An 86,693-nucleotide genomic window follows, 5' to 3' on the forward strand; every position below is an offset into this window, starting at 1 on the left:
CATCACCCTCTCAAAAGAAAAAACAGGATAAGGGCAAGGAAAAAGAGCGATTGTCCCGACTTGAGTCGGTCCAATCGCCCTTTTTTCTGTTCACGCTCGGATAGAGCGGAGGTTTTTCAGTGCCCTCAATCTATCCTGAGGGCGCTTTTTGCGTTCTAATGCGATGAAGTCGAACGTACTCCCGTTCGTGTCTTGTTGAAACGAAGCCACTTGTCGAAACCCGCAAGCTTCATACACGCGAATCGCCCGCGCGTTGAACGTGGCAACCGACAAGGTGATACGATTTGGGTCGAACGTAGATTCGATGAAATCAAGAATCGAGGTGACGAACGCTCGTCCGGTCCCATTTCCGGTCAGACCTGGCTTCATGCCTAAACCGAGGTCAATCGTATCGGCGTCTGTTTGATGCACGCTAACAAAACCGACCAGTTCGCCATCGTTCGTGATGGCGAATACCGATTGCCCTCGTTGTTCGGTGTCTAAAAACTCAGCCAAGTCGTCTTCGTCAGCCTCCATATCGTAAAAAGCATACTTTCCTTCGTAATGCCAACTGAAGGCGATCATTTCGGCCTGCGCTTGTGTCATCAAAGCGAACTTATATGTCATAGTGATTTCCTCGTTTCAAAAGGATGGATAGGTGCTACACTTTCGATAGTACCATCAATTCAAGAAGTGAGGTGACCACATGGGAATCAAACTAGATATGGTCGGCATCGTCGTCGAGGATATGAAGCGAGCGCTCGACTTCTATCGGCTGCTCGGACTGTCGATTCCAGCATCAATGAACGGGGAAGCGCACGTTGAAGTTGACGAAGGCGGCGTCCGGCTCGTCTTTGACACAGTCGAGGTGGCGGAGTCGGTGTATGGGGAATGGAAACCGGCATCGGGGCATCGGGTCGAGCTCGCTTTCCTGTGCGACAGCCGTGAAGCGCTCGATACACTGTTTGAAGCTATCTTCAAACAAGGATACGTGATTCATCGTGAGCCGTGGGACGCGTTTTGGGGACAACGTTACGCCATCGTCGTCGATCCGGACGGGAACCTCATCAGCCTATTCGCGTCATGACAAAACCCTCGCCTGGACTTGGCGAGGGTTTATTCGTCTCGGGTTTCGCCCCAAGAGCAGAGCGCCTTCATCGCTGGTTGCAGGCTAAACGCCTCCTCGGTGAGGGAGTATTCGACGTGGAGCTGTTTGTCGGTCGAATAGTCGTCGCGTCGGACCATGCCGAGCTGTTCGAGTTCGCGCAGTTGGTCGGTCAACACTTTGCGGCTGACGTCGGGGATGGCGCGCTGAATCTCCGAGAAGCGGCGCGGGCCGGTCTCGAGCGTGCAGTACACTTGTGGACGCCATTTACCGCCGATGATGTCGAGCGCCTTGTTGACGGGGAACGGGGTCGTCATGTTCAGTTCGCCTCGCTTTCGGGTAGTTACTTCAATGTGCGTACTTTTTTTCTTGCTACGATGAAGGTATCTTATCGTTATCGACCCAAATGAGCAACCAAAAAGGAGCGGATCAATTTGACTTATCCACGTACATTCTCACATATCGGGCTATCAGTCCCCAGTGTGACGGAAGCAGTGAAATTTTATGAAAACGTGATGGGCTGGTACACGATCATGCAACCGTCGGACGTCGTTGAGGATGACTCACCGATCGGCGTCATGTGCACCGACGTGTTCGGCCCGGGCTGGGGCAAGTTCCGCATCGCCCACATGTCGACCGGTGACAAGATCGGCATCGAGCTGTTCGAGTTCCCTAACAACGAGAAACCGGAGAATAATTTTGAGTTTTGGAAAACAGGCATCTTCCACTATTGCGTCCAAGACCCAGACATCGAAGGGCTCGTCGAGAAGATTGTCGCCCACGGTGGCAAACAACGGATGCCGATCCGCGAGTATTACCCGGGCGATAAGCCGTACCGGATGGTGTACTGTGAAGATCCGTTCGGCAACCTCGTCGAGATCTACTCGCATTCGTATGAACTGACATATTCGGAAGGAGCGTACTAATCATGAAAGCATGGCTACTTGAACAACCTGGCCTAGATAATATGAACCTCGGGGACATCGAACGACCGACCCCGGGAGCGGGCGAACTGCTCATCAAAGTCGAAGCGGTCGCCTTGAACCCGGTCGACTATAAAGTCGGCACGAACGGCAACCCGAACTGGGCATACCCGCACATCCTCGGCGTCGACCTCGTCGGCGAAGTCGTCGAAGTCGGCTCGAGCATCGCCAACATCATCACCGGCTCACGCGTCGCCGTCCATACGAGTCTCGCGAACAACGGAGGCTTCGCCGAGTACGCTGTCGTCGACGCCCGTGCTTGTGCCGTCGTACCGCAAGACGTTAGCGACGAAGCGGCAGCAGCCATCCTCTGTGCTGGCATGACGGCGTATGAAGCGGTCATGCAGAAGCTGAACACGCGCGACAAAGAGACGATTCTCGTCCACGCCGGAGCGGGCGGGGTCGGCGGCTACGCGATTCAGCTCGCGAAAAAGCTCGGTCTCAAAGTATTCACGACGGCATCGCCGGAAAACTTTGATTGGGTCACATCACTCGGTGCCGACGTCGCAATCGACTACAACGTCGAGGACGTGACGGAACGAATCATGGAACTGACGGACGGCCGTGGTGTCGATCTGATTTTGAACACGGTCGGCCGCGACGTGGCGACAGCCGATCTCGATCGCCTCGCCTTCAGCGGACAGCTCGCTCATATCGCCGGTCCGCCTGACATGTCGAACATGAAAGGGTTCACGCTGTCACCATCGATCCATGAAGTCGCCCTCGGTGCGGCCCATGCGAGCGAAGACGAGCGCGCGATTCGCAACTTGGCGTATATGGCCGAGGAATTGATGAAACTGCTCGAAACGGGTGAACTGAACGACCTCGTCACCGACGTGTTGCCGTTCGACCGCTTGAAAGACGGACTCGAACAGCTCCAGACGCGGAAAGTACGCGGCAAGTTGATTGTCCGCGTACGCGACTAAATCTTGGCCTCTTGTCTCGTGGCAAGGGGCTTCTTTTGGAGGGGATGGCATGGATTTACGGACGTCGTATCAACAGACGACGCATCAACTGAGCGGGCACGGGAAACGGAACGTCGGCGTCTTACAGCGCGCGTTTGAGCAAGCCGACCCGGAGCAAACGAGCGACCATTATGGGACGGGCGAGGTCATCGAACAATTCGAACAAAAGCTCGCCACGCGGCTCGGGACGGAAGCCGCCGTTTTCTTTCCGAGCGGCACGATGGCACAACAGATCGCCTTACGCATCTGGTCGGACGAGACAGGGAATCGAAGCGTCGCCTATCACCCGCTCTGTCACTTGGAGATTCATGAACAAGACGGACTGAGACAGCTGCATCACCTCGAGCCGCTTTTGATCGGGGGCACGGACCGCTTGATGACGCTTGAAGAAGTGGAGGCGTTACCGGACGTCGCTTGCCTGTTGGTCGAGTTGCCGCAACGTGAGCTCGGCGGCTATTTGCCGCCGTTTGATGAGCTTGAAGCGATCAGAAGGCACTGCCGGGAGCGGGGGGTTCATCTGCATCTCGATGGGGCGCGCCTGTTCGAGACGTTGCCATATTATGAGAAGACGGCCGAAGAAGTGTGCGCCTTGTTCGATAGCGTCTACGTCTCGTTCTACAAAGGGATCGGCGGTGTCGCCGGGGCGATTTTGGCCGGACCGAAAGCGTTCTGTGACGAGGCAAGAATCTGGAAACGGCGCTATGGCGGCGACTTGATCGGCTTATACCCGTACATCATCCCGGCCGACTACTACTATGAGCTCAGGAAAGACCGAATGGGAACGTACTACGAACATGCCAAAGCGCTCGCAACCCGGTTCAATGCGCTCGACGGTGTCTGGACGACGCCGGATGTGCCGGTGACGAACATGTTCCATCTTCACATGAACGGGGACGCAGAAACCGTCTCGAATTGGATTAAACGTGTTCAAACGGAGACAGGCATCGGCATCACTGGGTACGTCGTGCCACATGACGGCTATTGTTCGACCGAGATCAGTGTCGGGGATGCATTTTTAGATATCGATACGTCTCGGCTCGACAAGTTGTTCGAGGTACTCTCCCATCAACAATAACAAAAGCCCTGAAGAAACAATCGTTTCGACAGGGCTTTTGTTGAGGAACGATGCTTATGCAGCCTCAAGTTTGGATGCGTTTTTTCGTAGTGAAAGGTGTTTGACCGACAGTGTGATGAGCCATTGGATCGTCTTCGCTTGGACGAATACGAGCGGTGACAAGATGACGTAGTGCATCAGGCTGTGCGCTGTGATGAAGTCGTTTTGAACGAGTCCCCAGTGGACGAAGAACATGCCGAGGACGACGTAGGCGACACCTGGGCAGATGAGGCCGAAGCTCGCCGCGCCATCAGGCTGTTCGTTGAAATAGTCTAGACGACGCAATACACGGAATCCGATCAAGCCGACGGCAGTGCTCGCCATGAACAGGAAGCCGAGTACGACGAACAGTAGCGCCGTGTTGACATGTGTCTCGAGTAGCCGGTGCGACACCATCGAATAGATTCGAACGAACGTGATTCCAGTGAGCGTGAAGATCGGAATCAGTAACCAGACGGTCGGTGCGCCAGGTTTGGCCAGACCTTTCGCCAATACGGCACGTAAACTCATACCGCCGAAGAAGAGGAGGATACCGCTGACGAGCGCTAAGAACAAGAGGGAGGCGACCGTCGATGTGACATAGACCCATGGTGTCGTCGACATCGCGGCAGGGCTCGCTAAACCGACAGCGACCATGACAAACGCGAACGCTCCTAAAAATTGTCCGAATTGATTCAAGTTGTCGACCGGAAATTTACCGTTCGCCATAACGTTGGAGATGTACTGAACATAAAGCACGAGCGCGTAGACACCGATTGCCAAGAATGCGAGCAAGGCGAACGGGAAGAGTGATTGGACGTTGGCCCATAGTCCAGGGACGAACAAGGCGCCGAGAATGAACACGACATTGACGCTCATCGCGTATGTAAGCGGTTCGGCCATGACCGCCACTTCACCCGGAGTGCCTTTGAGAGCCTGATAAGCCGACGTTCGCTTGTACGTGTGGAACGAGCGGACGTTCCAAATGAGCAGGCGGAAATGGTTCACCGCGAGCGCCAAGATGATGAAGGAGACAGCGACAACGAGAATTTGCGCAGTTCCTCCTTTCTCAAACGTGGCCCGCAAATGATCGAAATGGGGGAGTGGTGAATCCGGATGCGGAATCAAAAACATGAAATACATAAAGAACGAGACGGCGAGCCCGCCGTTACCGAGTGCTGATAAGAAGTAGAGCGGATGATAAGGTCGTTGTGTCATTGTGAAAAAGTCCTCCTAAAAAAATCAGATAACCAATTTATACCCCCTATGGTATAATGGAGTCAATACTTTCCTCGTCAAATGAGGGGAATCCCCTATGCCGTTTTGATGAGGAAATCATGTCGGGCGAAGTGATTTAACTCACAGGTTGGCCTGGGAAAACAACTGGGGGACTTCATGACTAGATGACGACGATCATAGTTGCGTCCTATAGTCCGGGAGAAATTGAGGGACTTCCCCTATATAAGTTGTATGCGCTTTCAACTATGCTGAAGGCGTGGGTAAGTTCACTTAATTGACATAATTTTGTCGGTCATCTACGGAAACGAAAGGGGAATTGCTTTATGCGTACTCATTATCGAGTTGTCATCGTCGGAGCCGGCACCGGAGGGATTAGCGTCGCTGCTCGCCTGCTTCGTGAAAAACATCATTTAGCCGATGAGGTTTTGCTGATCGACCCTGAAGAGAAACACTACTATCAACCACTTTGGACGCTTGTCGGAGCCGGTGCCGCGAAAAAAGAAGAGTCGGAGCGAGACATGGCGACACTCATCCCAAAAGGTGCGAAATGGCTTCAGGACAAGGTAGTCAGCTTCGATCCGGAAGCCAATCAAGTCGAGACGGCTGTCAACGGGACGATTTATTACGACTACTTGGTCGTCGCGTCGGGGATTGAGATCGATTGGGGTCGGATCAAAGGGTTGGAAGCAGCGCTTGGGACGAAACAAGTATGTAGCAACTACTCGTATCAACACGTCGACTACACGTGGGATACCCTTAGGGGTTTTGAGGGCGGTACCGCGTTGTTCACGCACCCAGCATCACCTGTGAAGTGTGGCGGGGCCCCGCAAAAAATTATGTATATGGCGGAAGACTACTTTGTGAAAACAGGTGTCCGCGATAACAGTAAAATCGTCTTCGGATCGGCCAATCCGGCTATCTTTGACGTTGCCAAATATCGGACGGCGCTCGAAAAAGTACTCGAACGAAAACGGATTGACACACATTTCCGTGTCAATTTAATTGAGATTAAAGCAGACGACAAAGTCGCTGTCTTTGAACAGTTAGATAGCGGGGAAACGTTCGAGGTGCGCTATGACATGATTCACGTCACGCCACCGATGCAAGCACCGGCATTCATTCGAGAAAGCAAACTTGCCGATGCGGGCGGATGGGTCGATGTCGATATGTACACGCTTCAACATAAACAGTATAAAAACGTCTTCGGACTCGGCGACTGCACGAATTTACCGACGTCGAAGACCGGGGCCGCGATTCGGAAACAAGCACCCGTCGTCGCTAAAAATGTGGGTGACCTCATGTATGGCCAAGTCCCGGTCGCGTCGTATGACGGCTACTCGTCTTGCCCGATCGTCACAGGCTACAACAAACTCATCTTGGCCGAGTTCGATTACGAGAAAGTACCACAAGAGTCGATGCCGTTCAATCAAGCGAAAGAACGCCACAGCATGTACATCTTGAAAAAAGACTTTCTTCCAGTCATGTATTGGAACGGGATGTTGAAAGGGACGATGTGAGAAAGGGGGAGAAGACGATGGAACGTACAACAACGAAAGAACAGACATTAGAATCTGTGTTGACGCGGCCGGACGTCGAGCAAGCGCTCGTCTCCCTCGTCGAACGATTGCCCGAGATTGAGAAGTCGCTTCGCCGCCTCGAAGACGCCGTCGATTTCGGGATGGCGACGATGAACGACCAGCAAGTGAGACAAAAAGTCGATACGCTCCTCGACTCATCGAATTTACAGGTCGAGACGCTCGAGGCGGCGGTCAAGCTCGCCGAGAAGTTGCCGATGTTGCTCCAGGTGACGAACCAGCTTGAACAGGTGCTCGCTTTCGCACAAGACGTCTACGGGGACGAGCAGACACGAGAACTGATCGGTCAACGGGTCGATGAATATGTCGCACCGGTAAAAGAGAAAGCCGACGCCACGCGCACGATGCTCACCGAAATCCGGGCACGGGCTGAACGCGACGACCGCAACATCACGTTGTTCTCGCTCGTTCGTTGGCTGAAAGAGCCATCGGTCCAGCACGGCCTCAAGTATATGCAGGCGACGGTCGAAGTATTGTCCGAACAAACAAAAAAATAATGAACCGGTCCGGACGTGAATGCATCACGTCCGGTTTTTGTATGCTCAAATAGTTGGCAATGATTACCCACGGGGGTATGATGGAGAAAATGAGAAAGCAGACAGAAAGGAGGGGGCGGATTGGCACTTCAAGATTTTGAACGCCAGATTTTAAATGTCTTAAAAGACGCGGTCATCGTGATGGACCATGATCGAAACATCATCACGATGAACGAGGCGGCCGAACAATTGACCGGGTGGCGGCTAGGAGAACCTGTCCCGTACTGTTCATTTTGTCAACGACGTGAAATCGGTCCGGACGAAGATCGATGCTACTTGATCCAACATGAGCGCTCCCCGTACTTCACGTCAGAGATGCCGACATATTCGGGAAAGATGGTCGACGTGGAGATGAATACGGCGCGAATCTTGAACGATCCGCTATCGGGTGCGACGTACTATTTGCTCGTGCTTCGCGATTTTACGGAACGCAAGCGCCGGGAAGCGCATGCGCTCCGCGAACAGATGGTGCGGGAATTGATTCGAGCCCGGGAGGAAGAGCACGAACGGCTCGCCCAAGAACTCCACGACGGGGTCGGTCAATCGTTGTTCAGCATCGCCCTCGCCCTCGGTGCGCTCCAGTCCGATGTATCCGACCCAGACAAGAAAGACTACATCGAATCCGTACTCGCCGAAGTGGGCCGACTGATCGACAACGTGCGCGGCTATTCGAAACAACTGCGCCCGATCGAGCTGGATCAATTCGGGATCGGTTCGGCGTTGAACGTGTTAGTTGACAGTTTTGCCACCAGATACCCGCTCGTCACGTTTCGGACCGACATTCGTTTAGCTGACCGCTATGAGCGCGTCATCGAAATCAACGTGTATCGCATCGTCCAAGAGGCGCTCGTCAATAGCATGAAGTATGCACAGGCGAGTACGATCGACTGCCGCATCGTCGAGCATGACGGACAAATCGATGTGCTGTTTAAAGATGACGGGAACGGGTTCGATCAACAAAGAGTGGCGAAAGGATTAGGGCTTCGTCATATGGAAGAACGGGCGAAAACGATTCACGGTACGTTTACACTCGAATCAGTCATCGGACAAGGCACTGAAATTTCAGTGTCCGTTCCGATTGAGCGAGGTCGCTATGACACCGATTGATGTGCTGATTGTCGATGACCACGAACTCGTCCGGCGTGGATTGAAGTTGATGTTTCGTCCCTATAAAGACATCAACGTTGTCGGGGAAGCGGCCGAAGGGACGACGGCCATCCAGGAAGCGATGCGGACGATACCGGACGTGATCTTGCTCGACATCACGATGCCGAACGGACTCGACGGATTTATGACGGCAAAAGCGTTAGCGCAAGAAGTACCGGCCGCCAAAGTCATCCTGCTCACGATGCACGATGAGGAACTTTACATCAAACGCGCGCTCGAGCTCGGTGTGCCCGGCTATTTATCCAAAAATAGTGATCCGGCCCAGCTCGTCGACGGCATCAAGCAAGTGATGGAAGGGAAGCGTTACTATGCGACGTCTCTGTCGGAAGCGTTTATCGAGAAAGCGGCATCGCAAAAGACAGAGTCGGTGCTGACGCGGCGTGAGTCGGAAATTGTACGTTTGACGACGCTCGGTTACGGCAATATCGAGATTGGAGAGAAACTCGGCATCAGTCCGAAGACGGTCGAGAACCATAAAGGCCGCGTCATGCAGAAACTTCAAATCAAGCATCGACACGAGCTCGTCCAGTTCGCGTTGAAAAATCGGTTGATCGACTACGACGGCTAGAAAGAGGGGAAGTTATGAAACTAGATTTAGAGAAGACGGTCGATTCACAGTACATTCAACAACACCTCGCCAACGAGCGGACGTTCCTCGCCTGGATCCGGACGGCCATCACCGTCATCGGGATCGGCTTCCTCGTGACGAACTTTCATTACTATCGAAGTGAGAACTTGAGCGGGGCCGAGCATCAACTGATCACGGCGATCGGCATCTTGTCGATCATCTTCGGTATCGCGACGATCCTCGTCGGGACACGGTCGTACTTGAAGAAAGTGCACACGATCAACTCGCAGCAGTTCAAGTCGGCGAAGATGAGCCTCGTCGCGCTCGCCATCGGGATGGTGTTCATCTTCACGCTCATCTTGATCGTCAGTTATTTTCTGTTTTAACAAAAAAACCGCCCGCATCTCAACCGAGATGCGGGCGGTTTTGGTTATCTCGAGACGAGGGCGTTGAGACGATCGAGTTGTGACGTGAAGCCTTCGATGTGCGATTTGACCGTTCCCATTTGACAGACCCCTCTCTAGAGAAAGTACGGTACACCGACTTGAAACGATGTAGTCCTTATTCCCGAATTGAGCATCCTTCCAACCTGGTCAGTCAAACAACAAATCGAGCACCGTCTCGCCGATCGGACGTTCTTTCCCTTCGTACGGGAAGGAATGGATATGGATGGCCGGGTTGAAGTTCAATTCGATGATGCCGTAGTCATTTTCTGCGTCAAGTGACGGGATCATCATATCGACGCCGCAAATCGTGGCACCGATCGCTTTCGCCGAATCGACCGCGACCTGTTTATAAAAGTCAGAGATTTGGTCCGTATAGTCGATGCTGTCGCCACCTGTGCTAATGTTCGAGTTCTCGCGCAAGAAGACACGTTCGCCGTCAGCGAGGACGCTGTCAGGAGTTTTGCCTTGCGGACGCAGGAACGATACGACGATGTCGTCGATCTCGATTTTCTCGAGCGGTGTCTTATAGCCTTTGCCGCGGAGCGGATCCTCATTTTTCTTCGCAACGAGCTCACGGATCGTCGAGACACCGTCCCCGGTCACATTCGCCGGGACGCGGTGCAAGATGCCGGCGACTTTATCACCGATGACGAGGAAACGATATTCTTTCCCCGGTAAAAACGTCTCGAGCAAGACGACGTCGTCGAACGTGTTGGCATGACGGAACGCCTCGAGCGCCTCGTCGAGCGTCGTCCCGTCTTTGAAGATGTGGATGCCGATCCCGAAGTTCGTCGATTTCGGCTTCAGGACGATCGGCTGAGCGGAAAACGCGGACCAGACGTTACGCAAGTCGTCTTCACTGCGCAACTCGACACCCCCAGGGACGTGGATGCCGTGTTCGGCGAGCACATGTTTTGTCACCGTCTTGTTTTCCATCATCAGCACCGACACGTAGTTATCTTTCGACGTTTTCGTCGCTTGTCTGACGTACTCGACCCGATTGCCGTGACGAAGACGGATGAATTGGTCGTCCCGGTCGACGACATCGACCGCGTAACCTCGTTTTAAGGCCGACTTCATCAAAATTTGCGTCGACAGTTCCATGTCCGTATAGCCGTGCATCCGGAACCGGTTGGCGAACGCATCTTCATAATACGTCTCGGCTTGGCGGAGTGACCAGGTCGTATAGCCTTCGTCGGTCATGACTTTTGTCAGCCGGGCCGAGTAGGTCGCTTCGACGTTGTTAATCCGTTCCCGGACGGACGCGAAGACGTCAGCAAAACCGAGGTCGTGTTGCGCGTTGAACGACTCGATGTCAGCGACGAGATCACGGGCGAACGTTTGCAGAGCGACCGGCTCGCCATCACGTTCGAGGACGAGTGACGGCGATAGGCCCTCTTTGGCGACGAGCTGTTGGTTACGGAACGCCTCGGCTTGCCAGTCCGCAAAGTCAGTCTCGTCTTTCAACGCTAAATAGAGCAAGAAGACGTGCAGGAATCGCAAATCATCGAGTGCGATACCGGTCTTCTCGAACGGATTGAGGTCGATGTTGCGAATCTCGATATAATCGATGCCGTTCTTCTCGAGCCGGTCGAGGTCATTTCCGCCGCGTGACGTCTTCAGTCGAATCGGCGAGTACAGCTCGTTCGGGTTGGCGATGTCGCCTTTGGCGATCAAACGGCGGACGCTACTCGCATAGTCTGGGAGCGTCGCATAGTTCGGATAGAGCGGTTCGACGTTCGTATAACCGCAGTCACTATTTCGGTACGACAGCGCCGTCGTATTCGAGTAGACGTCCTCGTTCAACGCCTGCATTTGGCTGACGCAACGTTCCTCGTAGCTCGTATGGACGGCAGGCGTTCCGCCGAGCAAGTAGACAGCGAGCCAGCGCAGGCGCAAATAGTTGCGGACGAGCTTCAAATAGAGCTCGTTTTTGAAGCGGTCATATTGCTCGGGAGACCCTTCATATAACGCGGCGATCAACTCGTCCGAGAACGAGAAGTTGAAATGAATCCCGGAGATGAGCTGTTTTTTCGCCCCGTACTTTTGAAGCAGATGTTCACGGTAACGGCCGGCCTCAATACCGGAACTGCCGAAGTCGGCGAGCGGGATGACGCCGCCGTCCGGCAACGGGCACGGCATCGACTGTGGCCAAAGCCGCTCGTCGCCGATATTTAGCGCCGTGATGTCATAAAGCGTCTCTAAAAAGTTATGTGCCGCTTCGACGGTCGGGAACGTCGGCGTGATCAGTTCGATCTGGCTCTCGGAAAAATCGGTCGTAATATACGGGTGCGTCGCTTTGTCACCGAGACGTGACGGATGTTTCGTCACGGCGAGCGTCCCGTCTGTTGTCACACGTAGCATTTCGCGTTCGATGGCGAACCGTCCGCTCGTGAGAAGTTGCTTGGATAATTGCTTAAATCGCTTCTGCAAGTGAAGTCACTTCCTTTTTCTTTAGTCGAACAAATAGTGCCGAGACGAGCCCTTTAACGATGCTCGAGATGGCGATGCTCCACCAGATGGCGTCGATGCCGAGATACGGCTCGAGGAGGATGGCGAGCGGGATCCTAGCGACGGTGAAGACGATAGAGATCATCGCCGGGATCTTCGGTAGCCCGAGTCCTGAGAAATAACCGTTCCCGATCATCTCGAGCGAGGCGAAGATGAGGGAGACGCTGATGATACGTAAATAGCTGGCCCCGATTTCGATCGTAGTCGGATCATCGACGAAGGCGCGGATGAGCACGTCCGGGAAGAAGAGAAATACGAGCGTGATCAGCCCGGTATAGAGCATACCGAGGTGCGTCGTCACGCGATACCCTTCGTGCACCCGTTCAATCTGTCGGGCGCCGATATTTTGGCCGGTATAGCTCGCGATCGCCCCGTTCAGTCCACCGATCATCATGTAGGCGATCGACTCGATCTGTAGGCCGATGCGCTGGGCGGCGATCGCTTCCGTCCCGTAGGATCCGATCATGCGGGCGAGAAGAATGCTGATGACGGTAAAGAGGACGCGTTGGGTCGCCATCGGGAAGCCGAGGCGAACGATCTCTGTATAGTCGGCGCGAACGGGTTCGACCGTCTCGTCCCAGTCAAAGAGCGCGCGAGCCCGATGCCAGAAGAAGCCGAACATGACGGCGTTGGCGACGAGTGTCGCCAGACCGGCCCCGAGCACGCCGAGACCGAGCGGATAGATGAAGAGCGGCGACAAGATCATGTTGAGCGTGACCCCGGTCGCGTTGATCCGCATCGCCGTCGTCGTATTGCCGAAACCGCTGAATATGCGGGCGTACAGCAAGTTGAAGAACGAGAACAATAGCATCGGTGCGCTGACGAGCAAGTAGCTGTAAGCGAGCCGCTCGACGTCAGGGGCGTTCATATTCAAAAAGCCGATCAGCGTCTGACCAAAGGCGACGAGGAGCGTCAAGAAGAACAGGCCGAGGACGAGGTTACCTCGTTTTCCGGCCTTGACGTAGCGTTGGATCAACTGTTGGTCCCGCCTGCCGACGGCTTGCGACACTTTGATGCCGGCGCCGACGACAAGTAACGACTGAATCGCCTGGCCAAGCATAATATAAAAACTGGCCGCACCGATACTGGCGACGGCGTCGCTACCGAGCGCACCGACCCAAAACATATCGACGAGACTATACGTGAACTGTAAGAGCGAACTGCCGACGAGCGGAAGAGCGAGCGCCAAGATGACGCTCTGCACACGTCCGGTCGTCAAATCGACGGTTTTCACAAGACAAGACTCCTTCAACGAATTAGTATATAACCATTTAGTTATATATAAGCACGACGAGACAAAATTGGCAATCAAGACGCCCGACTCGACGAAAAATCGACACAAAAAAAGGGATTCGAGGTGAATTCCTTACGTCGTGTAGACACGGATTCAAGTCGCCATGTAAACGAGCGTCGAGGCGAGCGCGTAAATCGGGTAGGTAGGGAACGCGTCTTCGAACAGCGGATAGATTATCAAGATGACGTCACATGAGCTATATGCCCAAAAAATCTTGAAGCGATGGTGGTAACCACTATACAAAGCGCAGTCACGTTTGAGAGTCACCTGTACAACAAAAGCCGGCGGACTAAATGTCCGTCGGCTTTTGTACGCCAAGTAGCAGTGCGAGTTCATTCGTCCGGTTCGCCATAAGGTCGGCGATCGTGTAGCGGTCGAGCACGTGCAGGAAAGCGAGCATCGCCTCGTTCAAGACGCTCCGGAGGTCACACGCCGGTGCGATGACACAGCGACCTTCGCCGAAGCATTCGACGAGCTCGAGCGGCTCCATCGTCCGGACGACGTCACCGACGTTGATGTCTTCCATTGGGCGGGCGAGCCGGAAACCGCCGCCGCGGCCGCGGACCGATTCAAGATAGCCGTGTTTGCCGAGCTCATAGACGACTTTCATGACGTGGTTCTTTGAGATTTGATATTGGTCAGCCACTTCTTGGATCGTCACGAGACGATGGGAGAAGGTGGCGCTGTACATTAATGTTCGGAGTGCGTAGTCGCACGTTTGCGTGAGCCGCATGATCGTTCACCTCTTATCCGTCCATTGTACAGGACATTCCTCGAAAGCGCGATGTCCGGAGATGTGAAAAAAACGTGGCGAAATCGAGGCGAAAAGTTGAACTTCGTTTTAAACAAGTATTTTATATATTGCTTTTGGCGTGATGAAACTCACATAATAAATGTGTACTTTCAAAAAGGGGGAACTATTTATGTTAGATCAACAAACGATTGAAATTGTCAAAGCGACGGCACCGGTCTTGAAAGACCACGGTGTCGCCATCACAAGTCATTTCTATAAGCGCATGTTCGCAAACAATCCAGAAGTTCGTCAGTTCTTTAACCATACGAACCAACAACGCGGCCGCCAGCCAGAAGCGCTCGCCAACGCCGTCTACGCGGCCGCCGTCCATATCGACCGTCTCGAAGCGATCTTACCGGCGATCCAACCGGCGCTTCATAAACATAAAAGCTTGAACATCCGCCCGGAACACTATCCGATCGTCGGCGCTAACTTGCTCGGCGCAATTCAAGACGTTCTCGGTGAAGCGGCGACGCCTGAGATCATCGAAGCTTGGGCAAAAGCGTACGGTGTCATCGCCGACGTCTTCATCTCGCTCGAGAAACAAATGTACGCCGATGCACCATGGGTCGGCTTCAAGCCGTTCACGGTCGCTGAAGTCATCGAAGACACGCCGGAAGTGAAACGGTTCCGTCTTGTCGCGAACGACGGTGTCGTTGGTGTGGCCATCCCGGGCCAGTACATCTCAGTCCAAGCCCGCATCGAGGGTGAAGATATTTTACATCACCGTCAATACAGCGTCGTCGAGACGACAGAAGACGGCTACTGGATTGCGCCGAAAGCGGAAGGGCTCGTCTCGAACTGGCTTCACGAGCAAATAGTCGGTACAGAGATTCCGATGAGTGCGCCAGCAGGCGAGTTCACGATGGAAGACACGGACCGTCCGCTCACGCTCGTCGCTGGCGGGATCGGTATCACACCGCTGTTCAATATGGCGAAGACGGCGCTCCGTCAAGGTCGCTCGGTCACACTATTACACGCCGTCCGCAGCACGAACCTCCGTCCGCTCGGTGAAGAGCTCGACGAACTCGTGAATGAGGGACTTCAGCTCATCACACACATCGATGAGGTGTCTGGCTGCATGAGCGCGACACAGCTTACAGCACTCGATGTCGACGGTCATGACGTCTATACGTGCGGCCCGACCGCGATGATGGAGACGGTCGTCCAAACGATTCCACAAGCGCGTTACGAGTTCTTCGGTCCATCGGCCGTGCTCGCCAAAGCATAAGAAAAGACGATTGCCGCAGCAACCGTCTTACAACCGCCGATAAGATGTCGGCGGTTTTTTTAGTACGTCAAACTCGCGGCGACGATGATGCCGACGACGAGCGAGGCCGAGAACAGGCTGACACCGACGGCGAGGTTGCCGTTTTCGACTTCTTTCTCCAAGTTCACGCCAGGCGTGAGCACGTACTCGAACGTCCAAAAGGCGAGCACTTGGGCGAGGATCCCGACGAGTCCCCAGATGAAGGCGTCGAGCAGGTTGACGCTGTTCGCCCACACTGTGTAGATGACGATGGCGAGGCCGAGCGCTTTGCCCCAAAGTTTGAGGGCGACGGCGACGTTGCCAGCTTTGATGAGTTTGCGTTCTGAATATTTTGTCGTCAGGGCGAACACGACGAGTCCTGCTAAAATAAGTCCGAACCCGGTACCGAGGTGAGCCAGGAAGCTCAAGATTGAATCGAGCGTGATAAATGTCATGTGTTAATCTCCTTCGTGAGTTGGTGTGCCGATGGCTAGGTAGTAGGACTGGTTGTTCGTGATCATGCTTCCGGCCCGGGCGCCGAGCGCCGACGGGTGGCCGTTCAGACAAAAGCAGCCGATCATGTAGTGCGTCGCAAGCGGACCGTTGACCGTGTTCGTCGTTCGTGTCGGCAGCTCGATGAATTGTTGATACACCGCGGTTTCTGCGGCATATGTCTGCAGCACTTCTTTATGGAACGGGACGCCGTCTTCGGCATACAAAATGACCGAGTCGCCTTCACGTCCGAAGGCCGGTTTTTGCACGTAAGCGCTCTGGCCTAAAAATGGGTCCGCCTCGAGATAAGTCGGTAACAAGTGAGTCTGGATGATGTCGCGCTCCGCTTCGTCAAAATATGTATCCGTCTCATACAGTTCCCAAATGAGCGCTTGGACGCCTTTGGACTGCATGAGAAACGCGGACAGCGGGTTGAGGAGCGACACGTGCTTCGCTTGATTCAACTCGAGCAGCCGGATGCCGATCAAGTCGCCGTTCGGCGCCCGGTCGTCGACCAAGTGCTCGATCGGATACGTCTGGCGGTACAAGACGTCGATCCGTTCGCCCGACGGGGTATAGACGCCGTCCACGTCGACGAGCAACTGATTGAGCGGGACGAACTCTGACGGCAAGTCGAGCGTCTCTTGGAGGAAGCGGGTCGTCCATTTGTCCTCGATGTTGTCGTCGTGTGACGTGAAGACGATTTTTGGTGTCCCGTCGCGATTTAATCGTTGCCACGCCGCGATGACGGCTTTACGGAGTTCGGTCTTCAGCTCGGCTGTCGCGTCCGCGTTCGGGTCGTTCAGCCCGAACTCGGTCGTCACATACCGGTTCACATCGAACAGTTCTTTGATGAACGTCGGCGTGTCGGCGTTGAACTCCATCAGTTTGATCACACCGTCTTTGACAATCCAGTCATACCGGCCGATGATCGTCTCTTGCGGGAGCGCTTTGTCACGCAAGAACGGCAAGCTCGCCTCCGGATAACCGAGCAGACGGAGCGTCTCGTCTGGGAGCGTCCGCAACAATCGATTCGTTTTCCGGAAGATGGTGTCGACGGCGCGCGTCGCTTCCTGGATGCGATCGACCTCGTCTTGCGTGTAGACGAGGCAATCGTAGAGTGCATATTCTTCATCGTTCAAGTCGGGCCAAAAGTAAGGGATTTGGCCGAACAAGTCATGCCGATTCATCCCCCGAAGCCGCCTTTTGAGCCGCTGCCGAGTCCCGAGTTTGACCCTGAATTCGACCGGTTCGGCGTGATGCTGCTCGCGCCACCGTTCGAGCGGTAGTTTTTATAAGCGGACGAGTTTTTTAGCGAACTCTTTGAATTGAACAGACTGCCGAGTAAGAAGAAGCTCCCGAAGTGCGGGGACCGTCTGTCGTCGCAGTAATATGATTCCGTTTCATCGTCCCATTCCCAGTCGTCACACTCATAGCCGGTCGGCTCTTCCGGTAACGTCGCTTGTTGCGTTTCGTCCGTACCACACGCCGCGAGTGACGCTGTCAAGACGGCGGCCGAGAGACCGCTTAAAATCTTCTTGCTTGTTTTCATGTTGTTTCCTCCAGTGTATAGCCAGTCGGGGTGACATAGATGACGTAGACGCCACGGTCCTCGTCCGTCTCGGCCGAGTCGCGCGCATATTCGTTTCCGGCGACGTATAAATACTCGCTACCGAGCATGGCGAGCGCGTCAAGGTGACGGTCGACGAAGTACGCTTCGAGCAGCGGGTTGTCGAACCGGTCGTCGAGCGTACGAATCTCGACTTTGATGTCGTCAGTTGCTTTCTTATCAACAGGTCCTTCCGTGTACCGGTCGACGTAAATCAAGAAATATTGGTCGCCTTCGAGTGCGGACGAGCGTTGTTTGTACGTCATGCCGTCTTTGACGAAAAATTCGCATTCGCGTCTAGCAAGTACTTCATCAAGCCCGAGCGATGTATAATGGTAAAGTGGCTCGAACGAGATCTCATTTTTATAGAGTCGGTATTCTAAAACGATGGAGTCCATAGGTCAGTCCTTTCTTTTTTTCTTTCTATACGGAACCGAACGCAAACTAGTTTCGTAAATCAATTGAGTTGTCTCTAGTATATAGGAGAAAGGGAGTGATTTCAGTGCATATCTTTTTTCGAGTGTGGCGCGGGTTATCGAAATTATCGTTTCTGAACGTCGTGTTGGCATCGCTCGTCATTATTTTGACCGGTACCGTCCTCGGCTACTGGCTCGAGCCGGAGACGTTCCCGTCGATGTTCGATTCGTTCTGGTGGACGATGACGACGCTGACGACGGTCGGTTATGGTGATTTCTTCCCGTCAACGGTTGCCGGGCGTTGGCTCGGCATTTTCCTGTTCCTGTTCGGGATCGGGATTATCGGGGCTTTGATCGGAAAACTCGTTGAGGTCGGTGCGACGTTTCAACGTTTAAAACGGGAGGGAAAGCTAGTGTATCGAGGAGAAGGGCATTACGTCTATATCGGTTGGTCGCCGAAGACGAAGAAAGCGATCGACGAGGTGCTCAGCTATGAGCCGAAGGCGGAGATCGTCTTGATCGACCAATTGAAAGAAGAACCGTACGATCATGACAACGTCCATTTCGTCCACGGTGACCCGTCCGATGAGGCGGTGCTCCTGCAGGCGAACATTTTGAAAGCACGCCGGGTCGCCATCTTCGCGGATGCGCGGATCAGCGAGACGTTGCTCGCCGACGGGAAGTCGCTATTGATCGCGTCAGCCGTCGAGGCGCTGTCGTCGGAACGAAATGTTGACCTACATACGGTCGTCGAAGTATGCGAAGAGCGGAACATTTCAAAGTTCAAACACGTGCGCATCGACGACTTTATATTGGCGAACGATTCGGTGTCGCTCCTCATGGCGAAAGCGACGTTACAGCCGGGCACGACATCGATTTTCCGGCAACTGCTCAGCAAGCAGTCCGGTGGCAACATTCAAGCGCTCGCGCCGAGACCCGAGTGGGCGACGGTCCGGGACGCTGTCGAAAACTTGTTGCGCCAGGGCGTCACGTTGATTGCCGTCAACGACCGTCTCGATTTCGCGACGGCGCTCGACACAACGCTTGAGCCGAACGACACGCTCTACATCGTCTGTCATGACGATGCGTGGGAACGTCTAAAGCAAGGAGGAATTTGATGCATAACGGAACGTTTATCCGCAAGATGACACGTATGCAAAACGTGCAACGATGGGACGAATACGCGCCGCACTATCACGATAACGCGGCGAGCCATAGCTTCCGTGTCGCCGTCTTCAGTTTGATCGCGGCCTATTATGAAGAGAACAACGGACAGGACGTCAACTTGCTCGATGTGCTCGGCAAGGCGCTGTTCCACGATATGAACGAGGTGCAGACCGGCCCGATCATGCACCGGACGAAAAAAGAGCCGACGCTCAAAGAACATATCGAACGGATGGAGCGGACGGCGAGCCTTGGGTTAGTCGACTTGTTGTCACAGTCGCTCCGGCCGCACTTTTATCGTTTTCTCGTCGAGGCGGAGGATGATTCGTTCGAAGGTCGGATTGTCGACGGGATCGATTCGTTCGATGCGATGCTGTTCGTGCGGCGTGAAGTCGCACACGGATCGCCACACTTCGTCGAGAAGCTCAAAGAGATGAAGGCGGTGCTCCGCGACCATCCGCTCGAGTCAGTCCGCTGGCTCTATGAGCAAGTCGAAACGGAGACGGACGTCGCGACGTTCATCGAGAACGTCATGCGGATGGATAGCGTGCGGCGCTGGAAAGGCCGTTTTAACACGATTGACGACAACGACGCCATCCACGGCTTCCGGGCGGCGGCGCTCGGTCTGTTCAGCGGCTTGCTCGAGCGTGAGAAGTACGGGGTCGAGGTCGACGTCGCCGAATTGACGGCGCGCTTGCTCTGTCACGACCTCGTCGAAGGCGTGACCGGGGACGTGCTCGGTCCGGTGAAGCACTCGACGGCCGAGACCGGTGCTGCGTTCGAGGCGTATGAACGGGCCGAGAGCGAGGCGTTATTGTCACTCCTCCCAGAATACATGCAACCAGCGTTCCGGCGCTATATGGCCGATTCGAAAGATGCAACGTACGAAGGGTCGCTCGTCGATATGATGGACAAGCTCGACGCGTTGATCAAGATGAACATGGAGCGGAAGATGAACGGGGCCGAGTATGAAGTCACGTACCGGGAACAGCTCCGGAAAGTCCAGTCGCGCTATGAGAACCCGAGTATGATTTTCTTCCTCGCCTACATTTTGCACGATCTCGATTATGTCACGAGCTAAACGAGTCGCAGACGACCTGTCTGCGGCTTTTTTTATATCATTCATTGACATATATCATTCAACGATATATATTGGGAGTAAGAAGTATATCGATGAATGATATAGGAGGCGAGACGATGCCACGGAACGATACGATCGGGCTCGGGGAGTTGACCGACAGCACATTTTACATCTTGCTCGCGCTGACCGAGCCAAGACACGGGTATTTGATCATGCAGTTCGTCGAAGAGTTGACGAACGGGCGGGTGCAGATCGGTCCGGCGTCGATGTACACGATCATCAAAAAACTCGTGAACGCGTCGCTGATCGAACCGCTCGACGGGGACGGCAAGAAGAAGAGTTACATCATCACGGACATCGGGCGCGAGTTGTTACACGAAGACGTGAAACGACGCCAAGCGATGGTCGACGACGCACGTTTCATTTTTGAAGGGGAGGGCCACAGATGAACCGAAAATATATGGCGAGTTGGGGCCTCGCGTTCGCTGAAGAGCGTGAGATGGAGAAGTTGGGACGAATGGCCGCGAAGGGCTGGCATTTAGAGAAGTTCGCACCGCTCGGCTATACGCTCGTCGAAGGGGAACCGGCGGACGTCCAGTATAGTCTTGATTATCGTAAACGACCGGACGAGGATTATTTCGAGCTGTTCCGCGCGAGCGGCTGGGAACACGTCACGTCAAGCGGGGACGAGATTCACGTGTTCAAAGGTAGTCCGGACGCGCGACCGATTTACTCGGATCGTGAGACGACACACGAGAAATATGCACAAGTCGAAGGGCAGATGGGGAAAGTCGCGCTGGCACTGCTCATCTTATGGGTCGGGCTGTTTATATTGCTTGAACTGGATTGGTCGGGACTCGTCGAGACGGGACTGGTGATGATCCAGTTGCTCGTCACGATCGGACTCGTCTTCACAGGTCTCCCGTATTTAGGCTATCTCGTGAAGCGAAAACGGCTCGATCGCAAAGGATGACTAGGCGGATGGCACAAGCCATCCGTTTTTGTTTTGGTCGACTGAACTATTCGATAAAAAAATAGTTAGGTGCAGAGAACTGTTTTTCGGAAATCCTCTGTTCAACTAAAGTGGAATCGTTCATGATGATTAATGAAAGCGCTTGCATATAATTCGATAGGAGGAAAAACGCATGGTTAAGAGACGAAACGCAGTAGCGGTGACAGCTGGCGTCACGGCGATTGCGCTGCTTGCCGGGCAACCGGTCGCGCAAGCAGCGACACCACAAAACGGAACGATGATGCAGTATTTTGAATGGTACGTCCTGAACGACGGCTTGCATTGGAATCGGTTATCGAACGACTCGCAGAACCTGAAAGATATCGGAGTGACGACGGTGTGGATCCCGCCAGCGTATAAAGGGACGTCGCAAAACGATGTCGGCTACGGGGCGTACGACTTGTATGACCTCGGTGAGTTCAACCAAAAAGGGACCGTCCGGACGAAGTACGGCACGAAAGCGCAGCTCCAATCGGCGATCTCGAACTTGCGTGGTAAAGGTATCGGCGTCTACGGCGATGTCGTCATGAACCATAAGGGCGGCGCCGACTACACCGAGTCCGTCCAAGCGATCGAAGTGAATCCGTCGAACCGTAACCAAGAGACGTCAGGGGAATACGGCATCTCGGCCTGGACCGGCTTCAACTTCGCGGGCCGCAACAATACATACTCGCCGTTCAAATGGCGCTGGTATCACTTTGACGGGACCGACTGGGATCAGTCACGCAGCTTGAGCCGGATCTACAAGTTCAAGAGTACGGGCAAGGCGTGGGACACGGACGTCTCGAATGAGAATGGCAACTACGACTATCTCATGTATGCCGACGTCGACTTCGAGCATCCGGAAGTCCGCCAAGAGATGAAAAACTGGGGCAAATGGTACGCTGACTCGCTCGGACTCGACGGGTTCCGCTTGGACGCGGTCAAGCATATTAGTCACGCGTATTTGCGCGAGTGGGTGACGAGCGTCCGGCAGACGACCGGCAAACAGATGTTCACGGTCGCCGAGTATTGGAAGAACGACCTCGGCGCCATCAACGATTATCTCGCGAAGACCGGGTACACGCACTCTGTCTTCGATGTGCCGCTGCACTATAACTTCCAGGCGGCTGGCAACGGCGGCGGGTTTTACGATATGCGCAACATCTTGAAAGGCACCGTCACCGAGCAGCATCCGACGCTCGCCGTGACGATCGTCGACAACCATGACTCACAACCTGGGCAGTCGCTCGAGTCGACGGTCGCCAACTGGTTCAAACCGCTCGCCTATGCGACGATCATGACGCGCAGCCAAGGTTATCCGACACTCTTCTACGGGGACTACTACGGCACGCAAGGGACGACGAACCGGGAGATCCCGAACATGTCGGCGTCGCTCCGACCGATCATGAAAGCGCGTAAAGACTTCGCCTACGGGACACAGCACGACTATCTCGATCATCAAGACGTCGTCGGTTGGACACGCGAAGGCGTGAGTGACCGGGCCAAGTCGGGTCTCGCGACGATTCTGTCTGACGGTCCGGGCGGCTCGAAATGGATGTACGTCGGCAAGCAGAACGCCGGTGAAGTGTGGAAAGATATGACGAACAACAACACTCGTCTCGTCACAATCAATAGCGACGGCTGGGGGCAGTTCTTCGTCAACGGAGGTTCAGTGTCGATTTACACTCAACAATAACGATTTCGAACAGAGGGACGCCATCCGTAATGGATGATGCCCCTCTGTTTTCATGTTTGCAGTAGACGTTGCACGAGCTTCGTATTCCACATCCCGTATCCGATCAAGGCACCGACGAGATTCAACATGAAATCATCGATATCAAAACTGCCGCGTCGCGTGACGAGCTGGATGAGTTCGAGGCTGAATAATAGCACCGTCATGAATCCGACGAACTTGCCGATTCGATTCACCGATTTTATAAACAGCGGCACATAGATTCCCATCGGCAAGAATAGCAATACGTTACCGCCTAAATTTTTGATTGGGATGTCCGCATTCAAGCTTCCGCTGTTGATTGCTTGAATGTACAAGCAGATTGTTTCGAACGGGGCAAGGGTAACAAACGAAAGTTCGCCATTTCTTCAGGTTCGTCGGCCCCTTGTGCGGGTATCGGATGATAAAGGATGATGATCACGACACCGACTGCCATGGAGGGGAATAACCAACACCACGACGTCTTCCACAAGCTGACGAGACGCATCGTTGACGAGAACCAAGTCATTGTCGTGGAGACGCTGAAGTTGACTCAGGACGCCGGATGGGGCGAGCTTGGTCCATAACCGTGGCTAACAAGAGCGCGGTGTTCCCCAAGCAGCGCCGACTTCAGGTTGCGCTTCAAATAAGTGGTGAGTAGTTCACAAGCGTATACTTTTCTGGTGTAATACATGGTATAATTACCTGGTATTAGTTTAGGTGGGGAAAATAATCATATGGATACTATGAATTCACCTTCACGCACGTCGGTTGTCGGTTTCATTTCATATCATCAATTTAGAAGCGTCGTGAACGCTGTCGAATTCAAGGAGGCTCACATATGAGTAAAGAAAAGATCGCCCAGCTACGTAAACACGTCTCACCTTTTGAAAAGGCAGACGTCAAAGTCAGTGTCCGGCAGATGATCAACACGATCCTGCCGTTCCTCGTCGCCTGGTTCCTCGCGTACCAAGCGCTCGAAGTGTCGGTGTGGCTCACGATCCCGCTCGCGATCATCGCAGCCGGGTTCGTCGTCCGCATGTTTATCATCTTCCATGATTGTACGCACGGTTCGTTCTTCAAAAACAAGAAAGCGAACGCCGTCGTCGGAACGATCATGGGTGTGTTGACGCTGTTCCCGTACGAGAAGTGGAAGCGGGAGCATTCGATCCACCACGCGTCGAGCGGTAACCTCGATAAGCGCGGTGTCGGTGACATTTGGGTCATGACGATCGAGGAATATGTCGAGGCCTCGAAATGGACGCGTCTTCAGTACCGCCTCTATCGCAACCCGCTCGTCATGTTCGGTATCGGACCGTTGTTCTTGATTCTCGTCACGAGCCGGTTTAACCGCAAGGACGCCCGTAAAAAAGAGCGGATGAACACGCATGTCATCAATCTCTCGCTCGTCGTGCTGTACAGTCTGATGATTTATTTGGTCGGCTGGCAGGCGTTCTTGATCATTCAAGGGACGACGATGTTCACGGCCGGTGTCCTCGGGATTTGGCTGTTTTACGTCCAACATACGTTCGAAGACTCGTATTTTGAAGATGAGAGCGAATGGGATTACGTCAAAGCGGCGATCGAAGGCAGTTCGTATTACGAGTTGCCGAAAGTGTTGCAGTGGGTGACAGGCAATATCGGCTTCCACCACGTCCACCACTTGAGCCCGCGCGTTCCGAACTATAACCTCGAAAAAGCGCATACGGCGACGCCGCCGCTACAAAAAGCGACGACGATCGGATTGTTCTCTAGTTTAAAATCGCTTCGTTACAAATTGTACGATGCGAACAATATGACGTTCGTCACGTTCCGCGACATTAAGCATCTGTTGCGTGACCCGAAGACGACTTTATAAAAAATGTCCCGCTGAAGCGCTTCAGCGGGACATTTTTGGTTCACATATTTTAGCGTTTCCAGACCCAGTCGTCACTCTCATACTTTTCAACTAAACGCGCAATCTCATCTCGTTGCGTCGCCGTGAACACGAGCGGCTCGAACGTCAGTTGAAACGCGTCGCGGAACCCGTCCTCGAACGCCACGGCGACTTCGTCAAACGTCACGAAGCGGCCGAGCGTCTCGTTCAAAGCGACCGCTTTGCTGCTGAACCGTGCTTTCGCGTATACTTTCTCGTCTGCTTCCATATTGAAGCAGTCGAACAAGACGTCATCATCGATCGACAGTGGGATCGATCCGTGCTGCAAGACCGCCCCTTGGTGCCGGACTTGAGCGCTGCCCGCCACTTTACGGCCGTCGACGGCGAGTTCGTAGTAAGAAGCGGCGTCGAAACAGACGGCCGACTTCGGTTTCCGCAATACTTCGCGGTCTTCTTCGGTCAACGGTACCGAGAATTCGGCCGGGACACCGAGCGCTCGGTAGCCGCGGCGGACGCCTTCGGTCAACAGGCGATAGCTCTCGATGACGTTCGTCGGGAGTGTCGGCGTCGTTTCGGGCAAGATGACGCTATACGTCAATTCGTCGGCGTGTAAGACGGCCCGGCCCCCAGTCAAGCGACGGACGACGGGGATGCCGTTCGCTGCTAGCGCTTCACGGTCAAGGTCACGCGTCGCCCGTTGGAACCGCCCGACGCTGATCGCGTGCGGGGCCCATGAATAGAAGCGGAGCGTCGGCTTCAGTTCGCCGCGGGCGACCCAACCCGCGACCGCTTCATCGATTGCCATGTTTTCAGCCGGAGCGAGTGATTGTGTCGTTAAAATGTGCCATGTTGTATCAGTCATCGTGTCTCTTCTTTCTCTCAATCGATTGGCAACATCGTATGGCGACGTGCCTTATGGACTTGTTCGTCGGCGTGATATGACGAGCGGACGAGCGGACCGGCCTCGCAATGTGAGAAGCCTTTTGACAAGGCGATTTCTTTCAACTCGGCAAACTCGTCCGGGTGGTAGTAGCGCTCGACGTCGAGGTGCTTCTTTGTCGGCTGCAAGTATTGACCGAGCGTCAAGATATCGACGTCATGGGCCCGAAGGTCGTCCATCGCTTGAATCAATTCTTCTCGTGTCTCGCCAAGACCGAGCATGATCGACGACTTCGTCGGGATGTCCGGATTCAATTCTTTGGAACGTTTTAGGAATTCAAGGGTGCGGTCGTACGTCGCTTTGGCCCGGACTCGCGGCGTCAAGCGGCGCACCGTCTCCAAGTTATGGTTCATGATGTCCGGCCCCGCGTCAATCAACGTCTGGAGTGCCGAGAAGTCGCCCATCATGTCGGACGGCAATACTTCAATCGACGTTTCCGGGTTCATCGCGCGTATAGCGCGGACCGTCTCGGCGAACACGGTCGCCCCGTAATCGTTCAAGTCGTCGCGGGCGACGGCGGTGATGACGACGTGTTTCAAGTTCATGAGCCGAACCGACTCGGCGACGCGTTTTGGCTCTTCCCAGTCGAGTTCGTTCGGTTTACCGGTCGTGACCGCGCAGAAGCGGCAGGCCCGTGTACAGATGCTCCCGAGAATCATGAACGTCGCCGTGCGGCGGATGGCCCAACATTCATGGATGTTCGGGCATTTCGCCTCCTCGCACACCGTGTTCAAATTCTTCTCCCGCATCATCTTTTTAAGGCCGGTATACGTCTCGTTCGTATTCAATTTGATTTTCAGCCATTCTGGCTTTCGTTTCAGTTCTCCTCTTGCCACTTCGGATTCCCCCTTTATCATGTCAACCCCTAACGAAATGAGTTTACCAAAAAACAAATGAAAATCGAACCACTCAAATTATTGGCTTTGCCAATACAGGTGGAACGTGTTCCAAGACAGGTCAAATGTTTCAAAATGGTTACGCTTTCATCAAAGTCATTGTTTCCCATTTTTTGAATTGCTATACTGACGTTGACCACCTGAATAATGACCATATGTAACTGATTCGATCAGGCGTGGGGTGAACGAGCGTTGGTGAGGCAACGCTTATTCCTCCATGCCTTTTCGTTTGTGGTCGGGGGAACTTTCAAAAAGGAGTGAAAACATGAACAAAGTACTGAACTGGACAGTAACACTCGGATTGACGACAGCGTTACTCGGCTCGTCCGTCCCGATGGCAAGCGCGATCGTGGCAGAAGAGACACCGGCGCCATCGATTGAGACACGAGTGAACGCGCAACTCGAGGCGATGACGCTTGAACAGAAACTCGGACAAATGATCATGCCAGACTTCCGACTTTGGAACGGGGCGAATCATACGGCACTCGCGCCAGATGTGGCGCGGGTCATCGACCGGTTTGACCTTGGAGGCGTCATCTTGTTCGCGGAAAACGTGACCGAGACCGAACAGACGACGAAACTCGTCCACGACCTGCAAGAAGTCGTCAAGCAAGACGACAGCAACGACATCCCGCTCTTCATCACGATCGACCAAGAAGGCGGGATCGTGACCCGACTCGGGACCGGCACGAACTTACCGGGGAACATGGCGCTTGGGGCGACGCGGAGCAGCCAATACGCGTATGATGCGGGGAACATCATCGGGTCAGAGTTGAACGCGCTCGGGGTGAACGTCAACTTCGGTCCGGTCTTAGACGTCAACAACAACCCGGCCAACCCGGTCATCGGGGTCCGCTCGTTCTCGAGTGATCCGGAACTCGTCGGTGAACTCGGCTCGGCGCTGACGCAAGGGATTCAAGACCAAGGCGTTGCCGCGACGGCGAAACATTTCCCGGGACACGGCGACACGGCCGTCGACTCGCACTACGGCTTGCCGATCGTCGATAAGTCACTCGAAGACTTGCGCGGGCTCGAGCTGTTGCCGTTCAAGCGGGCCATCACGGAAGGCATCGATATGATCATGACGGCCCATATCGGGATGCCACAAATCGAGGATGAGGTCGTCAACTCACCGCGCGGCACGTTCCCGCTCCCGGCGACGCTCTCTGACGACGTCATCACCGGCGTCTTGCGTGACGAGATGGGCTATGACGGCATCGTCATCACGGACGCCCTCAACATGAAGGCGATCACGGACAACTTCACCGAAGCCGAGGCGGTCATCAAGACGTTTGAGGCGGGCGTCGATATCGCCCTCATGCCGACGATTTTACGGTCGAACGCGGACGTCGTGAAACTTGAGACGATCTTTGAGGACGTCTTAGCGGCTATCGAGAGCGGCCGTTTGCCAGAAGCGAAGATCGATGAAGCGGTCGAACGGATCTTGAAGCTGAAAGCGGAACGCGGCATCTGGAGCGAGTCAGTGGATACGACGACGCTCGAGGCGAAACTCGCGGAAGCAAATGCGGTCGTCGGTAGTGCCGAGCATAAAGCGACAGAACGTGAGATTGCCGAAGCGGCCGTCACGCTCGTGAAGAACGACGACAAGACACTTCCGTTCAAACCGAAAAAAGGGGAGACGGTGCTCGTCATCTCGCCAGCAAAAGATCAGACCGACAGCATGGTCAAGACGATCAAATCGCTTAAAAAGAACGCGGGCAACATGAAGCAAGTGAACGTCATCACGGCGAACTATACGGCGTCGACACCGCACCTTGACCAAAACCCAGATTTAAAACAAAAAGTCGAGGCGGCCGACTACATCATCGTCGGCTCGAACGTCAACAACAGCGCCAAGCTGAAATCGATCTCGGCCGATAATTACGTACCGGCAGAAGTGTTCCGCTATGCCAACGAGACGGGCAAGAAATCGGTGTTGCTCAGCCTTCGTAACCCGTACGATGTGGCCGTCCAACCGGATGCGCCGGCCCAGCTGCTCATCTATGGCTTTAAAGGTGACCCGAACGGACCGGACTCTGAAGCAGGTAACGCCAAGTCGGCTGGACCAAACCTCCCGGCTGGTATTCGCGCCATTTTCGGTGAAGTCAAACCAGGAGGCAAGCTCCCGGTCGACGTCCCGACGTTTGAGAACGGTATGTTCGGTGCCGAACTCCACCTCGAATTCGGTGACGGCTTCCGTAACTGGAATAACTAAAAACAGCGAGCGCCCTTGAGGGTGCTCGCTGCTTTTAGTTTAATTTCACGCCTCGAAGTAACTGACGACAAGGAGTCCAGGCCCCGTGTGCGCGCCGATCGCCGAACCGACGATCGTCTTCGTCACGCTGGCCGGATTCATCTGTTCAAGTAGCAATGCTTCCAACTGATCGGCTTTGGCCGGGTCGTCCCCGTGGCCGATAAAGATATGATGTCCTTCGATGAGCGGTTTTGACTCGGTCATCCACTCGACGATGCGCCGCATCATTTTTTTATGACCGCGAATCTTCTCGATTGGGACGAGCTTACCATCTCGGACAGTGAGCAGCGGTAAAATCGTCAACAAGTCCCCGATGAACGCGCTCGCTCTCGAGACGCGGCCACCGCGCATCAAGTACTCGAGCGATTCGACGGTGAACAAGTGGCGGATCTTCCCGACGAGCGACTCGGCGTAGGCGATCGTCTCCTCGTACGTATGGTCTTGGCCGTATTCGGCGACCGTTCGGACGAACAACCCTTGACCGACCGACGCGGTCCGCGTGTCGAGAATATGGAACGTGCTGTTCGGGTATTCTTCTTTAAGCAAGTTCCCGACCATGACTGCCGTCTGATATGTACCGGACAGTTCGCCCGAGAAGGCGAGGTAAAGGAACGGGATCTCAGACTCGAGATGTTGACGGAAACAGCGCTCAATCCGGGCCGCCTCGATTTGGAACGTCTTCGGCGTCTTGCCGACACGCATCGCGTCATATACTTCTTTCGGCTGAATCGTCTCTCCGTCTAAAAACTCTTCGTTGTCGATGATGACCCCGAGCGGTAACATCTCGAGGCCGTATTCGACGATCTGGTCTTGCGTCAAATCAGCACCGGTATCGGTTATGATTTTGAACATGGTTGGATCACTCCTCTAGTAGTTGGTGTTCAATGTCGCGGATCGGTTCGTTTCGTTGCCACATGCGGTCGAGCTGAACGACGAGCGTCGCTTGTTCGTCCGCGTCGAGCGTTGCCGGGACGAGTCGGCTCGTCTCCCCGAGCACGTCATAGGCGCGGCGGAGCACATCCTCGACGGTGAGCGGGATGTGAAGCAAGTCTTCGAGCGACGCCATCGTCTCCGGGACGATGGCCGGGTACGTGAATCGTGTCGCTTCGCCTTGGATGGCACGGTCGTAAAAGTCACGGATGAGTTCAGCACGAGCGCTTCCGCTCTTGCGGACGCTCAAATAAATTTGGACGGCGACACCGCCACGGACGCGTCGCTGCGAGATGCCGGCGAACTTTTTACCGTCAATCGATAGATCAAAGCTACCCGGGCAGTACGAACCGACGATTTCTCCAGGCACGATTTTGTCCGTCACGTCTTTGAACATATGTTGAATGAGCGACGTCATCGCCTCATAGCCGCTATCGATTTGAATGCCGTCATTCTCGGGTAGAATAAGAGATAGGTTCAATACATCTTCGTCGAGGACGACCGCAAGTCCTCCTGAGTTACGGATGACGGGACGATAGCCATGTTCGTGCAACAGTCGAATCCCGTCGCGCAGATGAGGCAGCCGCGCGTCTTGAATCCCGAGCACGACTGTGTTCAGATGGACCCAGGCCCGAAAGACGGCGCCTTGGTGTTTCGTCGACGCGCACAGCGTATCGTCCGTCGCGAATGATTGCTCGGCTTGAAACGCCGCACCGAGCGATGATTGGTCGATCAGGCGGTAGGTCGGTTGCCGTAAAAGTGGATGGATCATATGCATAATTCCTTTTCAAAAAATAATGTCTTCCTCATTATAGCATGGAGGGAACGACTCGGAAGAAGTCGAATCAGTACAATACATAAAACGCAGGGGGCACCAACATGTACACATCACGAGGTCAGCTATCTGGGTCAAAAGTGTTTAAAGACCCGGTCCATCGCTATATATACGTCTACGATCATCTCATTTGGGAGTTGATCAACACGAAAGAGTTTCAACGGTTACGTCGGATCAAGCAGCTCGGGACGTCGTTTTTGACGTTCCACGGGGCTGAACACACCCGATTCCACCATTCGCTCGGCGTCTATGAGATTGCCCGGCAGTTGATCGACCAGTTCCGCGACTATCCGGAATGGGACGACCGCGACCGGGAGCTGTTGCTCGCGGCGGCACTGTTGCACGACGTCGGGCACGGCCCGTTCTCGCACGCGTTCGAGCACGTCTTCTCGGTCCGCCATGAAATCTGGACGGAACGGATCATCTTAGGGGACACGGAAGTGAATAAAGTCCTCTCCGAGATGGGCGTCGGGTTCCCGGAAGAAGTCGCGGCCATCATCAACAAGACGCACCCGAACCGGCTGATCGTCAACATGCTCAGCTCACAGCTCGACGTCGACCGGATGGACTATTTACTTCGCGACGCCCATTTCGCCGGCGTCAGTTACGGGAAGTTCGACCTCGAGCGGATGCTGCGCGTGTTGCGGCCGGACGAAGATCAAATCGTCGTCAAACAGTCGGGGATGCATACGATCGAAGACTATATCATGCGGCGCTATCAAATGTATTGGCAAGTCTATCTGCATCCGGCGACGCGTTCGAGTGACTTGCTATTAAAAGCCGTGCTCGAGCGGGCCCAAGAGCTGTATGAGTCGGGCTATGTGTTTGAGATGACACCGAAGCACTTCTTGCCGATCTTCAACCATGACGAGATGACGCTCGAGCACTATCTGAAGCTCGACGAGACGATCGTCTACTTCTATTTTCAAGAATGGATGGACGAGGCCGACCCGATTTTGGCCGATCTGGCGAGCCGTTTCGTCAATCGTCGCCTGTTAAAGTACAAAAATTTCCCGGAAGCGAACCGCGTCCGCTATATGGACCGGTTACGGTCGACGATGGAAGCGATCGGGTTGCCGACGCGCTATTATTTGCTCGAGGACCAGCTCAGCCAGCTGCCATATGATCTATATAAAGGGCACGGTACGTACGAAGGGATTTACTTACAGATGAACGACGGCGACCGTCGCGAAATTTCAGAGGTGTCGATGCTCGTCCAATCGATTTTGAATTCGCGACAGTCGGACGAGAAAATCTATTACCCTGAGGACGTGCTGTTGAACTTGAAAGACCACGCCTCAGAAAAATCATGGATGTTGTCAACGTTACGCGGCGATTGAATCGCTTGAAAAGGATGTGACACCATGGGGATTGGGACGCTCATCGGCGGAATCGGCATCTTTTTGTTAGGGATGATGCTGTTGATCGATACGTTGAAAAGCTTGGCCGGGGAAAGACTGCGAGAGCGGTTGAACCGCATGGCGGAAGGACCGGTGGCAGGGGCGTTTCTCGGTGCGACGATGACGGCGTTGTTCCAGTCCTCGACTGTGACGACGCTCATGACGATCAGTTTCGTCAGCGCAGGGCTGTTGACGTTCACGCAGGCGCTCACGCTCGTCATCGGAGCGAACGCTGGTAGTGCGACGACGGGATGGATCGTAGCGCTCCTCGGCTACAACGTCGACATTCGGGAGCTCTTACTGCCGCTCATCGGCGTCGGGATGGCGCTCCGCTTGATCGGACGACGGGTCAAGCGGATTGGGATGTTGCTCGTCAGTCTCGGACTTGTTTTTGTCGGCATCGGCACACTTCAAGAAGCGATGCGGGAAGTCGTCACGTTCTCGTTTTCGGGCTGGGACACCGACACACCGCTTCATCAATTAGCCTTGCTCGGCACGGGCCTGTTCATGACCGTCGTCTTGCAATCGTCGAGCATCGGTCTCGTCTTGACGATGACGGCGCTCGCGACCGACACGGTGACGCTCGCGCAGGCTGCATTCCTCGTACTCGGGCAGAGTGCCGGAACGAGTCTCGTCGTCGCGCTCGGCTCGCTCGGAGGATGGAAATCAGCGCGGCGCATCGTGCTCGGACACGTACTCGTTCATAGTTCGATTTTGTTGATTGGCTGGCTGACGTTCCCGCTCTTGTTTGGTGTCGTCAATCGCGTGGCCGACTGGTTGAATTGGAATGAGCTATTGCGGCTCGCATTGTTCCATACGTCGTTTCACTTGCTTGGCGTGCTGACGTTTCTGCCGTTTCACGAAGCGTTCAGCCGGCGGTTGCTCAAATGGGTGCCGAGTCGGTCTGAAAAGCTGATCCGTTTCCTCGACCCGAACATGTCGCGGATTCCGACGGTCGCACTCGAGGCGGCAAGACGTTCGTTGATTGAAATCGAGCGCTATCTCGGAAACGAGACGAAACTGTTATTGACGGAAGCGCGCAAGCGGGAGGACGAGTTGCAGCTCGTCGAGAAGACGCTCGGTGACGTCCGGGTGTTTTTGAGCACGATTCAATTGGAAGAAGGACAGGGCCGCAACGACTACGGACAACACTTGTCACTGCTCCATACGATCGATCATTTGGAGCGCTGGCTGTTCGTCCTGCGCGAAGTCGATCCCGTCGACGCCCTCCGCGACACCGACTTTTTAGTCGCACGTCAGCTCGTCTTGCACGAGCTCGAGCTTGTCGATGCCCTCAACCATCACACGCCGCCGGAAGATTCGAAACAATGGAAGACGGCGTCGAAGCAGCTCGCCGAGTACCGGAAAGCGCATCGGGCCGAGATGTTAGAGGAGACGGCGGCGAACCAGCTTGAAATGGAGCAGACGATTCGCAAAGTTCAAGCGCTCCTTTGGCTCGACCGGCTTGGTTATCACGTCTGGCGGGCGACCCGGCACTTGATCAAGCCGACCGTCCCGAGCGAGCGGTTCGAAGTGAACTTAGAAGACTGAAAAAACACCCGCGCGTCCAACTGGATGCGCGGGTGCCTGGCGTTATTTTTTGTCGGCGTGCATGACACCGGCTTGACCGTAGTTCGTCGCGTCCATCTCTTCGATGAAGACGGTGATGTTTTCTTTCGGTGCGTTCGTCGTCTCTGAGACGGCGTCCGTCACTTTCTCAATCAAGGCACGTTTCTGTTCAACAGTACGGCCCGGGAGCATTTTTACGGTAACGTATGGCATATTATTTCCTCCTTTTCTAGTTCTCTTCTATTTTAGAGAATCACTAGTCGAGAGGAAAGCGAAAAATCAATGGAATGCAGCCTCGATGATGTGAGGCGCACTCGATTTCGACAAGTTTTTGTGCACGACGCGCTCTGGTTTCGTCCGTAACTCGTCACGGAACGAGTTGGACAGCTCGGCTTCTCCGATGACGACAAGCGCTTCCCAGTCGTGTGCACCTTTCATCTGTTCGACGGTTTGGGCGAGGTCACGGTAGAACCGACCGAGATTTTCGGCAAGTCGACGATCGAATTTATCGACTTGCGAGCTGCTCGACGCCATACGGTCACCCGAAGCCGTCCCTTCAAACCGAACCCACTCCTCGGTCTCAGGGTCGAACGCGAATTCGAACGTCGCATCGATGTGCCCGAGTGAGGTGTCGAGTACCGTCACGTGGTCGAGGTTCGTCAAAATAATACCGGTGGACGGAAATTTTTGTTGTAACGCCTCGAGTGGTTCAAGTACTGGCTTCGTTTCCCAGTGGAACGACGTCTCGACATCGTGTTGAAGGTAGTATGTTTCAAATAAATCGTTTTCTTCCGAAGCAAAAATGATTAGGCTTCGCGCCAAGTCGTTCCGGTGTTTGCCGAGTTCCTGATCGACTTGCTTACGTACTTTTTTGAAGTTCTTCAGTTGCGTCTCGTCACCGGACGCCTCTAAATATTCACCGATTCGCTTCAAGCCGTTCTTCAAGTGGATTGACCAGTCGCCTTGTTGGTTAGGTCCTGTATTAAGGTAGACCGATAGCACACACTTGTCCTTGCATTCAATCTGACGCAATTGTTTCAAGTCGCTTGCTAATCCCATCTTAATTCCTCCCTAAAGTAAACGTTCTCTTAACCTGTTTCCTACTTGGTTAGGACTCAAACACCGAATACGATGGGAAAATGTGAAAAAGCAGGTGCGAAACGAGATGAATCCGGGTAAGTAACAAGACAGACTAGTAGCGGGAGGAACAATCGCATGAAATGGAAAGGCAGACAGGCGAGTCGGAATGTCGAAGACCGACGGGGGCGAAGTGTTGGGGGGAAAGGGATTGCGGGAATCGGCGGCGGTTTGGGCCTCATTTTAGTCATCGTCTTCACGCTTTTGAACGGGGGTAACCCGGGAGACATCGTCAACAATATCGGAATTGGTGAGCCGCAGTCTTCCGAGACGTATCAAGGCTCGGCACGGGAAGAAGAGATGGCGGACTTTGTCTCGGTCGTCCTACGGGACACCGAAGAAGTGTGGACCGACATCTTTGCCGAGAACGGGTTGACGTATCGGGAACCGACGCTCGTCCTCTACTCAGGACAAGTCGAGTCGGCATGTGGGATCGCTGGCTCTGCGGTCGGACCGTTTTATTGCCCGGGTGATCAGAAACTGTACATCGATTTGAGTTTCTATGACGAACTCAGTCAGCGCTTCAACGCGCCGGGCGACTTCGCGATGGCGTACGTCGTCGCCCATGAGGTCGGACACCACGTGCAGACGTTGCTCGGCACGACCGACGAGATCATGCCGCTGCGAAACGAGATGAGCGAGACCGAGTTCAACACGTATTTGGTACGGTTCGAACTTCAAGCCGACTACTATGCCGGTGTTTGGGCACATCACGCCCAAGGCATGGGTTATTTAGAGGCGGGTGATGTCGAAGAGGCGATGAACGCGGCGCACCAAATCGGTGACGATACGCTACAAAAACAAGCACGTGGCTACGTCACGCCGGACTCGTTCACGCACGGGACGTCGGAACAACGGAAACGGTGGTTTGATAAAGGTTTTCAAAATGGAACAATCCAAGGTGGCGACACGTTCAATACGAAAAACTTATAAGTCTCACCTGCAGGTTGAGCGCGAGCTCAGCCTTTTTCGTGTCCAAGTTGGAATGTAGGGAAAGAATCCGCTATCATTAAATACAGCAACTAGTAGCAGGAAGGGGATGACCTGATGGAATCCTTACTGAAAAAAATCGAGCTCGCCCAAGGCGAGATGACGTCCGTCGAAAAGAAAATCGCGGACTACATCTTGACCCATTCGACGCTCGTCCCGAATATGACGACGAAAGAACTCGCCCAAAAGACCGACGTGTCAGAGGCGAGCATCGTCCGCTTCGCGCGCGTCGTCGGGATCGACAGCTTCAAATCGTTCAAGCTCGCCCTCGTCAAAGACTTGGCGATCACAGAGACGATGCTGACTGACTTTAACGTCCTCCAACAGAAGGACACGCCGTACGACTCGTTCCAAAAAGTCATCCACGTGAACAAGATGGCCATCGAGGCATGTGCCGAGGCGATGGACAAACGCGAACTCGAACACGCGATCGATACGTTCGCTCGCGCGAACCGGGTCATCTTCTACGGAGTCGGCGGGTCATCGACGGCCGCCTATGACGCGCAGTACAAGTTCACGAAACTCGGCTACGCCGCTCTGACGTCGCAAGACTTTCACTACATGCTGTCGCTCATCCCACATCTCGGGCCGACCGACGTCTTCGTCGCGATCAGCACGTCGGGCCGGACGAAAGACGTGCTCGAGCTCGTCCGGTTCGCCAAGAAAAAAGGCGTCACCGTCGTCGCCATCACCGACCTCGACAAGTCGCCGCTTTACCGCGAGGCGGACGTCCGTCTGTGCACACCGACCGTCGAACGAGATTACCGGATCGCGAGCATCGCCTCACGGATGACACAATTGACGATTATCGACACGCTCTACATGGGTCTGTTGCACCGAAAAGGCGAAGGGCTGATCGATCGTTACGCCGAGGCGCGCGACGAGATGGTGAAGCTGCGCCGATGATTCGCCGATATGAAGCGTCAGACCGCGAACGAGTGGCAGCTTTCCTCATGACACAACAAGCGTTCGCCGCATTGAACGCTCAGACGCTCGAAGTGTTCCGCGATGAGAATTTGGCTGACTTCGAGGAGACAGGTACGGTCAGCCTCGTCGTGGAGGACGACGGGGCGATCGTGGCGATGGCGGATTTGTTGAGGCGTCACCCGATCGACGGCTCACTTTGGCTCGGCCTGCTCCTCGTCGACGAACAACTTCACGGCACCGGTCTCGCCCAGAAGGTATACGATCAACTCGAGCGGGACCACATGCGTCCGTTCCAGACGACGTTCCGGCTCGGTGTGCTCCCGACGAACGTGCGGGCCCGTCGTTTTTGGGAGCGGCAAGGCTACGTGTATGAGCAAGACTCGGTCACGGGGGATGGTGTCCACGTCCATGTGTTGAAAAAAGACATCGAATGAAGCGAACTCGGTCCTCAAACGGCCGAGTTTTTTTGTTGGCACTCGAGTTGAGTGTTTATGAAATTATAATTCTTTATTTTTTTAAATAAATTTGACTTTTAATTTCAAATTAGTACAATAAAACTAGAGAGAAGAAAGGATGGTGGCGATGTTAGACAAATTGGCTACGGAACGACGGAACGAACGGACGATGCGCCTAGACGACATGACGGTTGAGGAACTGCTCGGCGTGATGAATGAAGAGGACCAGTCGGTGCCTCACGTGATCAAGCAACAGCTTCCGGTCATCGCACAAGTCGTAGAACGAGCGATCACATCGTTTAAACGAGGCGGACGCTTGATCTATATCGGTGCGGGGACGAGTGGACGACTCGGTATTTTAGATGCGGCAGAATGTGTCCCGACGTTCGGCGTGGCAGCGGACATGGTCGTCGGCTTGATTGCCGGGGGTGAACGCGCGCTCGTGAAGGCGGTCGAGGGAGCAGAAGATAGCATGGATTTGGCAATCAACGATTTGAAAGCGCTTCACTTGAGTCCGGACGATACGGTCGTCGGCATCGCCGCGAGCGGCAGGACTCCGTATGTCATCGGCGGACTCGATTACGCGCGTGAAGTCGGTGCGACGACGGCGGCGCTATCCTGCAACGAAGGTTCGAAAATCAGCGACCACGCCGAGTTCAAAATCGAAGTCGAGACGGGACCGGAAGTATTGACCGGATCGACGCGCTTGAAGGCGGGGACGGCCCAGAAACTCGTCCTCAACATGATTTCGACGGCGTCGATGATTGGAGTGGGCAAAGTGTATCAAAACTTGATGGTCGACGTGCAGCCGACGAACGAGAAATTGGAAGTTCGGGCCAAACGGATGATTGCGGAAGCGACAGGGGTCGACGAACAGACGGCCGCGCGTTATTTCGCTTCATCGAACGGCCACGTCAAGACGGCGATCGTCATGATTTTAGCCGACGTCTCTTATGCGGAGGCAGTCGAACGATTACAGCGCGCGAACGGATTCGTCCGCGACGCGATTTAAGGGGGATTACGAGATGAAGAAAGAAGAGGTGTTGGCGCAAGCCATACTCGAGCACGTCGGTGGAAAAGAGAACATCCGCCAACTCGCGCACTGTATGACACGCCTCCGGTTGGCGTTGAAAGACCCAACGAAAGTGAACATCGAGGCGTTGAAAAAAATCGACGGCGTCATGGGCGTCATCGATGACGAGACGCTGCAAATCGTCGTCGGACCGGGGACGGTCAACCGTGTCGCGGATCACTTGAGCCGTGAGACGGGGCTCGCCATCGGGGAAGAGGCAGTCGATGCGAACTTGACGCCTGACGAGCGGGCGGCCATCGAGCGTCAAAAAGTGAAAGATAAACAGAAGTCACCGTTCAAACGTTTCTTGCGTCGCTTAGGGAATATCTTCATCCCGCTCATCCCGGGACTTGTCGCTTCAGGGATCATCAACGGGGCAGCAAACTTTGCCGTCAACGCTGGTGTCGACCGGACCGAGACGTGGATGCAAATTCTGCTTGTGCTCGGGAGCACGGTCTTCGCCTATCTCGCCATCCTCGTCGGGTGGAATACGGCGAAAGAGTTCGGGGGGACGCCAGTGCTCGGAGCGATTGCCGGGGGGATTTTGTTCAACCCGTTACTCGCCGACATCGTCATCTATGGGGAAGCACTCGTCGTCGGAAGGGGTGGACTGTTCGGTGTCATCTTTGCCGCTTGGCTCATGACGTATATCGAAAAACACGTCCGCCGCTTCATGCCGGTCTCGATTGATATTATCTTTACGCCGCTGCTTACGGTGCTCGTCGTCGGCTTCACGGCGCTCTATGCGATCATGCCGGTCGCGGGCGTGTTGTCAGACGGCATCATGCAAGGACTGAACGCCGTGCTTGAAATCGGCGGACCGGTCGCGGGGGCCGTCCTCGCTGGCTTCTTCTTGCCACTCGTCATGGTCGGCTTGCATCATGGTTTGACACCGATTCACCTTGAGTTACTGAACACCGTTGGCAACACAGCGCTCTTGCCGATCCTTGCGATGGCAGGAGCTGGACAAGTCGGGGCCGCGCTTGCGATTTTCGTGAAGACGCGCAACCAACGTCTCCGCAACATCATCAAAGGGGCGATCCCAGTCGGATTCCTCGGTATCGGCGAACCGCTTCTTTATGGGGTCACGCTTCCGCTCGGTCGTCCGTTCTTGACGGCTTGTATGGGAGCCGCGGTCGGCGGTGCGTTCCAAGCGTCGATGCAGACGGCAGCGCTCGGGATCGGGGTCTCGGGTCTCTCGCTCACACCGCTCATCGACAATGGGATGTACTTGACGTATATTGGGGGTCTCGTCATCTCGTATACGGCTGGCTTCATCTTCACGTATTTCTTCGGTTTCAAAGAAGAGATGGCGGATGGTATTTAACAACCAAGGTGGCTCTTTCGAGTCACCTTTTTGAATAGGGAGGGCTGTTTTATATGAGAGGATTATCTGTTTACTTGAGCGAACCGCTGACAGAAGCGTTCACGGTGTGGATGAAACGCATGCGTGAGATCGGTTTCACGTCACTGTTCACATCGCTACATATCCCGGAAGACGATCCATCGGTCTACACGGAGCGGTTGCGTCGACTCGGCACGCTCGCTCGACAGCATGACATGGAACTGTTCGCCGATATCGCCCCGACTTCGCTCGCCGCGCTCGGGAAGACGTGGGACGACGCCCATACGCTCATCGACTGGGGCGTGACCGGCCTCCGCGTCGATTACGGGGTGACCCCGAAACAGGTCGCCGATCTGTCGAAACGGATGACCGTCGCCTTGAACGCGAGCACGTTGACTGCTGAAGAGCTCGACGAGATGAAACGGGAAGGGCTCATGACAGACAATGTCGAAGCATGGCACAACTTCTACCCGCGCCCAGAGACCGGGCTCGACCGGCAATGGTTTGACGAAAAAAATGACTGGTTGAAACGACAAGGGTTGAGCGTGCAGGCGTTCATCCCGGGAGATGGGACGCTCCGCGGACCGCTATACGAACGACTGCCGACGCTTGAAGACCACCGGCAGCTGTCGACGTTCGCTGCTTATTTAGAGTTGACGGGGAGTGTCGACCGCATTTTGATCGGTGACCCGGGACTAGCGGATGCGACGGTTGAACAGTTCGCGTCATACGGGGACGGGATGCTCGTCCTCCGGGCCGAGGCGTATACGACAATCGAGGCGGCGCTCTACCGCGTCCAGACGAACCGGATGGACCCGGCGCGCGACGTCATCCGTTCCGTCGAATCACGGGCGTATGGTCGCCCTGGGGACCGCTTGCTCGAACCGGTTGCGGCGAAACAGCGACCGCTCGGCACGATCACGATTGACAACATGGATTACGGGCGCTATGCTGGCGAAATGCAAGTGACGAAGACAGACCTTCAGGCCGACAAGCGGGTCAACGTGCTCGGACGTGTCATCGAAGCGGATCGTCCGCTCCTTCGTTCGGTTGGACCCGGCACGAAGTTTCGAATCGAGTGGGTCTGACGTTCGCGATTGCCACGTTCCCTCGTCTTTGTGTACAGTAGAGGGGGAGGGAATGCCATGAAAGATATCAACTTTAATATTATCGCTGACGATGCGACGGACGGCCACGGCGGTTTTGGGGTCGGATCGCTCAGTTTGAACAATATGTCGCCCGTCATCATCGACGTCGAGGCAGGTACGGCAGTGATCGACATGGGTGCGATGCACGCCAAGTCGGCGATCGAGAAGCGGATCAAGTTTTTGACCGACCCGGAAGCGGTGCCGAACGGTAAACCGTATTGGATCGTCTGGGTGACGGTCGGACGCAAGCCGGAAGGGTTTTACTACGGCGGGATTGCGGCTTGTGACATGTCGATTGACTTGGAGGCGCGTCGCGGGTATAAATTGCTCCCGTATCACGTCAACCAAATGGACAAGTCGCTCAAAGGACGGATCCTCATCGATATGATGGATGCGCCGTCACGGAGCGTGCTCGCGGAGTTTCTGCAACAGCACCGTCCGGAGATTTGGGACCAGTCGACCGAACTTCATACTGAACTCGCGCGTCTCGCTGCCGAGTAAAAAGATTGGACCGTCACGGTCTCCAATCTTTTTTGTTTTCTTTTGAAGCAACTTGGGAAAATGACCGTGTTATGGCGTGTGTTTCAAGCGGAATTGTAAGAAAATTTAGCATTATGCTATACTAAACGCACTGTGTAAAAAAGAAAGGGTGACACGATGAGTGAAACTAAGAAAATTTTGATTGGCCTCGCCTTAGGGGTCATCGTCGGTCTCGGGCTCGCCGGCCTATCCGGTAACGTCTACGACGTGATCAATACGTACATACTATCCCCAGTTGGGACAGTGTTTTTGAACTTGATTAAAATGTTAGTCGTCCCGATCGTCTTCTTCTCGATCATTCTCGGTGTCATGGGCCTAGGTGACCCGAAAGAGCTCGGGCGCGTCGGGTCGAAGGCGCTTCTATTCTTCTTGACGACGACAGCGCTCGCTATCGTACTCGCGATGGGTGTCGCGTCGGTCATCAAGCCAGGTGAACGCGGCAACTTCGAAACAGCCAATCTAGCATTTGAATCGACAACGACAGAAGAATCGTCGAACATCGTCCAGACGTTCGTCAATATGATTCCGACGAACCCGATTCAAGCGCTCGCTGAAGGGAACATGCTACAGATTATCGTCTTCGCGGCGTTGATCGGGTTTGCGATGATCGCCCTCGGCGAACGTGCCAAGACGTGGCGTCGCTTCGTGAAACAAGGGGACCGCATCATGATGCATCTCATTCACTTGGTCATGAAGCTCGCCCCATACGGTGCCTTCGCGTTGATCGCCTCGGCCATCGGCGGTATCGGGTTTGATGCTGTCGCAGCGATGGCATGGTACATGTTTGCCGTCGTCTTGACGTTGTTCTTACATGCGACCATCGTCTACGGCGGAGCGCTCATCTTGCTTGGCAAGATGAGTCCGGTCTTCTTCTTTAAAAACTTCTATGAAGCGATCACGCTCGCGTTCTCAACGTCGTCTTCAAACGCGACGCTTCCGGTGTCGATGGAACTCGCCCAAACGAAGCTCGGCGTCCCACGTTCGATCTCGTCATTCGTCCAGCCGCTCGGCGCGACAGTCAACATGGACGGAACGGCCATCATGCAAGGGGTCGCGACAATCTTCATCGCTCAAGTGTTCGCCGCTGATTTGACGATCACCGAGCTCGTGACGGTCGTCATCACGGCAGTGCTCGCCTCAATCGGGACGGCTGGTGTGCCGGGTGTCGGGCTCATCATGCTCGCACTCGTCTTACAGTCGGTCAACTTGCCGGTCGAAGGGATCGCCCTCATCATCGGGGTCGACCGTATCCTCGACATGCTCCGTACGTCCGTCAACATCACGGGTGACGCGACATGTGCGGTCGTTGTAGCGAAGCTTGAAGAGAAACACCTTCCACCTGTCGACGAAGACGCGTGGGATGAAGTCGAAGCGAAATAAAACAAAGGCTGACCTCGCGGGGTCAGCCTTTTGAAATGGGGTTTGAATGATGGAATGGGAACTGCTCCCGATCCCGCTGTTTGTCGTCATCAGCATCGTCTTAAACAGTGCCGTCGCCGTCGCTGGCGTGTTGCCGAGCGCGTTTTTGACGGCGCTGAACGTAAACATTCTCGGTTTCGGTCTCGGCGTCACTGTCTCAATCATCGGTGAGGCGGTCGGAGCGGTCATCAGTTTCGTACTGTACCGACGTGCGCTACAAACGTATACGTCACCGAACGGAAAGCGCTTCAAGCGTCTCCGCGAAGCGAGCGGGGTTGAGGCGTGGTTCCTCGTCCTCGGGATGCGACTCATGCCGTTCGTCCCGTCCGGACTCGTCACGTTATCGGCCGCGTTCAGCCGGATGACGCTCCCGTCGTTCGCCGCGGCGAGCACGATTGGGAAAATCCCGGCGCTCCTTATCGAGGCGCTCACGGTCACGGCCGTGATGCGTGTTGCGACCGGTTGGCAATTCGTGCTGATCGCGCTACTCTTGCTCATCTATCTCCTCTGGCGTACGTTTCAAAGAAGCGGCGAGAAGATATGACAGAGCGCCTCGATGAACCGTTTGCCGTTCGATTTTTTTCGGAGCATCGACCAGTCGACGAGAGTCGACTCGTCGAAGTCTTTCAAAAACGCGTCATGCAGTTGACCGATTGATGACGTCTCGAACTGGGCGATCGTCATCTCGTGATTCAAATACATGCTGCGGAAATCAAAGTTAGCCGTCCCAACGAGCGCAATCTTGCCGTCGATGAGGACGGTTTTTGCATGGATGAAATGGCGATTGTATTTATAAATGCGGATGTTACGTTTCAGCAGCTGCTCGAAATAATATTCGGTCGCATGGAAACTGAACCATTCGTCGCCTTGTCCTGGGACGACGATGCGAACGTCGATGCCGCTCTTACCCGCGACTTCTAGCACGGCGAGCAGTTCGGGCGGCGGAATCAAGTAAGGGGTCGTGATCCAGATCGATTCTTTCGCTTCCATCAACAGACGCATCAGCCCGTCCCGGATCGTGACGTCCTTACCGGGAGACGTCACGAGTAGTTGTGTCGCCCCGTTCGCGTCTTGCGGTTCGTTAATGAAATATTCTGGAAGGTGTTTAGCGTCGGCGAACAAGTCCCACGTCTCGCTATCTTCTTCGTGTCCGGCATAAAGCCAATTCTCGATGAACAGACGCTGAAGCTCCCGGACGAGCGGTCCTTCGACACGCAAATGCGTATCTCGCCAAAAACCGAGCTTCTTATGTCTGCCGAGATATTCATCGCCGACATTAAGCCCACCGGTGTAGGCGATTCGTCCGTCGAGCACGATGAGTTTTTGATGGTTTCGGAAGTTGGCGTTAAAGACGAGCAGCGGATGTACGACCGGATCGAACGCTTCGACGTGCACCCGCGACTCGCGGAGAGGCTCTAGGAAATCTTCACTGATCTCTTGGCTGCCTAGACCGTCATAAAGAAAGCGGACGGTGATGTTTTCATTGGATCTTTTGATTAAGGCGTCGCGAATCTTCAGGGAGATCTCATCGGTCCGGAACAAATAATATTGGACGTGGATATGGTGCGTCGCTTGCTCGATATCTTTGAGCACGGCGTCGTACTTTTCATCTCCGTTGACGAGCAGTTTCGTCGCCGTATGGCCGTCGGCACCGGTCGCACCCATTTTCTCGAGCGCTCTCGTGAGAGGGAATCGGTCGGATACGTCATTCGTCGTCTCGACGCGGTCGGCTTCGATCGCTTGCCGGAACATCCGAATCTCAGACGAAGTTCGTTTGATTCGGCGGTGGCGTTTCGGTGTCCGGCCGAATAGCACCCAGGCGAGGGCGCCGAGAAACGGGATGAATAAGACGGTGAGCAGCCAGGCGAGCTTCGCTTGCGGCTGAACTTGGTCAAACAAAATATTCCAACCGACGATGAGCGGCGCGAGGATGCCGACACCGATCAAAAACGGGATCAATCCATCGATCGAGTAAAGCGATAGCAGAAGGAAGATGCCGAGGACGAACATTCCGATTAGTTGTAAGACACGTCGTTTCAAAAGGTACACCTTCTTTCTGTTCAGTTGTCATCATTAAATTGATTCCACCAATCAGACAGTTTTAATCTAATTAAGCGAGAATTCTCCCACCTCTAAGCGTCTGGGGCGAAGCCCAGCGTAGGTGGGAGATGAATCGCTTGCGAAGCAAATAAGTGGTGAGTAGTTCACTCTAAAAAGACGTTTGATTGGATAAGCCAAGGGAATAAACCGTATTATACGGCAGAACTTTCAAAAAGGGGTGTGTTTGATGAAAAGAAAAGGTACATTGGCCGCGTCGCTTCTCGCGACAGGCATCATTCTCGGCGCTTGCGGGGGAGCGGACGAGGAACCGATGAACAACGATGACACGGAAATGCAAGAAGACGATATGAATGAAGATACAGAAGAAGATGACTATTGAAACAAAGGCCTAGAGCACGCGCTCTAGGCCTTGTTTTCATAGCGCGTATGGAGACGGTTTTCCGAAGAAATAACCTTGGGCGAGATCATAACCGAGTTCGCGACAGACGTCGACCTCTTCGGCGCGTTCGATCCCTTCGGCGAGGATGGTGATACCCATCGAGCGCGTCAATTGACGCACATTCTTCAAGAACGTACGTTTCTCGGCATCTTGGTCACAGAACGAAATATACGACCGATCGATTTTGACGTAATCGGGCTCGAGCCGCTGTAACATATCGAGCGTCGAGAAGCCGGCGCCGACATCGTCGAGCGCGACTTTCATGCCGCGTTTCTTATATGTGGCGAACACGTGCTGCAAATGAGCGACGTCCTGGACTTGCTCCGTCTCGACGACTTCAAAGATGAAGCGGTCGGCACTGAGCCCGTAGTGGTCGATGACTTCGAACGTGTGTTGCAGGCAGTAGTCAGGATTGTAGATCGTCGACGGCAAGAAGTTGATGAACGTCTTCTCGTGAGGTGCGACGGCGTGATACGTCGCTTTGATCGCCTCGGACCGGGCGCGTTGGTCGAGCTTCGAATGAAGTCCGAACCGGTTGGCGGCGCGGAACAGCTCCCCAGGCGAGATATTGTTCGGGCTGCGAAGGAGCGCCTCGTAACCGAACCGCTCACCTGTGTCGAGATGGATGATCGGTTGCAAGTGACTTTCGAACTCCCCGTGTTGGATCAGCTCGATCGTGTCACGGTTGGCGATCTGTTCGAGCAAATCGACTGCTGGTAGAATCGGCGTTTGCTGTTTCGTGGCAGGGTTGACACAATATACATTGTCCTCGACCGAAGATAGTTTAGTCTTGAGTTCATCAAATGATTCGTATGGCTGAGGTTGGTCGTTGACGACCAACAAGCCCCGTTCAAAGAGCGGGATTGTCGTGGAGCAGGCCACGCAAGGAGACCACATAGGATCCCTCCTTTACTGTTATAAAATACATCTATATCCAGTTTATCGGCTAAACCACATGGAAAAATCACACATCTGGACGAATAAATAAAAAAATCGTGCAAAATGCGGACAGTTTTTGTATACTTCCTATCGTATGAATAAGAAGCGCCTCAAAACGCCACTCGCATACGAACAACTTTTTGAACAGAAAGGGGTTCTATCGATGGACCAAAAATTAAAGTTATGGTTTACGGAGCACCAGACAGAAGATTACGGGATCACGTTCCGGGTTAACCACGTTTATGAGAGCGAACAAACGGAGTTTCAACGACTAGAGATGGTCGAAACGGACGAGTTCGGTACAATGTTGTTGCTTGACGGAATGGTCATGACGACGGATAAAGACGAATTCGTCTATCACGAGATGGTGGCGCACGTGCCACTGTTCACGCACCCTAACCCGAAACACGTTCTCGTGGTCGGCGGCGGCGACGGTGGAGTTATCCGTGAGATTATGAAACACCCAACAGTCGAGAAAGCGGTTCTTGTCGACATCGACGGGAAAGTGATCGAATATTCGAAGAAATACTTGCCAAATATTGCGGGTGAGCTTGACAATCCGCGCGTCGAAGTCATCGTCGGCGACGGCTTCATGCACATCGCGAAATCTGAAAACGAGTACGACGTCATCATGGTCGATTCGACTGAACCGGTCGGACCGGCAGCGAACTTGTTCACGAAAGGGTTCTATGCGGGAATCTCGAAAGCACTCAAAGACGATGGGATTTTTGTCGCGCAGTCGGATAACCCGTGGTTCACACCAGAACTCATTCAAACGGTACAGCGTGACGTGAAAGAGATCTTCCCAATCACGAAGCTGTACACAGCCAACGTACCGACGTATCCGAGCGGCTTATGGACGTTCACGATCGGCTCGAAGAAGTACGACCCGCTTCAAGTACCGGCTGAGCGGTTCCACGACATCGAGACGAAATACTATACGCCAGCGCTTCACTCGGCGGCGTTCGTACTTCCTAAATTCGTGGAGGACTTGACGAAATGATCAAACGATTCGATGAAGCCTACTCAGGAAAAGTGTTTATCGCGAGCCTGCCGGAAGTGACGGATGCGAAGACGGTCCTTTACGGCATGCCGATGGACTGGACGGTCAGTTTCCGTCCGGGCTCACGTTTCGGTCCGAACCGCATCCGTGAAGTGTCGATCGGACTTGAAGAATACAGCCCGTACCTTGACGGGGACTTGAACGAAGCGGCCGTCTATGACGCAGGGGACATCCCGCTTCCGTTCGGCAACGCCCAAAAATCGCTCGACATGATCGAGTCGTTCGTCAAAGACGTCATCAAGGAAGGAAAGTTCCCGCTCGGTATGGGCGGCGAACACCTCGTCACGTGGCCGGTCATCAAAGCGATGCATGACGCGTACGGGGCCGACTTCGTCATCTTGCACATCGACGCGCACACCGACCTTCGTGACGATTACGAAGGCGAGCCGCTCTCGCACTCGACACCGCTCAAAAAAGCGGCCAACTTGATTGGACCGTCGAACTGCTACTCGTTCGGGATTCGTTCGGGGATGAAAGAAGAGTTCGACTGGGCAAAAGAAGTCGGCTACAACTTGTACAAATATGAAGTACTCGAACCGCTCAAGCGCGTCTTGCCGACGCTCGCCGGCAAAAAAGTGTACGTCACAATCGACATCGACGTCCTTGACCCGTCGGCAGCACCGGGAACCGGCACGCAAGAGATCGGCGGCATCACGACGAAAGAGTTGCTCGAGTCGGTCCATGCCATCGCCAATGCTGACCTTGATATCATCGGTGCCGACCTCGTCGAAGTGTCACCGGCGTATGATCAGTCAGACATGACGGCGATTGCCGCCGCGAAGATCCTTCGCGAGATGATGATCGGATTCGTGAAGTAACGATGAAAAAAAAAGGTCAGCTCGAGATGGAACTGAGCGCCCGGATCACCCAATGGGAGAAAGAGTATCTCGGGCGCGGTTCATTAACGTGTAAGAGTGACCTGCTCCGCGATTTGGCCATCGTGACGCTGCAAGGCGTCTTGACCCCGGCCGAGTATGAACTCGCCGCGAAGTCGAGTGGTCGCGATCAGTTAAAGAAATACCGCAACAACCTAGTCGAATCCGGCCGGGTCCAACTCGAGACAATCATTCATGACGTACTCGGGAGACGGCTCGTGTCGCTCCATACGGACATCAGCACGAAGACAGGCGAACGCCTCATCGTCTTTCGGTTGGATGCACCGTGGGACGATGTGATTGACAAGGCGTAACGACATTTTTACACTAGAAGCAGAGACGCGTCAGGATTGGTGGAGAATGCCTACGGGAACTTTCCACCGCCGTCCTGAAACGGAGCTGTCAAAAACTACCCCGACAGTTGTCGGCTAGACGGAACGACCGTGTTCGAGCCGTCGGCATGCAGCGCACACCTTTCTTTGGTGTGCGCTTTTGTCGTCTAGGAGGAAACAATGGAACTATTGACGTTTTTATTGACGAGCGCCCCGGTGCTCCTGTTCGTGACGGGCGTGATTGCCGCCCTCGGAAAGTCGAATTTAAGAATCCCCGAATCGCTCAGTGTGACGCTTAACATTTATCTGCTGCTCGCCATCGGGTTAAAAGGCGGCATGGGACTCGCCGCTGTCTCGCTTGACGAGCTTGCGGCACCGCTCGCCGTGACGCTCGTCCTCGGGATGGTTTTACCGCTCGTCGCTTTTGGACTCGGTCGTCTGCTCAAGTTCAGCTTTCACGAACGGATCGCCATGGCGGCAACGTTCGGTTCGGTCTCGCTTGTGACGTATGTCGCTGCGACCGCCCAGCTCGAGCGGCTCGGTATCAGCTATGAACCGTTCATGACGACGCTCGTCGTCGTCCTCGAGATTCCCGGTCTCGTCGTCGCGCTCTTACTGTACAACCAGACGCGTGTGCTCGGCATCACGGCCGCCCCGAGCCAGTCGTTCACCGTCATCCGGGACAGTATGCTCTCAAAGAGCATCCTCTTGCTCATCGCCGGCCTTGTCGTCGGATTCGTCACACCGGACACGTCGGCGCTGACACCATTCTTCGTCGACTTGTTCCCGGGCGTCTTACTCTTATTCTTACTGAGCCTTGGGGTCAAGGTCGGCCATCAGCTGAAAGACGTCCCGGCCTACGGCATGAAGTTTTTAATTGTCGGGACGATGTTCCCGCTCATCGGGGCCATTGTCGGCTACTTTGCAGCCGGACTGGCCGGTTTGTCTGACGGGGGTACGATCTTGCTCATGACGCTCGCTGCGAGCGGCTCTTACATCGCGGCGCCGGCGATGCTCCAGGCGTCCGTCCCGGAAGCCGAGCCGTCGTTTTATTTGACGCTCGCCCTCGCCGTCACGTTCCCGTTCAATTTGCTCGTCGGTATCCCGCTGTTCATCACGATCGTCACATGACAAAAGCGCCGTCTCATCGAGAGACGGCGCTTTTGTCATGTGATGACTTGCTGTTGTTCCATACATTTCAAAGCGGCGGTCCAGCTGCCGAACAAGGCGTTGATTGTCGACGTGCTCGGCACGTTTCGTCCTTCGGCCCATTTGCGGTAGTGAAGGATGCTGAAATGGTTTAATTCATCTTTAGCAACCCGGAGCGCCTCGATGACGTCTTCTTCGTCCCATTTTCGTTTCGGTGGGGCAATATCGAGGACGAACAAGGCGTAGCTCCAGGAACCGTACTTCCGGGCAATCGTCGCCACGGTCGGATATCCCTTCTCCTGCGCCCAGACAGCGTAGTGCTGTGAAGTGAGACGTGTCAGTTCGGCGGACGCCTCGATGAGTGCTTGAATGATGCGCTCCTCGTTATTGCGGGCCGTCGTCGTCTGCAACTTCGCTTCGCGCAGTGCGTTTGACCACGAGCCGAACCGGCTGCTGATCAGGGTGAGCGATGGGGCTTGTGCGACTTTGGCCCACTCCCGATACGTTTGGCTCGTAAAGATGTCGAGCTCTTCGGCAGCCTCGTTTAATGCGGTTAAAATATCTTCGTCCGAATAATAGCGGTACATCATTTTGATTTCAGCGGCTTGAACGGCTTCGCGCCAGGAACCGAATTTGTAAATCACGGTCGAGAGGGAAGGGACGTCTTTGCTGCGGGCCCAGAGTGTGTATTGTTTCGTATCGAATTCTTTGAGTTCATTCGCTGCTTGTTGTAGGCATGAGATGATTTGCTGCTCTGTCCATCTTTTCATCGTGATGTCTCTCCTTTTTAGAAGCACTTGATTGCTTCAAAGGTCATGGTGTGGTTGAACAGTAATGGTCCTCAAGGAAAGCCTAAACGGTCGAGGGCGCGACTGCGGTTGACAACGAACATAAATGGCTCGTGACTGACGGTGTAAGCAAGTCGTGAAGAAATCATGTGACGAGCATGCATGCTTACTTATTTCTAAATTCCCCTCCTTATTGACAATTTACACCTAATTCACGACTCATATACTTTCAATATTACCCATTTAGTGCGGAAATATTCACAAACAAAAAGAAATGGCCATCATACATTCGTAAAACTGTTTGATGGCTAAATTTCGTTGCTATGAAAAAGCTATGGTTTTCTTTCAGATTGTGAATCTCGAACGGGTACTAATCTAGCATCAGCGAATAACCCGGTTACATTCGGCAATCTTTAAAGGTGGTGACAGGATGACTATTCGATTCAATCATTATCCGATGGACCGAAAAAACACGATGCTTATGATGCTCGACGTGACGATCGCGGCGGCGGCCATCTTTCTCACGTTCAAACTGTTGTTCGCTCATGACACGACCGTCTCCGACGACACGACGAAGTTGATGACGATTTTAGCGCTGAAGAGTACAGCTCTGCTCGTCCTCGGGTGGCTGACACGCGTTTATCGGATTGACTGGCGGTACGGTTCGATGCGTGAGCTACAATTGCTCGCCCTCGTGTTGCTCACGAGTGATTTACTTGTCCTCGGTGGTGCCCTCGTCGTGTTAAAGAATGTATCGTATCAAGCGCTGTTCGTCCAGAGCCTGCTCGCGTTCAACGGGATGCTGTTCATCCGGATCGTGGCGAGAACCCGCTCTTTCTTCCGCTTCCGGAACGCTCCGCCGAGCGGGAAAGCGGCACTCATCATCGGCGGTGGGGACTCAGGACAAAAGATCACGAAAGAGTTGAAAGAACATCGGACGAGCGTGTTAAACGTTGTCGGTATTTTAGACGACAATCCGTTCCTGCAACGGCTCTATATCCACGGGACACCGGTCATTGGCCCGATTGATGCGCTCGAGCGAAAAATTGAAGAGCTCGGAATTGAAGTCGTTGTTCTCGCGATTCCGTCCCTGCCTTACAGCAAGCGGCTGCAACTGCTCAAGCGAATCGAGAAGACAGGCGTCGAATCACATGCGTTGCCGATGCTCTCAGAGCTTGCTTCCGGAAAAGTATCGATGAATGAGATCAGGGAAGTGGCGATTGAGGACTTGCTCGGACGAGAGCCGGTCCAACTCAACGTATCCGAGATCTCACATAAGCTAAAAGGCACGACCATTTTAATTTCAGGTGCTGGCGGTTCGATTGGATCTGAGCTATGCCGGCAGTTAATCAAATTCGAACCGGGACGTCTCGTCTTGTTCGGACATGGCGAGAACAGCATTTATTCGATTGACCGCGAACTTAAAGACTTACAAACGGAAACGGAGATTTGTCCGATCATTGGGGACGTCCAAGACCGGGCGCGGTTGATGGAAGTATTCGAACAGTTCGAGCCTGAGATCGTCTATCACGCGGCGGCCCATAAACACGTCCCGCTCATGGAAGGGAACCCGAAAGAGGCTGTGAAGAACAACATCTATGGTACGAAAAATATGGTCGAAGTCGCTGATTTGTTTAACGTCGAACGTTTCGTCATGATTTCGACAGACAAGGCGGTCAATCCGACGAACGTGATGGGCGCGACGAAACGGGTCGCCGAGATGATTGTGCAGCAACAAGCGCGTCATAGTGCGACGACGTTCTCGGTCGTTCGGTTCGGTAACGTCCTCGGCAGTCGCGGCTCGGTCGTCCCGTTGTTCAAAGAACAGATTGAACGTGGTGGTCCGATCACGGTGACACATCCCGAGATGACGCGTTACTTTATGACCATCCCCGAGGCGAGTCGGCTCGTCGTTCAAGCAAGTGTTCGCGCGAATGGCGGTGAGGTGTTCGTCCTTGATATGGGACAGCCGGTCAAAATCGTCGACTTGGCCCGACGGATGATCACGCTCAGCGGCTTCACGCTTGAGCAAATTCCGATTGAATACAGCGGAATCCGGCCGGGCGAGAAGTTGTATGAGGAGCTGCTTGCCACGAGCGAACGCAGCGAAAATCAAGTGTACGATAAAATTTTTGTCGGCTGTACGCGATCGTTCAAATCGGTCGAACCAATTTTACGTACGATTGAACATCTGCTTGACCAACAAAGCGCATTGACGTCCTTCCTCTTGTTCGTCGCCAATAGCGAAATCCCGGAAGAAGTGATGGCAGATATGTTCGCGCCTCAGATCGAGCCTGTTCGAATTCGCTCGAGCGACCCAACTCAAAGGAGGAAGACGTTATGAAAAAGACTGTGCTCGTCACAGGTGTCGCCGGGTTCATCGGCTTTCATTTGGCGCGCCGGCTGTTGCGAGAAGGGCACCACGTCGTCGGCATTGATGAAGTGAATGATTACTACGATCCTCATTTGAAAGAGGCGCGTCTCTATGTCTTGACGCACCCGAACTTCAAACTGTATCGGGACTCGCTCGAGAACAAAATGGCTGTCACACGGGTGTTCGAGAAACGGAGTCCTGACATCGTCGTCAACTTGGCTGCGCAAGCAGGTGTCCGCTACAGTCTTGAAAATCCGGACGCTTATATACAGTCGAATATCGTCGGATTTTTAAACATCCTTGAGGCGTGCCGGAACTTCCCGATTGAGCAATTGATTTATGCATCATCAAGCTCCGTGTACGGCTCGAACCAAAAGATGCCGTTCTCTGAACAGCACCCGGTCGATCATCCGCTCTCGTTATATGCGGCTTCGAAGAAAGCGAATGAACTGATGGCCCACACGTATAGCCATCTGTTCGGTCTAAAGACGACCGGGTTACGATTTTTCAGCGTCTATGGACCATGGGGCAGACCGGATATGGCGCTGTACAAATTCACAGAAGCCATTATAAAAGGTGAACCGATCGACGTCTATAACTATGGGCAAATGGCCCGTGACTTCACTTACGTCGACGATGTGATTGAGTCGATCGTCCGCTTGATGGACGTTCAACCGTTCGCTGACGAAGAGTTTGACTATCACGACCCGCTCCCGGACCGAAGTGATGTCCCGTTCCGTGTGTACAATGTCGGCAATCATAGTCCGGTCCAGCTGATGGATTTTATTCGGATCATCGAGAAAAAACTCGGGAAGCGAGCAATCGTGAACGAACTCCCGCTGCAGCCGGGTGACGTGCCGGAAAGTTTTGCCGATTCATCGGAACTGTATGAAGCGATTGATTTTCAACCACAGACCCCGATTGAACAAGGGGTGCATGAATTTATCGATTGGTATATCGCGTATCACCATGCGTTAAAGGAGGGAATCGAGTGATGATGTCACTTCAAGACAAAATCTATAGCAACTCCTCGTTACCAGTCCAAAATTGGCTCATCTCGCTATACGGGTTGAAGTTATATCGTGAGCGTTACGGTCCCTATTACGATAAAAAGTTGACCAAGCTCCGAAGTCAACGGCTCGTCGATCCGCAAACAACCCAATTAAACCAGCTCAATCGGTTCCTCAAGTTCTGTCAGACGCATAACAGCTACTACCGAGACTTGTTTGACCGCCATCACGTGGAGCTACCGCTTCTGCAACTGAGCGATTTGAAACAAATTCCAGTGCTTGAGAAAGAGACACTTCGTACCGAACCGACTATTTTCTCGGACGTTAAAGCACCAATTATCGGGTGTACGGGTGGAACGACCGGGACGGCACTCCAAGTCCGATTCACGGTCGAAGATTATCAAGCCCGCATGGCCCACTTGGATTACTTTAAAGAGCAGCACGGCTTTACAAAAGGGATGAAGCGGGCGAGTTTCACCGATCGGATGATTTGTCCGCGCGGCCAGGAAGAGCCGGTCTATTGGCGTTATAACGCTCCGATGAAACAGATGCTCTACTCGGTCGTTCACTTTCATCCGAAAACAATCCCGGCCTACGTCGAATCATTGAACGACTTTCAACCTGACGCCCTCGACGGTTCGCCGTCCGCGATGATCGAAGTCGCCAAGTATTTAAAAGACACGGATATGCGCTTGACGTTCAAGCCAATCGCCATCTTTCCGACATCCGAAACGTTGTCGCCATGGGGACGCGCGTTGCTCGAGGAGGTTTTCGACGCCCCGGTATACGACCAATACGCTTCTTCAGAAGGCGCACCGCTCGTCACCGAATGTCAGCATGGACGGATGCACCTCCATCCGGAGAGCGGCATCATTGAGGCCGGGGAGGACGGAGAAGTGCTCGTCACGAGCTTCACGACCCACGGCACGCCGCTCGTCCGTTATCGGATCGGAGACCGGATGACGCTCAGCGATGAGACGTGTCCGTGCGGCCAGACGGGTACGGTCATCTCGTCGATCGATGGCCGTCAAATGAATTACGTCGAGACACCGGAAGGTTATAAAGTGTTCGAAGGCGACTTGACGGCGACCGTCGCCGTACTGCCGAACTCGGTACTTCAAGTCCAAGTGCTCCAACATGAGATCGACCAGATTGAAATGTTATATGTCAAAGATGAGGACCGGTTCGAAAACGAACATGAGACGATATTAAAGCAAGAAGTGGAACGACTGTTCACACCGAATATGCGAATCCGTCTTAAAAATGTGCCGGCCATCAAAAAAGAACCAAACGGAAAAATTCGGGTCGTGAAGCGACTTCACGTCTGACCCATACAAAAGGGGAGTTCGATTATGGCGATCTTCGCGTTGCGGGACGTATATTTTAAGGCGCCGATCCGCCTTCAAAACTGGATGACGTCACTTTACGGCTTGAAGTTGTCACAAGAGCGTTACGGAAAAGCGTACGAGCAGGAACTTGTCGCACTACGCAACCGTCCGACGGATGACGCGGCCGTTCGAGCAGACCAGCTTCGACGACTCAATGACTTTTTAGCATTTTGCGAAGCGAACAACGACTATTACCGTCAGTTATTCGACGAGGCCGGCGTATCGCTCCCGCTCGACTCGATTGAAGATTTGAAACAGATTCCGATACTCGAGAAGGAAACGGTCCGCTCGACCCCGGCAATCTACTCGCACGTGAAGACAGACATTATCGGCAAGACAGGCGGGACGACCGGTGCGTCGCTCCAAGTGAAATTCACAGCGGAAGATTATCAGATCCGGATGGCCCATTTGGATTACTTTAAAGAACAACACGGCTTTAAAAAAGGGATGAAACGAGCCAGTTTCACGGGACGCGTCATTTGTGAACCGGATCAAGCGGCACCCGTGTTTTGGCGGTATAATCGTCCGATGAATCAACTGTTGCTGTCGTTGTTTCATCTGACCGAGGCGAATATCCCGCACTATATCGAGGAGCTGAATCGGTTCAAACCAATCGTTCTCGATAGCGCCCCGTCCGCCATGATTGAACTGGCCTCATACATTAAAGCGCACAACATCAAACTCGACTTCCAACTGATCGCCTTGTTCCCGACGTCAGAGACGATCACGGCGTTTGGACGGTCGTTGCTTGAAGAAGCGTTCAACGCGCCCGTGTTCGACCAATACGCCTCGTCCGAAGGGGCACCGATTTTGAGCGAGTGCAGTCATGGACGGATGCATCTTCATCACGAGACGGGGGTCATCGAGCCTTATGGGGAGGACGGCGAAATTCTCGTCACGAGCTTTACGACCCACGGCACACCGCTCGTCCGCTACCGGATCGGGGACCGGATGAAGTTTGGGGAAGGGACTTGTCCGTGCGGTCAAGGCGGGACGTATGTCGAGTCAATCGAGGGACGGCAAACTAATTTCATCGTCACGCCAAAAGGACTCAAAGTCTATGAAGGGGATTTGACGACGATCGTCAGCGAGCTTCCGAACTCGGTCATTCAAGTCCAGTTTCGGCAGTTCGATTTGCATCACATCGAGATGCGCTACATCAAAGACCCAAATCGCTTCACCTCGTCGCATGAACAAGTGCTTCGACGGGGGTTGAAAGAGCTCGTCGGAGACGGCGTCGAGATTACGTTGACGCCGGTCAACCAAATTCCTCGAGGCCCGAACGGAAAAGTCATCGTCGTCGAAAAGTTGATGAATCAAATTTCACAATAACTGGAGGCAGATGGACATGGACAAACTCATCTCAGAATCACGGACAGCACGAAGAACCATTGCCAATCGCCATATCGCCGTCGTCGGACTCGGGTACGTCGGTCTCCCGGTCGCGGTCGCGCTCGGAGAAGTCGGAGACGTCATCGGATTTGATATTAATGAGGCCCGCATCAACGAACTGAACGGTCATCTCGACAGCACGCGAGAAGTCGAGCGGGAATCGCTTGAAATCGCCTCAGTCGCGTACACGACCGACGCGTCACAGCTTGAAGAGGCGGACTTTATCATCATCGCCGTACCGACGCCGATCAACGAACAAAATCAACCGGACCTCGGTCCGATCTGCAGCGCGACGCGAACCGTCGGAAAGTATCTACGGCCCGGGGCGATTGTCGTCTACGAGTCGACCGTTTATCCTGGACTGACGGAAGAAGAGTGCATCCCGCTACTCGAACGAGAGTCGGGTCTACGGGCCGGGATTGATTTTAAAGTCGGCTATTCGCCAGAGCGTATCAATCCAGGGGACCGTGTCAATACGTTCCGGACGATCAAGAAAGTCGTCGCCGCCGAGGATGAGGAGACGCTTGATATCGTCGCAGCCGTATATGAGACGGTCGTCGATGCCGGTGTACATCGCGCTTCGTCAATCAAAGTCGCCGAAGCCGCGAAAGTGATCGAGAATACGCAACGGGATTTGAATATCGCATTGATGAATGAGCTCGCGATCATCTTCGAGCGGATGAACATCGATACGCTTGAAGTGTTAGAAGCGGCCGGTACGAAATGGAACTTCCTGAACTTCCGGCCCGGACTCGTCGGTGGCCACTGTATCGGGGTCGACCCGTTCTATTTGACGATGAAGTCTGAGATGCTCGGCTATCACCCTGAGGTTATTTTAGCCGGACGGCGCATCAACGAGACGATGGGTAGCTTCATCGCCACGTCGCTCATTAAAACGATGATTCGTCAAAACATGCCGGTACTCGGCTCACGGGTCACCGTGCTCGGCATGTCGTTCAAAGAGAACGTCAGTGATATCCGTAATTCGAAAGTCGCGTCACTCGTGCGGGAAATCGAGGAGTTCGGCCTTGAGGTGCAAGTGTACGACCCGCTCGTCCACCATGAAGAAGTCGAACAAGAATACGGGCTCCAAGTAAAGTCCTACCATGAGCTCAAACCGGCGGAAGTCGTCATCTACGCCGTCTCACACGATGAATTCGTGAGTGCCGGGTGGAAAATCGCCGAACGTCAGTTGAAGATGGGACGAGGGATCGTCATGGATTTGAAAGGCATCTTAAATCGAGCGACGAAGCCAGAGGAGGTCCACTTATGGCGCCTTTAAAGATCCTTCAATTCTGCGCGGTCGACGTGACCGCTGACGTCCTGTTGCGTCCGCTCATCGAGTCGCTTAAAGCCGAAGGGCACCAAGTCGATGTCGCCTGTGCCTACGGTGACCGGACGGACCGGTTGCGGGCGGAAGGTTGGGTCATCCATACGCTGCCGATCGATCGTAAATTCCATCCGAAGCGGAACGTGCAGACGATTCAAGGGCTCGTCGCCTTGCTGAGACGGGAGAAGTATGACGCGATCCATGTCCATACGCCGGTTGCGGCCGCGCTCGGACGGGTTGCGGCCCGAATCGCCCGCACCCCGCACATTCTGTACACGGCCCATGGCTTTTACTTCCATGAACGGATGAGCCGGGTCGCCTACGAACTCGTGTTTTGGCTCGAAAAGTCGCTTGCCGCGCTCGCGACCGACTGGCTGCTGCTCCAAAGTGAGGAAGATTATTCGCTTGCCAAGACCCGACAATTTAAAAGCGATGACCGTCTGCTTCATCTCGGGAACGGGATTGATTTGGCTCGATTCCAACCGCTTGAAAAAACAGTTGACCCGAAGCAGTTAAAGTTTCTGTTCGTCGGTCGCCTCGTCAAAGAAAAGGGGATCCTCGATTTACTCGAGGCGTTTCAAGAAGTGTCTGCGCGTCATCCGGGAGCGACACTCACGATTGCCGGAGAGTTGCTATCGAATGAGCGGGATCAAGAGACCGCCAAACTCGTTGAAGCTCACTTGGTCGACAATCCGAACGTTCATTACGTCGGATACGTCACAGACACCCCGTCTTTGTTCAACCGTCATGACATCTTTCTGTTACCGTCTTATCGAGAAGGGCTCCCCCGCTCGATTTTAGAGGCGATGGCGTCAGGTCTTCCGGTCATCGCGACCAACATCCGCGGCTGTCGAGAAGAAGTCATCGACGGAGAGACAGGATACCTCGTCCCGGTGGCCCGACCGCAAGCACTCGCGGAGGCGATGGAATTGTTCATCGAGCATTCGGATCGTATCGAATCATACGGTCGCCGAGGTCGCGAAGTCGTCGAGGAACGGTTCGATGAATCGAAAATTTTGACACGGCAAATCAATTTATTTGCGCAAATTAGCGCTCGTGAAGTGGGATGAGTCGTCACACATAAAAGGGGGAGGCGGCATGGAAGAGAAACAAGTGATTCACCAGTTGAGGACGGCCGCCGATGACGGTCGTCTCACAATCCATATGTACCAGCAATGGCAACAAGCGAACGGCGGACCGACCGTACTCGAACTGTTAGAGGTGTATGGTTCGTGGACGAACGTGCTGCGGCTCGTCGGGTTTGAAAACCAGATGCCGCGTTTCACGAAGTCGGAAATGTTGCGAACGCTTCGCCGGGCAGCGAAGGATCTTGGCTCGATCAGTAGTGCCGATTACCGAAAATGGGCGCACGACCATGATGCTCCGACGCTGACGGAAGTTGTCATCCAGTTTGGGTCTTGGAAGGTCGCATTGATCGAGGCCGATCTACTCGGGATGATGGCAAAAGACCAAAAGATTGAAATCATTCAAGCGTTGCTCGATGCGAGCGATGAAATCGAACCATTCAATTCGACGACGTATGCGAAATGGGCGAAAGCGAACCAACGTCCGAGTATCACAAAAGTCGTTCGGCGCTTCGGGTCCTGGACGCAAGCGCTCGAAGAAATCGGATTGTCGACGCGTAAAGCGTTCACGGAACAAGATATTCTATCGGCGTTGAAAGAAGCGAGTGAGGATTTGGCCGTCCTCTCGCCATGGGGTTATGAAATATGGCAAAAAAAGACGGGAAAGGACCGGCGCTTAAAGATATCCAACAGATGTTCGGTTCTTTTGACATAGCACTTTCGGCGATGGGGCCAGAATTTACAGACGAGACAGACGATGACGCTTCAAAGAGAGGGAAGGAGGAGGGCTTATGACGCGTCCGATCGTCTTATGTATCGGCGAGGATCCGACTTCGACTTATGTTTACCAGGCGATTCGGAATCTCGGGGTGACCCATGTGATCAAAGAAGACGGTCCGGCTGAAGTGCGGCCCGACTCGATCAACGAGTGGATGCGTCAATCATACGTTCGATTGACGTCACCGCTCATGCGCCGATTCAGCCGTCAGCGCGTCCGAGAGTTACAAGCACGTTATCCGCTGAACGACAATCCGATCCCATCGCATCATCTGTTGCGTGTCACGTCACTGAATGACGCACGAACGATGATGTGGCTTGATCGCTTACAACCACAACTTGTGATCTTGCACGAGACCGGATCCGTCGACATGAGCCGACTGCACCGTCTTGATTGTCCGATTTTAACGGTCAGCCCTTCGATGGCCAAAGGACAACTTGAAGCGTACTGGGCGTTTCGCGCTAAGCCTGACGTCTGTGAAGTGAAAATCGAACAATGGAGCGACAGAGGCTGGACTGTACTCGACCGGTCCGTCCTTTATGTCGGTGGCACCGATAACTTTGCGACGTATCCTTATCTTCAACTTGTGACGGCTCTGCCGCTTTTGCGTCGTCAAATTGAATCGATGCTCGAAGAGGACGTGTATGATCGACGGACGGCAGAGTAAAGGCCAAAGCGAGTTCGCTTTGGCCTTTCAGCTATTTTTGATGCAGTAATGTTGGATCACATCGAGCGACCGGTAGAACAGAATCGTACGTCCCGTTTCGCATAGAGAGGATAACCGTCGTCCCGGCGAGCTTGGCGAGCTGTTGACTCGATTACATAGGCCTCACCTTCTTGAATGCAGCGTAAAGCGTGACGTCACGTCAAGCTTGTTTTTCAAATAAGGAAAAACCGTCGCGTTCGCCGGCGTAGCTGAAGCCGAAGCGAAGATAATAGTCGTTCAAAAATCCGTTCGTCGCGACGCAGTCGAGCCGGATCCGTTTTGCCCCGGCCATTGCCTGACGCATCAATTGAGTACCAATCTGTTTTCCTTTATGACGTGAGTCGACGACGAGGCGATGCACGTAGACGGCTGTGTCGGCGTCACTCCATAAGTTCTCGTCCCACGACGTCGGCGGGATCAAACTGACCGCCCCGATGATGGTGTCGTTCTCTTCATATACGTACACCGTCCCGTTCGTGACGTCATACGTCACAGTATCGGTCCGACTCGGCTCTAAATATTTTTGCCATTGCGTTTTGCCGGCTGCTTTAAACTCCATTGCTTTCGTTAAAATAAGCTTATCGATAGGAGATATGTCGGACACGGTGGCCAAACGAATCATATGAGTCGCCTCGCTTTCAATTAGTTTTCAAATCGTGTAGGGTACACGGTGAGTAAGCTATTTAAAACTTCTTTGTGTCGGCGAACGATTTTTGGTAAGATAAACTTACTGTAATCGTGCAAACGATTGCGCTAACCGTAAGAAGAAAAAATAGCACTGGTAATAGGATAAGTATATAGGATGCGCAGTGAGTTTAGAGACAAGGGAGTCTTATTGAGATATGCAACTTTTACAACGTGACCAACAAACAAAAACTTTACAACGAAATTGGTGGAAAGAAGCCGTCGCCTATCAAATCTACCCACGCAGTTTTTACGACGCGAACGGTGACGGGATCGGGGACATTCAAGGCATCATCGACAAACTCGATTATTTGAAAGACCTCGGCGTCGACGTCATCTGGATTTGTCCGATGTACAAATCGCCGAACGACGACAACGGCTATGACATTAGCGACTACGAGGACATCATGGACGAGTTCGGGACGATGGCAGACTTTGACCGTCTCTTGGAAGAAGTCCATGCGCGCGGCATGAAGCTGCTCTTGGACCTCGTCGTCAACCACACGTCAGATGAGCACCCGTGGTTCATCGAATCGAAGAGCTCGAAAGACAATCCGAAGCGTGACTGGTACATTTGGCGCGACGGGAAGCCCGACGGTTCGAAGCCGAACAACTGGGAGTCGATCTTTGGCGGCTCGGCTTGGGAGTTCGACGAGACGACCGAACAGTATTTCCTGCACGTCTTCTCGAAGAAACAGCCGGACCTCAACTGGGAGAACGCTGAGATGCGCCAGACGATCTACAACATGATCAACTGGTGGCTCGACAAAGGCATCGACGGCTTCCGCGTCGACGCCATCAGCCATATCCGCAAACACCCGTCGTTCGGCGATCTTCCAAACCCGGAAGGCCTCGACTTCGTGCCGTCGTTCGAGATGCATATGAACGTCGACGGCATCCACGGCTACTTGGAAGAACTTCGCGACGAGACGTTCAACAAACATGACATCATGACGGTCGGTGAAGCGAACGGTGTCTCGCCTGACGACGCCCACCTTTGGGTCGGTGAGAAGGACGGCAAGATGAACATGGTGTTCCAATTCGAGCATATGGGCCTTTGGCGTGAAGATGCCGAGTCGAAATTAGATGTCGTCCATTTGAAAAACGTCTTGACGAAATGGCAAAAAGGACTCGAGGCAGACGGCTGGAACGCCTTGTATGTCGAAAACCACGACCAGACACGGACCGTGTCGTCATGGGGCGACGATGAGCGTTACTGGAAAGAGAGCGCCAAATCGATCGCGATGATGTATTTCCTCATGCAAGGGACGCCGTTCATCTATCAAGGCCAAGAGATCGGGATGACGAACGTGAAGTTCGATTCGATCGACCAGTACGATGACATCGCGACACGCAACCGTTACTATATCGGACTTGAGCACGGCAAGAGCCATGAAGAGATGATGGAGATCACGTGGAACTCGTCGCGTGACAACACACGGACGCCGATGCAATGGAGCGACGCCGCGAACGCCGGCTTCACGTTCGCCGAGAAGCCATGGTTCGGTATCAATCCGAACTATACGGACATCAACGTCGGCGCGCAGCTCGAGGACGAGGATTCAATCCTCAACTTCTATAAAGAGATGATCCGTCTCCGTAAAGACGACGAGACGTTCGTCTACGGCAAGTACGACGTCGTCTTGCCGGAACATCCGGAGATTTACGCCTACACACGGACGCTCGGTGACACGCAATACCTCGTCATCTCGAACTTGACGGGCAAAGAAGCGATCTTCGCGACGGATATCATGCTTCGTTCAGACGACGTCGTCTTGAGGAACATGCCGCTCGACGCGCATGATGAGACGATGCTCCTCCACTTGAAGCCGTTCGAAGCACGCGTCTACAAGTTGAGCTGACTAAAAGACAGGGGAAACCCTGTCTTTTTTGTAGTGTGAAGCTGGCACGAACCGGGAAAGAAAAAGTTAGCGATTCCGGACCGTTTAGGAGATATGGTACGATGAGACAGCGGAAAGGGGAATCACCATGGCAATTGAACCACGACGGGTCCGTGTCCGGCAGACGACGAAAGTCAGTGAGGTCGATGAACCGATCGAGCTCCATGCCGACGGTCTCTACTATGAATTAAAGACCGGCTTCATCTTGATGTTCGACCAAGAGCGTGAGGATGGCATCGTGCCGACAACGTTGAAATATACGACCGGGCGGCTCGCCCTCATCTGTAAAGGACCGATCGAGATGAACCATTCCTTCATTGAAGGACGGCTGACACAAAGCCTATACAAAAATCCATATATGTCGATGACGATGGCGACGACGACGGTGCGGCTCGATGTCCGGGACGGCCGTTGCCGTTTCCATTACGAGTTGGCGATGAATGACGACTTGGCGGGCGACTACGAAGTCGACGTCGCTTGGACGTTTGAAGGAGGAGAAACGAGATGAATTTTGCAGAACGTGTGAAAAAGATTGAAGAGATGTTGAACGAGGATTGGTTCGAGATGCTCGAGACGAACGAGGAAGAGTATGAGGAATGGCGAGGCCGCCTCGAAGACCATGCCGAACAAGTCATCGGTCATTATGATAGTGAGACCGGCGTCGATATGGATGCGGTCGACAAGTTGCTCCAATTGAACGACGAGTTCCCGCTCTTGTACGGAGAAGACACGGTCCGACTCTATATCGCGTTGATCGAGGCGCGACCGGAAGATAAATCGGTGTACGATCGCTATATCGACTACTTGGCGGCAATCGGTGACGCTGAGCATGAGGAATTTTTACGGTTCCACACGCTCGTCGAAGCCGGTCGCTTAGACGAAGCGAGACAACTCGCACCCGTGATGCCAAAACGATTAGGACTCGAAGACTAAGGCCGCATTGCGGTCTTTTTCATACATATGATTAGGGGGGAAATGCTATGTTACGGCTCGTGAAGACGTCAGTCGAACAGCAAGATCAAGTTCTTGCCCTGTTAAGCGAATGGAAAGAGGACGGAAGCAACATCGTCCCGACGACGATTAATAAAGATACGAGCGATTTTGACGCCTACGTCAAACGACTCCTCGAAGCGGAAGACCGTGAAAAGATTGAGGACGGTTGGGTGCCGAGCACGACGTATTGGTTGACGGACGGGGATGAGTTGCTCGGGGCGGCGAATATTCGCCATGAGTTAAACGCCCACCTGTTGAACTTCGGGGGACATATCGGTTATGGCATCAAGCCGAGTGCGCGCGGACGCGGTTTGGCGACGGAACAGCTGCGTCTCGCGCTCGAGAAGGTGAAAGAACTTGGGATTGAGCGGGCGCTCATCACGTGTGACCGAGAGAACGTCGCCTCTCGCCAAGTCATTTTGAACAATGGGGGTGTCGCCGACACACCGTATACCGAAGAAGATGGAAACGTCGTCGAGCGGTTTTGGATTGAACTGAAAGGGTGACATGGGATGGCGAACTGGATTGTCGTGTATTTAGTGCTCATCAATTTCTTTGGGATTTATTTGTTTCCACGCGACCGGATACCGTCTAAGAAATGGTTCTCATTTTCGAGCGGGATCGCCATCACGTATTTTTTCATGTATTTACTGCCGTCGCTCAATAAGCGCCAAGATACGCTCCGGGTCGACTGGCTCGACCTTGCTTTACCTTCAGAAATATACGTCGTCAGCCTGCTCGGCTTCACCGTCTTCTACGGGACGATGCGGTTCGTGCGGACACCGTACTTTCAAGACGAGACGATTGACCGGAACGTGTCGTATTGGCTTCAAGTGACGCTTCTGACGGCGTACATGTCGTTCTCGGCTTACGTCGTCACGGCGACGTCGGTCACGTTTGTGGCACGTAGTTTTTATGCGACGGCGCTCGGTGTCCATTTCCTCGCTGTCGGTCACGACTTGTACCGTCACTACGGGGAACGTTATTTGGCACAAGGCCGTTATTTTTTGAGCGGCGGGATTCTCGTTGGCGGCTTGTTCGCCCGTTTCATCGATCTCGCGACGCACGTCGAGGCGCTCCTGTTTGCGTTCGTCGCCGGGGCGATGATCCTCAATATCGTCAAGTTCGAGCTGCCGGCCGACCGCAACCTCCATTTCCGGACGTTCGTGCTCGCCGTTTTCGGCTACGGCGGCATCTTGTTGTTCTTGAAACATGTGCTCGACTTTTGATTCCAACAAGAAAATGAATGACTGTTCATTCACTTTTTGTTATACTGAACTCAAGATTGAATCCGTTTTCATAAGGGGGAGTTTTGGGGATGTCGACATTTTTAATCGTCAACTGGATTCTATTCTTGCTCGTTCTTGGCTATGGACTGTATTTGTTCGCGACGCTCGTCTATCAGCGTTATACGTTCATCAAGCTTGGGAAGAAGGCAGAATGGAGCCAAACGAATAAGGAACGGCTCGAACAAGTCATGATCAACGTGTTCGGTCAAAAGAAACTACTGAAGGATAAGAAGAGCGGGATCATCCACGTCATGATGTTCTATGGGTTCATCCTCGTCCAGTTCGGGGCCATCGACTTCATCTGGAAAGGGCTCGCCGTCGGGACACGCTTCCCGCATGTGCCGCTCGGACCGGTCTATCCGATCTTCACGTTCATGCAAGAAATCGTCATGCTCATGATTCTCGTCGCGGTCGTTTGGGGATTCTACCGCCGTTACGTCGAGAAACTCGTGCGCTTGAAGCGGAACTTTATGGCCGGCCTCGCCCTCATCTTCATCGGCGGGCTCATGGTATCGGTCTTGTTCGGCAACGGGTTCTATCTCGTCTATAAAGAAGAGCTGCCGATGTGGGGCGAACCGGTCGCGACACTGATCGGTTCAGCGTTCGCTTGGGTACCTGGGGGCGTCGCTTTCGCCTTGTTCGTCGTCTTCTGGTGGCTACACCTCATGTTCTTGCTCAGCTTCATGATCTACATCCCGCAAGGCAAGCACGCCCACTTGATCGCCGGCACGTTAAACGTCTGGCTCGGCCGGACGCACAAAGTCGGCCGTCTCGCGCCGGTCGATTTCTCGGCGATGGAAGACGCGGAAGAGTCGGACGAAGAAGTCGTCTTCGGTGTCAACAAAATCGAGGACTTCAACCAGAAGCAACTCGTCGACTTATACGCTTGTGTCGAGTGTGGGCGCTGTACGAACGTCTGTCCGGCGACCGGTACCGGCAAGATGCTGTCGCCGATGGATCTCATCGTCAAGCTGCGTGACCATATGAACATGAAAGGTGCGGCCATCACACGGAAATCACCGTGGGCACCGGCCCTCATGTTCCAGAACACGCAAGGTGCGGAGATCGCGGCCGCGGCCCAGAACGGGCACATGCTCGTCGCCGATGAGTTGATCGGCAACGTCATCACGGAAGAAGAGATTTGGGCGTGCACGACGTGCCGGAACTGTGAAGACCAATGTCCGGTCATGAACGAGCACGTCGATAAGATCATCGATCTTCGCCGTTACCTCGTCATGATGGAAGGCAAGATGGACCCTGAGGCGCAGCGCACGGTCGCGAACATCGAGCGCCAAGGCAACCCGTGGGGCATGAACCGGAAAGAGCGCGAGAACTGGCGCAACGACCGGGAAGAGCTCGTCATCCCGACGGCCAAAGAGAAGAAGAAAGTTGGGGAAGAGTTCGAATTTCTCTTCTGGGTCGGGGCGATGGGCTCTTATGACAGCCGTAGCCAAAAAGTCGCCCAAAGTTTTGCGAGTGTCTTAAACAAGGCCGGCGTCTCGTTCGCCATCCTCGGGAACGAGGAGAAGAACTCAGGTGACACGCCGCGTCGCATCGGGAACGAACTGTTGTTCCAAGAACTCGCCGAGGCGAACATCAAACTGTTCGAGAAGTACGGGGTCACGAAAATCGTCACAGTCGACCCGCACGCGTACAACACGTTCAAAAACGAGTATCCGGATTTCGGGCTGACTGGTGTGAAAGTGTACCATCATACCGAGCTGCTCGCCGAACTGCTCGATACGGGACGGGTCAAACCGGACCGGGCCGTGAACGAACGCGTCGTCTACCACGACTCGTGCTATCTCGGGCGCTATAACAATGTCTATGACGCACCGCGTTTCGTCCTCGAACGGATTCCAGGTGTCGAGCTCGTCGAAGCAGAACGTAACCGCGAGAACGGCATGTGTTGCGGAGCCGGTGGTGGACTCATGTGGCAAGAAGAGAAAGTCGGGACGCGTGTCAACGTCGCTCGGACCGAGCAGTTGCTCGAGACGAAGCCGACGGTCATCGGTTCGGCATGTCCATACTGCTTGACGATGCTCTCGGACGGTACGAAAGCGAAAGAAGTCGATGAGACGGTCGGAACGTTCGACGTCGTCGAGCTGCTCGATCGTTCACTGAAGCCGATCGAAGTACCAGAACCGCTTGTACAGTAATCGCTAAGACGGAGCCTTTGTGCTCTGTCTTTTTTGTTCGTCGCATCGTAAAATTAGGAATAAGCAAAGATTAGACCGAATAAAGGACGTGAGCGTATGGTCGAATTGATGACCGATAACGAGATTGCTTTGGCCATCATTCAAGCATTAAAAGAAGCCAAAAAGAACGAGTTCCAGAACATCGTTGATGAACTGCAGCCATACGATGTCGCCCAGCAATACAAACTGTTGCCGAGCAAACATCAGAATAAATTCTTATTGTACTTGACTATCGAACAAATGACCGACATGATTCAAGAACTCGATCAGACGACCCGGCTTCAAGTACTACACCGGCTCGGTTTTGAGCGGACGACCGAAGTCCTCGATTTAATGGAAAATGATGATGTCATGTCGTTTTTGTCTGAACTCGATCCGGAAAAAGTCGAGGAACTCATAGCTGAGATGAAAGATGAGGAATCGAGTGTCGTCCAAAATATGATGACCTATCCGGCGGAGACGGCGGGACGTCTGATGAACAACCGGTTCGTTTGGATTCCGCAACAGTTTACGATCCGTCAGGCGGTAGGGAAGTTAAAAGATTTCGCCGCACTCGCTGAGTACCTGAACTATTTATACGTAGTGGATGAAGAAAAACGACTCGTCGGTGTCGTTTCGTATAAAGATTTAATTTTGGCCGAACCGGACGAGGCGATTGCGGACGTCATGTACAAACGCGTCGTTAAAGTCGACGTGATGACCGATCAGGAAGATGTAGCAAAGTTGATTGGTCGTTATGACTTCATTTCGATTCCTGTCGTCGAGGACGGCAACCGGCTCGTCGGCGTCATCACAATCGATGACATCATCGATATTGTCATTCAAGAGGCGAACGAGGATATCGAGAAACTGTCTGCGTCCGGTAAGTCGATTGATTTTGACACGTTACCGCTCGTCGCAGCCTATCGGCGTTTACCGTGGCTGATTTTACTGTTGTTCATCGGTTTGATTTCTGGCAGTATCATCGATAGATTCTCAGGTACGATCGAACAAGTCGTCGCGCTCGCGTTCTTCATGCCGATGATTGCCGGGATGACCGGGAATACGGGTACACAGTCGCTCGCCGTCGTCGTCCGAGGACTCGCAACCCGTGATTTAACGCCGAGGCAAGTTGGCGCACTCATCTTCCGGGAACTGAAGGTCGGCCTCATCATCGGTGTCACGTGTGCAGTGCTAATTGCAGTAATCGCATTTTTCTGGCAGGACAGTTGGACGCTCGGTCTCGTCGTCGGTAGTTCGCTGCTTATGACGCTCATCATCGGTACGCTCGCCGGGACGATTATCCCGCTCATCTTGTATCGATTAAACGTTGATCCGGCCGTCGCGTCGGGTCCGCTCATTACGACAATCAACGATATTTTGTCGTTGCTCATCTACTTCGGTGTCGCGACGGCATTTTTGACAAAACTGATGTAAAACAAAGCCGGGCTTGGTCAGCGACCAGGCCCGGCTTTCGTTTACTTACATTTCGGATTTTGTGAGCAGTGAAGACGTCAGGTGAGATAGTCCTTGCGTCGTCTCGTTGATGGCTGAGATCGTCTCGACCATCCGTCCGAGGTCTTGCTTGTTGCGTTCGAATGAGAGGACGTAGTTGCCCATCTCGTCTTTCACGGTCGAGAAGCCGACTTTGACCGCGCTCAACTGACGCATCGCCTCGTCGTTCGTCCGATGCATTTGTCCCATCTGGTCGAGCAGGGCGGCGATGTTCGTCTCGTTCTCGTGGATGAGTACGTTAATTTGACTGCTCAGCTGTTTGGCGTTCTCGGCGAGCGTCCGGACCTCGGTCGCGACGACGGCGAAGCCTTTGCCGTGCTCACCGGCCCGGGCCGCCTCGATTGAGGCGTTCAACGCGAGCAAGTTCGTTTGGTTGGCGATCTGTTCGATGCTGCGGGTCATGCTGACGATCTCTTGCGAGCCGTCTTTGAGTGCTGTGATGCGCTCGAGCGAGGCGTCGACGTATGTCGCCGATTGCGTGAACTCCGTCTCCATCTGCTCGATCTGTTTGCCGTTCGTTTGCGTCAGTTCCATCAAGTGACGGCTCATCTTCTCCGTCTGTTCGGTTTCAGACAACACTTGGTGGGCCCGGTCGCTCGTCTCGGACATGGCGGCGCCGGTCCGTTCCATCGTCGTCGCGACTTCCGTGCTGACACGACCGATATCGGTCAACAAATCGGTCCGGGCCGCGTTTGCCGATTCGATTTCACCGAGTCTGGCGTCGACGTACTGCTCGGTCACGATTTGAGCGTCTAAATTCATCGCGTGAGACAACGCGAGCAACGACTCGGTCATCGCCGCCGGATCGTGTTGATAGTGCTCGACGATTTTCGGGACGAGCAACGTGTTGAAGGCAGAATACGTCGCGAGGAACCAGACGACCGGTACCGAGAAATTATGGTGGGTCTGTCCCATGCGTTTACGCATGGCGAGAAACTTCTCATCGATCCGACCCGTCAACAAGCTGCGGAAGTAGTCGGCGAATACTTTTTTCAAACGCTCGCGCGTCGATGAGGCGTTGGCGATCTTGACCATGTCAGGCTGCAACATCAAATGGTCGAGTACGCTTTCTAGCACGTCATCAAGCACGGATTCGACGAGCGGTGCCATCGCTTGAAGTCGTTCGACTTGAGTTGACGTATAACCCATGTAATGCGCGCGTCCGCTCAGGCGGGTGTCTGACGGTTGTGCGATGGTCGCTGCGTCAGGGAAAGCGATTGATGCGGTATAATCAGTTTTTTTCGGTTTACGGAAAAGTGCCATTCAAAAATCTCCTTTTTCATCATATATAAAATAGATGTGTCACCTCTATATCGGTTGATTTTTGAAATTACTGAGTGGTCGATGTGTTCTCCACCCGTTCCAAGGTGTTCAAAGCAAGAAAATAATTTCCTCTAGCTTTTTTATATCGGTTTTGTTTATAATGAGGAGTGATGTTTAACTAGTGACGGAAAAGGAGTGTCCTTTAATGAATAAATCGTTGATCGATTTTGTTTACGAAATTCTTCAAAAGACTGGGGAGCAACCAGTTTCATTTGATGAAATCCGCGAGCAGATCAGACAAAACTATACGTTCACAAGTGAAGAGGAAGAGCTCGAGAAAATCGCGCAACTCTACACGGACATGAACATCGACGGACTATTCGTCAACTTGGGAGCTAACCGTTGGGCGCTTCGTGTTTGGTATCCGTTCGATAAGTCAGACGAAGATCTCGTCATTGAGGCACGCCAACGCGGCGAGCTCGACGAGTTCGAGGAAGATCTTGATGAGACGGACGAAGGCATCGTCGACATCGAAGACGACCTTGACGTCTTTGCTAAAGGTGAAGATTTCGATGCATCTGAATTTGATGCGGATGATGAAACTGAAAAAGTACCAGACCTTGACGAGTTCAAGGACGACGACTTAGACGACGACCTCGACCTTGAAGACGAGGACGACTTATAAGAGACCGCAAAAAGCCGGGCATTTGTCCCGGCTAGGCGTGTCTCTTTTTCTTTTTGGCACACGTAACCAAGAAAAAAATAATAACTTGACGACTGCATCGTCTCTGACGTAAATTAGTCATGGGCTAGTTTAGCACGTACGATGCAGCAAAAGTGTCCCCCATGTCAGTGGGGGCACTTTTGCTTTTTTTGTTTTTCGTTTCCCGATGTGGGCATTCAAGAGAGGAGAATGATGATGACAAAGTATATTTTCGTAACAGGTGGGGTAGTATCTTCACTCGGTAAAGGGATCACAGCCGCTTCACTCGCACGTCTGCTTAAAAACCGAGGTTTGAACGTAACGATTCAAAAGTTTGACCCATATATCAATATCGACCCAGGGACGATGAGCCCATACCAGCACGGTGAGGTGTTCGTCACGGACGACGGCGCCGAGACCGATCTTGACCTCGGTCATTACGAGCGTTTCATCGACATCAACTTGTCGCAAAACGCGAACGTGACGTCGGGACGCATCTACTCGACGGTATTGAAAAAAGAACGTCGCGGTGACTATAACGGGGGGACGGTCCAAGTCATCCCGCATATCACGAACGAGATTAAAGACCGCGTCTTCCGTGCCGGCCGCGAGACGAACGCGGACGTCGTCATCACAGAGATTGGCGGAACAGTCGGGGACATCGAGTCGCTTCCGTTCATTGAGGCCATTCGTCAAGTGAAGAATGACATCGGTAAAGAGAACGTCATGTACGTTCACTGTACGCTCGTCCCATACCTTCGCGCAGCTGGCGAGATGAAGACGAAACCGACACAACACAGCGTCAAAGAGCTCCGCAGTTACGGAATCCAGCCGGATATCATCGTGCTCCGTACCGAGTATGATATCCCGGAAGACATGCGTGAAAAGATTGCCCTCTTCTGTGACACGCGCAAAGAAGCGGTCATCGAGGCACAAGACGCGTCGACGTTGTATGAAGTGCCGCTCAACCTTCAAAAACAAGGCATGGACCAGCTCGTCAACGACTACTTCGGCTTCAACACGCCACCGGCTGACATGACGGCTTGGAAAAACCTTGTCCATACGGTCACGCACCTCGAGAAGAAAGTGAAGATCGCACTCGTCGGAAAATACGTCGAACTCCGCGACGCCTATATCTCGGTCGCCGAATCGCTCAAGCATGCCGGTTACGCGTTCAACGCCGACATCGACATCGACTGGGTCAACGCAGAAGACGTGACGGCTGAAAACGTCGATGCGCTTCTCGGCGACGCCGACGGTATTCTCGTCCCGGGCGGCTTCGGCGAGCGTGGGATTGAAGGGAAGATTGAAGCGACGCGTTATGCGCGTGAGAACAACGTCCCGTTCTTCGGGATCTGTCTCGGGATGCAACTCGCGACGGTTGAGTTTGCCCGTAACGTCTTGAAGTTAGATGGCGCCCACTCGGCGGAGATCGATCCGACGACGAACTACCCGATCATCGACCTTCTTCCTGAGCAAAAAGATATCGAAGATCTCGGTGGTACGCTCCGCCTCGGCCTTTACCCTTGTAAGCTTGAGCCGGGCACGAAAGCGCACGCCGCTTACAACCAAGAGCTCGTCTATGAGCGCCATCGTCACCGCTACGAGTTCAACAATGAGTACCGTGAAGCGTTCGAAGCGGAAGGCTTCAAGTTCTCGGGGACGAGCCCGGACGGCCGTCTCGTCGAGATCATCGAGATTCCAGAACACAAGTGGTTCGTCGCGTCACAGTTCCACCCAGAATTGATTTCGCGTCCTGAGCGCCCGCAGCGCTTGTTCCACGATTTCATCCAAGCAGCACTCGCAGAGTGAGGAAGAGGTCACGACCGTTTTCGGTCGTGGCCTTTTTTCTCGGGCAAAAGACTGACCGCTTCAACAGCTTAGGATGGATACATGTTCACCTAAATCCGGGTAAACTAAGAGTAGAACGGGGGAGGGCGATGTCACATGGGGGAACGAAACATGATTTACTGGGGGTATGGGGTCGCTTTAGTCGCGTTGAGCATATTGCCGTTTGTCGTCCTGCCGACACTCTTATTGCCGTATCAACTCGGATGGACCGGGGTTGTCCTGTTGGCTCTATCGATCGGTCTGTTGCGGTCGATCCGTGAAGGGTCGAGCGTCTATTTGAAGCAGATGTTGAAAGTGACATTCACGTTGTTTTTATTATTTGTCTTGATCTATTACGTCTCATTCGGTCTCATCTTATACGATACGTATGGGCTCGATCGTCTGCTCGAACGTTATGAAAATCATGCGGTCTGGGTGTTCGCCGCCTTCAGTTTCCTGCAACCGATCGCGTTGCCGGTCCCGGAAGCGATCAGCGTCCCGATCGGCAGTGTCGCCCTCGGTCCGTTGCGCGCGGCCTTGATCGGCAGTGTCGCGACGACGCTCGGCATTCTCGTCATGTACGGGCTCGCGCGGTTCGGCCGGGAGCGGGTCATGCACTTGATCGATGCGGATAAACTCGCGACGTATGATCGTTATGTCGGTAAGTACGGTCTCGGTGTCTTGCTCGTCTTGTTCATCATCCCGATCTTACCGGACGAAGTGATTTGCATAGCCGCCGGATTCAGCCGCGTGCCGTTCGTCCGTTTCGTGATGATCGCAGCCGGAGCGAAGCTCGTCACGTCGTTCGGGTTAGCTTATTCGGTCTCGCTCGGTGAACTGTTCGTGACCGGTACGAGCCCGTTCGCGGTCGTCTCGGTGACGGCAAGCTTGATCCTTGTCATCTTGGCGCTCGTCTGGCGGAAACGGAAAAAAGGGAATTCGAACTAACGTCTCGAATGAGTGGTGGGCACATATAGAGAGGACGATGTTATGTATCGAGATGAAGAACTGGTCATCCGACCAATCGAGGCGCACGACTTGGACCGATTATGGGAATTGATTTACAAAGAAGAGGCGCCTGAATGGAAACGGTGGGACGCACCGTATTTTGAACATCGCGCGCAAAGCTATGATGCGTATCGGGAAGGTGCGGATCGGCACGTCGGACGTGACGACATGTGGGTCGTTGAAGTCGATGGGACGGTATTCGGTACGGTGTCCTACTATTATGAAGACGCCGGGAAGGAATGGCTCGAAGTCGGGATCATCCTTCATCAGTCAGACCGCTGGAATCAAGGTGTCGGGACGAGGGCGCTCAAGCTTTGGGTCGACCATCTGTTCGGGACGCTCTCGACGGTTCGGGTCGGATTGACGACGTGGTCAGGGAACGAGCGCATGGTGCGCGTCGCTGAAAAGATCGGCATGCAGCTCGAAGGCCGGATGCGACGTGTCCGCGTCGTCCGTGGCGAGCGTTACGATTCGATTCGAATGGGCATGCTCCGGGAAGAGTGGGCAGACGAACAAAAGCGCGACGTCTCAAGTTGAGGCATCGCGCTTTTTAGACGTGAGAAACAATTGGCGGTATTGGAGCGGGGTCATCTGCTTGTACGTCTTGAACGTGGTGATATACGCCGTGCAAGAGGCAAAACAGTATTTTTCGCCGATGGCACAGATCGGCAGATTCGTACCGAGCAGGTCGGCGATCGACGCATCGATCCGTCGCCTGCGAATCCGTTCTGGCACACTTTCCCCGACTTCTTGTTTGAACAGGGCCGACAGATAGTTGTTCGACATACCGATTCGTTGGGCGATCCAAGGGAGCGATAACGCCGGTTCTTGCAGATGGTCCTCGATCAAGTGGATGATCGTCGTCACGTTCGGATTGGTCGATACGGGTGGGGACAAGAAAGCCATCATTTTCGTCAAGGAATCGACGATGACCGGGACGGCATAGATGAAGTCGAGCGTCGTCGTCAGTTCGTCGATCAAGATGAGGAGCGCACTCGTATATGTGAGCGCGGTCTGGACGTTTGGGTTGTCGACCGGGATCATGCGGATGACATGGTAGACGAGTCCGCGATAGTAGAAGCGGACACTCCTATATTCATCCGTGACCGGAAGTTTCAGAAGGTCGAACGTCAACGTTTCAAGCAATTGTTCGGCCCGGACCGGATGGGCGCTCCGGAGCGCACTCACAATCTGTTGGTCGAGCGCATAAAAGTTATCGAGCAGCTGAAAGTCAGCAAACAAGTTTTTGTCGCGCTGCAAGTGGTTCATAAATTGGCGTTCGATTTTGTTTTCCACCGGTCAAGTCACTTCTTTCATCGTACCATCGGGAATCGTTCATTTGTCTCGTTGAGCGTTTCGCATCGTCGCCTGCTTCAGCTCGGCGATTTCTTTGGCGAGTGCTTCTTCTCGGGAACGTGTGGATGATTCGAGGTGGTGTTCGAGTTCTTTGCTTTTGTTGCGATACGTTTCAGCCGCTTGTTTTGTGCGCTGGTGATGTTGATTAAGCTGTTTGTTGTGTACATCGAGATCAAACGGCTTTTTTGTCATATATATGCCCCTTTCAAAACAAGGTCAAACAGACAGGCGGAACGAATGATTGGTCTCGAGCCGCGGTCTCAATGAGGAAACGCTTCCTGTCCTTAGCTTACGAATGGGGCGAATGCTTGGAAAGTTAGGTCAACACGAAAGGAGCGGTGAAAAAGATGATAAATGTGACGAAAATGTGTCCGTAGAGACTTATTTGTGTCACAGTCCGGTCTCGTCTCCGAACGCAATAAAAAATCCGCAGACATATGTCTGCGGACAGCTTGCTTATTTGACTGCTTCATCTTTGATCGGGAACCAGCCGGCACGTGTCGTGATGGCGTTCCAAAGTGGGGCCGGGACAGCGAGTTCGGCTTGCTTGTTCAAGTCGAGCGCCGTTTCGATTTCCTCTTCACGATCCGTTTGTACTTTTTCAAGCCAGTCTGGGTCGATGATGAGTTCACGGCCGAGCGCGGCCAGGTCGATGACGTTCAAAGCGTCTTCGACTTGACCTGGGCGCTGAAGTTGTCCGACTCCGATGAGCGGGACGGCCCCGTTGATGCGTTTCGCGATCCGGTCGATCGAGCGCTCCATCACGTTCTCGTTGCGCATCGAACCGATATTGAAGTTCCAAAGCGAGGCGTGAAGGTAGTCGAGTCCTTCCTCGAGCAACATGTCGATCAATACGTCCGTGTCGTCGAGCGTGATACCTGGATCTTCGACTTCTTCTGGTGAGAAGCGATAGCCGATCAAGAAATCGTCAGCGTCTTTCGCCGCGGCTTTCACAGAACGGATGACTTCACGCGGGAACGTGAGACGCGCCTGTACGTCGCCTCCGAAGCGGTCGTCTCGGTGGTTTGAGTGCGGTGAGAAGAACTGCTGGATCAAGTACGTGTTCGCTCCGTGAATCTCGACGCCGTCAAATCCGGCTTCGATGGCACGGCGTGTCGCTTCACCGAATGCTTCGATGATCGCCTCGACTTCTTCTGTCTCGAGGGCACGCGGTGTGGCGGCACCTTCACGGACGGGTGCGACCGCGCTTGCGCTCACGGGTTGTTCGTTCGGGACGAGCTCTGGAGGAGACATGCGTCCAGCGTGGAAGATTTGCAGGACGGCTTTGGCGCCTTCTGCTTTCAAACTTTCAGCGAGTTGACGGAGACCAGTGATGAAGTGATCATCGCTCGCGCCAAACGCGTTCGGGAATCCTTTACCGTCTTCTGTCACATAGGCACACGCCGTGATGGCGAGACTGACATTTTTCGCTCGCTTCCGATAGTAGGCGAGTTCGTGCTCCGAAACCTCACCTGTCGGCTCGGACGAATAATGGGTCATCGGCGCAAGGACGAGCCGGTTATGAAGCTCGACGCCGTTTTTAAATTGAAAAGATTGTAACATGCGTTTCATGAAAACTCCTCCTTCGTAGTGATACTTTGAAGTCTAGTCTTCTGAATTTCAAATTGCGAGCGTGACGCTTTCGCTCAGGCAGGTTGCGCATCTGGTGAGCCGATCGATGGTTGAACAATAGAGAATGTCGATGGTTGAACAATAGAGAATAGGGTATAATACAGGAGAAAAGTTGATAACCGGTTGGAGACGACAGAGAGACCACGACATAGGAGGCGAAGCCTTATTTTGTTGTGGTCTCTTTGTTTATACGAACCGGATTCATTATAGGAGGGAATAAAGTGGAAATCAGAAACTTCTCAGCAAAAGAACGTGCCAAGCGATACGAACAATTGACGAGTGAGCGTCATGACATCCTCGTCGTCGGTGGGGGCATCACCGGTGCCGGAATCGCCCTCGACGCCGCTTCAAGGGGAATGAAGACGGCGGTTCTTGAAATGCAAGACTTCGCGGCCGGAACATCGAGCCGCTCGACGAAACTTGTCCACGGTGGCTTGCGCTATTTGAAACAGTTCGAAGTCGCGCTCGTCGCCGAGGTCGGGAAAGAACGCGCCATCGTCTATGAGAACGGACCGCACGTCACGACGCCGGAGCGCATGCTTCTACCGATGCACAAGGGCGGCACGTTCGGACCGCTATCGACCGCGCTCGGGCTGATGGTGTATGACTTCTTGGCCGGCGTCAAACGAGCGGAGCGCCGTTTGATGTTGAAGCCCGAAGAGGTGATCGAGAAGTCACCGCTCGTCAAAAAAGATGGGCTCGTCGGTGGCGGTTATTACGTCGAGTATCGGACGGACGACGCGCGCATGACGATCGAAGTCGCGAAAGAAGCAGCGAACCATGGCGCACTCCTCTTAAACTACTCGAAAGTGACCGGTCTCATATACGAGCAAGGCAAAGTCGTCGGCGTGAACGTCGAAGATCAAATCGACGGGAAGACGTATGAAATTTATGCGAAAAAAGTCATCAACGCGACCGGCCCATGGGTCGACGTGCTCCGTGAGCAGGACGGCTCGAATAAAGGCAAGATGCTTCGTCTGACGAAAGGGATTCATCTCGTCATCGATCAATCGAAGTTCCCGCTCAAACAAGCGACTTACTTCGATACACCAGATGGCCGAATGGTGTTCGCCATCCCGCGTGACGGCAAAGCGTACGTCGGGACGACCGACACGTTCTTCGATAAAGATAAGGCACACCCACGCATGACGACAGAAGACCGCGACTATATCTTGGGCGCGATCCACTATATGTTCCCGGATGTGTCGTTGACGGAAGATGACGTCGAGTCGAGCTGGGCCGGCATCCGTCCGCTCATCTATGAGGAAGGCAAAGACCCGTCCGAAATCTCACGGAAAGATGAGATCTGGCAATCGGACAGCGGCCTGATCACAATCGCCGGCGGTAAGTTGACAGGCTACCGGAAGATGTCTGAGACGGTCGTCGATCTCGTCGCGAAGCTACTCAAACAAGACGAGGGCATCGTCTTCCTCGCTTCACGGACGAAACATATGCCGATGTCGGGGGGACATGTGGGCGGTTCGAACGGCTTTGACGACTTCTTGACGAAGAAGACAGACGAGTTGAAAAACCTTGGTTTCGATGACGTGAAAGCGGAGCAGTTAGTCCGTCTCTACGGATCGAACATCGATCGCGTCGTCGAGCGGATGGATACGAACGCTTACGACCTGCCCGAGATCGTCTACGCGCAGTTGATGTACGGCATCGAAGAAGAGTCGGTCGTCCGTGCCATCGACTTCCTCGTCCGTCGGACAGGGGCGATGTTCTTCGACATCGACTTCGTCAGAGACTATAAAGACGGCGTCTTGCGCTGTATGGCCGATGTCTTCAAATGGTCGGATGCACGTCTCGCCGAGGAGCGGGAAGAAGTCGAGAAAGAGATCGACCTCGCCGTCGTCCCGGTCACGATCGACTAAACGTATACCAAAAGGAACTTCGCTCGCTTGAGCGAAGTTCCTTTTCATATGCCTAATTCTTCATAGTACGCTGTGATCCGGTCATCGATTGCGAAGACCATCTCCTCGTCGCCCGAAAAATAGAAGACAATATACGTTCCGTCCTCGCGATACACTTCCGCTTCGACGATGAGCGTTGTCGGCTGTCCGTCATACGTGACTTCAAGTTCACCGAGCGGATGCACGGTCGCCTCGTCTAAATCTGGATTGGAGACAAGTAGATGCATGCGCTCGACGTCTTCTGCTGAAATCGGTTCGTCGAAAACCTCGGAGATGAGTTTGAACGTCTCGGGTACGTCTTCTAATTCCGCATCTATTGAAGTAGCGAGCGGTATATCGTCTTCATAAACATCTTCATACGCGTCGGCAGACGGCTCTTCTCCGAACGTCCCAGCCGTGATGGCGACACCTCCGGCCAGCGTCACTAAAAAAAGTAAAAATCCGAATAGATGCTTCATGTCGTGTCTCCCATCATGTCTTGTACGTCGAGTATAACAAGAAGCGTTGCGTTTAGGAATCGCTCATATATGGTATTGGAAGATAGCGATCAATAGAAGTGAGGGATGCCCATGCAACGGAACCGAGTACTCATCGTCACAGTCTGTCTCGCGGTCTTTGCCGGATGGTTGGTCATCGATTTGGACCGTCTGTTCGCGGATACATATTATGTGAAAATCCCGAGGGTAGAGACGGCGGAGCGAGATGGGACGGACTATGTGTATACGACAATCGGCTATGATGAGGAACGAAAAAAGCGTTCGCTCACATTCACGTCTGACTCACGTCTCGCAGAAGGTGATTTTTTGCAATTGTACGTGAAAGATGAAGGGACGGTGACGTCGTATGAAATCGCCGACGAACGAGACGTTCCCTTCGAATTGAAAATGGAGCAAGCCGGGGAGGCGGGGACGTGAGCCTCGTTTCCATCTTTTAGAAAATGATGCGTCGCCAAACGAAAATGATTTTGGTATGGTTATATTATCGCACAAAGCTATAGAAGCTACGGAAAGAAGGTAACTGGATGTCACGCATGTTAATCGCAGACGACCAAGATGGAATTCGCTTGATGCTCGCCCAAGTGTTTAAAAATCTGGGCATCGAGGTCGACACGGCCCAGGACGGCTTGAGCGCTTGGGAACAGCTAGAACAAAGTACTTACGATTTGGTGCTGCTCGATATGAACATGCCGCGCATGTTCGGGCATGAAGTGTTACGGAACATGCGGAACAACGACATCGACACACCGGTCATGATCATGACCGCATTTGGGGAGAAATCGACAATCGAAGAAGTGCGTCGCCTCGGGATCACGGCTCAGTTCGAGAAGCCGTTCGATATTTACGGCATGATCGAGAAAGTGAAAGAAGTGCTCAACATTCAGTGAATCGTCACGAAGATGACATATGTAAACGCTTGCGTGGGGCCATTTCTATATGTGAATAGCATAGGCACAAGTTTTGACGTGTGTTATAATGGGAACGAATTGCACAGGGGCACTTTTCCCACAGTGCACAACAGCGAACAGAGGAGGACATCATTATGCCATTAGTATCAATGACAGAAATGCTTAACAAAGCATTCGAAGGCAAGTATGCAGTCGGCCAATTCAACATCAACAACCTCGAGTGGACGCAAGCGATTCTTCGCGCTGCGGAAGACGAGAAATCACCAGTTATCCTCGGTGTATCAGAAGGTGCAGCGAAATACATGGGTGGCTTCACAACAGTTGTTAAAATGACTGAAGGTCTCATGCACGACTACAACATCACTGTTCCAGTTGCGATCCACCTCGACCACGGTTCTTCATTCGACAAGTGTAAAGCAGCGATTGACGCTGGTTTCACGTCTGTTATGATCGACGGTTCACACCACCCGATCGAAGAAAACATCGAAATGACGAAACAAGTCGTTGAATACGCACACGCTAAAGGCGCTTCAGTTGAAGCGGAAGTCGGCACAGTCGGCGGCGAAGAAGACGGCGTCGTTGGCGGCGTACAATACGCTGACCTCGACGAGTGTGTACGTGTCGTAACGGAAGCGAAAGTTGACGCTCTTGCAGCGGCACTCGGTTCTGTACACGGAGAATACGCAGGCGAGCCAAACCTCGGCTTTAAAGAGATGGAAGAAATCGCGGAAGCGACGAAAACGCCACTCGTTCTTCACGGCGGTTCAGGAATCCCTGAGCACCAAATCAAAAAAGCAATCGAGCTCGGTCACAGCAAAATCAACGTCAACACAGAGTGCCAACAAGAATGGACTCGTGCGGTACGTGAGAAGCTCAACACTGACTCGAAAGTATATGACCCACGTAAAGTCATCGGCCCTGGTGTCGAAGCGATCTACAACGTCGTTACTGGAAAAATGCGTGAGTTTGGTTCAAGCAACCAAGCGTAATCTTGTCACATCAGTCGGTTCTCCTCGTGAGAACCGGCTTTTTTGTCGAAAAAAATTATGGGAAGTCATAGTCTGGACAGCCGTCGGTACACTCGCCGGTATCGCCTTCCTCACCACTTCGATGCTCGGCATTGCCGCGCTGGTGTAAAGGGTATAGCAATTCCGTGTCGATTTCCTCATAATAAGAGAGTAAGCGATTACAATCCGATTCGAGGAGGACATGTACATGCGTTTTTTCATTGACACGGCAAATGTGGAAGACATTAAGAAAGCCCACCAAATGGGCGTTATCGGGGGCGTGACGACGAATCCATCGCTCGTCGCGAAAGAAGGCGTCGATTTCCATACGCGGCTCCGTGAGATTTGTGAGGTCGTCGGGGACCTTTCAGTCAGTGCGGAAGTTATTGCACTCGACGCAGAGGGTATGGTCAAAGAAGGAAAGGAACTCGCGGCAATCGCGCCGAATATTACAGTTAAGGTGCCAATGACAGCAGCCGGTATGATCGCTGTCAATGAGTTTTCGAAGCTAGGCATCAAAACGAACGTGACGCTCATCTTTAACGCCAACCAAGCGCTCTTAGCAGCTCGGGCCGGTGCGTCATACGTCTCGCCGTTCATCGGTCGCCTTGATGATATCGGCCACGACGGTCTCGACCTCGTCGAGACGATTGCGAATATCTTTGCCATCCATGGCATCGATGCGGAAATCATCGCCGCGTCCGTTCGCCATCCGGTCCACGTGACGAAAGCAGCCCTGCTTGGGGCTAATATCGCCACGGTGCCATACAAAGTCATCGAACAGATGATGAATCATCCGCTCACTGACAAAGGGATTGAGCAGTTCTTAGCGGATTGGAATAACGCTCAATCCAAATAAGTTCGTCGTAGAAAGGTTTGATCATCGTGGAAATTCTCCATATCGTTGGACAGCAGAAGCTTGAAGGAACAGTTGACATTAGTGGCGCCAAACAGAGTGCCTTGCCTTGTCTCGTCGCAGCACTTCTTACCGAAGAACCGGTGACAATCGAGAACGTCCCCGTCATCGAAGATGTCGAAGTGATGCTCAGCCTATTACAAGAACTCGGGGTGACAATCGAGCGGGACGGGGAGCGGATGACGCTTCATGCAAAAGATGCCGTCGCCATGCCGCTGCTCGGCTCAGAAACTCGGAAAGTCCGGGCCGCTGTCTACTTACTTGGTGTGTTCGCAGCTCGTTTTGGGAAAGGGGCCGTTGGATTACCAGGGGGATATGCGATTGGTCCACGACCGATCGATTTACATTTGAAGGCGCTAGAACGTCTCGGCATTAAAGTCGAGAACGAGTCGGGTCTCTATCACGTCAACGCCGACAAGTTGGCCGGCAACCGGATCTATCTCGACCTTCGTTCATTCGGGGCGACGGTGAGCGCGATGCTCGCCGCGGTCCTGGCCGAAGGGACGACCGTCATTGAAAATGCCGCGACTGATCCGGAAGTCGTCGACGTCGCGACGATGCTGACATCGATGGGCGCATACGTCATCGGTGCCGGGACCGATGAGATTCGAATTAAAGGGGTCGAGCGCTTGCACGGCTGTACACATACGCTCATCCCGGACCGTCTTGAAGCCGGAACGTTTATGATTTACGGTGCGGTTGCAGGGGAAGTGACGGTTCGAAACGTCATTCCGACCCATTTAGAAGGGGTCATCCAAAAATTGATGGATTACGGTGCTGAAGTCGAGGTCGGGGAAGAAGCGATCACGGTTCGGGCGAAAGCTTTTGAACCGATTGATATTCGCGTCTTCCACTACGCGGGTTATCCGACCGATTTGCAACCGGTCATGTCAGCCGCTTTGTTGAAAGCGAACGGGACGAGCATCGTGACGGATAAGCTATACGTCCAACGTTTCCGTCATATCGCCGAAATGCGGCGGATGAACGCGCAAATCACGCTTGAAGATTCGTCGGCCGTCATTCGTGGCGGGACGAGGCTGGCGAACGCTGAGATGGAGGCTGCCGACGCTCGGAGCGCCGCGGCACTCGTCTTAGCTGGTCTGCAGGCAACGGGAGAGTCGACGGTTCTCTATGCAGAACGTCTGAACGACTCGTACGTCGACTTCGTCGGCAAACTAAAACAACTCGGCGCCCTCGTCTGGGTCGATGAGGTGTCCGAGTAACAAAGGGGAGAATTCGGGTGGAACGTAGTTTATCAATGGAATTGGTCCGGGTCACAGAAGCGGCAGCGCTGTCTTCGGCCCGCTGGATGGGGAAGGGCTTGAAAGAACAAGCGGACGACGCAGCCACAACAGCGATGCGCGAAGTGTTCGATACGATTCCGATGAAAGGGATCGTCGTCATCGGGGAAGGTGAGATGGACGAGGCACCGATGCTCTACATCGGCGAGAAAGTCGGGAACGGTTACGGCTCACGCCTCGACGTCGCCGTCGACCCGCTCGAAGGGACGAGCATCGTCGCGACGGGAACGTGGGGCGCGCTCGCGGTGCTCGCGGTCGCGGACGCAGGTGATCTTCTTCATGCGCCAGACATGTATATGGATAAGATTGCGGTCGGTCCAGAAGCGGCGGGACTGATCAGCCTCGATAACTCAATCGAAGAAAACATCGCGATCGTCGCCAAGGCTAAGGGCAAGAACGTCGAAGACGTCGTCGTCACGATTTTGCACCGTGACCGTCATGAAGAGATGATTCAACGGGTTCGGGCAACGGGAGCTCGTATCAAGTTGATCCCAGACGGCGATGTCGCGGCCGCCATCAACACGGCGTTCCCGAAAACCGGTGTCGATCTCTTGCTCGGCTCAGGTGGAGCGCCGGAAGGCGTCATCGCAGCCGTCGCCATGAAGTGCCTCGGTGGTGACTTCCAGGGACGGTTGTTGCCGGAAGACACGGCCCAGGAAAAACGATGCCAAGATATGGGTATCGCCGACACGGGGCGCATCCTGCTTCTTGACGATCTCGTCAAAGGCGAGGATTGTATCTTCGCGGCGACAGGTGTGACAGACGGTGAACTGCTCCGTGGTGTCCAATTCACGGGTCAGGGCGGTCAGACACACTCGGTCGTCATGCGCGCCAAATCGGGTACGGTCCGTTTCGTCGAAGGGATTCATTCATTGAAGAAAAAACCGAAAATGGTCATGAAACCTTAATTCTCTCGAGCTGCAGATTCTCTCTGCAGCTTTTTTGATGCGTTCTTTCATATTTAAAACATGAATAGAACGGGAATGAGAAAGGCAGGAGGTGGGGTCGATGATCGAAGTGGAGTCACTCGTCAAGACGTTCGGGGATGTACCGGCCGTCGACGGAATATCGTTTTCAGTGAAACAAGGAGAAATCTTTGCGTTTCTTGGTCCGAACGGGGCCGGGAAATCGACAGCTATACAGATGTTGACGACACTCATTCGACCGACGAGCGGGTCGGCGCGCGTGAACGGGTTTGATGTCGTCAAGCAGGAGAAGGACGTCCGGTTGTCCATCGGCGTCGCCCTCCAAGAGACGGGCATCGATAAAGTGTTGACCGGCCGGGAATTGCTCGTCCTTCAAGGACGGCTGTTCAAGATGACGAAACGTGAAGCAGAAGCACGGGCCGAGGAACTGCTGTCGGTCGTCTCGCTCGCGGATGCGGCTGACCGAAAGAGTGGCACGTACTCCGGCGGGATGCGGCGTCGGCTTGATTTGGCGCTCACGCTCGTCCATCGTCCGATCGTACTGTTTTTAGATGAGCCGACGACAGGACTCGACCCGGCGAGTCGAATCGAGATTTGGAGAGAGGTACGGCGTCTCAATCAAGAGTTCGGGACGACCATCTTTTTAACGACACAATATTTAGAGGAGGCGGACGAGCTGGCCGATCGCATCGCCATCATCCATCACGGTAAGATTGTCGTCGAAGGGACAGCGGAGGAATTGAAGCAGACCGTCGGAGGCGAGTCGATTACTCTAGTGTTTCATACCGATGCAGAAGCACAAGCCGCCGCTGAGCTATTCGGACAAGCCGCGACCGGACCGAGCCTCGTCTTCGAACTCCGCGACTACACGTTGACCGACGTCGTCCGGAAACTCGATGAGCAGGCGTTACAACCGGAGCGACTCACTGTGAAACAGCCGTCGCTTGACGACGTATTCTTGAAAGTGACGGGTGAATCGTACGAAGGAGGTGTGGCGAGTGTGGACTGAAACGTGGTTGTTTACAAAGCGGAGTCTGGTGACGACGATCCGCAACCCATTTTCATTTATCCCGAACTTGATGATTTCTGTCTTTTTCTTGCTCGTCTATACGAGCGGGCTGTCGAGTGTGGCCGCATTGCCGCAGTTCGGTGGTGGCGACTACTTGAATTTCATCTTGCCGGTATCGATCGTGTCAGGTGCTGTCGGCGGGGCCGGGGGGGCCGGCCAAGCGTTAGTGCGTGACATCGAGAGTGGCTATTTCGCCCGGTTGCTACTCACACCTTCGACACGGACTGCCATCGTGCTCGGGCCGATGATTGCCGGGATGCTACAGCTGTTCGTTCAAACGCTGCTCATCTTTTCTGTCGCGTTCTTACTCGGGTTATCGATTCCGGTCGGTGTGGCCGGGTTCTTGTTCACGGTTCTGCTCGCGCTCGGTTTCGGACTTGGCTTTGCCGGATACTCGGTCGGTGTCGCCTTGAAGACACGGAACGCCCAAGCCGCACAGGCCGGGACACTTCTCTTCTTCCCGCTCATCTTCTTGTCGACGACGTTCGTCCCGAAAGAGTTGATCGAGGCGGAATGGCTCAAAGTGGCGGCGACGTTCAATCCGACGACGTACATCTTCGAAGGCATGCGGGCCGTGTTGACCCAACCGACGATCGACTGGGGCGCCTTATCGGCAGGCCTTGCCGTGGCTGGAGGGATAAGTGTCATCATGATCGTCTTCGCGGCGACGAACGCACGCGGGGCCTTGAAACAAAAATGATGAACGACGAGTGAACTTTCGAAGTGATTGTTCAAAAACAGAAAAGGGGGGAGACGATGGATCAACTCAAAACGATGATGCAAATCATTTTGACAGGGATTGGGGCTTACTTTTCCATCATTTTTATATTACGTGTATCGGGAAAACGGACACTCTCGAAAATGAACGCCTTCGATTTTATCGTGACCGTTGCGCTCGGTTCGATTTTAGCGACGACGCTCACGAGCCGACAGACGCCGCTACTGAATGGGCTCGTCGCTTTTGCCACGCTCGTCGCGTTGCAATACGTCATGGCGAAGCTGGCCAATCGGTCAAAACGAGTGAACGAGCTGATTAAATCGACACCGACGATGCTATACTATCGGGGGAGTTACTTAGAAGCGGAGATGCGTAAAGAACGAGTACTTGAGATCGAAGTGCTCCAAGCCATCCGCTCGAGTGGGACCGCTCACGACAAAGTCGAGGCGGTTGTCCTTGAGACAGACGGGACGTTCTCGGTGTTGACGAGTACGGAAGCTGTTTTGCAAAACGTGCGTAAATGAAGGGGCTGGGACATAACTAGCCTGTTTTAAAGCTTTTCAATAAAAAGAGGGGTCCGGTCACCGATTTTCGGTGGCCGGACCCCTTCTTTGCACTTCCCCCGATGCCCACGGCGATGAACTTCCGTAGG

General features: G+C 53.8%; 89 protein-coding genes and 1 pseudogene. 63 read left to right on the forward strand and 27 right to left on the reverse strand.

All coding sequences use genetic code 11. From position 1 onward, the window contains the following. Window positions 1–90 precede the first annotated feature (90 nt). Entirely contained in the window at window positions 91–606 is a 516-nt protein-coding gene (locus EVJ30_RS06575) for a GNAT family N-acetyltransferase (RefSeq protein ID WP_131468456.1), read from the reverse strand. Window positions 607–685: 79 nt separating this feature from the next. On the opposite strand from EVJ30_RS06575, the gene EVJ30_RS06580 reads away from it, so the two are divergent. Continuing rightward, on the forward strand, window positions 686–1,066 hold the full coding sequence (locus EVJ30_RS06580; protein ID WP_131458762.1) for a VOC family protein: 381 nt from the start codon (window positions 686–688) through the stop codon (window positions 1,064–1,066). Between the two features lie 29 nt (window positions 1,067–1,095). Here the strand turns inward: EVJ30_RS06580 and EVJ30_RS06585 are convergent, their stop codons facing one another. Beyond that, the gene (locus EVJ30_RS06585) at window positions 1,096–1,401 is read right to left on the reverse strand and encodes a winged helix-turn-helix transcriptional regulator (RefSeq protein ID WP_070328289.1); all 306 of its coding nucleotides are present in this window, start codon (window positions 1,399–1,401) and stop codon (window positions 1,096–1,098) included. 117 nt (window positions 1,402–1,518) lie between these two features. Between EVJ30_RS06585 and EVJ30_RS06590 the strand changes: the two genes are divergently transcribed. Genes EVJ30_RS06590 through EVJ30_RS06600 form a run of 3 tightly spaced genes read left to right on the forward strand, consistent with a single transcriptional unit; the run spans window position 1,519 to window position 4,107 of the window. After that, window positions 1,519–2,010 carry a lactoylglutathione lyase family protein gene (locus EVJ30_RS06590; protein WP_131458763.1) on the forward strand — a complete coding sequence of 164 codons (492 nt, stop codon included), beginning with the start codon at window positions 1,519–1,521 and terminating at the stop codon, window positions 2,008–2,010. Between the two features lie 2 nt (window positions 2,011–2,012). Next, window positions 2,013–2,993, forward strand: a complete 981-nt coding sequence (locus tag EVJ30_RS06595; RefSeq protein ID WP_070328287.1) for a zinc-binding dehydrogenase — start codon at window positions 2,013–2,015, stop codon at window positions 2,991–2,993. Window positions 2,994–3,042: 49 nt separating this feature from the next. Continuing rightward, window positions 3,043–4,107: a threonine aldolase family protein gene (locus EVJ30_RS06600; RefSeq protein WP_131458765.1), complete on the forward strand. Its 1,065-nt coding sequence runs from the start codon at window positions 3,043–3,045 to the stop codon at window positions 4,105–4,107. Window positions 4,108–4,161: 54 nt separating this feature from the next. Here the strand turns inward: EVJ30_RS06600 and EVJ30_RS06605 are convergent, their stop codons facing one another. Continuing rightward, window positions 4,162–5,343, reverse strand: a complete 1,182-nt coding sequence (locus tag EVJ30_RS06605; RefSeq protein ID WP_131458766.1) for a TsoY family (seleno)protein — start codon at window positions 5,341–5,343, stop codon at window positions 4,162–4,164. Between the two features lie 344 nt (window positions 5,344–5,687). Here EVJ30_RS06605 and EVJ30_RS06610 point away from each other — a divergent pair, with 344 nt between their 5' ends. From EVJ30_RS06610 to EVJ30_RS06630, 5 genes are all read left to right on the forward strand, one after another. Next, a complete protein-coding gene (locus EVJ30_RS06610; RefSeq protein WP_131458767.1) occupies window positions 5,688–6,881 on the forward strand; it encodes an FAD/NAD(P)-binding oxidoreductase in 1,194 nt (397 codons plus the stop codon). A 17-nt stretch (window positions 6,882–6,898) separates the two neighbouring features. Further along, window positions 6,899–7,456, forward strand: a complete 558-nt coding sequence (locus EVJ30_RS06615) for a hypothetical protein (protein WP_131458768.1) — start codon at window positions 6,899–6,901, stop codon at window positions 7,454–7,456. A 120-nt stretch (window positions 7,457–7,576) separates the two neighbouring features. After that, on the forward strand, window positions 7,577–8,602 hold the full coding sequence (locus EVJ30_RS06620; protein WP_131468458.1) for a sensor histidine kinase: 1,026 nt from the start codon (window positions 7,577–7,579) through the stop codon (window positions 8,600–8,602). Next, window positions 8,589–9,230, forward strand: a complete 642-nt coding sequence (locus EVJ30_RS06625) for a response regulator (RefSeq protein WP_236636020.1) — start codon at window positions 8,589–8,591, stop codon at window positions 9,228–9,230. Before EVJ30_RS06620 ends, EVJ30_RS06625 begins: the two co-directional genes overlap by 14 nt. 14 nt (window positions 9,231–9,244) lie before the next feature. Continuing rightward, the gene (locus tag EVJ30_RS06630) at window positions 9,245–9,616 is read left to right on the forward strand and encodes a YidH family protein (RefSeq protein WP_021066029.1); all 372 of its coding nucleotides are present in this window, start codon (window positions 9,245–9,247) and stop codon (window positions 9,614–9,616) included. A gap of 207 nt (window positions 9,617–9,823) precedes the next feature. Here the strand turns inward: EVJ30_RS06630 and gshAB are convergent, their stop codons facing one another. The 4 genes from gshAB to EVJ30_RS06645 form a co-directional block, all read right to left on the reverse strand. Continuing rightward, complete coding sequence (gene gshAB, locus EVJ30_RS06635; RefSeq protein ID WP_131468460.1) at window positions 9,824–12,109, reverse strand: bifunctional glutamate--cysteine ligase GshA/glutathione synthetase GshB; 2,286 nt, start codon at window positions 12,107–12,109, stop codon at window positions 9,824–9,826. Next, window positions 12,093–13,421: an MATE family efflux transporter gene (locus EVJ30_RS06640; RefSeq protein ID WP_131458771.1), complete on the reverse strand. Its 1,329-nt coding sequence runs from the start codon at window positions 13,419–13,421 to the stop codon at window positions 12,093–12,095. The genes gshAB and EVJ30_RS06640 overlap by 17 nt, the downstream gene beginning before the upstream one ends. 153 nt (window positions 13,422–13,574) lie before the next feature. Next, window positions 13,575–13,724, reverse strand: a complete 150-nt coding sequence (locus EVJ30_RS15140) for a hypothetical protein (protein WP_161567378.1) — start codon at window positions 13,722–13,724, stop codon at window positions 13,575–13,577. 46 nt (window positions 13,725–13,770) lie between these two features. Beyond that, on the reverse strand, window positions 13,771–14,214 hold the full coding sequence (locus EVJ30_RS06645; protein WP_131458772.1) for an RrF2 family transcriptional regulator: 444 nt from the start codon (window positions 14,212–14,214) through the stop codon (window positions 13,771–13,773). Between the two features lie 190 nt (window positions 14,215–14,404). Between EVJ30_RS06645 and EVJ30_RS06650 the strand changes: the two genes are divergently transcribed. Further along, window positions 14,405–15,505 carry a globin domain-containing protein gene (locus tag EVJ30_RS06650; RefSeq protein WP_131458773.1) on the forward strand — a complete coding sequence of 367 codons (1,101 nt, stop codon included), beginning with the start codon at window positions 14,405–14,407 and terminating at the stop codon, window positions 15,503–15,505. Window positions 15,506–15,564: 59 nt separating this feature from the next. On the opposite strand, the gene EVJ30_RS06655 is transcribed toward EVJ30_RS06650, so the two are convergent. Genes EVJ30_RS06655 through EVJ30_RS06670 form a run of 4 tightly spaced genes read right to left on the reverse strand, consistent with a single transcriptional unit; the run spans window position 15,565 to window position 18,022 of the window. Further along, window positions 15,565–15,978 carry a DUF350 domain-containing protein gene (locus EVJ30_RS06655; protein WP_016508299.1) on the reverse strand — a complete coding sequence of 138 codons (414 nt, stop codon included), beginning with the start codon at window positions 15,976–15,978 and terminating at the stop codon, window positions 15,565–15,567. A gap of 3 nt (window positions 15,979–15,981) precedes the next feature. Next, on the reverse strand, window positions 15,982–17,205 hold the full coding sequence (locus EVJ30_RS06660; protein ID WP_131468462.1) for a glutathionylspermidine synthase family protein: 1,224 nt from the start codon (window positions 17,203–17,205) through the stop codon (window positions 15,982–15,984). Further along, window positions 17,202–17,567: a hypothetical protein gene (locus EVJ30_RS06665; RefSeq protein ID WP_070328267.1), complete on the reverse strand. Its 366-nt coding sequence runs from the start codon at window positions 17,565–17,567 to the stop codon at window positions 17,202–17,204. The genes EVJ30_RS06660 and EVJ30_RS06665 overlap by 4 nt, the downstream gene beginning before the upstream one ends. Then, entirely contained in the window at window positions 17,564–18,022 is a 459-nt protein-coding gene (locus EVJ30_RS06670; protein WP_016508356.1) for a hypothetical protein, read from the reverse strand. The genes EVJ30_RS06665 and EVJ30_RS06670 overlap by 4 nt, the downstream gene beginning before the upstream one ends. 122 nt (window positions 18,023–18,144) lie before the next feature. Here EVJ30_RS06670 and EVJ30_RS06675 point away from each other — a divergent pair, with 122 nt between their 5' ends. The 5 genes from EVJ30_RS06675 (at window position 18,145) to amyS (ending at window position 22,975) form a co-directional block, all read left to right on the forward strand. Then, the gene (locus EVJ30_RS06675) at window positions 18,145–19,158 is read left to right on the forward strand and encodes an ion channel (protein ID WP_131458789.1); all 1,014 of its coding nucleotides are present in this window, start codon (window positions 18,145–18,147) and stop codon (window positions 19,156–19,158) included. Continuing rightward, window positions 19,158–20,285 carry a YfbR-like 5'-deoxynucleotidase gene (locus EVJ30_RS06680; protein WP_070328266.1) on the forward strand — a complete coding sequence of 376 codons (1,128 nt, stop codon included), beginning with the start codon at window positions 19,158–19,160 and terminating at the stop codon, window positions 20,283–20,285. Before EVJ30_RS06675 ends, EVJ30_RS06680 begins: the two co-directional genes overlap by 1 nt. Before the next feature lie 116 nt (window positions 20,286–20,401). After that, complete coding sequence (locus tag EVJ30_RS06685; RefSeq protein ID WP_131468464.1) at window positions 20,402–20,734, forward strand: PadR family transcriptional regulator; 333 nt, start codon at window positions 20,402–20,404, stop codon at window positions 20,732–20,734. Next, entirely contained in the window at window positions 20,731–21,258 is a 528-nt protein-coding gene (locus tag EVJ30_RS06690; protein WP_131458777.1) for a DUF2812 domain-containing protein, read from the forward strand. The genes EVJ30_RS06685 and EVJ30_RS06690 overlap by 4 nt, the downstream gene beginning before the upstream one ends. Before the next feature lie 172 nt (window positions 21,259–21,430). Continuing rightward, window positions 21,431–22,975, forward strand: a complete 1,545-nt coding sequence (amyS, locus tag EVJ30_RS06695; protein ID WP_131468466.1) for an alpha-amylase — start codon at window positions 21,431–21,433, stop codon at window positions 22,973–22,975. A 50-nt stretch (window positions 22,976–23,025) separates the two neighbouring features. Here amyS and EVJ30_RS06700 read toward each other — a convergent pair. Continuing rightward, window positions 23,026–23,352: pseudogene (locus EVJ30_RS06700) on the reverse strand (VanZ family protein); the annotation flags it as partial. 69 nt (window positions 23,353–23,421) lie between these two features. Between EVJ30_RS06700 and EVJ30_RS06705 the strand changes: the two are divergent. Then, window positions 23,422–23,577: a transposase gene (locus EVJ30_RS06705; RefSeq protein WP_131468470.1), complete on the forward strand. Its 156-nt coding sequence runs from the start codon at window positions 23,422–23,424 to the stop codon at window positions 23,575–23,577. Between the two features lie 254 nt (window positions 23,578–23,831). Continuing rightward, window positions 23,832–24,848 carry a Delta(5) desaturase DesA gene (desA, locus tag EVJ30_RS06710; protein ID WP_070328262.1) on the forward strand — a complete coding sequence of 339 codons (1,017 nt, stop codon included), beginning with the start codon at window positions 23,832–23,834 and terminating at the stop codon, window positions 24,846–24,848. Between the two features lie 49 nt (window positions 24,849–24,897). Here desA and EVJ30_RS06715 read toward each other — a convergent pair whose 3' ends face one another. After that, window positions 24,898–25,728, reverse strand: coding sequence for a lipoate--protein ligase family protein (locus EVJ30_RS06715; protein WP_131458781.1), 831 nt, complete (start codon window positions 25,726–25,728; stop codon window positions 24,898–24,900). 17 nt (window positions 25,729–25,745) lie between these two features. Further along, window positions 25,746–26,663, reverse strand: a complete 918-nt coding sequence (gene lipA / locus EVJ30_RS06720; RefSeq protein WP_131458782.1) for a lipoyl synthase — start codon at window positions 26,661–26,663, stop codon at window positions 25,746–25,748. 304 nt (window positions 26,664–26,967) lie between these two features. Between lipA and EVJ30_RS06725 the strand changes: the two genes are divergently transcribed. Further along, the gene (locus EVJ30_RS06725) at window positions 26,968–28,917 is read left to right on the forward strand and encodes a glycoside hydrolase family 3 protein (protein ID WP_131468473.1); all 1,950 of its coding nucleotides are present in this window, start codon (window positions 26,968–26,970) and stop codon (window positions 28,915–28,917) included. Window positions 28,918–28,962: 45 nt separating this feature from the next. On the opposite strand, the gene EVJ30_RS06730 is transcribed toward EVJ30_RS06725, so the two are convergent. Next, window positions 28,963–29,808 (reverse strand): DegV family protein, encoded by an 846-nt coding sequence (locus tag EVJ30_RS06730; RefSeq protein WP_131468475.1) that lies wholly within the window; start codon window positions 29,806–29,808, stop codon window positions 28,963–28,965. Window positions 29,809–29,815: 7 nt separating this feature from the next. Continuing rightward, window positions 29,816–30,658 carry a lipoate--protein ligase family protein gene (locus EVJ30_RS06735; RefSeq protein ID WP_131464669.1) on the reverse strand — a complete coding sequence of 281 codons (843 nt, stop codon included), beginning with the start codon at window positions 30,656–30,658 and terminating at the stop codon, window positions 29,816–29,818. Between the two features lie 107 nt (window positions 30,659–30,765). Between EVJ30_RS06735 and EVJ30_RS06740 the strand changes: the two genes are divergently transcribed. Then, window positions 30,766–32,061 (forward strand): HD domain-containing protein, encoded by a 1,296-nt coding sequence (locus EVJ30_RS06740; protein WP_131468477.1) that lies wholly within the window; start codon window positions 30,766–30,768, stop codon window positions 32,059–32,061. Window positions 32,062–32,085: 24 nt separating this feature from the next. Beyond that, window positions 32,086–33,672 carry a Na/Pi cotransporter family protein gene (locus tag EVJ30_RS06745; protein WP_131468479.1) on the forward strand — a complete coding sequence of 529 codons (1,587 nt, stop codon included), beginning with the start codon at window positions 32,086–32,088 and terminating at the stop codon, window positions 33,670–33,672. Between the two features lie 42 nt (window positions 33,673–33,714). Here EVJ30_RS06745 and EVJ30_RS06750 read toward each other — a convergent pair whose 3' ends face one another. Further along, complete coding sequence (locus EVJ30_RS06750) at window positions 33,715–33,903, reverse strand: 2-hydroxymuconate tautomerase (RefSeq protein WP_070328254.1); 189 nt, start codon at window positions 33,901–33,903, stop codon at window positions 33,715–33,717. 66 nt (window positions 33,904–33,969) lie between these two features. Further along, window positions 33,970–34,749: a VLRF1 family aeRF1-type release factor gene (locus tag EVJ30_RS06755; protein ID WP_070328253.1), complete on the reverse strand. Its 780-nt coding sequence runs from the start codon at window positions 34,747–34,749 to the stop codon at window positions 33,970–33,972. A gap of 156 nt (window positions 34,750–34,905) precedes the next feature. Here EVJ30_RS06755 and ypfJ point away from each other — a divergent pair, with 156 nt between their 5' ends. From ypfJ to EVJ30_RS06800, 9 genes are all read left to right on the forward strand, one after another. Then, entirely contained in the window at window positions 34,906–35,760 is an 855-nt protein-coding gene (gene ypfJ / locus EVJ30_RS06760) for a KPN_02809 family neutral zinc metallopeptidase (RefSeq protein WP_131468481.1), read from the forward strand. 114 nt (window positions 35,761–35,874) lie between these two features. Continuing rightward, window positions 35,875–36,723 carry a MurR/RpiR family transcriptional regulator gene (locus EVJ30_RS06765; protein WP_070328251.1) on the forward strand — a complete coding sequence of 283 codons (849 nt, stop codon included), beginning with the start codon at window positions 35,875–35,877 and terminating at the stop codon, window positions 36,721–36,723. Then, the gene (locus tag EVJ30_RS06770) at window positions 36,720–37,178 is read left to right on the forward strand and encodes a GNAT family N-acetyltransferase (protein ID WP_131468483.1); all 459 of its coding nucleotides are present in this window, start codon (window positions 36,720–36,722) and stop codon (window positions 37,176–37,178) included. The genes EVJ30_RS06765 and EVJ30_RS06770 overlap by 4 nt, the downstream gene beginning before the upstream one ends. Window positions 37,179–37,317: 139 nt before the next feature. Further along, a complete protein-coding gene (gene murQ, locus EVJ30_RS06775) occupies window positions 37,318–38,211 on the forward strand; it encodes an N-acetylmuramic acid 6-phosphate etherase (protein ID WP_131468485.1) in 894 nt (297 codons plus the stop codon). Between the two features lie 13 nt (window positions 38,212–38,224). Then, window positions 38,225–39,598, forward strand: a complete 1,374-nt coding sequence (locus EVJ30_RS06780; RefSeq protein WP_131457760.1) for a PTS transporter subunit EIIC — start codon at window positions 38,225–38,227, stop codon at window positions 39,596–39,598. Window positions 39,599–39,651: 53 nt separating this feature from the next. Continuing rightward, a complete protein-coding gene (locus tag EVJ30_RS06785) occupies window positions 39,652–40,704 on the forward strand; it encodes a DUF871 domain-containing protein (RefSeq protein WP_131468487.1) in 1,053 nt (350 codons plus the stop codon). 57 nt (window positions 40,705–40,761) lie between these two features. After that, window positions 40,762–41,265 carry a YwhD family protein gene (locus tag EVJ30_RS06790; RefSeq protein WP_070328246.1) on the forward strand — a complete coding sequence of 168 codons (504 nt, stop codon included), beginning with the start codon at window positions 40,762–40,764 and terminating at the stop codon, window positions 41,263–41,265. Window positions 41,266–41,421: 156 nt separating this feature from the next. Next, entirely contained in the window at window positions 41,422–42,684 is a 1,263-nt protein-coding gene (locus EVJ30_RS06795; protein WP_131457758.1) for a dicarboxylate/amino acid:cation symporter, read from the forward strand. 49 nt (window positions 42,685–42,733) lie between these two features. Further along, complete coding sequence (locus tag EVJ30_RS06800; protein ID WP_236634096.1) at window positions 42,734–43,267, forward strand: TVP38/TMEM64 family protein; 534 nt, start codon at window positions 42,734–42,736, stop codon at window positions 43,265–43,267. Here EVJ30_RS06800 and cls read toward each other — a convergent pair. Then, window positions 43,243–44,772, reverse strand: a complete 1,530-nt coding sequence (gene cls / locus EVJ30_RS06805) for a cardiolipin synthase (protein ID WP_131457756.1) — start codon at window positions 44,770–44,772, stop codon at window positions 43,243–43,245. The two genes, EVJ30_RS06800 and cls, sit on opposite strands and share 25 nt — an antisense overlap. A 238-nt stretch (window positions 44,773–45,010) precedes the next feature. Here cls and EVJ30_RS15145 point away from each other — a divergent pair, with 238 nt between their 5' ends. Then, window positions 45,011–45,163, forward strand: coding sequence for a hypothetical protein (locus EVJ30_RS15145; RefSeq protein WP_161566971.1), 153 nt, complete (start codon window positions 45,011–45,013; stop codon window positions 45,161–45,163). Window positions 45,164–45,199: 36 nt separating this feature from the next. On the opposite strand, the gene EVJ30_RS06810 is transcribed toward EVJ30_RS15145, so the two are convergent. Further along, window positions 45,200–46,120 (reverse strand): EAL domain-containing protein, encoded by a 921-nt coding sequence (locus EVJ30_RS06810; protein WP_201738335.1) that lies wholly within the window; start codon window positions 46,118–46,120, stop codon window positions 45,200–45,202. 205 nt (window positions 46,121–46,325) lie between these two features. Here EVJ30_RS06810 and speE point away from each other — a divergent pair, with 205 nt between their 5' ends. The 4 genes from speE to EVJ30_RS06830 all read left to right on the forward strand — a co-directional run bounded on the left by speE (window position 46,326) and on the right by EVJ30_RS06830 (window position 49,563). Then, complete coding sequence (gene speE, locus EVJ30_RS06815; protein WP_070328241.1) at window positions 46,326–47,165, forward strand: spermidine synthase; 840 nt, start codon at window positions 46,326–46,328, stop codon at window positions 47,163–47,165. Further along, a complete protein-coding gene (speB, locus tag EVJ30_RS06820) occupies window positions 47,162–48,043 on the forward strand; it encodes an agmatinase (protein WP_131457755.1) in 882 nt (293 codons plus the stop codon). The genes speE and speB overlap by 4 nt, the downstream gene beginning before the upstream one ends. A 2-nt stretch (window positions 48,044–48,045) precedes the next feature. Next, entirely contained in the window at window positions 48,046–48,414 is a 369-nt protein-coding gene (locus tag EVJ30_RS06825) for a Na-translocating system protein MpsC family protein (RefSeq protein WP_131457754.1), read from the forward strand. A gap of 198 nt (window positions 48,415–48,612) precedes the next feature. Continuing rightward, on the forward strand, window positions 48,613–49,563 hold the full coding sequence (locus EVJ30_RS06830; protein ID WP_131457753.1) for a sodium-dependent bicarbonate transport family permease: 951 nt from the start codon (window positions 48,613–48,615) through the stop codon (window positions 49,561–49,563). Window positions 49,564–49,598: 35 nt separating this feature from the next. Here the strand turns inward: EVJ30_RS06830 and EVJ30_RS06835 are convergent, their stop codons facing one another. After that, a complete protein-coding gene (locus EVJ30_RS06835) occupies window positions 49,599–50,351 on the reverse strand; it encodes a homing endonuclease associated repeat-containing protein (RefSeq protein ID WP_131457752.1) in 753 nt (250 codons plus the stop codon). Window positions 50,352–50,799: 448 nt separating this feature from the next. On the opposite strand from EVJ30_RS06835, the gene EVJ30_RS06840 reads away from it, so the two are divergent. The 8 genes from EVJ30_RS06840 to EVJ30_RS06875 all read left to right on the forward strand — a co-directional run bounded on the left by EVJ30_RS06840 (window position 50,800) and on the right by EVJ30_RS06875 (window position 60,393). Further along, complete coding sequence (locus EVJ30_RS06840; RefSeq protein WP_131457751.1) at window positions 50,800–52,713, forward strand: polysaccharide biosynthesis protein; 1,914 nt, start codon at window positions 50,800–50,802, stop codon at window positions 52,711–52,713. After that, window positions 52,710–53,738: an NAD-dependent epimerase gene (locus EVJ30_RS06845; protein ID WP_131457750.1), complete on the forward strand. Its 1,029-nt coding sequence runs from the start codon at window positions 52,710–52,712 to the stop codon at window positions 53,736–53,738. Before EVJ30_RS06840 ends, EVJ30_RS06845 begins: the two co-directional genes overlap by 4 nt. After that, window positions 53,738–55,081, forward strand: coding sequence for a phenylacetate--CoA ligase family protein (locus EVJ30_RS06850; protein ID WP_131457769.1), 1,344 nt, complete (start codon window positions 53,738–53,740; stop codon window positions 55,079–55,081). Before EVJ30_RS06845 ends, EVJ30_RS06850 begins: the two co-directional genes overlap by 1 nt. Window positions 55,082–55,105: 24 nt before the next feature. Next, the gene (locus EVJ30_RS06855) at window positions 55,106–56,473 is read left to right on the forward strand and encodes a phenylacetate--CoA ligase family protein (protein ID WP_131457749.1); all 1,368 of its coding nucleotides are present in this window, start codon (window positions 55,106–55,108) and stop codon (window positions 56,471–56,473) included. A 10-nt stretch (window positions 56,474–56,483) separates the two neighbouring features. Next, the gene (locus EVJ30_RS06860) at window positions 56,484–57,815 is read left to right on the forward strand and encodes a nucleotide sugar dehydrogenase (protein ID WP_131457748.1); all 1,332 of its coding nucleotides are present in this window, start codon (window positions 56,484–56,486) and stop codon (window positions 57,813–57,815) included. Continuing rightward, on the forward strand, window positions 57,803–58,933 hold the full coding sequence (locus EVJ30_RS06865) for a glycosyltransferase family 4 protein (RefSeq protein ID WP_131457747.1): 1,131 nt from the start codon (window positions 57,803–57,805) through the stop codon (window positions 58,931–58,933). The genes EVJ30_RS06860 and EVJ30_RS06865 overlap by 13 nt, the downstream gene beginning before the upstream one ends. A 28-nt stretch (window positions 58,934–58,961) precedes the next feature. Further along, window positions 58,962–59,663, forward strand: a complete 702-nt coding sequence (locus EVJ30_RS06870) for a hypothetical protein (RefSeq protein ID WP_131457746.1) — start codon at window positions 58,962–58,964, stop codon at window positions 59,661–59,663. A gap of 76 nt (window positions 59,664–59,739) precedes the next feature. Then, window positions 59,740–60,393: a hypothetical protein gene (locus EVJ30_RS06875; protein WP_131468489.1), complete on the forward strand. Its 654-nt coding sequence runs from the start codon at window positions 59,740–59,742 to the stop codon at window positions 60,391–60,393. Window positions 60,394–60,592: 199 nt separating this feature from the next. On the opposite strand, the gene EVJ30_RS06880 is transcribed toward EVJ30_RS06875, so the two are convergent. Continuing rightward, complete coding sequence (locus tag EVJ30_RS06880; protein WP_236636024.1) at window positions 60,593–61,054, reverse strand: GNAT family N-acetyltransferase; 462 nt, start codon at window positions 61,052–61,054, stop codon at window positions 60,593–60,595. 220 nt (window positions 61,055–61,274) lie between these two features. On the opposite strand from EVJ30_RS06880, the gene EVJ30_RS06885 reads away from it, so the two are divergent. From EVJ30_RS06885 to mgtE, 7 genes are all read left to right on the forward strand, one after another. Beyond that, entirely contained in the window at window positions 61,275–62,978 is a 1,704-nt protein-coding gene (locus EVJ30_RS06885) for a glycoside hydrolase family 13 protein (RefSeq protein WP_131468491.1), read from the forward strand. A 127-nt stretch (window positions 62,979–63,105) separates the two neighbouring features. Beyond that, the gene (locus tag EVJ30_RS06890) at window positions 63,106–63,525 is read left to right on the forward strand and encodes a YwiB family protein (protein ID WP_131439225.1); all 420 of its coding nucleotides are present in this window, start codon (window positions 63,106–63,108) and stop codon (window positions 63,523–63,525) included. Continuing rightward, a complete protein-coding gene (locus tag EVJ30_RS06895; RefSeq protein ID WP_131457743.1) occupies window positions 63,522–63,950 on the forward strand; it encodes a hypothetical protein in 429 nt (142 codons plus the stop codon). The genes EVJ30_RS06890 and EVJ30_RS06895 overlap by 4 nt, the downstream gene beginning before the upstream one ends. A 47-nt stretch (window positions 63,951–63,997) precedes the next feature. Beyond that, complete coding sequence (locus EVJ30_RS06900; RefSeq protein WP_131457742.1) at window positions 63,998–64,516, forward strand: GNAT family N-acetyltransferase; 519 nt, start codon at window positions 63,998–64,000, stop codon at window positions 64,514–64,516. Window positions 64,517–64,522: 6 nt separating this feature from the next. Continuing rightward, window positions 64,523–65,239, forward strand: a complete 717-nt coding sequence (locus EVJ30_RS06905) for a hypothetical protein (protein WP_131457741.1) — start codon at window positions 64,523–64,525, stop codon at window positions 65,237–65,239. Between the two features lie 89 nt (window positions 65,240–65,328). After that, window positions 65,329–67,458: a (Fe-S)-binding protein gene (locus EVJ30_RS06910; protein ID WP_131457740.1), complete on the forward strand. Its 2,130-nt coding sequence runs from the start codon at window positions 65,329–65,331 to the stop codon at window positions 67,456–67,458. Between the two features lie 96 nt (window positions 67,459–67,554). Then, window positions 67,555–68,913, forward strand: coding sequence for a magnesium transporter (mgtE, locus tag EVJ30_RS06915; protein WP_131457739.1), 1,359 nt, complete (start codon window positions 67,555–67,557; stop codon window positions 68,911–68,913). A gap of 45 nt (window positions 68,914–68,958) precedes the next feature. Here mgtE and EVJ30_RS06920 read toward each other — a convergent pair whose 3' ends face one another. After that, window positions 68,959–70,254, reverse strand: coding sequence for a globin-coupled sensor protein (locus tag EVJ30_RS06920; RefSeq protein ID WP_131468493.1), 1,296 nt, complete (start codon window positions 70,252–70,254; stop codon window positions 68,959–68,961). A 205-nt stretch (window positions 70,255–70,459) separates the two neighbouring features. Here EVJ30_RS06920 and rpoE point away from each other — a divergent pair, with 205 nt between their 5' ends. From rpoE to EVJ30_RS06940, 4 genes are all read left to right on the forward strand, one after another. Further along, window positions 70,460–70,939, forward strand: coding sequence for a DNA-directed RNA polymerase subunit delta (gene rpoE / locus EVJ30_RS06925; RefSeq protein ID WP_070328219.1), 480 nt, complete (start codon window positions 70,460–70,462; stop codon window positions 70,937–70,939). A gap of 234 nt (window positions 70,940–71,173) precedes the next feature. Beyond that, window positions 71,174–72,769, forward strand: a complete 1,596-nt coding sequence (locus EVJ30_RS06930) for a CTP synthase (RefSeq protein ID WP_131457737.1) — start codon at window positions 71,174–71,176, stop codon at window positions 72,767–72,769. 150 nt (window positions 72,770–72,919) lie between these two features. Further along, complete coding sequence (locus EVJ30_RS06935; RefSeq protein WP_236636026.1) at window positions 72,920–73,735, forward strand: TVP38/TMEM64 family protein; 816 nt, start codon at window positions 72,920–72,922, stop codon at window positions 73,733–73,735. A gap of 42 nt (window positions 73,736–73,777) precedes the next feature. Next, on the forward strand, window positions 73,778–74,332 hold the full coding sequence (locus EVJ30_RS06940; protein ID WP_131468495.1) for a GNAT family N-acetyltransferase: 555 nt from the start codon (window positions 73,778–73,780) through the stop codon (window positions 74,330–74,332). Here the strand turns inward: EVJ30_RS06940 and EVJ30_RS06945 are convergent. The 3 genes from EVJ30_RS06945 to EVJ30_RS06955 all read right to left on the reverse strand — a co-directional run bounded on the left by EVJ30_RS06945 (window position 74,324) and on the right by EVJ30_RS06955 (window position 76,723). Then, window positions 74,324–75,064: a helix-turn-helix transcriptional regulator gene (locus EVJ30_RS06945; RefSeq protein WP_161568821.1), complete on the reverse strand. Its 741-nt coding sequence runs from the start codon at window positions 75,062–75,064 to the stop codon at window positions 74,324–74,326. The two genes, EVJ30_RS06940 and EVJ30_RS06945, sit on opposite strands and share 9 nt — an antisense overlap. Window positions 75,065–75,130: 66 nt before the next feature. After that, complete coding sequence (locus tag EVJ30_RS06950) at window positions 75,131–75,343, reverse strand: hypothetical protein (protein WP_070328215.1); 213 nt, start codon at window positions 75,341–75,343, stop codon at window positions 75,131–75,133. A gap of 264 nt (window positions 75,344–75,607) precedes the next feature. Beyond that, on the reverse strand, window positions 75,608–76,723 hold the full coding sequence (locus EVJ30_RS06955; RefSeq protein ID WP_131468497.1) for an NADH-dependent flavin oxidoreductase: 1,116 nt from the start codon (window positions 76,721–76,723) through the stop codon (window positions 75,608–75,610). 281 nt (window positions 76,724–77,004) lie between these two features. Here EVJ30_RS06955 and EVJ30_RS06960 point away from each other — a divergent pair, with 281 nt between their 5' ends. Next, complete coding sequence (locus tag EVJ30_RS06960) at window positions 77,005–78,660, forward strand: glycerol-3-phosphate dehydrogenase/oxidase (RefSeq protein ID WP_131468499.1); 1,656 nt, start codon at window positions 77,005–77,007, stop codon at window positions 78,658–78,660. A 44-nt stretch (window positions 78,661–78,704) separates the two neighbouring features. Here the strand turns inward: EVJ30_RS06960 and EVJ30_RS06965 are convergent, their stop codons facing one another. Beyond that, on the reverse strand, window positions 78,705–79,157 hold the full coding sequence (locus EVJ30_RS06965; protein ID WP_131468501.1) for a hypothetical protein: 453 nt from the start codon (window positions 79,155–79,157) through the stop codon (window positions 78,705–78,707). A 111-nt stretch (window positions 79,158–79,268) separates the two neighbouring features. On the opposite strand from EVJ30_RS06965, the gene EVJ30_RS06970 reads away from it, so the two are divergent. From EVJ30_RS06970 to EVJ30_RS07010, 9 genes are all read left to right on the forward strand, one after another. After that, window positions 79,269–79,613, forward strand: coding sequence for a YxeA family protein (locus tag EVJ30_RS06970; RefSeq protein ID WP_161568822.1), 345 nt, complete (start codon window positions 79,269–79,271; stop codon window positions 79,611–79,613). Between the two features lie 107 nt (window positions 79,614–79,720). After that, entirely contained in the window at window positions 79,721–80,083 is a 363-nt protein-coding gene (locus tag EVJ30_RS06975) for a response regulator (RefSeq protein ID WP_236634094.1), read from the forward strand. Between the two features lie 155 nt (window positions 80,084–80,238). Further along, window positions 80,239–81,093 carry a class II fructose-1,6-bisphosphate aldolase gene (gene fba, locus EVJ30_RS06980; protein ID WP_131468505.1) on the forward strand — a complete coding sequence of 285 codons (855 nt, stop codon included), beginning with the start codon at window positions 80,239–80,241 and terminating at the stop codon, window positions 81,091–81,093. A 226-nt stretch (window positions 81,094–81,319) separates the two neighbouring features. Continuing rightward, window positions 81,320–81,970 carry a fructose-6-phosphate aldolase gene (fsa, locus tag EVJ30_RS06985; protein ID WP_035385995.1) on the forward strand — a complete coding sequence of 217 codons (651 nt, stop codon included), beginning with the start codon at window positions 81,320–81,322 and terminating at the stop codon, window positions 81,968–81,970. 26 nt (window positions 81,971–81,996) lie between these two features. Beyond that, window positions 81,997–83,250 (forward strand): UDP-N-acetylglucosamine 1-carboxyvinyltransferase, encoded by a 1,254-nt coding sequence (gene murA, locus EVJ30_RS06990; protein ID WP_131457728.1) that lies wholly within the window; start codon window positions 81,997–81,999, stop codon window positions 83,248–83,250. 17 nt (window positions 83,251–83,267) lie between these two features. Then, window positions 83,268–84,236: a class II fructose-bisphosphatase gene (gene glpX, locus EVJ30_RS06995; protein ID WP_131457727.1), complete on the forward strand. Its 969-nt coding sequence runs from the start codon at window positions 83,268–83,270 to the stop codon at window positions 84,234–84,236. Between the two features lie 100 nt (window positions 84,237–84,336). Further along, window positions 84,337–85,263 (forward strand): ATP-binding cassette domain-containing protein, encoded by a 927-nt coding sequence (locus EVJ30_RS07000; RefSeq protein ID WP_131457726.1) that lies wholly within the window; start codon window positions 84,337–84,339, stop codon window positions 85,261–85,263. Then, window positions 85,253–86,023 carry an ABC transporter permease gene (locus EVJ30_RS07005; protein ID WP_131457725.1) on the forward strand — a complete coding sequence of 257 codons (771 nt, stop codon included), beginning with the start codon at window positions 85,253–85,255 and terminating at the stop codon, window positions 86,021–86,023. Before EVJ30_RS07000 ends, EVJ30_RS07005 begins: the two co-directional genes overlap by 11 nt. 56 nt (window positions 86,024–86,079) lie before the next feature. Continuing rightward, on the forward strand, window positions 86,080–86,565 hold the full coding sequence (locus EVJ30_RS07010; protein ID WP_236634093.1) for a DUF421 domain-containing protein: 486 nt from the start codon (window positions 86,080–86,082) through the stop codon (window positions 86,563–86,565). The last annotated feature ends 128 nt before the right edge of the window (window positions 86,566–86,693 follow it).

Origin of the sequence: Exiguobacterium sp. SH5S13 (assembly GCF_004337085.1) — a bacterium.
GTDB classification, from domain to species: Bacteria; Bacillota; Bacilli; order Exiguobacteriales; family Exiguobacteriaceae; genus Exiguobacterium; species Exiguobacterium aurantiacum_A.

Coding starts and splice junctions, on each gene's coding strand:
- EVJ30_RS06575 (WP_131468456.1), bottom strand. CDS start 606: ATGACATATAAGTTCGCTTTGATGACACAAGCGCAGGCCGAAATGATC.
- EVJ30_RS06580 (WP_131458762.1), top strand. CDS start 686: ATGGGAATCAAACTAGATATGGTCGGCATCGTCGTCGAGGATATGAAG.
- EVJ30_RS06585 (WP_070328289.1), bottom strand. CDS start 1,401: ATGACGACCCCGTTCCCCGTCAACAAGGCGCTCGACATCATCGGCGGT.
- EVJ30_RS06595 (WP_070328287.1), top strand. CDS start 2,013: ATGAAAGCATGGCTACTTGAACAACCTGGCCTAGATAATATGAACCTC.
- EVJ30_RS06600 (WP_131458765.1), top strand. CDS start 3,043: ATGGATTTACGGACGTCGTATCAACAGACGACGCATCAACTGAGCGGG.
- EVJ30_RS06605 (WP_131458766.1), bottom strand. CDS start 5,343: ATGACACAACGACCTTATCATCCGCTCTACTTCTTATCAGCACTCGGT.
- EVJ30_RS06610 (WP_131458767.1), top strand. CDS start 5,688: ATGCGTACTCATTATCGAGTTGTCATCGTCGGAGCCGGCACCGGAGGG.
- EVJ30_RS06615 (WP_131458768.1), top strand. CDS start 6,899: ATGGAACGTACAACAACGAAAGAACAGACATTAGAATCTGTGTTGACG.
- EVJ30_RS06625 (WP_236636020.1), top strand. CDS start 8,589: ATGACACCGATTGATGTGCTGATTGTCGATGACCACGAACTCGTCCGG.
- EVJ30_RS06630 (WP_021066029.1), top strand. CDS start 9,245: ATGAAACTAGATTTAGAGAAGACGGTCGATTCACAGTACATTCAACAA.
- EVJ30_RS06645 (WP_131458772.1), bottom strand. CDS start 14,214: ATGCGGCTCACGCAAACGTGCGACTACGCACTCCGAACATTAATGTAC.
- EVJ30_RS06650 (WP_131458773.1), top strand. CDS start 14,405: ATGTTAGATCAACAAACGATTGAAATTGTCAAAGCGACGGCACCGGTC.
- EVJ30_RS06655 (WP_016508299.1), bottom strand. CDS start 15,978: ATGACATTTATCACGCTCGATTCAATCTTGAGCTTCCTGGCTCACCTC.
- EVJ30_RS06660 (WP_131468462.1), bottom strand. CDS start 17,205: ATGAATCGGCATGACTTGTTCGGCCAAATCCCTTACTTTTGGCCCGAC.
- EVJ30_RS06665 (WP_070328267.1), bottom strand. CDS start 17,567: ATGAAAACAAGCAAGAAGATTTTAAGCGGTCTCTCGGCCGCCGTCTTG.
- EVJ30_RS06670 (WP_016508356.1), bottom strand. CDS start 18,022: ATGGACTCCATCGTTTTAGAATACCGACTCTATAAAAATGAGATCTCG.
- EVJ30_RS06680 (WP_070328266.1), top strand. CDS start 19,158: ATGCATAACGGAACGTTTATCCGCAAGATGACACGTATGCAAAACGTG.
- EVJ30_RS06685 (WP_131468464.1), top strand. CDS start 20,402: ATGCCACGGAACGATACGATCGGGCTCGGGGAGTTGACCGACAGCACA.
- EVJ30_RS06690 (WP_131458777.1), top strand. CDS start 20,731: ATGAACCGAAAATATATGGCGAGTTGGGGCCTCGCGTTCGCTGAAGAG.
- amyS (WP_131468466.1), top strand. CDS start 21,431: ATGGTTAAGAGACGAAACGCAGTAGCGGTGACAGCTGGCGTCACGGCG.
- EVJ30_RS06705 (WP_131468470.1), top strand. CDS start 23,422: ATGATGATCACGACACCGACTGCCATGGAGGGGAATAACCAACACCAC.
- desA (WP_070328262.1), top strand. CDS start 23,832: ATGAGTAAAGAAAAGATCGCCCAGCTACGTAAACACGTCTCACCTTTT.
- EVJ30_RS06715 (WP_131458781.1), bottom strand. CDS start 25,728: ATGACTGATACAACATGGCACATTTTAACGACACAATCACTCGCTCCG.
- lipA (WP_131458782.1), bottom strand. CDS start 26,663: ATGATAAAGGGGGAATCCGAAGTGGCAAGAGGAGAACTGAAACGAAAG.
- EVJ30_RS06725 (WP_131468473.1), top strand. CDS start 26,968: ATGAACAAAGTACTGAACTGGACAGTAACACTCGGATTGACGACAGCG.
- EVJ30_RS06730 (WP_131468475.1), bottom strand. CDS start 29,808: ATGTTCAAAATCATAACCGATACCGGTGCTGATTTGACGCAAGACCAG.
- EVJ30_RS06735 (WP_131464669.1), bottom strand. CDS start 30,658: ATGATCCATCCACTTTTACGGCAACCGACCTACCGCCTGATCGACCAA.
- EVJ30_RS06740 (WP_131468477.1), top strand. CDS start 30,766: ATGTACACATCACGAGGTCAGCTATCTGGGTCAAAAGTGTTTAAAGAC.
- EVJ30_RS06745 (WP_131468479.1), top strand. CDS start 32,086: ATGGGGATTGGGACGCTCATCGGCGGAATCGGCATCTTTTTGTTAGGG.
- EVJ30_RS06750 (WP_070328254.1), bottom strand. CDS start 33,903: ATGCCATACGTTACCGTAAAAATGCTCCCGGGCCGTACTGTTGAACAG.
- EVJ30_RS06755 (WP_070328253.1), bottom strand. CDS start 34,749: ATGGGATTAGCAAGCGACTTGAAACAATTGCGTCAGATTGAATGCAAG.
- ypfJ (WP_131468481.1), top strand. CDS start 34,906: ATGAAATGGAAAGGCAGACAGGCGAGTCGGAATGTCGAAGACCGACGG.
- EVJ30_RS06765 (WP_070328251.1), top strand. CDS start 35,875: ATGGAATCCTTACTGAAAAAAATCGAGCTCGCCCAAGGCGAGATGACG.
- EVJ30_RS06770 (WP_131468483.1), top strand. CDS start 36,720: ATGATTCGCCGATATGAAGCGTCAGACCGCGAACGAGTGGCAGCTTTC.
- murQ (WP_131468485.1), top strand. CDS start 37,318: ATGGTGGCGATGTTAGACAAATTGGCTACGGAACGACGGAACGAACGG.
- EVJ30_RS06780 (WP_131457760.1), top strand. CDS start 38,225: ATGAAGAAAGAAGAGGTGTTGGCGCAAGCCATACTCGAGCACGTCGGT.
- EVJ30_RS06785 (WP_131468487.1), top strand. CDS start 39,652: ATGAGAGGATTATCTGTTTACTTGAGCGAACCGCTGACAGAAGCGTTC.
- EVJ30_RS06790 (WP_070328246.1), top strand. CDS start 40,762: ATGAAAGATATCAACTTTAATATTATCGCTGACGATGCGACGGACGGC.
- EVJ30_RS06795 (WP_131457758.1), top strand. CDS start 41,422: ATGAGTGAAACTAAGAAAATTTTGATTGGCCTCGCCTTAGGGGTCATC.
- EVJ30_RS06800 (WP_236634096.1), top strand. CDS start 42,734: ATGGAATGGGAACTGCTCCCGATCCCGCTGTTTGTCGTCATCAGCATC.
- EVJ30_RS15145 (WP_161566971.1), top strand. CDS start 45,011: ATGAAAAGAAAAGGTACATTGGCCGCGTCGCTTCTCGCGACAGGCATC.
- EVJ30_RS06810 (WP_201738335.1), bottom strand. CDS start 46,120: ATGTGGTCTCCTTGCGTGGCCTGCTCCACGACAATCCCGCTCTTTGAA.
- speE (WP_070328241.1), top strand. CDS start 46,326: ATGGACCAAAAATTAAAGTTATGGTTTACGGAGCACCAGACAGAAGAT.
- speB (WP_131457755.1), top strand. CDS start 47,162: ATGATCAAACGATTCGATGAAGCCTACTCAGGAAAAGTGTTTATCGCG.
- EVJ30_RS06825 (WP_131457754.1), top strand. CDS start 48,046: ATGAAAAAAAAAGGTCAGCTCGAGATGGAACTGAGCGCCCGGATCACC.
- EVJ30_RS06830 (WP_131457753.1), top strand. CDS start 48,613: ATGGAACTATTGACGTTTTTATTGACGAGCGCCCCGGTGCTCCTGTTC.
- EVJ30_RS06835 (WP_131457752.1), bottom strand. CDS start 50,351: ATGAAAAGATGGACAGAGCAGCAAATCATCTCATGCCTACAACAAGCA.
- EVJ30_RS06840 (WP_131457751.1), top strand. CDS start 50,800: ATGACTATTCGATTCAATCATTATCCGATGGACCGAAAAAACACGATG.
- EVJ30_RS06845 (WP_131457750.1), top strand. CDS start 52,710: ATGAAAAAGACTGTGCTCGTCACAGGTGTCGCCGGGTTCATCGGCTTT.
- EVJ30_RS06850 (WP_131457769.1), top strand. CDS start 53,738: ATGATGTCACTTCAAGACAAAATCTATAGCAACTCCTCGTTACCAGTC.
- EVJ30_RS06855 (WP_131457749.1), top strand. CDS start 55,106: ATGGCGATCTTCGCGTTGCGGGACGTATATTTTAAGGCGCCGATCCGC.
- EVJ30_RS06860 (WP_131457748.1), top strand. CDS start 56,484: ATGGACATGGACAAACTCATCTCAGAATCACGGACAGCACGAAGAACC.
- EVJ30_RS06865 (WP_131457747.1), top strand. CDS start 57,803: ATGGCGCCTTTAAAGATCCTTCAATTCTGCGCGGTCGACGTGACCGCT.
- EVJ30_RS06870 (WP_131457746.1), top strand. CDS start 58,962: ATGGAAGAGAAACAAGTGATTCACCAGTTGAGGACGGCCGCCGATGAC.
- EVJ30_RS06875 (WP_131468489.1), top strand. CDS start 59,740: ATGACGCGTCCGATCGTCTTATGTATCGGCGAGGATCCGACTTCGACT.
- EVJ30_RS06880 (WP_236636024.1), bottom strand. CDS start 61,054: ATGATTCGTTTGGCCACCGTGTCCGACATATCTCCTATCGATAAGCTT.
- EVJ30_RS06885 (WP_131468491.1), top strand. CDS start 61,275: ATGCAACTTTTACAACGTGACCAACAAACAAAAACTTTACAACGAAAT.
- EVJ30_RS06890 (WP_131439225.1), top strand. CDS start 63,106: ATGGCAATTGAACCACGACGGGTCCGTGTCCGGCAGACGACGAAAGTC.
- EVJ30_RS06895 (WP_131457743.1), top strand. CDS start 63,522: ATGAATTTTGCAGAACGTGTGAAAAAGATTGAAGAGATGTTGAACGAG.
- EVJ30_RS06900 (WP_131457742.1), top strand. CDS start 63,998: ATGTTACGGCTCGTGAAGACGTCAGTCGAACAGCAAGATCAAGTTCTT.
- EVJ30_RS06905 (WP_131457741.1), top strand. CDS start 64,523: ATGGCGAACTGGATTGTCGTGTATTTAGTGCTCATCAATTTCTTTGGG.
- EVJ30_RS06910 (WP_131457740.1), top strand. CDS start 65,329: ATGTCGACATTTTTAATCGTCAACTGGATTCTATTCTTGCTCGTTCTT.
- mgtE (WP_131457739.1), top strand. CDS start 67,555: ATGGTCGAATTGATGACCGATAACGAGATTGCTTTGGCCATCATTCAA.
- EVJ30_RS06920 (WP_131468493.1), bottom strand. CDS start 70,254: ATGGCACTTTTCCGTAAACCGAAAAAAACTGATTATACCGCATCAATC.
- rpoE (WP_070328219.1), top strand. CDS start 70,460: ATGAATAAATCGTTGATCGATTTTGTTTACGAAATTCTTCAAAAGACT.
- EVJ30_RS06930 (WP_131457737.1), top strand. CDS start 71,174: ATGACAAAGTATATTTTCGTAACAGGTGGGGTAGTATCTTCACTCGGT.
- EVJ30_RS06935 (WP_236636026.1), top strand. CDS start 72,920: ATGATTTACTGGGGGTATGGGGTCGCTTTAGTCGCGTTGAGCATATTG.
- EVJ30_RS06940 (WP_131468495.1), top strand. CDS start 73,778: ATGTATCGAGATGAAGAACTGGTCATCCGACCAATCGAGGCGCACGAC.
- EVJ30_RS06945 (WP_161568821.1), bottom strand. CDS start 75,064: ATGAACCACTTGCAGCGCGACAAAAACTTGTTTGCTGACTTTCAGCTG.
- EVJ30_RS06950 (WP_070328215.1), bottom strand. CDS start 75,343: ATGACAAAAAAGCCGTTTGATCTCGATGTACACAACAAACAGCTTAAT.
- EVJ30_RS06955 (WP_131468497.1), bottom strand. CDS start 76,723: ATGAAACGCATGTTACAATCTTTTCAATTTAAAAACGGCGTCGAGCTT.
- EVJ30_RS06965 (WP_131468501.1), bottom strand. CDS start 79,157: ATGAAGCATCTATTCGGATTTTTACTTTTTTTAGTGACGCTGGCCGGA.
- EVJ30_RS06970 (WP_161568822.1), top strand. CDS start 79,269: ATGCAACGGAACCGAGTACTCATCGTCACAGTCTGTCTCGCGGTCTTT.
- EVJ30_RS06975 (WP_236634094.1), top strand. CDS start 79,721: ATGTCACGCATGTTAATCGCAGACGACCAAGATGGAATTCGCTTGATG.
- fba (WP_131468505.1), top strand. CDS start 80,239: ATGCCATTAGTATCAATGACAGAAATGCTTAACAAAGCATTCGAAGGC.
- fsa (WP_035385995.1), top strand. CDS start 81,320: ATGCGTTTTTTCATTGACACGGCAAATGTGGAAGACATTAAGAAAGCC.
- EVJ30_RS07000 (WP_131457726.1), top strand. CDS start 84,337: ATGATCGAAGTGGAGTCACTCGTCAAGACGTTCGGGGATGTACCGGCC.
- EVJ30_RS07010 (WP_236634093.1), top strand. CDS start 86,080: ATGGATCAACTCAAAACGATGATGCAAATCATTTTGACAGGGATTGGG.